Source organism: Aquimarina gracilis (assembly GCF_035285365.1).
Lineage (GTDB): Bacteria > Bacteroidota > Bacteroidia > Flavobacteriales > Flavobacteriaceae > Aquimarina > Aquimarina gracilis.
In genome coordinates, this window is the sequence record NZ_JAYKLX010000009.1 from 55,547 (window position 1) to 170,889 (window position 115,343).

At 34.7% G+C, this 115,343-nt stretch carries 102 protein-coding genes and 1 tRNA gene (2 of these 103 running past the window's edge); 49 read left to right on the forward strand and 54 right to left on the reverse strand.

Annotated elements, in window-relative coordinates; translation table 11 throughout:
- Nucleotides 1-1,204, forward strand: the 3' portion of a protein-coding gene (locus U6A24_RS18440; RefSeq protein WP_324181485.1) for a DUF262 domain-containing protein. The gene continues 614 nt to the left of window position 1, outside the view; 1,204 of the gene's 1,818 nt are visible here — the last part of the coding sequence; its start codon lies off the left edge, out of view; the stop codon is at nucleotides 1,202-1,204.
- Between the two features lie 2 nt (nucleotides 1,205-1,206).
- Here U6A24_RS18440 and U6A24_RS18445 read toward each other — a convergent pair whose 3' ends face one another.
- The 5 genes from U6A24_RS18445 to mce form a co-directional block, all read right to left on the reverse strand.
- Complete coding sequence (locus U6A24_RS18445; protein ID WP_324181486.1) at nucleotides 1,207-1,599, reverse strand: DndE family protein; 393 nt, start codon at nucleotides 1,597-1,599, stop codon at nucleotides 1,207-1,209.
- Entirely contained in the window at nucleotides 1,583-3,667 is a 2,085-nt protein-coding gene (gene dndD / locus U6A24_RS18450; protein ID WP_324181487.1) for a DNA sulfur modification protein DndD, read from the reverse strand. Before dndD ends, U6A24_RS18445 begins: the two co-directional genes overlap by 17 nt.
- Nucleotides 3,664-5,025 carry a DNA phosphorothioation system sulfurtransferase DndC gene (dndC, locus tag U6A24_RS18455; RefSeq protein WP_324181488.1) on the reverse strand — a complete coding sequence of 454 codons (1,362 nt, stop codon included), beginning with the start codon at nucleotides 5,023-5,025 and terminating at the stop codon, nucleotides 3,664-3,666. The genes dndD and dndC overlap by 4 nt, the downstream gene beginning before the upstream one ends.
- A 320-nt stretch (nucleotides 5,026-5,345) precedes the next feature.
- Nucleotides 5,346-5,419, reverse strand: a tRNA-Ile gene (locus U6A24_RS18460).
- 55 nt (nucleotides 5,420-5,474) lie between these two features.
- Entirely contained in the window at nucleotides 5,475-5,876 is a 402-nt protein-coding gene (gene mce / locus U6A24_RS18465; RefSeq protein ID WP_324181709.1) for a methylmalonyl-CoA epimerase, read from the reverse strand.
- 113 nt (nucleotides 5,877-5,989) lie between these two features.
- On the opposite strand from mce, the gene rbfA reads away from it, so the two are divergent.
- The 3 genes from rbfA to U6A24_RS18480 all read left to right on the forward strand — a co-directional run bounded on the left by rbfA (nucleotide 5,990) and on the right by U6A24_RS18480 (nucleotide 8,345).
- Nucleotides 5,990-6,382: a 30S ribosome-binding factor RbfA gene (rbfA, locus tag U6A24_RS18470; RefSeq protein ID WP_324181489.1), complete on the forward strand. Its 393-nt coding sequence runs from the start codon at nucleotides 5,990-5,992 to the stop codon at nucleotides 6,380-6,382.
- Nucleotides 6,379-7,581, forward strand: coding sequence for an ABC transporter permease (locus U6A24_RS18475; RefSeq protein ID WP_324181490.1), 1,203 nt, complete (start codon nucleotides 6,379-6,381; stop codon nucleotides 7,579-7,581). The genes rbfA and U6A24_RS18475 overlap by 4 nt, the downstream gene beginning before the upstream one ends.
- 119 nt (nucleotides 7,582-7,700) lie before the next feature.
- Complete coding sequence (locus U6A24_RS18480) at nucleotides 7,701-8,345, forward strand: hypothetical protein (protein ID WP_324181491.1); 645 nt, start codon at nucleotides 7,701-7,703, stop codon at nucleotides 8,343-8,345.
- Between the two features lie 29 nt (nucleotides 8,346-8,374).
- On the opposite strand, the gene dusB is transcribed toward U6A24_RS18480, so the two are convergent.
- Entirely contained in the window at nucleotides 8,375-9,367 is a 993-nt protein-coding gene (gene dusB, locus U6A24_RS18485; protein ID WP_324181492.1) for a tRNA dihydrouridine synthase DusB, read from the reverse strand.
- 302 nt (nucleotides 9,368-9,669) lie between these two features.
- On the opposite strand from dusB, the gene lepA reads away from it, so the two are divergent.
- Both lepA and U6A24_RS18495 read left to right on the forward strand, forming a co-directional pair.
- Entirely contained in the window at nucleotides 9,670-11,466 is a 1,797-nt protein-coding gene (lepA, locus tag U6A24_RS18490; protein ID WP_324181493.1) for a translation elongation factor 4, read from the forward strand.
- Between the two features lie 129 nt (nucleotides 11,467-11,595).
- Entirely contained in the window at nucleotides 11,596-12,963 is a 1,368-nt protein-coding gene (locus tag U6A24_RS18495; protein WP_324181494.1) for a carboxypeptidase-like regulatory domain-containing protein, read from the forward strand.
- A gap of 263 nt (nucleotides 12,964-13,226) precedes the next feature.
- Here U6A24_RS18495 and U6A24_RS18500 read toward each other — a convergent pair whose 3' ends face one another.
- Nucleotides 13,227-14,045 (reverse strand): HAD family hydrolase, encoded by an 819-nt coding sequence (locus U6A24_RS18500; RefSeq protein WP_324181495.1) that lies wholly within the window; start codon nucleotides 14,043-14,045, stop codon nucleotides 13,227-13,229.
- 143 nt (nucleotides 14,046-14,188) lie between these two features.
- On the opposite strand from U6A24_RS18500, the gene U6A24_RS18505 reads away from it, so the two are divergent.
- Entirely contained in the window at nucleotides 14,189-14,611 is a 423-nt protein-coding gene (locus U6A24_RS18505) for a secondary thiamine-phosphate synthase enzyme YjbQ (protein ID WP_324181496.1), read from the forward strand.
- Between the two features lie 8 nt (nucleotides 14,612-14,619).
- On the opposite strand, the gene U6A24_RS18510 is transcribed toward U6A24_RS18505, so the two are convergent.
- Together U6A24_RS18510 and U6A24_RS18515 are read right to left on the reverse strand one after the other, a co-directional pair.
- Entirely contained in the window at nucleotides 14,620-15,063 is a 444-nt protein-coding gene (locus U6A24_RS18510; RefSeq protein WP_324181497.1) for a hypothetical protein, read from the reverse strand.
- Nucleotides 15,064-15,249: 186 nt separating this feature from the next.
- A complete protein-coding gene (locus U6A24_RS18515; RefSeq protein WP_324181498.1) occupies nucleotides 15,250-15,495 on the reverse strand; it encodes a class I lanthipeptide in 246 nt (81 codons plus the stop codon).
- Between the two features lie 150 nt (nucleotides 15,496-15,645).
- On the opposite strand from U6A24_RS18515, the gene U6A24_RS18520 reads away from it, so the two are divergent.
- A complete protein-coding gene (locus U6A24_RS18520) occupies nucleotides 15,646-16,869 on the forward strand; it encodes a lanthionine synthetase C family protein (protein WP_324181499.1) in 1,224 nt (407 codons plus the stop codon).
- 32 nt (nucleotides 16,870-16,901) lie between these two features.
- Here the strand turns inward: U6A24_RS18520 and U6A24_RS18525 are convergent, their stop codons facing one another.
- The 10 genes from U6A24_RS18525 to uvrC all read right to left on the reverse strand — a co-directional run bounded on the left by U6A24_RS18525 (nucleotide 16,902) and on the right by uvrC (nucleotide 32,399).
- Nucleotides 16,902-17,654, reverse strand: coding sequence for a nucleotidyltransferase domain-containing protein (locus tag U6A24_RS18525; protein WP_324181500.1), 753 nt, complete (start codon nucleotides 17,652-17,654; stop codon nucleotides 16,902-16,904).
- Nucleotides 17,655-17,742: 88 nt separating this feature from the next.
- The gene (locus tag U6A24_RS18530; RefSeq protein ID WP_324181501.1) at nucleotides 17,743-20,376 is read right to left on the reverse strand and encodes a TonB-dependent receptor; all 2,634 of its coding nucleotides are present in this window, start codon (nucleotides 20,374-20,376) and stop codon (nucleotides 17,743-17,745) included.
- Between the two features lie 274 nt (nucleotides 20,377-20,650).
- Entirely contained in the window at nucleotides 20,651-22,291 is a 1,641-nt protein-coding gene (gene pgi / locus U6A24_RS18535) for a glucose-6-phosphate isomerase (RefSeq protein ID WP_324181502.1), read from the reverse strand.
- A 1-nt stretch (nucleotide 22,292) separates the two neighbouring features.
- Nucleotides 22,293-23,546: a peptidoglycan DD-metalloendopeptidase family protein gene (locus U6A24_RS18540; RefSeq protein ID WP_324181503.1), complete on the reverse strand. Its 1,254-nt coding sequence runs from the start codon at nucleotides 23,544-23,546 to the stop codon at nucleotides 22,293-22,295.
- A gap of 12 nt (nucleotides 23,547-23,558) precedes the next feature.
- Nucleotides 23,559-24,524: a tryptophan 2,3-dioxygenase family protein gene (locus tag U6A24_RS18545; protein WP_324181504.1), complete on the reverse strand. Its 966-nt coding sequence runs from the start codon at nucleotides 24,522-24,524 to the stop codon at nucleotides 23,559-23,561.
- Nucleotides 24,524-25,303: a DUF3108 domain-containing protein gene (locus U6A24_RS18550; protein ID WP_324181505.1), complete on the reverse strand. Its 780-nt coding sequence runs from the start codon at nucleotides 25,301-25,303 to the stop codon at nucleotides 24,524-24,526. Before U6A24_RS18550 ends, U6A24_RS18545 begins: the two co-directional genes overlap by 1 nt.
- A 384-nt stretch (nucleotides 25,304-25,687) precedes the next feature.
- Nucleotides 25,688-26,827, reverse strand: a complete 1,140-nt coding sequence (gene hppD, locus U6A24_RS18555; RefSeq protein WP_324181506.1) for a 4-hydroxyphenylpyruvate dioxygenase — start codon at nucleotides 26,825-26,827, stop codon at nucleotides 25,688-25,690.
- A 156-nt stretch (nucleotides 26,828-26,983) separates the two neighbouring features.
- Nucleotides 26,984-28,141 carry a homogentisate 1,2-dioxygenase gene (locus U6A24_RS18560; protein ID WP_324181507.1) on the reverse strand — a complete coding sequence of 386 codons (1,158 nt, stop codon included), beginning with the start codon at nucleotides 28,139-28,141 and terminating at the stop codon, nucleotides 26,984-26,986.
- 170 nt (nucleotides 28,142-28,311) lie between these two features.
- Nucleotides 28,312-30,597: a patatin-like phospholipase family protein gene (locus tag U6A24_RS18565; RefSeq protein ID WP_324181508.1), complete on the reverse strand. Its 2,286-nt coding sequence runs from the start codon at nucleotides 30,595-30,597 to the stop codon at nucleotides 28,312-28,314.
- Nucleotides 30,594-32,399: an excinuclease ABC subunit UvrC gene (uvrC, locus tag U6A24_RS18570; protein WP_324181509.1), complete on the reverse strand. Its 1,806-nt coding sequence runs from the start codon at nucleotides 32,397-32,399 to the stop codon at nucleotides 30,594-30,596. Before uvrC ends, U6A24_RS18565 begins: the two co-directional genes overlap by 4 nt.
- Before the next feature lie 164 nt (nucleotides 32,400-32,563).
- Between uvrC and U6A24_RS18575 the strand changes: the two genes are divergently transcribed.
- From U6A24_RS18575 to U6A24_RS18595, 5 genes are all read left to right on the forward strand, one after another.
- Nucleotides 32,564-32,992 (forward strand): ATP-dependent zinc protease family protein, encoded by a 429-nt coding sequence (locus tag U6A24_RS18575; RefSeq protein WP_324181510.1) that lies wholly within the window; start codon nucleotides 32,564-32,566, stop codon nucleotides 32,990-32,992.
- Entirely contained in the window at nucleotides 32,992-33,864 is an 873-nt protein-coding gene (rimK, locus tag U6A24_RS18580; RefSeq protein ID WP_324181511.1) for a 30S ribosomal protein S6--L-glutamate ligase, read from the forward strand. Before U6A24_RS18575 ends, rimK begins: the two co-directional genes overlap by 1 nt.
- A 4-nt stretch (nucleotides 33,865-33,868) precedes the next feature.
- Nucleotides 33,869-34,849, forward strand: a complete 981-nt coding sequence (locus U6A24_RS18585) for a succinylglutamate desuccinylase/aspartoacylase family protein (protein WP_324181512.1) — start codon at nucleotides 33,869-33,871, stop codon at nucleotides 34,847-34,849.
- Nucleotides 34,842-35,411 carry a 5-formyltetrahydrofolate cyclo-ligase gene (locus U6A24_RS18590; RefSeq protein ID WP_324181513.1) on the forward strand — a complete coding sequence of 190 codons (570 nt, stop codon included), beginning with the start codon at nucleotides 34,842-34,844 and terminating at the stop codon, nucleotides 35,409-35,411. The genes U6A24_RS18585 and U6A24_RS18590 overlap by 8 nt, the downstream gene beginning before the upstream one ends.
- Nucleotides 35,412-35,481: 70 nt before the next feature.
- Nucleotides 35,482-35,883 (forward strand): response regulator, encoded by a 402-nt coding sequence (locus U6A24_RS18595; protein WP_324181514.1) that lies wholly within the window; start codon nucleotides 35,482-35,484, stop codon nucleotides 35,881-35,883.
- A 1-nt stretch (nucleotide 35,884) separates the two neighbouring features.
- Here U6A24_RS18595 and U6A24_RS18600 read toward each other — a convergent pair whose 3' ends face one another.
- From U6A24_RS18600 to U6A24_RS18635, 8 genes are all read right to left on the reverse strand, one after another.
- Complete coding sequence (locus U6A24_RS18600; RefSeq protein WP_324181515.1) at nucleotides 35,885-36,496, reverse strand: lipoprotein signal peptidase; 612 nt, start codon at nucleotides 36,494-36,496, stop codon at nucleotides 35,885-35,887.
- A 182-nt stretch (nucleotides 36,497-36,678) separates the two neighbouring features.
- Complete coding sequence (locus U6A24_RS18605) at nucleotides 36,679-37,392, reverse strand: DUF4097 family beta strand repeat-containing protein (RefSeq protein ID WP_324181516.1); 714 nt, start codon at nucleotides 37,390-37,392, stop codon at nucleotides 36,679-36,681.
- Between the two features lie 22 nt (nucleotides 37,393-37,414).
- Nucleotides 37,415-38,170, reverse strand: coding sequence for a DUF4097 family beta strand repeat-containing protein (locus U6A24_RS18610; RefSeq protein ID WP_324181517.1), 756 nt, complete (start codon nucleotides 38,168-38,170; stop codon nucleotides 37,415-37,417).
- 25 nt (nucleotides 38,171-38,195) lie between these two features.
- On the reverse strand, nucleotides 38,196-38,987 hold the full coding sequence (locus U6A24_RS18615) for a HEAT repeat domain-containing protein (protein WP_324181518.1): 792 nt from the start codon (nucleotides 38,985-38,987) through the stop codon (nucleotides 38,196-38,198).
- A 4-nt stretch (nucleotides 38,988-38,991) separates the two neighbouring features.
- A complete protein-coding gene (locus U6A24_RS18620) occupies nucleotides 38,992-39,525 on the reverse strand; it encodes an RNA polymerase sigma factor (RefSeq protein ID WP_324181519.1) in 534 nt (177 codons plus the stop codon).
- A 125-nt stretch (nucleotides 39,526-39,650) separates the two neighbouring features.
- Entirely contained in the window at nucleotides 39,651-40,034 is a 384-nt protein-coding gene (locus U6A24_RS18625) for a TraR/DksA family transcriptional regulator (RefSeq protein WP_324181520.1), read from the reverse strand.
- A 5-nt stretch (nucleotides 40,035-40,039) separates the two neighbouring features.
- Nucleotides 40,040-43,444: an isoleucine--tRNA ligase gene (ileS, locus tag U6A24_RS18630; protein ID WP_324181521.1), complete on the reverse strand. Its 3,405-nt coding sequence runs from the start codon at nucleotides 43,442-43,444 to the stop codon at nucleotides 40,040-40,042.
- A 199-nt stretch (nucleotides 43,445-43,643) separates the two neighbouring features.
- Complete coding sequence (locus U6A24_RS18635; RefSeq protein ID WP_324181522.1) at nucleotides 43,644-45,998, reverse strand: TonB-dependent receptor; 2,355 nt, start codon at nucleotides 45,996-45,998, stop codon at nucleotides 43,644-43,646.
- 140 nt (nucleotides 45,999-46,138) lie between these two features.
- Between U6A24_RS18635 and U6A24_RS18640 the strand changes: the two genes are divergently transcribed.
- Together U6A24_RS18640 and U6A24_RS18645 are read left to right on the forward strand one after the other, a co-directional pair.
- Nucleotides 46,139-46,774: a MarR family winged helix-turn-helix transcriptional regulator gene (locus U6A24_RS18640; RefSeq protein ID WP_324181523.1), complete on the forward strand. Its 636-nt coding sequence runs from the start codon at nucleotides 46,139-46,141 to the stop codon at nucleotides 46,772-46,774.
- Nucleotides 46,775-46,816: 42 nt separating this feature from the next.
- Nucleotides 46,817-47,599: a nitrilase family protein gene (locus tag U6A24_RS18645; protein ID WP_324181524.1), complete on the forward strand. Its 783-nt coding sequence runs from the start codon at nucleotides 46,817-46,819 to the stop codon at nucleotides 47,597-47,599.
- Here U6A24_RS18645 and U6A24_RS18650 read toward each other — a convergent pair.
- Nucleotides 47,591-49,204: an Ig-like domain-containing protein gene (locus U6A24_RS18650; protein WP_324181525.1), complete on the reverse strand. Its 1,614-nt coding sequence runs from the start codon at nucleotides 49,202-49,204 to the stop codon at nucleotides 47,591-47,593. The genes U6A24_RS18645 and U6A24_RS18650 overlap by 9 nt on opposite strands.
- Nucleotides 49,205-49,382: 178 nt before the next feature.
- Nucleotides 49,383-50,063 carry a ComF family protein gene (locus U6A24_RS18655; RefSeq protein ID WP_324181526.1) on the reverse strand — a complete coding sequence of 227 codons (681 nt, stop codon included), beginning with the start codon at nucleotides 50,061-50,063 and terminating at the stop codon, nucleotides 49,383-49,385.
- A 76-nt stretch (nucleotides 50,064-50,139) separates the two neighbouring features.
- On the opposite strand from U6A24_RS18655, the gene U6A24_RS18660 reads away from it, so the two are divergent.
- The 3 genes from U6A24_RS18660 (at nucleotide 50,140) to U6A24_RS18670 (ending at nucleotide 55,927) form a co-directional block, all read left to right on the forward strand.
- On the forward strand, nucleotides 50,140-51,021 hold the full coding sequence (locus tag U6A24_RS18660; RefSeq protein ID WP_324181527.1) for a hypothetical protein: 882 nt from the start codon (nucleotides 50,140-50,142) through the stop codon (nucleotides 51,019-51,021).
- A gap of 117 nt (nucleotides 51,022-51,138) precedes the next feature.
- Nucleotides 51,139-52,674 (forward strand): glycine--tRNA ligase, encoded by a 1,536-nt coding sequence (locus U6A24_RS18665; protein ID WP_324181528.1) that lies wholly within the window; start codon nucleotides 51,139-51,141, stop codon nucleotides 52,672-52,674.
- 250 nt (nucleotides 52,675-52,924) lie between these two features.
- A complete protein-coding gene (locus tag U6A24_RS18670) occupies nucleotides 52,925-55,927 on the forward strand; it encodes a GEVED domain-containing protein (RefSeq protein ID WP_324181529.1) in 3,003 nt (1,000 codons plus the stop codon).
- An 18-nt stretch (nucleotides 55,928-55,945) separates the two neighbouring features.
- On the opposite strand, the gene U6A24_RS18675 is transcribed toward U6A24_RS18670, so the two are convergent.
- Complete coding sequence (locus U6A24_RS18675; RefSeq protein WP_324181530.1) at nucleotides 55,946-56,323, reverse strand: hypothetical protein; 378 nt, start codon at nucleotides 56,321-56,323, stop codon at nucleotides 55,946-55,948.
- A gap of 132 nt (nucleotides 56,324-56,455) precedes the next feature.
- Here U6A24_RS18675 and U6A24_RS18680 point away from each other — a divergent pair, with 132 nt between their 5' ends.
- Nucleotides 56,456-57,220, forward strand: a complete 765-nt coding sequence (locus tag U6A24_RS18680) for an exodeoxyribonuclease III (RefSeq protein WP_324181531.1) — start codon at nucleotides 56,456-56,458, stop codon at nucleotides 57,218-57,220.
- Between the two features lie 27 nt (nucleotides 57,221-57,247).
- Nucleotides 57,248-58,207: an OmpA/MotB family protein gene (locus tag U6A24_RS18685; RefSeq protein ID WP_324181532.1), complete on the forward strand. Its 960-nt coding sequence runs from the start codon at nucleotides 57,248-57,250 to the stop codon at nucleotides 58,205-58,207.
- A 64-nt stretch (nucleotides 58,208-58,271) separates the two neighbouring features.
- Here the strand turns inward: U6A24_RS18685 and U6A24_RS18690 are convergent, their stop codons facing one another.
- Entirely contained in the window at nucleotides 58,272-58,670 is a 399-nt protein-coding gene (locus tag U6A24_RS18690) for a hypothetical protein (protein WP_324181533.1), read from the reverse strand.
- A gap of 280 nt (nucleotides 58,671-58,950) precedes the next feature.
- Between U6A24_RS18690 and U6A24_RS18695 the strand changes: the two genes are divergently transcribed.
- The 3 genes from U6A24_RS18695 (at nucleotide 58,951) to U6A24_RS18705 (ending at nucleotide 61,936) form a co-directional block, all read left to right on the forward strand.
- On the forward strand, nucleotides 58,951-59,463 hold the full coding sequence (locus U6A24_RS18695; protein ID WP_324181534.1) for a hypothetical protein: 513 nt from the start codon (nucleotides 58,951-58,953) through the stop codon (nucleotides 59,461-59,463).
- A gap of 142 nt (nucleotides 59,464-59,605) precedes the next feature.
- Nucleotides 59,606-60,319 carry a DUF434 domain-containing protein gene (locus U6A24_RS18700; protein ID WP_324181535.1) on the forward strand — a complete coding sequence of 238 codons (714 nt, stop codon included), beginning with the start codon at nucleotides 59,606-59,608 and terminating at the stop codon, nucleotides 60,317-60,319.
- A gap of 585 nt (nucleotides 60,320-60,904) precedes the next feature.
- Entirely contained in the window at nucleotides 60,905-61,936 is a 1,032-nt protein-coding gene (locus tag U6A24_RS18705) for an aldo/keto reductase (protein ID WP_324181536.1), read from the forward strand.
- Here the strand turns inward: U6A24_RS18705 and radA are convergent, their stop codons facing one another.
- The 5 genes from radA to panC all read right to left on the reverse strand — a co-directional run bounded on the left by radA (nucleotide 61,937) and on the right by panC (nucleotide 66,805).
- A complete protein-coding gene (gene radA, locus U6A24_RS18710) occupies nucleotides 61,937-63,304 on the reverse strand; it encodes a DNA repair protein RadA (RefSeq protein WP_324181537.1) in 1,368 nt (455 codons plus the stop codon).
- A 116-nt stretch (nucleotides 63,305-63,420) separates the two neighbouring features.
- Nucleotides 63,421-64,566 (reverse strand): alpha/beta hydrolase, encoded by a 1,146-nt coding sequence (locus U6A24_RS18715; protein WP_324181538.1) that lies wholly within the window; start codon nucleotides 64,564-64,566, stop codon nucleotides 63,421-63,423.
- 49 nt (nucleotides 64,567-64,615) lie between these two features.
- A complete protein-coding gene (locus U6A24_RS18720; RefSeq protein WP_324181539.1) occupies nucleotides 64,616-65,581 on the reverse strand; it encodes a lysylphosphatidylglycerol synthase transmembrane domain-containing protein in 966 nt (321 codons plus the stop codon).
- Nucleotides 65,582-65,586: 5 nt separating this feature from the next.
- A complete protein-coding gene (gene panD, locus U6A24_RS18725; protein ID WP_324181540.1) occupies nucleotides 65,587-65,937 on the reverse strand; it encodes an aspartate 1-decarboxylase in 351 nt (116 codons plus the stop codon).
- Between the two features lie 19 nt (nucleotides 65,938-65,956).
- Complete coding sequence (panC, locus tag U6A24_RS18730; protein WP_324181541.1) at nucleotides 65,957-66,805, reverse strand: pantoate--beta-alanine ligase; 849 nt, start codon at nucleotides 66,803-66,805, stop codon at nucleotides 65,957-65,959.
- A 112-nt stretch (nucleotides 66,806-66,917) separates the two neighbouring features.
- Here panC and U6A24_RS18735 point away from each other — a divergent pair, with 112 nt between their 5' ends.
- The 6 genes from U6A24_RS18735 (at nucleotide 66,918) to U6A24_RS18760 (ending at nucleotide 79,204) form a co-directional block, all read left to right on the forward strand.
- Nucleotides 66,918-67,727: a glycogen/starch synthase gene (locus U6A24_RS18735; protein ID WP_324181542.1), complete on the forward strand. Its 810-nt coding sequence runs from the start codon at nucleotides 66,918-66,920 to the stop codon at nucleotides 67,725-67,727.
- 16 nt (nucleotides 67,728-67,743) lie between these two features.
- A complete protein-coding gene (locus U6A24_RS18740) occupies nucleotides 67,744-69,501 on the forward strand; it encodes a DUF4270 domain-containing protein (RefSeq protein WP_324181543.1) in 1,758 nt (585 codons plus the stop codon).
- A gap of 26 nt (nucleotides 69,502-69,527) precedes the next feature.
- On the forward strand, nucleotides 69,528-71,375 hold the full coding sequence (gene glmS / locus U6A24_RS18745) for a glutamine--fructose-6-phosphate transaminase (isomerizing) (protein ID WP_324181544.1): 1,848 nt from the start codon (nucleotides 69,528-69,530) through the stop codon (nucleotides 71,373-71,375).
- Nucleotides 71,376-71,826: 451 nt separating this feature from the next.
- Nucleotides 71,827-74,592 carry a TonB-dependent receptor gene (locus tag U6A24_RS18750; protein ID WP_324181545.1) on the forward strand — a complete coding sequence of 922 codons (2,766 nt, stop codon included), beginning with the start codon at nucleotides 71,827-71,829 and terminating at the stop codon, nucleotides 74,590-74,592.
- Between the two features lie 218 nt (nucleotides 74,593-74,810).
- Nucleotides 74,811-77,582: a TonB-dependent receptor gene (locus U6A24_RS18755; protein WP_324181546.1), complete on the forward strand. Its 2,772-nt coding sequence runs from the start codon at nucleotides 74,811-74,813 to the stop codon at nucleotides 77,580-77,582.
- A gap of 29 nt (nucleotides 77,583-77,611) precedes the next feature.
- Nucleotides 77,612-79,204: a G-D-S-L family lipolytic protein gene (locus U6A24_RS18760; protein WP_324181547.1), complete on the forward strand. Its 1,593-nt coding sequence runs from the start codon at nucleotides 77,612-77,614 to the stop codon at nucleotides 79,202-79,204.
- A gap of 51 nt (nucleotides 79,205-79,255) precedes the next feature.
- Here U6A24_RS18760 and U6A24_RS18765 read toward each other — a convergent pair whose 3' ends face one another.
- Nucleotides 79,256-80,530 (reverse strand): sterol desaturase family protein, encoded by a 1,275-nt coding sequence (locus tag U6A24_RS18765; protein ID WP_324181548.1) that lies wholly within the window; start codon nucleotides 80,528-80,530, stop codon nucleotides 79,256-79,258.
- 168 nt (nucleotides 80,531-80,698) lie between these two features.
- Between U6A24_RS18765 and U6A24_RS18770 the strand changes: the two genes are divergently transcribed.
- The 6 genes from U6A24_RS18770 (at nucleotide 80,699) to U6A24_RS18795 (ending at nucleotide 86,309) form a co-directional block, all read left to right on the forward strand.
- Nucleotides 80,699-81,346 (forward strand): TetR/AcrR family transcriptional regulator, encoded by a 648-nt coding sequence (locus U6A24_RS18770; RefSeq protein ID WP_324181549.1) that lies wholly within the window; start codon nucleotides 80,699-80,701, stop codon nucleotides 81,344-81,346.
- Nucleotides 81,347-81,348: 2 nt separating this feature from the next.
- Nucleotides 81,349-82,131, forward strand: a complete 783-nt coding sequence (locus U6A24_RS18775; protein WP_324181550.1) for a class II aldolase/adducin family protein — start codon at nucleotides 81,349-81,351, stop codon at nucleotides 82,129-82,131.
- A gap of 56 nt (nucleotides 82,132-82,187) precedes the next feature.
- Nucleotides 82,188-83,042 (forward strand): bile acid:sodium symporter family protein, encoded by an 855-nt coding sequence (locus tag U6A24_RS18780; RefSeq protein WP_324181551.1) that lies wholly within the window; start codon nucleotides 82,188-82,190, stop codon nucleotides 83,040-83,042.
- Nucleotides 83,043-83,230: 188 nt separating this feature from the next.
- On the forward strand, nucleotides 83,231-84,739 hold the full coding sequence (gene atpD / locus U6A24_RS18785; protein ID WP_324181552.1) for a F0F1 ATP synthase subunit beta: 1,509 nt from the start codon (nucleotides 83,231-83,233) through the stop codon (nucleotides 84,737-84,739).
- A gap of 91 nt (nucleotides 84,740-84,830) precedes the next feature.
- Nucleotides 84,831-85,109, forward strand: coding sequence for a F0F1 ATP synthase subunit epsilon (locus U6A24_RS18790; RefSeq protein ID WP_324181553.1), 279 nt, complete (start codon nucleotides 84,831-84,833; stop codon nucleotides 85,107-85,109).
- A gap of 198 nt (nucleotides 85,110-85,307) precedes the next feature.
- On the forward strand, nucleotides 85,308-86,309 hold the full coding sequence (locus tag U6A24_RS18795) for a hypothetical protein (RefSeq protein ID WP_324181554.1): 1,002 nt from the start codon (nucleotides 85,308-85,310) through the stop codon (nucleotides 86,307-86,309).
- 41 nt (nucleotides 86,310-86,350) lie between these two features.
- Here U6A24_RS18795 and U6A24_RS18800 read toward each other — a convergent pair whose 3' ends face one another.
- Nucleotides 86,351-86,893, reverse strand: coding sequence for a GNAT family N-acetyltransferase (locus U6A24_RS18800; protein WP_324181555.1), 543 nt, complete (start codon nucleotides 86,891-86,893; stop codon nucleotides 86,351-86,353).
- Nucleotides 86,894-86,957: 64 nt separating this feature from the next.
- Between U6A24_RS18800 and U6A24_RS18805 the strand changes: the two genes are divergently transcribed.
- Genes U6A24_RS18805 through bioA form a run of 3 tightly spaced genes read left to right on the forward strand, consistent with a single transcriptional unit; the run spans nucleotide 86,958 to nucleotide 90,075 of the window.
- Nucleotides 86,958-88,115, forward strand: coding sequence for an aminotransferase class I/II-fold pyridoxal phosphate-dependent enzyme (locus U6A24_RS18805; RefSeq protein WP_324181556.1), 1,158 nt, complete (start codon nucleotides 86,958-86,960; stop codon nucleotides 88,113-88,115).
- A 29-nt stretch (nucleotides 88,116-88,144) separates the two neighbouring features.
- A complete protein-coding gene (gene bioD / locus U6A24_RS18810) occupies nucleotides 88,145-88,762 on the forward strand; it encodes a dethiobiotin synthase (protein ID WP_324181557.1) in 618 nt (205 codons plus the stop codon).
- A 2-nt stretch (nucleotides 88,763-88,764) separates the two neighbouring features.
- Nucleotides 88,765-90,075, forward strand: coding sequence for an adenosylmethionine--8-amino-7-oxononanoate transaminase (bioA, locus tag U6A24_RS18815; protein ID WP_324181558.1), 1,311 nt, complete (start codon nucleotides 88,765-88,767; stop codon nucleotides 90,073-90,075).
- Here the strand turns inward: bioA and U6A24_RS18820 are convergent.
- Together U6A24_RS18820 and U6A24_RS18825 are read right to left on the reverse strand one after the other, a co-directional pair.
- Nucleotides 90,072-90,500, reverse strand: coding sequence for a cytochrome c oxidase assembly factor Coa1 family protein (locus U6A24_RS18820; protein ID WP_324181559.1), 429 nt, complete (start codon nucleotides 90,498-90,500; stop codon nucleotides 90,072-90,074). The genes bioA and U6A24_RS18820 overlap by 4 nt on opposite strands.
- Before the next feature lie 69 nt (nucleotides 90,501-90,569).
- Nucleotides 90,570-91,535 carry a hypothetical protein gene (locus U6A24_RS18825; RefSeq protein WP_324181560.1) on the reverse strand — a complete coding sequence of 322 codons (966 nt, stop codon included), beginning with the start codon at nucleotides 91,533-91,535 and terminating at the stop codon, nucleotides 90,570-90,572.
- Between the two features lie 232 nt (nucleotides 91,536-91,767).
- On the opposite strand from U6A24_RS18825, the gene U6A24_RS18830 reads away from it, so the two are divergent.
- From U6A24_RS18830 to U6A24_RS18850, 5 genes are all read left to right on the forward strand, one after another.
- The gene (locus U6A24_RS18830) at nucleotides 91,768-92,847 is read left to right on the forward strand and encodes a sensor histidine kinase (protein WP_324181561.1); all 1,080 of its coding nucleotides are present in this window, start codon (nucleotides 91,768-91,770) and stop codon (nucleotides 92,845-92,847) included.
- Nucleotides 92,837-93,541, forward strand: a complete 705-nt coding sequence (locus U6A24_RS18835; protein WP_324181562.1) for a LytR/AlgR family response regulator transcription factor — start codon at nucleotides 92,837-92,839, stop codon at nucleotides 93,539-93,541. Before U6A24_RS18830 ends, U6A24_RS18835 begins: the two co-directional genes overlap by 11 nt.
- 82 nt (nucleotides 93,542-93,623) lie before the next feature.
- Nucleotides 93,624-94,793 carry a beta-ketoacyl synthase N-terminal-like domain-containing protein gene (locus tag U6A24_RS18840; protein ID WP_324181563.1) on the forward strand — a complete coding sequence of 390 codons (1,170 nt, stop codon included), beginning with the start codon at nucleotides 93,624-93,626 and terminating at the stop codon, nucleotides 94,791-94,793.
- 99 nt (nucleotides 94,794-94,892) lie between these two features.
- Nucleotides 94,893-95,996, forward strand: coding sequence for a biotin synthase BioB (bioB, locus tag U6A24_RS18845; RefSeq protein ID WP_324181564.1), 1,104 nt, complete (start codon nucleotides 94,893-94,895; stop codon nucleotides 95,994-95,996).
- Between the two features lie 52 nt (nucleotides 95,997-96,048).
- On the forward strand, nucleotides 96,049-96,915 hold the full coding sequence (locus U6A24_RS18850; RefSeq protein WP_324181565.1) for a cupin-like domain-containing protein: 867 nt from the start codon (nucleotides 96,049-96,051) through the stop codon (nucleotides 96,913-96,915).
- A gap of 9 nt (nucleotides 96,916-96,924) precedes the next feature.
- On the opposite strand, the gene U6A24_RS18855 is transcribed toward U6A24_RS18850, so the two are convergent.
- Both U6A24_RS18855 and U6A24_RS18860 read right to left on the reverse strand, forming a co-directional pair.
- On the reverse strand, nucleotides 96,925-97,404 hold the full coding sequence (locus U6A24_RS18855; protein ID WP_324181566.1) for a regulatory protein RecX: 480 nt from the start codon (nucleotides 97,402-97,404) through the stop codon (nucleotides 96,925-96,927).
- Between the two features lie 285 nt (nucleotides 97,405-97,689).
- Nucleotides 97,690-98,679: a hypothetical protein gene (locus U6A24_RS18860; RefSeq protein ID WP_324181567.1), complete on the reverse strand. Its 990-nt coding sequence runs from the start codon at nucleotides 98,677-98,679 to the stop codon at nucleotides 97,690-97,692.
- Nucleotides 98,680-99,031: 352 nt separating this feature from the next.
- Between U6A24_RS18860 and U6A24_RS18865 the strand changes: the two genes are divergently transcribed.
- From U6A24_RS18865 to U6A24_RS18875, 3 genes are all read left to right on the forward strand, one after another.
- Nucleotides 99,032-100,726 carry a helix-turn-helix domain-containing protein gene (locus U6A24_RS18865; protein WP_324181568.1) on the forward strand — a complete coding sequence of 565 codons (1,695 nt, stop codon included), beginning with the start codon at nucleotides 99,032-99,034 and terminating at the stop codon, nucleotides 100,724-100,726.
- Between the two features lie 125 nt (nucleotides 100,727-100,851).
- Nucleotides 100,852-101,088, forward strand: a complete 237-nt coding sequence (locus U6A24_RS18870) for a class I lanthipeptide (protein WP_324181569.1) — start codon at nucleotides 100,852-100,854, stop codon at nucleotides 101,086-101,088.
- A gap of 174 nt (nucleotides 101,089-101,262) precedes the next feature.
- Nucleotides 101,263-101,439: a hypothetical protein gene (locus U6A24_RS18875; protein ID WP_324181570.1), complete on the forward strand. Its 177-nt coding sequence runs from the start codon at nucleotides 101,263-101,265 to the stop codon at nucleotides 101,437-101,439.
- A gap of 60 nt (nucleotides 101,440-101,499) precedes the next feature.
- Here U6A24_RS18875 and U6A24_RS18880 read toward each other — a convergent pair whose 3' ends face one another.
- The 12 genes from U6A24_RS18880 to U6A24_RS18935 all read right to left on the reverse strand — a co-directional run bounded on the left by U6A24_RS18880 (nucleotide 101,500) and on the right by U6A24_RS18935 (nucleotide 112,727).
- Entirely contained in the window at nucleotides 101,500-101,976 is a 477-nt protein-coding gene (locus U6A24_RS18880; RefSeq protein WP_324181571.1) for a hypothetical protein, read from the reverse strand.
- Nucleotides 101,977-102,168: 192 nt separating this feature from the next.
- Entirely contained in the window at nucleotides 102,169-102,339 is a 171-nt protein-coding gene (locus U6A24_RS18885) for a bacteriocin (RefSeq protein ID WP_324181572.1), read from the reverse strand.
- 12 nt (nucleotides 102,340-102,351) lie between these two features.
- On the reverse strand, nucleotides 102,352-102,537 hold the full coding sequence (locus tag U6A24_RS18890; protein ID WP_324181573.1) for a hypothetical protein: 186 nt from the start codon (nucleotides 102,535-102,537) through the stop codon (nucleotides 102,352-102,354).
- Nucleotides 102,538-102,545: 8 nt separating this feature from the next.
- Complete coding sequence (locus U6A24_RS18895) at nucleotides 102,546-103,850, reverse strand: HlyD family secretion protein (RefSeq protein WP_324181574.1); 1,305 nt, start codon at nucleotides 103,848-103,850, stop codon at nucleotides 102,546-102,548.
- Between the two features lie 21 nt (nucleotides 103,851-103,871).
- Nucleotides 103,872-106,130, reverse strand: coding sequence for a peptidase domain-containing ABC transporter (locus U6A24_RS18900; protein ID WP_324181575.1), 2,259 nt, complete (start codon nucleotides 106,128-106,130; stop codon nucleotides 103,872-103,874).
- Between the two features lie 76 nt (nucleotides 106,131-106,206).
- A complete protein-coding gene (locus U6A24_RS18905; RefSeq protein WP_324181576.1) occupies nucleotides 106,207-107,400 on the reverse strand; it encodes a lanthionine synthetase LanC family protein in 1,194 nt (397 codons plus the stop codon).
- 166 nt (nucleotides 107,401-107,566) lie between these two features.
- Nucleotides 107,567-107,728, reverse strand: coding sequence for a class I lanthipeptide (locus tag U6A24_RS18910; RefSeq protein WP_324181577.1), 162 nt, complete (start codon nucleotides 107,726-107,728; stop codon nucleotides 107,567-107,569).
- Between the two features lie 95 nt (nucleotides 107,729-107,823).
- The gene (locus U6A24_RS18915; RefSeq protein WP_324181578.1) at nucleotides 107,824-107,982 is read right to left on the reverse strand and encodes a class I lanthipeptide; all 159 of its coding nucleotides are present in this window, start codon (nucleotides 107,980-107,982) and stop codon (nucleotides 107,824-107,826) included.
- A 93-nt stretch (nucleotides 107,983-108,075) separates the two neighbouring features.
- Nucleotides 108,076-108,234 carry a class I lanthipeptide gene (locus tag U6A24_RS18920; RefSeq protein WP_324181579.1) on the reverse strand — a complete coding sequence of 53 codons (159 nt, stop codon included), beginning with the start codon at nucleotides 108,232-108,234 and terminating at the stop codon, nucleotides 108,076-108,078.
- 188 nt (nucleotides 108,235-108,422) lie between these two features.
- Nucleotides 108,423-109,325, reverse strand: a complete 903-nt coding sequence (locus tag U6A24_RS18925) for a thiopeptide-type bacteriocin biosynthesis protein (RefSeq protein ID WP_324181580.1) — start codon at nucleotides 109,323-109,325, stop codon at nucleotides 108,423-108,425.
- Between the two features lie 5 nt (nucleotides 109,326-109,330).
- The gene (locus U6A24_RS18930) at nucleotides 109,331-111,484 is read right to left on the reverse strand and encodes a lantibiotic dehydratase family protein (protein WP_324181581.1); all 2,154 of its coding nucleotides are present in this window, start codon (nucleotides 111,482-111,484) and stop codon (nucleotides 109,331-109,333) included.
- 34 nt (nucleotides 111,485-111,518) lie between these two features.
- On the reverse strand, nucleotides 111,519-112,727 hold the full coding sequence (locus U6A24_RS18935; RefSeq protein WP_324181582.1) for an aspartyl protease family protein: 1,209 nt from the start codon (nucleotides 112,725-112,727) through the stop codon (nucleotides 111,519-111,521).
- Nucleotides 112,728-113,107: 380 nt separating this feature from the next.
- Here U6A24_RS18935 and U6A24_RS18940 point away from each other — a divergent pair, with 380 nt between their 5' ends.
- The 3 genes from U6A24_RS18940 to U6A24_RS18950 all read left to right on the forward strand — a co-directional run.
- On the forward strand, nucleotides 113,108-114,868 hold the full coding sequence (locus U6A24_RS18940; protein ID WP_324181583.1) for a helix-turn-helix domain-containing protein: 1,761 nt from the start codon (nucleotides 113,108-113,110) through the stop codon (nucleotides 114,866-114,868).
- 127 nt (nucleotides 114,869-114,995) lie between these two features.
- Nucleotides 114,996-115,172: a hypothetical protein gene (locus U6A24_RS18945; protein WP_324181584.1), complete on the forward strand. Its 177-nt coding sequence runs from the start codon at nucleotides 114,996-114,998 to the stop codon at nucleotides 115,170-115,172.
- 120 nt (nucleotides 115,173-115,292) lie between these two features.
- Nucleotides 115,293-115,343, forward strand: partial view of a helix-turn-helix domain-containing protein gene (locus tag U6A24_RS18950; RefSeq protein ID WP_324181585.1) — the 5' end (the start) only. Its footprint extends 1,650 nt past the window's final position; only the first 51 of its 1,701 coding nucleotides appear in the window; its start codon is at nucleotides 115,293-115,295; its stop codon lies off the right edge, out of view.

The window sequence follows — 115,343 nt, forward strand, 5'->3', positions numbered from 1 at the left end:
TTTAGAAATTTTCCAGTTAGTTATTGATAGTGACTTCTCTATTATTCATATAGTTACCTACAATACTCAAGAAGCATATAAGCTATTTCAAGTATTGAATGATAGAGGGAAAAGTTTAACTGAAGGTGATTTACTCCGAGCAAAAACCTTAGAATTATTAGAAGGTTTCCAGCCTCAACAAAATTCTACAGAATCTTATTGGGATGATATTTTAAAAGATAAGTCTAAATCTACCGAAAATTTTTTAAGATGGATATATCAATCATATGATGGTAGAAGAGCGGGCAGAAATTCATTATTTGATGACTTTCTTTCAAAATTTTACCCGCAGCATAGTAACGCCTCAATCTCGATCACAGAAGCCAATCAAATTCTTTCTACAACAAATACAATATTAGACGAAATTCAAACAGCAAGAAAAATATCTGCCGGTACCTGGCCATATTCTAACACAAGGAGGCCTATTACTGCTTGGGATAGAAATAGATTGAATTTGTTAATTAGAGAATTAGGGCTTACGGTATCCATACCTATTTTACTTGCATCATATAAACTTGGAGAAAGGAAGTTCTCTGAAATGACTCAAGTGTTAGAATTATTTCTATTCAAATACAAAGTTTTATGCAATGCCCATATAGAGGCAGCTGTTACAGTTTTTCATAAACATTGTCTTTTAATAAGAGTGAATCCAGCTACTTACGATGTTTTAGATTTTAGAACTGATTTGAATATTTTAATGAATTCTAAAGTTACATTAACACAATATAGAGCAGCACTGGACGGTTTGTCATACAAAGTTGGCGGAGGTAATAAACCTCTCAAATATTTACTTATGACATTAGAGCATTACAAAAGATGGTATGACCAAGGTGCAAGCGGAAACCCTATTTGTATGGATAAAACCAGAGTATATGATTTTGCCAGTACAACCATTGAACACGTTTATCCTAGAAATGCTATAGGTACTAATATTGATAATAATTTGGAGCCTTTTAAAAATTCTTTAGAAAATTTAACCTTTATGGGGCCAACTGATAATGTGGCTGGAAGTAATGACTCTTTTAATGTAAAGAGAACAATCTTTATAGCATCATCTGTAGGTTTAAATACTGAAATAGGGAATCTTACACAATGGACTACTACTGAATTGGCTACAAGAAAAACATTATTAAAGGATATGGCGTGTGCAATATTTATCGTTTAAGGTTAAATAAGACTTAAAGATTTTTCAATTTTTTCAACAAGAAAATCAAATCCATCTATATTACTGTTTGAGTTAATCTCATCATTTAAGAGTTGTAATCCATCATCAATATGAAGCTTGACATATTTACCTAAATCCTTATCCGAAATATGGATATCATAATGTAAAGCTATCATACCTAAATAGTAGTCTAAATAGTCTCCAAATAGTACTGACCTACTGTATTCCTTGCCACTAGAGTTTTGAATGTCTCTTATATTCAACTTTTTATTTTGTGACAAAGAGTAGGTTAATGCTATTCTGGAAATTATATTTTCTGTACCTAGATTAAGCTTTCTTGTCAATTGGGCTACTACATTTCTGTTTTCTTTGCTTGTTCTAATATGCGTAAACATCTTTTTCCTTTTTAAATTCTTTAAACAAATCATTTACAGGTAAAGCCTTTAATGTGGAAGCACCTAACTTATTCTGAATTAAAAATGTCTTACTTAAGTTTGGCTTAAGGAAGTCATATTCTTTTTCAGATAGTTCTTTTTCTAGCAATGGGAAAAGCACCACTTGTTCGGAAATTGATGGGTAAAACTCCTGTATAATGTTTTTAGAATGGAACTTATCAAATTTCTGTAATGGGCTGTCAATAAATACTGGAAACCTAATACCAGATTCATCAACTAGTGCCTTTAGTAATGCAGTAGCATATAGCTGTTGCTCTCCTTTGGATAAAGAATCCTTATCAATGATATTGTTGTCTTTGTCAAGCAACTCTATATCCATTACATCATCAACAATATTTACCTTTACATTAGTAATAAAATCCTTTTTATGCATTAGTTTACTCAAGCCTAGTGACACAGATTTCTGAAGTGAATATTTCTTTTCTTCTTTAATCTTAACAATAAGTCTGTTAATTTTATCTAATAATACTTTTGTTACCTCGTACTTCTTCTTATCAGTCTCAACGAGATTAAAATTTTTCTCGTACTCGACTCGTACTTTTTTATGAGATGTAAGCTTTAGCTTTAAAGCACCTAGCTCTTCATTTAACTTGTCTTTTTCGGTAAGAAGTCTGTCAATTGAAGCATCTGTTTCAGTTTTTTCATCTCTAAACTGTCTAGCAAGATGGTTATCCTTACGTGCTTCAGCTTGCTTAATTTTATTGATTGTTCTGCTCAACAAAGCTCTATTAGTACGCTCCTCTTTTACTATAGAATTAAATTGACTTAAAAAGGTACTTTTAATGTTGTTTAAAATAGCCTCAAACTCTCTGTATCTCTCCTCACTAAATTCTAATAAAACTTTCCCAGAAGAATCATTTTCACTTGCATGTAATTTCTTATCCAGAGAAAGCTCCACAGCTTTTTTTACTTTAGAATTGATTGACTTATCCAGGTTTAAGGTTTTTATACTTTTTAATATGCTATTTGAAAATGCCTTTAATTCTTTTGATAGAAGCTTATTGTTCAATACTCCAGATAACAGATTACTTTCTAAATCTAGTTGTTGTTTTAAATTATTTAGATGCTTACCAGCTATAACCAACGGTGTTAAGTCCAAAAGTTTTTTAAGGTTATTCTTAACTTGAATAGACTCTTGCTTAAGTTCATCTCTTTTAGATTTTAATTTTTTCAATTCATCAAGTGTAATTGAATTTCCTTCTCGTATTAGTTTTTCTTGGAGGTTATCACTTTTAGATTTAAGTATTGCAACTTGCTTATCTATGTCGAGTTGTTTATCTCGATTATGACTGATCGACTTTTCCAGGTCATTTTCTTCTTCGAGAAGAGTAGTTAATTTATCCTGTTGTAAATCAGAAACACCTCTTCTTTTAAGCTTTACTAACAAAGATTCCAAGTTTTTTTTAAGTTCTTCGTATTTCTTAATCCCTAAAACTTCTGAGTATGCTTTACTTAAACTACGTAACTCGCTTTTAGATTTGGCTTCGGCAAGAGAAACTATTTTTTCAGCATCAAAAAAGAAGAATTTAGCTATTTCTCTAGGTAGTATAAAGTCATTGATGAATACTTCATAACCAACGGATTTAGTAAGTTCATTTTCATCTCCATCAATTAAAATAGTGACTGTCTCATCTGAAGTAGAAAAATCATACACTCTTTTTATACTTACAGTCTTACAAGGTATTGATGGTATGAATAAGTCTTCTAATTCAATTTCAACCGATAACTTTTTATCACTTCCTTCACTTCTTACATCTCTATTCAAAAGTGAATTAACGTAAGCTTCATAACCTCCAAAATTTCTAATATCCTGTTTGTATTTATCTTCTACTTGGGACATTAACTTACCATAAAAGCACCATATAAGAGAGGTTAAAAAAGTAGTTTTTCCAAAGCCATTTTTTCCTGCAATAAGACTAATGTTCCTATCTTTTTTAGGACTTAAATCTATTTCATTAAATCCCTTATATATTCTAAAATTTTGTAAAACTATATTATCGATTCTCATTCTTCAATTTCTTTCACAAAACTCTCAATCCTATTTTCTACATCATTATGCAATCCATATTTAGATAGCATGAGCGTTTTAGTTTCTTGTAACGTAATTAAATTATCTATTAGGTGATAATAAGACATATTCTCGACGCATATTTCTTTTAAAATTCTTCTTTCAGTATCATCTAAAGATTTAATATTACTAGTGCTGATCTCTTTATCGAATACCTCTTTATAAATTGAACCAACATTATAATCAAAAATCATCTCTCTATTCCATATCACCTGAATAGCAATTAATTCCTGATTTGTAATAAGATTAACATTTGGCCTTTCTTTTTGAATGTTTTTTTGCACTTCTAAAAGTTTTCTAAGAGTTTTAGCTCTATACCAATCGTAATAAGGCCCATAATTTCTTCCATCTTCAGAAACAGCATTTTGTCCATTCTTTCTTTTTGGCATTCGATGCTCATGGACGTTTCTTTCTTCTAACAATTGATTCCGATAATCCAATAAAGGTTTCATCCAGTTTTGACCATTATCAATTAAAGCTGACATTGACTTGTCTTCCCTAACTACTGTACAGGTCCAACATCCAAATCTGCTTTGTCCACAAGAAGAATGCTCTTTATTCGTAACCACAGTAGGACATTCATAATCATCTGCACTTGCATCAGCATAAATTTGAAATAGGATTGAATTGTCAAAACCCCAAGGTGATGGAACAGCATTAATAATATACCAAACCTCTTCTAACATCAATTCTTTAATTGGTGCATACACGTAGGTGTTGGCATTAGTATTATGTTTAGAAAGTCTTTTTCCTTGTATTTCGTGTTTACGCATTGATCTCTCTCGAGTGGCACTTTCATCATACCTTGTTCCCAAAAGTACTATCGCCTCGCCTTTTTCATCTATCTGTTCTAAAAGAAAATTTGAAGTAGGCCTGATCTTTAGTTTGTCTGTACACCATCTGAATGTATTATTAGGAACAGGATATCCTTTTCCCAATACATTAACCCAGAAAGACTCCTCTAACTTTGGAGTGGTTTTTTTAACAATTATTGGAAGCCCCTGGTCCCTAGCAGCAGATTCAATTTTCGAAAGAACCTCTTCTACGTAAGTTGAAATGATAGGATTTTCGACCATTGTGTCATTACAAACTACATAAACTGGCCTTCTTAGTTGAAACGGATAAGGTAAGTCTTTTTTGATCCTTTTTAAAGCGATCCATACCAAAGTCAGAAGCACAGTTGAATCTTTTCCTCCACTAAAGCCAATAATCCAAGGTCTGTCTGATTTATCTGCATAAGCATATTGGTCAATTAATTCTTCAATAATCCCTTCTATTTTCTTATTTTTTATTTTCAATGTATTGTTTCTAAAAATATTTTTAAAATTAATTTAAATGTCTCTGAATAAAGACTCTGTGAAAGGTTTATTATTAAATAATTATGAACATTATTCTCATAATTGATTTAATCCTTTTGTACTGCCAACATAATCAAATAATGATCGGAATCAAAGTACTTTAATTATAAAATAGAATTTTAAAAAGAAATATATACAACTTATAAATAAGCCTGTTTTGATATGTATCAAACCATAAAAAGTGGGCAAATTGTGGGCAAAGTATCTAAAAACAAAAAGAGTTACGAAATTTCTCATTCGTAACTCTTTGATTTACAAAGTGGTCCCACTTGGGCTCGAACCAAGGACCCCCTGATTATGAGTCAGGTGCTCTAACCAGCTGAGCTATGGGACCCGAAACGGACGGCAAATTTAAGGATTTGACCAATACACGCCAAACATTTTTTATTTTATTTCTTTTCCTGGCACAGCTCTATCAAAACCCCATTGGTACTTTTGGGATGTAGAAAAGCAACCAGCTTATTATCGGCCCCGGATTTAGGGGTTTTATTAATGATTTGAAACCCTTCTTTTTCCAGTCGGTCTAGCTCTTTTTCAATATCATCAACATCAAAGGCAATATGATGAATTCCTTCTCCTTTTTTGGCAATAAATTTCCCTATAGGTCCATCCTCTCGTGTACTTGCCAAGAGCTCAATTTTACTTTCACCTACTTTAAAAAATGAAGTAATAACAGCTTCGCTTTTTACCTCCTCTTGTTTATAGGGAGCAACACCAAGAAGTTTTTCATACAAAGTGTTTGCAGCATCTATATCTTTTACTGCTATTCCTAGGTGTTCTATTTTGTTGATGTGCTTCATAATATACTTTTATCTCTATTTGTTAAACAGCCTCAAGGTAAGCCTTGGAGTATTTAAATCTCGATTATCGAGTAAAAGTACAATTAATATGTATTTTTGCATATATGGAAACAAACAGACAGAAAAAAATTGCAGGGGTATTACAACGGGATGTGGCCGATGTGATACAACATGCGTTGCGCGAGGCCGGAGTAAAAGGGATTTTGATTTCTGTGACCAAAGTAAGTGTGACGACAGATCTTTCGATCGCAAAAGTATATATGAGCGTTTTCCCTCATGAAGAAGGTGAAAAGGTGCTGAAAGAAGTAAATGCAGTAAAATCTCAAATCAAACATCAGGTAGCACAGCGTACCAAAAATCAGCTACGTCGAATGCCTGAAATGTCCTATTATATTGACGATTCTTTGGAATATATTTCTAATATTGAAAAAGCCGTAAAAGGAGAAGAAAACCCTATTCAAAATCCAGAACTTCTAGAAAGACGTAAAAAGAAGTGAATTTTTCATACTACATCGCCAAGCGTTATTTATTCTCTCCTGGTAGCAGCAATGCTATAAATATTATTACAGGAATTGCCGCCGCAGGTGTAGTGATTGGAGCAATGTCCCTTTTTTTGGTACTTACAGGATTTGCTGGGCTTAAAGATTTTAGCCTTCAATTTTCTACTTATTTTGATCCTGATTTTAAAATTTTTCCGTCAAGCGGAAAGACTTTTTCGTTTGATGCGACACATAGAGAACAGCTTGATGTTCTAGACGAAATAGCTAATTATTCTGAAATTATTGAAGATCATGTGTTTCTCGAATTTCGTGATAAGCAAAAAACAGCTTTTATAAAAGGGGTTGATGTAAACTACAATAAGGTAATCCAGACTGATAGTATTGTGGTGTATGGAAGCTGGTTGGATGATAATGATTTTAAAGTAGTTGCCGGTAATGGAATAAGTCGAGAACTTAGCATGGGAGTAGAGCAAACGTATACAAATTTGCTAAGTATTTATGTGCCAAAACCAGGAAAAGGAATTCCAAACGATATCACTAAAGCATTTAGATCTGAAAAAGTAGTAAATGTAGGAGTATATAGTGTGAATGAGGAATTGGACGAAAAATACATTTTTGCAACAACAAATCTAGCGAGAACACTGCTGGATATACCCGAAAATGAAGTGACCCATATCGAGATTAAATTAGCTCCTGAAGTAGATGAAGAAATCGCGCTACAAAAACTAAATACAATTTTTGGAGACCAGGTGGTTATAAAAAACCGTTTTCAACTTAATGATAAGTTGTATAAAATGTTAAATACCGAAAACCTGGTATCGTATCTGGTTATCACTTTGATTGCTATAATTGCTTTGTTTAATGTGGCAGGAGCGATTATTATGATGATTATTGATAAGAAGAACAATGTGAAAACGTTGTACAATGTTGGAGCCTCATTACCAAACATAAGAAAGATCTTTTTATTTCAAGGCTCTCTCATGACTATTTTGGGAACTATACTAGGACTCGTTTTGGGATTGATACTTATCTTATTACAACAACAATTCGGGTTACTCATGATTACTCCGTCACTACCCTATCCAACCAGAATTACCGCGCTTAGTTTTGTTATTGTATTTCTAACCATAACCACGATTGGTTTTGTGGCTTCGTTGTTGGCTTCAAGTAGAATTAATACCAAGTTAATTGCATAAATAGCAGCACACAGTTTTCATATTTTTTGGAGAAGAAACTAAATACTTGTTTATATTTAATTTCAAAAAACACATGATGTGTTACGATTTTATGCTGTTATCATCTATTTTATTTAACTATGAGAGATAACTTTAGTACGAATATAAATAATATCCCGCGAGACCTAAAAACCGTAATAGACTCAGAACAAGTAGATTTTATTGTAAAAGGTAAAAGAAACCACCCCATAAAAAATGGGATGAGTCTTCTAGTATTTACCTTGTTTTGGAATGTAATTGTAATTGCAATATTGATTAGTTTAATTAATCCCATATTCAAGAAAAAAGAGGTCAATTCTATACCTGAAGGTATTGCCAAAATGGATGGTTTAGACACTTTGTTTCCTATAGTGTTCTTAGTTTTTTTCTTGATAATAGGTGTGGCATTGTTACTTTGGGCAGTAGTGATGCTTTTTCAAAAAGGAGGATACTTTGTTGGGACCGAAAACAGATTAATAAAATATAGGAAAGGAACTATAGAAGTAAATGATTGGGAACAATTTTCTGGAAATATTGAAATCAAAAATAAAGGACGATACGGCAATTTAGAATTGGAATTGAGAACAGGAAAATTTACAAGTAGTAAGAATGGTGCGAGAAAATTTCAACCTGACATTATTTATATATCCCAAATCAAAAATGTATTTGATATTGAGAAGAAATGCAGGCTTAGAATTCAAGAACATGATCCAAACCCACCTTTAAAATCAGGGAATAGATTTTAATAAAAAAGGATACTAATCGATATCAGTTTTTATACAAACTCGAACCCTGCAAATTTTTCTTGTACTTCGTCAAAAGCGGCAAATACATCTTCGGGATGGTCACTAGTTACCATTTTGGTTCGATATTCTTTAAAATGCGGGATTCCTTTAAAGTAGTTGGTATAATGTCTTCGAGTTTCAAAGACACCAAGTTTTTCTCCTTTCCAATCGATAGACATTTGTAGGTGTCTTCTAGCTGCAATTACACGTTCTTCGATCGTAGGCGGAGGTAGGTGTTCTCCGGTTTCAAAAAAATGTTTTACTTCTTTAAAAAACCAGGGATAACCAATACTTGCTCTACCGATCATAGCACCATCCAATCCATATTGATCACGCATTTCCATAGCACGCTCGGGTGAGTCTACATCGCCATTACCAAATACTGGGATATGCATGCGAGGATTATTTTTTACCTTGGCAATAGGCTTCCAGTCGGCATTGCCTTTGTACATCTGTGCTCGGGTACGGCCGTGAATAGAAATGGCTTTACATCCCACATCTTGTAGTCTTTCTGCAACATCCACAATTTTAATAGAATTATGATCCCAGCCAAGTCTTGTTTTTACGGTAACGGGTAGTTTGGTATGCTCTACCATGGCTTTGGTAAGCGATACCATAAGATCAATGTCCTTAAGAATTCCAGCACCAGCACCTTTACTTACTACTTTTTTTACAGGGCATCCAAAATTGATATCAATAATATCAGGACCAGAGGCTTCTACAATCTCAACAGATTTGAGCATTGAATCTAGGTTGGCTCCAAAAATTTGGATTCCAACAGGGCGTTCTTTTTCATAAATATCCAGTTTCATGACACTTTTGGCAGCATCACGAATTAGGCCCTCGCTAGAAATGAACTCGGTATAAACCACATCTGCACCTTGCTCTTTACATAACGCTCTAAATGGGGGGTCACTTACATCCTCCATGGGTGCAAGTAACAACGGAAATTCTCCTACATCTATATCTCCTATCTTAGCCACAGCAATTGATATTTTTTGGCAAAAATACAAATTCTAATAGATTCACTAAAGACCTCAAGGGTTTTCAAAACCCTTGAGGTCTTATTTTATAAATAATATTAGCCTAAATAATAGAAAAGTAAGTATCCAAACCTTCTAAAATAAATTATATTTGCAGACTGAATGAATTTTGATTGATATAGTCAAATTCATCGGGCAGGGATAGGAACGATATCCTTTTTTTTGAACCCTGAGGCTCTCGAAGGGGACAAATAAAAAAGATGAAGTGGATAGCCCGATTCAGCCCGCCAAATAAATTTTATATGAAGAATATTAGAAACTTTTGCATTATCGCACATATAGACCATGGTAAAAGTACCTTGGCAGATCGTTTGTTGGATTTTACAGGATCGGTAACTGCACGAGAAGCACAAGCACAGTTGTTGGATAATATGGATCTTGAGCGCGAACGGGGTATTACCATCAAGAGCCACGCGATACAAATGGAATATACCTATAAAGGTGAAGAATATATCCTGAATCTTATTGATACTCCGGGTCACGTAGATTTTTCATATGAAGTTTCTCGTTCTATTGCTGCATGTGAAGGCGCTTTGTTGGTAGTTGATGCTGCGCAAAGCATACAGGCACAAACGATTTCTAATTTATATTTGGCCCTGGAAAATGATTTGGAAATCATCCCGGTACTTAACAAGGTAGATTTGCCAAGTGCAAATCCAGAGGAAGTGACCGATGATATAGTTGACCTATTGGGTTGTGATGCCTCTGATGTGATTCCGGCTAGTGCAAAGACCGGAATTGGAATTGAAGATATTCTAGAAGCAATTATAGAACGAGTTCCGGCACCAGAAGGAAATCCTGAAGAACCGTTACAAGCTTTGATATTTGATTCAGTTTATAATCCATTTAGAGGTGTTGAAACCTATTTTAGAGTGGTTAATGGAGAAATTAAGAAAGGCCAGCAAATTAAGTTTGTAGCAACGGGCAAAAGCTATTTTGCCGATGAGATTGGTACGCTGAAATTAAATCAAGTACCCAAACAAGTAATCAAAACAGGTGATGTGGGGTATTTGATTACCGGAATCAAAGATGCTCGCGAGGTAAAAGTGGGAGATACCATTACCGATACCAAAACACCAACACAAAATGCAATCGAAGGTTTTGAAGATGTAAAACCTATGGTATTTGCTGGGATTTATCCTGTAGACACCGAGGATTATGAAGAACTTCGTGCTTCGATGGAAAAACTACAGCTTAATGATGCCTCGTTGGTGTTTACGCCAGAGAGTTCGGCTGCATTAGGATTTGGTTTCCGATGTGGGTTTTTGGGAATGTTGCATATGGAAATTATTCAGGAACGACTGGAACGTGAATTTAATATGACAGTTATTACTACCGTTCCTAACGTATCGTATCACGCCTTTACCAATAAAGAACCAGATGAGGTTATTATAGTAAACAACCCTACAGATCTTCCAGACCCATCCAAAATGAATAGGGTTGAAGAGCCTTATATCAAAGCTTCGATTATTACTAAAGCCGATTTTGTAGGCCCTGTAATGTCATTGTGCATTGAGAAACGTGGAGAAATTACGAATCAGACGTATTTAACTACAGAACGGGTAGAATTAACCTTTGATATGCCTTTGGCAGAGATCGTTTTTGATTTTTATGACCGTCTTAAAACGGTTTCAAAAGGGTACGCATCTTTTGATTATGCACCTATAGGCATGCGTGCCTCTAAATTGGTAAAAGTTGATGTGCTGTTGAATGGAAATACTGTAGATGCACTTTCTGCATTACTGCATCAGGATAATGCCTATGACATTGGTAAAAAGATGTGCGAGAAGCTTAAAGAATTAATTCCGAGACAGCAATTTGATATTCCAATTCAAGCTGCTATAGGAGCAAAAATTATTGCTCGTGAAACCGTAAAAGCATTACGAAAAGATGTAACTGCCAAATGTTACGGGGGTGATATCTCGCGTAAACGTAAATTGCTTGAAAAACAAAAGAAAGGTAAAAAACGTATGCGACAGGTAGGAAATGTCGAAATTCCGCAAGAAGCGTTTATGGCCGTTCTGAAGCTGAATGACTAGAACTTGACTTTAAAGAAAAAAGACCAAAATCCATTTTAATAGGCTACAGGCTATGTTAATTAATACATAACAGTTCAGAGGTTATGATCTGAAGGTATTATATTTAATAATCCGAAAAATCTTGTACTCATGAGGTTATTTTTTCTGATTATATTTTCGTCTTTTTTTTCCTTTGGGCAGGTAGTGGTTAAGGGGGTTGTTTTTGATAAGATTACCAATACTTCTTTAAGTGAAGTAAACGTTTATCTTAAAAATGATACAACGGGGACCATTACCAATAAAGAAGGGGAATTCACTGTAGAAGTAACTAACAAAACCCCAAAAAATGATACGATAGTTTTTTCTCATTTGGGGCATCAAACAAAATACTTACCCCTAATTTCTATTAAAGACGGGGAATTAAAAATTTATCTTGAACGGGATATACAAGCTTTAAATCAAGTATCCATAACAGGTAACAGGAAGCTACAAAGACGGATTAAGTATAGAGAATTATCACCCTTAAAAAGAGCGATCCATTCTTTTGGATCTGTACTTGTTGACAATAAAATCTATGTTACGGGGGGCGATTTATCTATTCAAGAAGAGGCACATTTGAAAATTCTTAGAGACGATCCAAGTTTGACCGGACCCGGGGCGACTTTCAGAGAATTTCTTAATGAACTAAGGTCTAGACGTAATTTGCATAATGAGAACTATAGTGAGTATATGTATGTTTACGATATTGACACCGACACATGGAAAAAATCTGAACATATATTTAGAAAACGAGCATATCATAATGTAAATTACTACAATAATAAGATCTACATTAGTGGGGGTAAAAGATTATCTTCTAACCGAAAATTTCAATATCTAGATGACAAAATCGAAATATTGGATCTGGAGCGGGATACTATTTTAATCGAAAATGTTAACCCTCATCAAGCTGCAAATAGCTTATCTTTTATTTATAAAGAGCGAATGTTGGTTCTTGGTGGCTCTACCAAGTTAAAAAACAATAAAACGAAAATTTACTCTGATAAAATGCGTTTTTTAAATCTTAAAACTGGTTTGTGGTATGAACTTGGTAATATCCCGAAAGCAAAGGAAATAAGGGGCGTTTTGGTAAATGATAAGATTTATTTGTTTGAAGTTGGTTCCAATCGAAGAACAGCTACCACAATAGAAACATACGATCTTCAATCTGGAAAATGGGAGAAAGAAGGGGATTTATTTAATACCATTGAGCTTCCTGCAATAACACATCACCAAAACACTATTTATTTTTTGGATGAAGGAAAGATCTATTCTTATAATACAAAAACAAAAGTGTTAAAGGAGTATTTGATCGATCTTTATTTAAAAGCCTCTAATTTACATTGTAGTAATGATACATTATATGTCATTGGGGGATTCGTTGATGATCAAACTATAAAGCTGCCTTCATCACGTATGGTTAGTATAGATCTAAAGGATTTTGAAAGAACAAAAGTGAATCGATTAAAACAATTATAATATTAATTGTAGGAATAATACTTCTTTGTGAAGATTTAAAACCCGACAAAAAGCTTTTTATCTAGACAAATTACGTTTTTCTCTTAAAAATTTTATATATTGCGCCATATTAATATCCCTAAATTATTAATAGCTAAACAACTAAACTTACTAACTATGCATAATCTTTCTCCTACCAGAATCCCCATCTATGTATATTTTTTTATAATATCAATAGTTCTGGCTAGTATTTCTTAAGTAATAAAATTGAATTTAGAAAAATACTAAATGATAGCTGCTTTTTTGGCTTTAATCATCTTTTGTAGCATAAATTCTACACCGTTGTCGTTATTACTTTTTGTGGTATAATTGGCTATGGCCTTCACATTGGGATGTGCATTTTCCATAGCAAAGCTATATGTTGCAGTGGTCATCATTTCGAGATCGTTATTGTAATCTCCAAACACCATAGTTTCTTCTGGTAAGATATTATGGCTATTTTGTAGTTGTTGTAAAGCATGTCCCTTATTAGCAAGGTTATGCGATAGATCCAACCATATCTCTCCCGAGACTTTTACTTTTAATCGGCCTTCAAGATGTTTTAGTGCCGGGTACAGATATTTTTCGGATCCCTTTTGATTGCAAATCGCAATTTTGAGATATTGGTCATTTATTACTTGGGCAAGGTCCTCTACAATTTCATAACGGTCATAATATTCGGTAAACATATTTACAAAATCTTGCCCATAGTCTTCGATATATCCTTTTTTTCGCCCACACAAAATTACTTGAGAACCTTCAAGAGTTCTTGTAATTTCTAAAAGCTCCAGATACGTCTCTCGATCAATTACCGTAGTTTGTAATTCTTTATCTTTTTGCATGGTAAGCGCCCCGTTTTCGGCAATAACATAGATGTCGTCTTTTATTGGTTTTAACTTATCAATGATACTGTAGTATTGCCTTCCGCTGGCAGCAACAAAAGTTACTCCAAGACCATGCAGTTCTTCAAAAAGTTCAAAAAAATGCCGACTCACTTCTCCTTTAGAATTAAGAAGTGTGCCATCCATATCGGTAGAAACCAGTTTGATTTTAGATAAATCCATAGTAATTACAATTTCAAACAGTAAAGGTATTAGAGTTTGTTTTAAAACTAAGATGATTTATGTGAAGATAATATTAATTTAGCTAAACGGTAATATTTTAAAGGGTTTCGATATTGATATACCTTTAAACAGATTTGAAAAAGATGCAATTCTTTCAGAAAGAAATACAATTAAAACCATATTCAAGAGGGTTTCATTTAATCACAGAAGATGTTATTTCAAGAATTCCTGAAATCAAACAGATTAAAATAGGGCAACTTCAGGTATTTATTAAACATACATCGGCGAGTTTAACCATTAACGAAAATGCTGACCCAACTGTGAAGCAGGATTTTGAAACCCATATGAATATCATGGTTCCGGAAAATGCACCTTATTATGTTCATACTTATGAAGGCCCAGATGATATGCCTGCACACATAAAAGCTTCTCTCATGGGTACTTCGGTACAAATACCTATTACAAGTGGTAAATTAAATCTTGGTACCTGGCAAGGCATTTATTTATGTGAACACCGGGATTATGGTGGTTCTCGAAAGTTAGTGTTAACCGCTTACGGAAACTAAACATAGATCTAATCGAACCATTGTGCCCAAGGGATTCTTGATAACATAAGTATCCAGGCAAGTGTATAAAAAATGGCTAACATTTTAAATTTTGGAGTAGAAGTTAACTTTTTCTTATGCTTAGAATACCCTACAGTAATAAAAACAATCATCAAGATCATAGTTAAGGGGTGCTCTACATTATAAAGCCGTAATGTAGAATCTTTCATAATTTCTCCCATGCTATGTGTTCCCGAAAACCAAACTACAAGAGGAGAAAGAAATAGAATTACGAATCCAATAAGTAATTGGATGTGCGAAACGATAAGTGCAAAAAGTGAAACTCTAAAATCTTTTGGAGCATACTCTCTTTTACTAAAAAACCCGGCAAGAGCATTAATAGTGGCTAGAGTAACAATAAGTAATACTAGATAGGCCCAATAGGAGTGAACGATTTGAATAGCTTCGTACATAATGATGTGTTTAGTTTGTTCAAAGGTAAGTAATATGAATAAAAAAACCTCATTTGGCAAAGGGCTTCATTAATGGAAGTATAATGTGATTTTAGAGAATATTAATTATGGTTGATTTAAGACAATTTAAAAAGAACACAACGAAGGAGCCTTGGCTCCTTCGTTGTGTTCTTTTTTTTGAAATGACTAACTACATCCCCAGCCAGCTGTGCAATCAAAAAAAATGGTTCCATCGGCACAGTCTCGATCACAAGTATGGGGGCAAGATCCTTGGTAGCAGGTGTTTGGAGCTACTGATCGATTACATTCAGTAAAGGGTTCAGTTGAAGTACCTACAACACCTCCTTTTATTAATGAAGAAGTCGTGTCATTTAATTTTGCTATAGCCTCTTTATTCAAAATAAGCAATCGGTTAAATTTCTTTTTTTTCATGACTTTTCAGGTTTTAAGATTTAATATAAATTTAGAAAGAATTCTTGGTGGTCTTTTAAATGTTTAGTTAATTTTTAGTAAAAAGCAGTTAATAGTTTCTCTGACGTTACGAATCTATTTAACTTTAAGTTCAATTAAAATCAATCACTTTTGAAAAATAATATTGAACTTGAACAAGTACTTAATGCTCAATTAAAATCAATTGGTTCAATTCTTGAGAATAAGTATCATGAAAATTCACATCTTGGCGTTTTGGCAGGAACATCAGGAATGTCTCTTTTCCATTTTTATTATTCAAAATACTTAGATCAGGATTTTCCTTCTGATATTGGATTTGAAATTTTAAGTAAATCAATAGATCGAATTAATAATGGATATGGTTTTCCTACATATTGTTCCGGTATAGCCGGAGCCGGATGGGTATTTGATCACTTGGTAGAAGAGGGGTTTATTGAAATGAATACCGATGATTTGCTTCCTGATCTTGATGAATACCTCTATAACAAAATGATTTCTGATCTAAATGATGGGCATTATGATTTTTTACATGGAGCTATTGGATACGGGTTTTATTTTCTAAAAAGATTTAAAAATACCAAGTCTCAAGCACTTAAAGAGCGATATATAAACTACTTATTATCGTTTCTTACCAATCTTGCAAAGCTATCAGAAAAAGATAAAAATGGACTTAAATGGACTTCAGTATTAGATATAGAAACTGGTTTACAAGGATATAACTTGAGCTTATCTCATGGAATGTCCAGTATTATAAATTTTCTTTCTCGATTACATGAATATGAAGAGTTTAAAGACTCTGTAAGCCCCATTTTAATAGGAGCCATCACTTACTTATCAAGTTTTGAAAACCTAGATAAAAATGCATTCTCATTGTTTCCTAGTCGTGTCACAGACCCTATGGAAGATACTAAGAGTAGATTAGCTTGGTGTTATGGTGATCTTGGAATAGGACTTTCTTTGAGGATTGCTGCAAAAACACTTGAAGATGATATGTTATACGAAATGGCTATAGGGGTTTTAAAACATGCTTCCAATAGAAAAACTATAGAACAATCGTTGGTCAAAGACGCTGGATTATGTCATGGGTCTTATGGAAATGCACAAATATTCAATAGATTGTATAGAGAAACCAAAGAAATTGTTTTTAGGGAATCGGCAGAATATTGGATAGAAGAGGGTGTCGCGAGAGCAACCTTTAAAGATGGTTATGCTGGATATAAACAATGGTATGGACCAGATAAATCTTGGAAAAGCGAAACAAATTTTCTCACGGGAATAGCGGGAATCGGCATGGCTATTATTTTTCATCTTTCTGATTTTGAAACCACTTGGGATGAATGTTTAATGATTGGATAATCAATTAAAACCTATTGTTTGAACTTTTAACCTTACTCACCAGATGTTATAATAAAATTATCAAAATCTAAAAGACAGTCTTGGCTAATCAAACCCCATAATTTTTTAATGGAGACTCTTTTTTCTGTAATACTTTTTTTCTTCAGTGCCTCTACAAATTCAAGAGCAAAATCATTATCTGGAAACGCATTAATGTTATAGCCTTTTGTAAAAGAAGAATCGAATAAATATAAATCTAATTTGAAAGAAGCCGGATGGATAATTTCGACTCTTAATTTTTTAGAATAAAAGACAAATAGATCTTGTAGAAATAAATAATAGTTTAAATTGAATTGATAATCATTGTTTTTAAGAAGTTCTTCCTTTGATTTCCATATACCATATAATCCCATTTCTTGCTCAATTGGACTTAATTCTCTAAATGGTCTTTTCATGATCATATTAGCTTCATCTTTTAATAATTTTACCTCTCCATTTCTATCATAAAGGATTTTTCCATTATCAAATACTCTTGCTTGAAACTTAGAAAAATTATTCAAATGGACATGAAACATTCGTTGTACATTATCTGCTGAGTTGCCCAAAAAAGAGATCAATTTGCCTGAAACTTTTTCAACACCCTTTACAAATAATTTACAGTCTTTGCTAAAAACAATCCTAATATCTATATCTGAATCTTTTTTTTGCATACCTGTTGCGTAACTTCCTGTTAATAAAACTCCTTCAACGTGCTTCTCATTTTTCCATTTCGAAACAAATTCTTTTGTGATTTGATCTAGTGTCATTTTATATTTAAATTGGTATTGAATAAAATTAAAAAAAACCTCCTTCAATTACGAAGGAGGTTTTTTAATAAATTGTTCTTGCTATTAATTAGAACTTATAGCTTAAAGATCCGTTGAAAGTTATACCGTTGGTAAAAATAAACCCAAAATCGTTGGTTGATTGTGCGCGTACTTCATCAAAAATGTTAAAAGCATTTGCTCTAAAAACAAGTCTGCTTGTGTCAAACTTGAAATTATAGGTTAAACCAACATCGGTAAGAGAATACGGTTTTATTTTCCCTACATTTTGTGTTTGTAGACCTCTACTATCAGGGTCATCCAGATAATGCTCTGCATAATAGTTAATGTTTGCATCTACAAATAATCCGTTAATCACTCGAACTTTTGTCCCTAAACCAGCTGTGAATTGCGGGGCAGTATCTACTTTTATTCCATTTAGATCCAGACCTTCTTCTGAAGAAATTAACTCATTTGTATCATCGTCATATATATCTTTATTAATTTCGCCATTGAATCTCCATGATGCTCCTGAAATATAACCTTTCAGGTCTAACCATTCACTCGCATTATATACAAATTCTAATTCAGCACCTGTATGAATTTGATTTACACCTCTATCGAAGATATTAAAAAAGATATCATCCGAATCATCATTTGGTGTTCCATTATCATCAGTTCCATTTGATAAAATTACTCTATTATCCCAATTTGTATAATAAGCATTAAAATCTACTTGGAAACCTTTTGATCTAAAGCGATATCCGGCTTCTACACCAAGAATATCTTCATTATCAACTTCTGGCTGTACAAAATCATTGGACCTTCTAATGTTTTGGAAAATATTATCCAAGAAAGGTTGTCTTGAATAAAATCCTGAGTTTACATATAAAGTATGTTGGTCTTCAATGGTATACCCAAAACCTCCTTTAAGATTATATCCAATTTTATTTAACTTATCTGAGTCACCATCTTCAAATAGTCTTCCTCTTCGTATAAAAGATTGATTTGATACTGCTCCTTGAAAGAAAGCGCTGAACTTATCTCCACCGTATTCTATCTGAGAAAATAACCCTTGATAGTTAATATTTTCTGAGTAGTCATAGTCAATACGCTGATCCTCATCTGCAAAGTCGAATAATGCTGCCCATGGATTGGAGTCATATGATTCTGTTATAAGACCACCATCAGGACGATCATTTGCCCATCCTTGAAGACCATGAAAATCTGTTATTTGTCTAAAATGATCTCCACGATATAATCTAAAATCGACACCAACGTTCCATGATATTTTTTCAGTTAATTCAGTATTGAAATTAGAGATTAAACCATACCATTGGTGATTGTTTACAGAGTTTCTTCTCACATATCCTGTACGTGAGGCATTATCACCTATACCTCCAGCAATTCCAAGGTTTCTTTGCTCTGTATTATAGAAATCTATCTGCCCAATAAGTGGTCCGTCTCCATCAGGATCATCTGTTCTTATTGCTCTTGCTCCTCTTGGACCGACGGACCCACCGCGTCCCCAAGATGCATATAGAACAGAAGACAATGAAGATTTTTCATTGATATTCCAATCCCAGTTTAAATTAGTAACTGGTTTGTGATAATAATTTCCTCTTTCGGTATCAACGTCCGAAGTATATTGTCCTGCACTTCCTACACTTGCATCAAAATCGGCAGAGTATCCCCAGTTTTCATTAAATCTTGAATTAGCAGCGAACCTTTCAGTATTACTTTGAGAGAATCTTTGTGCATGAAATTGTGGTGCTCCTGTAATCAAGAAGTTAAAGTTGTGTTGTTCATTTGGTTTGTACCCAACTGCAAAGAAGTAATTTTGTCCATAACCATGAGTTCCTTCGGCCCATTTTCTATGAGCTTGCCAGTAATCGACCAAAACAGAAAAAGCCCAACCATTTTCATTCATTCCTGTGTCATAAGCCAGCGTACCCTTGGCATAGCTATCATTACCGCCTAAGAATCTGGCAAAACCACCTTTATTTCTATCAGCAGCTTTCATTACAATATTCACTGTACCACCCACAGATGAAATTGCAAGCTTAGAAGATCCCAAACCACGTTGTACCTGTACAGCATTGGCAATATCGGTAACTCCTGCCCAGTTAGACCAGAATACTCGGCCATCTTCTTGTGAATTAATAGGTTGTCCGTTTAGTAGTATAGCTGTGTTTGTGTCATCGAAACCTCTGACAAACAAAGCTCCATCTCCAAAACCAGTTTGGTTAGATATGAAAACTGATGGAGTATTTTTAATAATTTCAGCTACTTCCACATTACCCGCGGCTTTTTCCTGAATTTCTTGTGCCCGAACTGTAGTTACCGCTATTGGAGTTTTTCTATCCTCGGCTAAATCGATAACTCCTGTACCTACGATCACAATTTCCTCCAAAGAATTGTCTAGAGATAATGTAATAGTTCCAAGGTCTTGATCACCATTGGTTACATCATACGTGATGTTTTTAGATCCAAACCCAACATAAGAAACATTAATTGTTCCCGTTGGGCTGTTTACTTTAAGTGAAAACTTACCATCAAAATCGGTAGATGTACCATTTGATGTTCTTAATTCAACAATGTTTGCTCCTGGTAACGGAGCGTTTGATTCACCATCAAATATGGTTCCTGTTACTACCCCTTGTGCATAAGTCTCCCCAACGAATGCAATCAGGATTACAACTAATAAAAATGTAATCTTTTTCATTATAAAGAATTGAGTTAATTAATCGCCGCAAAAGAACGAATCTTTATGCAAACTAAGTTTAATTTAATGTTAAGAGTTTTTAACAAAAAAACTACAGAATAAAAGTAATTGTATTTTACAATTATATTGGATATCAGTTAGTTGAAGATATTCAAAAGTTATTAACTAAAAAAATGTTAATTAATAAGGCCTACTTTTTCTGCAACTTTAACATTTTAAAAGAGTTGAAACGTTAAAAACACCCTGCATTATGATCATAATGCAGGGTATTTTTTTATTTATCTTGATATTGTTTTAAAAGATTTTGAGTAGAAGAGTCATGTTGATAACTTTGAGAATTATTTATCTCTGATAAGATTTTTGTCGCTAGTTGTTTTCCTAATTCTACACCCCATTGATCATAGCTAAAGATATTCCAAACGATACCTTGTACAAAAATACGTTGCTCATACATTGATACAAGCTCTCCTAGACTTTTTGGAGTGAGCTTGTCGATCAAAACAGTAGTAGTTGGCTTATTTCCATCAAATATTTTAAATGGAGTAAGTTGCTTTAGTTTTTCTTCAGAAAGATTTTTGGAAGTTAGTTCTTCGACAACTTCGGCTTCAGTTTTTCCATTCATAAGAGCTTCGGTCTGCGCAAAAAAATTGGCCATTAATTTATCTTGATGGTCCTGATCCCCAAACAAAGAGTGTTTAAAACCAATGAATTCTGCAGGAATTAATTTAGTTCCCTGATGAATCAATTGAAAAAAAGCATGTTGCGCATTGGTTCCTGGTTCTCCCCAGATAATCGTACCTGTTTGATAGTGTACTGGATTTCCATTTCTATCGACACTTTTTCCGTTACTCTCCATAATACCTTGTTGCAGATATGCGGGTAATCTATGCAAGTATTGAGAGTAAGGAATAATGGCTTCACTTTCGGCATTAAAGAAATTGTTATACCAAACGCTTAGCATTCCAAGAATAACAGGTATGTTTTCTTCAAAAGAGGTGTTTTTAAAATGCTCATCCATTTCATGGGCTCCTTCTAATAAAGCTTCAAAGTTTTCATACCCCAAAGAAAGGCTTATTGATAATCCAACAGCGCTCCATAGTGAAAAACGACCTCCAACCCAATCCCATAACGGAAATATATTTTCTTCGGCAATACCAAAATCGGTAACATTAGGAATATTACTTGACACTGCAACGAAATGCTTACCTACCACATCTTTGGATGCTTGCTTGGTAAACCAGTTTCTTGCAGTGGTGGCATTTGATAACGTTTCTTGCGTTGAGAATGTTTTAGATACAACCACAAAAAGTGTGGTTTCCGGATCTAATCCTTTTAGGTTTTGATGCACATGATCTCCATCAACATTTGAGATAAAATGTACATTAAGATGGTTTTTATAATACTCTAAAGATTCTGTAATCATTGCTGGACCAAGATCCGATCCGCCAATACCGATATTTACAATATCGGTAAATGCTTTACCGGTATATCCTTTTAAATTTCCAGAGATAACCTGATTGGTAAAATTCTTTATTTTTTCCTTTACGGCGCTCACTTCAGGGATTACATTATTGCCATCTACCTGTACGTTGTGATCTGAAGGAACTCTTAATGCTGTATGTAATACTGCTCTTTCTTCGGTTTCGTTAATAATGCTGCCACCAAAATACGCTTGTATGGCCTGATCTAATTTGACTTCTTTGGCCAGATCGATTAACAATTTTTTTGTGGTTTGATCCATTCGGTTTTTTGAATAATCAACGTAGAAATCATTCCATGCAACCGAAAAATCGGAAGCACGATCTGGATTTTGAGCAAAAAGGTCTTTTAAATGCTTGTCTTTAATATTCTCATAATGGGATTTTAATGCTTCCCAGGCTTTTGTGGTGGTGGGGTTAATAGTTGGTAATGCCATTTTATAAAATTTCTTGTGGTTTAAATTGAATGCTATCTAGTGTAGCCTTTAGTGGTTCTATATAGTTAAAAAATTTCGGTCTTAGACTATCCGATAATGGTTTTGATGCGGGTAAATCTTGTTTAAATGGGTCTACTTCTTTTCCATTTTTCCAAAACCTGTAGCACACATGGGGTCCGCTGGTGTTCCCTGTCATTCCTATATATCCAATAACATCGCCTTGCCTCACATATTGACCAACTTTTACAGCCTGTCTGCTCATGTGAAGGTATTGCGTATCGTAAGTGGCGTTATGTCTAATTTTTACATATTTACCATTGCCGCCTCTACGTTCAGACTTGGTTACAATACCATCTGCAGTAGCGAGTATTGGAGTTCCTACTGGGGCAGCAAAATCGGTCCCTCTATGTGGTCTTATTTTGTTACCGTAATATTTAATTCTTCGTCTTAGGTTATATCTGGATGAGATTCTGCTGAACTTTACCGGGGCTCTTAAAAATGCTCTTCTTAAATTATTGGCTTCGTCGTCAAAATAGTCGATACCACCATTTATAGAATCATCCTGAAATCTAAAAGCAAAAATAGGTTTTCCTCTATGCTCAAAATAAGAAGCTTTTACTTGTTCGATTCCTGCGGGTATGGTATCATCGATAAATTTTTCGGTATAGATTACCTTAAACCTATCTCCTGCTTGTAGCCTGGTAAAATCAATGGTCCAGGCATAAATATCGGCCATCTTATAGGCTAAAGGAATGCTTAAATTCTGGTCATCAAAATTTTGCATCAAACTACTTGTAATTACACCTGAGGCCATTTTTTCAACCAATTTTACGGGTTTTTTACGTTTTTGGGCGATGATACTATCTCTAAAATCAATGACCGTATAATCTATTTTGTTGTTTTGATATACAAAAACCTGTGCTTTTTCGGTAGTGTCTTTGGATTTAAGAAGCATATATGGTTTTCCGGCCATAATTCTAGCGACATTAAAAGTGTCTTTGATTTTATTGGTAATTTCAAATACTTTGGCTCTGCTGATGCCATGCGTATCCATAATGGCTCCAAAACTATCACCGGGTTTAATAGTATCCTTAACAACTTTGAAATTATCAAGAACATATCCAAACTCCTTGATTACCGGAGGTGCCTTTTCTTCTTCAACAACCTCTGGAACGACAACTTTTGCTTCTTTTATTTCTTTTTTACACGAAAATACTGCTACCAGGAGTAGTAGTAAGTAACCTATTTGCTTCAACTGACGACTATTTTATTTTGCGGTATTAAATTGATGAGCAACCCACTGCTGGCCCCAGTTTTCTTTTTCTTCTTCGCTCCAAAGATTAGGAAAAAACATAATTCTTTGGAAACTAGGGGGTAAAAACTTTTTCCAATTTGTCCCACCGGTAGCCAGAACTTCGCCTTTCTCTTTGTTAAGATACCTAAAGGCGGCGCCCATGTGCATTAACAACCAATTAATATTCACATTGGTGTCAAAAGTACGCAATGCTTCGATAAGGTGCACATTATTTTGCTCTTTTTCTGGCAGTTCGAGGTATTTATGAAAGATAGTACTATGTTGCACCTGTTTTGCAATACGCATCATTCTTGGTGTGTAACGATACTCAAACTGCTTCAAGGTGAGTGTTTTTTCACCTGTTTCTAAATCGGTAGCACCCGATTTCCAGTACAAATGTTCGAATACTTCCCCAAGGGGATCTTTTTCAGAAAATTGATCTCTTTCTTTGGCATTAACAAGGTTGGCCAAAGGGGTTGCATAAATCTCTATCAATCTAAACTGTACCGATTGAAACCCGCTAGCTGGCAGTAATGACATTCTATATTTTAAGAATTGATCTCTATCCATCCCTTTGATCATGACATCAAAGGAGTTAATCAATACCCTGAAATATCGGTTTATACGATCTAGTTTTGCAGTAAAAAATTTTGCCGTCTGTAACTTGTCATCTATAATTTGCTTTAACTCATGAATGATAAGTTTAAAATAAAGCTCGGTGATTTGATGGTAGGTTATAAAAATTTCCTCGTCTGGGAAATGTGTTCTGGGAATTTGTAGACTTAACAAGGTGTCCAGATGGATGTAATCCCAGTAGGTCAAATATCGATCGTGAAGAAGTCCGTCCAGATAAGAACCAAGATCCTGGCCCGAGTTTTTAAATTTTGTTTCTAATTGCCTTATTTTTTCGGCAATTTCTGGTTTTATAGGTTGATCCATTAATCTACTACAATTTTAAAAGGGTGTTTTAGACCCTTAAATGCATCCAAATCTGCTTTTATTGACCCTACCAAAATATCGGCTTTGATTCTCACAGGCATGCGGTTGTCATCATCGCTTACCCAAACCGTCATACTCTCTTCTTCCTTAAAGATTCGATCTGCCTGAACATAAGGTCTGAATTTTAAACATGCAATTTTACCCATTTTGGTTTTAATTACCTCTCTTCCCAAGAATTTTAACTTAAAACGATAATTTTCGTTATCAAAAAACATAGTGACAAACTGCTCGTCGCCCTTTTTTAATGAGTTTGTTTTAATATTGTTTCTTAAATAGTAGAAAGAAGACATCATATCCTGCACACCTGATTTGATAGAAAATTTCTTTTTGGTGTTGTATTTTTTATTAAAAACAAGGGCTTCGTTTTGGGCATAATCAAAATTGATTTCGATATCTTTTGTATGTCCTCCCTCGTTTATTTTTCGAATAAATCGATAAGGTTTTACTTCATTCTTGTCTATGTAGGTTTCATACAAATCTTCAACTTTGAAGAATAAACTTAACACTCCTGATGATTTTCCTTCACCAATAATGCGATGAACAGGCTTCCCATTTAGCGTTTCGTCTTTTACTTGTAGTGTTGCATAACTAGCCGTAAACCATCCATAATGAATTCTAAATTTGAACCATTCTCCAGCATCAAAAGCGCTGTGGCTATCTTGTGCGACAACAGGATAAGCAAATAAAAATAAAAGTAGAATTAAAAATAACTTCTTCATGGCATAAGGTATTATGTGGTATTTGACGCAATAATAATTAATTACGTACCAACAATATCCATTCCAAAAGTACTATTTAATATAATGAGATAAAAATGAATAATGTTATCAAATATAAAAATGTAAACAAAAAAGAGAGCCACCACAGCTCTCTTTTTTTACTTTTATTAACCAACTAAAAACTTAAATTATGAGAATAATTATTGTTTTAGATATAAGTGGTAACCACTCCACTTACAATGCAAAGATGAACTTTTTTTGAGTAATTATCAATCGAAAACGTTTTTTTATTATGAATTTTAACAAAAACTTATATAAATAATTACAATAGTTCAATAAAATAAGCCCTTTTACGGGGTTATTTACGAATTATTAAATTATAAACTATAGGGTTCCTCTTTGCTCTTGTTCGCGTTCTATTGCTTCAAAAAGGGCTTTAAAGTTACCTTTTCCGAAGGATTGGGCTCCTTTGCGTTGTATAATTTCAAAAAACATAGTGGGTCGATCTAAAACAGGCTTGGTAAAAATTTGAAGCAGATATCCTTCATCATCTCGGTCGATTAGAATTCCTAAATCTCGTAAAGGTTCAAGATCTTCATCGATTTCTCCAACTCTATCTAAAACAGTATCATAATAGGTAGAGGGAACGGTTAAAAATTCTACACCTCGATTTTGAAGCTCAGAAACCGTCTCTATAATGTTGTCTGTAGCCACCGCGATATGCTGAACGCCTGCTCCGTTATAGAAATCGATATATTCTTCGATTTGAGATTTTTTTCTTCCCTCGGCCGGTTCGTTTATAGGAAACTTGATTCTGCCGTTACCATTACTCATTACTTTACTCATTAAAGCGGTGTATTCGGTAGAGATATCTTTATCATCAAAAGAAACTAACTGAGCAAACCCCATCACTTTGGCATAAAACTCGCACCATTTGTTCATTTCGTTCCATCCTACATTTCCGACCATGTGATCAATATATTTCAGTCCTGTAGGTTTTGTTTCATAAGGTTTGTTCCAGGCCATATATCCAGGTAAAAAGGCACCGTGATAATTTTTTCGTTCTACAAAAACGTGTACCGTTTCACCATAGGTATGAATTCCTGAAAAAACTACTTTTCCATGTTGGTCTTCTTCAACAGTGGGTTCCATATAGGATTTTGCACCTCGTTTTATTGTCTCCTTATAGCTTTTGGTAGCATCATCCACCCAAAGGGCTACTACTTTTACACCATCACCATGTGAATTGATGTGTTTATTGATGTCTCCATCCGGCTGAAGGGGAGAAGTAAGAACAAGTCTTATTTTGTCTTGTTCAAGTACATATGAAACACTGTCTTTTCGCCCAGTTTCTAATCCTGCATATGCAATAGGTTGAAATCCCCATGCCGTTTGGTAATAATAGGCCGCTTGTTTGGCATTCCCTACATAAAGTTCTACATAGTCTGTTCCTAAAAGAGGTAAAAAATCCTCGGCTTGAGGAACTACTTTTTCTAAATCCTGAGGTGTTATATTGGTTGACATAATGTTGTTAATTAGATAATATGTGTTGATTAGATAATGAGAAAATATTCTTTATATATAGAATAATTGTGATATAGTTCCAGATAAGGGATTACCACATTGCTCTTAAATGAGCTGTTATGTCAATTCTATAATTAAGCATTCTAATTTTTTTTACTATTCTAACCAAGATTTATGATAATTTTCATCAGCTATTTTCATAGCTTCCTCTGTAACCATCAAAGGTTTAAACGTATCTATCATAACGGCTAACTCATCAGTCTTGGTTTGACCAATACTTCTTTCTACGGCTCCGGGATGTGGCCCATGAGGTATACCAGCCGGATGTAATGAGATATGTCCTGCATCAATATCATTTCTACTCATAAAGTCTCCATCGACATAGTATAAAACTTCATCGCTATCTATATTACTATGATTATAGGGTGCAGGTATAGCGTCTGGATGATAATCATATAATCTAGGTACAAAAGAACACACTACAAAAGCATCGGTTTCAAAAGTTTGATGCACTGGTGGTGGTTGATGCACTCTTCCTGTAATTGGTTCGAAATCATGAATTGAAAAGGCATATGGGAAATTAAACCCATCATAACCCACAACGTCAAAAGGATGAGAGGCATAGACCATATCAAAAATCTCGTCTTGCTTTTTTACCTTAATTAAAAATTCACCTTTTACGTCATTGGTTTCCAATTCGTATGGAGCTCGAAGGTCACGCTCACAAAAAGGGGAATGTTCCAGTAATTGTCCAAACCAATTACGGTATCTTTTTGGTGTGTAAATGGGTCTTCTGGATTCTACAATAAACAAGCGATTATCACTGGAGTCAAAATCCAGTTTATAGATGGTACCTCTAGGTACCAGAATATAATCCCCATATTTGAAATCTAGATTTCCCAAGTGACTTCTAAATTTGCCGCTACCTCTATGCACAAAAATCAATTCATCTGCATCTGTGTTTTTATAAAAATAATCGGTTGTTGATGCTTGTGGAGCAGATAATAAAATACTTACATCACTATTGGTGAGTACATTTTTTCGGCTTTCAAGATAATCTTTTTCAGGATCAACTTTGAAACCATGAAATCGATAAGATTTAATGTTATTTCCAATCGCAATTTTTGGAGCAACACTATAACTTCCTTTGATTTCTTTTACTTGGGTGGGTCTATGGCAATGGTACATGTTTGTAGACATACCGTCAAAACCAATGGTCCCAAACAATTGTTCATAATATAGATTGCCATCTGGCTTTTTGAAGATGGTATGACGTTTGGGAGGTATGTTCCCTAATGTATGATAAAAAGGCATGATTATTAAGATTTAAGAGATTAACTACTTTGAAAAAACAAATAAAAAATCTGCCTTATTCCGGATTGCGTTTGATAAGGTAATGTAATAGTAGTAATAAATCTTGCCAAAACAAGCTCATAACAATACAAATATCGGAAATATTTCTATTCTATTTAGCTTCAAAGTAATTAAAACCAAAATCCAACACTAAAGAACCAATTACTTTCATCAATCTCGGGAGAATATGAATATTTTATTTGCACCGGTCCTGCAAAAGTATCCAAGCCATAACCCAAAGAATACCCTGTGAAAGCAGGGCTTGCAAACCAATCTCCTGTACTGAACAATTTATTACCTACATTGGCAAAATTGGCTGCCACGTTCACATGATTTTTTTTGAAAATTTCATAATCAATAGAGATTAGGCCTTTTATAAAACTTTGCCCAGCAATAGATAGAAAATCATATCCGTAGAAAGGGATGAAATTGTTAATCGTTCTTGCCCCAAATCCACCAAGTAGAAAATCCAGAGAGTTAATCGCATTATTTCCAATTTTGGTGCCTGCTTCTAAGCTTGTATTTATGGATATATTTTGAAATAGAGGCCTTGCATAACCCAAGTGAGCTTTGGCGATAGAAAATTCATCAAAGCTATTGGTAAAATCTGAAGAAAAAAGATAGGTGTGAATATCACCCTCAAATAGTATTCCGCGTTTGGGAAAATATTTGTTATCATAAGTATCAAATTTGAAATAGCCAAAGGCACTCCAATAATCGCTGTCATCGAACACGGTTCTGGGAATTTGGTTTTCATCTTCACCAAAGGTTTCAGAAATGATACGCAATCTTTTGTATTCTGCTCCCAATCCAACTGAAAAAGTTTGGTTAAGCAATGTTTCTGCATAGGCTTGGGCATTAAAATCTGTATAATCTACATCGATCGTGTTGATATCCAAATCTGGAACTTCACCAAATTGTCCTATAAAATCAAAATCAAAGGCTTTTTTAAAATTAGTGTAACTATATTTTAAACCTGTACTCCAATAAAAACCTTTATCGATATAATAGTCCAAATTGTATCGAATATTATCTCCCAAAGCGACATCTAGAGAAAGAACATCATTATTAAATAATAAACTTTTTCTAGTAACATTTACAAGTGCGGCTGTTTGATACAAATCGTCATAGTGCAATGCAAAGCGTAATAACATTTTGTTTTCACTTTCTTTTACACTAAGTGCAAGTTCTTTGCCTTCGTCACCATCAATTAATCGATGACTTACCCTATCAAAATTTCCGGTAGCAGATAAGTTATTAATACCCTCATTTAATTTTTCGTAAGTAGTAACTCTTGGGGTTTTAAGCTTTAGCTTTCCTTTAATATAAGCCCTTGTATATCGTTTGTTACCGGTAATGTATAGGTTGCTAATGAGTATGTTTTCGGGGTTTTCTGGAACTTTTTCTCTAGGTTCTGATGGTTTTTGCCGTTGTGCAATTTCTTTTAATTTTTCATAATTAGAAAAAGCCGCTTTTTCACCACTTTTTATGATTTCATCGGCTCTATCAAAGGACATCACCGAAAAATCCATAATTGCAGGTTTTATATACACATCGGTTTCAGAAACCTTATCTTTCATAGCATTAAAGGTTCTGAAATTACTTATCTGCAGCATGATGTTGGTTACAGAATTTAGTTTATCCTTAGATATTAAACTATCCTGAACATCAATCCCAATTATAATTTCTGCACCTTTCTCTTTAATCTCTTTGACCGGATAATTATTTGCTACACCTCCGTCGGTCATTAAAATGCCGTTTAGTTCTACAGGACTAAAAATAGAAGGTAAGGCCCCACTAGCCGCGACGGCTTCTGGCAGGTACCCTTTGTCAAGCAAAATTTGTTGTCCGGTTTCGATATTGGTGGCCATACAGAAAAAAGGTATCGGAAGCTCATCAAAATCATTGATATCATTTACGTGAGCTGTATATCTGGAAAATTGATTATAAAAGTTTTGTCCTTTGGACAACCCTTTGGGCAGGCCTATTTTAAAATTATCGAACGGTAATGTAACGGCATATTTTTCAGAATCTTCTCGTTCATAAAACGTTTTGGCATCTCTTGGTAACAGATCCTGAATAAAAGTATCAAAATCTACAGATCTAAAGATAGAATCTAGTTCTTGAGCGCGATAGCCAGACGCATATAAAGCTCCTACAATGGCACCCATGCTTGTACCCCCGATATAATCTATTCGAACACCGGCGTCCTCAATTATTTTTAACGCCCCGATATGTGCCAATCCCTTTGCGCCACCACCACTTAATACCAGCCCAACTTTTAGATCCTCTTTGGCAGGGTCGTCATGGAGTTGAGGTAATTCTTTTTCTTGAGACCAATTTGAAGTAACAGTAAGAAATATCAAAAGAATTGATATTCTTATGGGATAAACCTTTAAGAGATGGTGCGCATTCACAATTGGTCCTTTTTAGAAAGATAGTAATTAAATACTTTGGTTGCTTTTGAATGCCCTATAACTTGAGCTAGTTCATCTATGGTCGCCTTGCTAATTCTTTTTACAGATCTAAAATGTTTGAGCAATTCGACAACGGTTTTTTCACCTATTCCTGGAATTGAATCTAGTTCGGTATCTAATGCCGACTTACTTCTTTTTTGTCTGTGAAAAGTAATCCCAAACCTATGCGCTTCATTTCGAAGGTGTTGTATTACTTTCAAAGATTCTGACTTTTTATCCAAATAGAGGGGTATAGAATCACCAGGGTAATAAATTTCTTCAAGTCTTTTTGCAATACCAATGATCGTTATTTTTCCTCGTAGATCTAACGCGTCCAGCGCTTTTAATCCAGAAGACAATTGTCCTTTTCCTCCGTCGACAATAACCAATTGTGGCAAGGGTTGTTCTTCGTCTAATAGCCTTTTATACCTTCGATATACGACTTCTTCCATCGACGCAAAATCATTAGGTCCTTCGACAGTTTTGATATTGAATTTACGATATTCCTTTTTACTAGGCTTTCCATTTTTGAAGACTACACATGCCGCCACTGGATTGGTTCCTTGAATATTGGAATTATCAAAGCATTCGATATGTCGCGGTTCTTCGGGTAGTCTTAGATCCTTTTTCATTTGCGCCATTAATCGTTTTACATGACGATCGGGATCAATAATTTTGATCTGTTTGAAACGCTCTTGTCTAAAGTACTTGGCATTTCTTAAAGAAAGATCTACAATTTTCTTTTTGTCGCCAAGCTGCGGCACTGTGATTTTTAAACCTTCACCAACTTCAACTTCAAAAGGAACATAAATCTCTTTTGAGGTTGATCCGAAACGTTGTCTAAGTTCTATAATGGCCAGTTCTAACAGTTCTTTGTCTGTTTCTTCTAGTTTCTTTTTAATTTCTGTAGTATGAGATCTGATAATTGACCCATAAGAAATCTGAAAAAAATTAACATAGCCATAAGATTCATCTGATATGATAGAGAACACGTCTACATTGCTTATTTTCGGATTAATCACAGTTGATTTTGCTTGATACTTCTCAAGCACTTCGATTTTTTCTTTAATTCTTTGGGCGTCTTCAAATTCCATTTTGGAGGCATGATCTGTCATTTGTTTTTTGAAGCGTGTGAGAGAATCTTTAAAATTTCCCTTAACAATTTGTCGAATAGCATTTAGGTTTTCATTATACTCTTTTTCATCCTGTAAACCTTCACAAGCCCCTTTACAGTTACCTAAGTGATATTCAAGACAAACTTTGTATTTACCATTGTCTATTTTCTCTTGTGATAAATCATAATTACAAGTTCTAAGCTGGTATAGGCCTTTTATGAGATCTAATAAGGTGTTAACCGTTTTAAAATTTGTGTAGGGCCCATAATACTCAGAACCATCTTTGATTAAATTCCGAGTTGGAAATACCCTTGGGAAACGCTCTTTCTTAATGCAAATCCAAGGATAGGTTTTATCATCCTTTAACATCACATTAAAACGAGGTTGATGTTTCTTGATTAAGTTGTTTTCAAGCAATAAAGCATCAGTTTCGGTTTCTACAACAATGTGTTTTATCGAATGAATCTTTTTTACTAATACCTTAGTTTTATAATTGTCATGATTTTTTGTGAAATAAGAAGCGACTCTCTTTTTTAAATTTTTGGCCTTGCCAACATATAATAATTTATCATCCTTATCATAATATTGATAAACTCCAGGGCTGGTGGGTAGTGTCTTAAGTTGTATGTTTAATGAGGCTTCTTGCATATTCCAATCGTAAAGTTAATAGTTTACCTCGTTTGTAAATATATCTAAGGTTTAAATTTTGTTAAATCCTATTTAAAATATCAAATTCTATTAAAAACGTCGTTAATCATACAATACATTTTGATTTTTCTTACATTAGTAGTTCAAATATCAATACTTTTTCTTTGGAGAAAAAAAAGGAAATAATCGGGCGTACAGATAAAGTGGATTTTCCACTTTTAGAGTTGTCAGGTATCGATGCCAAAATCGATACAGGAGCTTATACTTCCTCTATACATTGTGTTGATATTCGTGAAATTGACCAAACCTTACACTGTAGTTTTCTCGATGCCACACATCCCGAATATAATGGCAAGAAGTTTACTTTCGAAAATTATGATATGTCTGCCGTAAAAAGCAACAAGGGAAAAGTAGAAATGCGATATGCAATACGAACACAAATTGTGGTGTTTAACAAAACCTATCCTATTACTTTTACTCTATCTCCAAGGGATGATATGCGTTTTCCAGTTTTAATAGGACGTAAATTTTTAAGTGGAAAATTTTTGGTAGACCCGCAATTAGAAAATCAGTCTTACAATCAAAAGTTATAATGAATATCAAAATCTTGTCGCGTAGCACAAATTTGTATTCTACCAATGCGCTTGTTCAAGCTGCGGTAAAGCGTAAACATAATGTGCAGGTAATTGATCCATTAAATTGTGACATCATTATCGAGCGGCAAAAACCAGAAATTTACTATCGCGGAAGAAAATTAGACCATGTAGATGCTGTGATCCCTAGAATTGGGGCTTCTACTACATTTTATGGTACTGCGGTTGTGCGGCAATTCGAAATGATGAATGTCTTTACTACATTAAAGTCCCAGGCATTAATACAATCTAGGGATAAGCTTAGAAGTCTACAAATTTTGTCAAAAGCAGGATTAGGACTTCCTAAAACGGTATTTACAAATTATTCTAAAGATGTTTCTGAAGTAATTTCTCACGTCGGAGGAGCTCCATTGATTATCAAACTTCTTGAAGGAACACAAGGTTTGGGGGTTGTTCTTGCTGAAACTACTACGGCAGCAGAATCGGTATTAGAAGCTTTTAATGGACTGCAGGCAAGAGTGATTGTTCAAGAGTTTATAAAGGAAGCCAAAGGAGCCGATATAAGAGCTCTTGTTGTTGATGGAGAGGTAGTCGGCGCAATGAAAAGACAAGCTAAAGAAGGAGAGTTTCGGTCCAATTTGCATAAGGGAGGAACAGCATCTGTTATCAAGTTATCCAGACATGAAGAACAGGCTGCTATTATGGCTGCAAAAGCTTTGAAAATGGGTGTTGCGGGAGTAGATATGTTACAAAGTAAAAGAGGCCCTCTTATTCTTGAAGTTAATTCTTCTCCTGGTCTGGAAGGAATAGAAAATGCTACGGGAAAAGACATCGCAAAATCGATTATCAAATATATAGAAAGAAGTATGTAGGATTATGACAAAGAAGGTTGAAAACAATATTCTAAATATTCTTGGTAAGGAAGTGCTACCGGGTACAAGCACTACCATTAATTTTAATATTGCCAAATTATATACCTCTACCAAAGTAGAAATACCAATAATTATAGAAAGATCTATAAATCCTGGTCCTACAGTTCTTATTACTGCGGGAATTCATGGAGATGAGATTAATGGTGTAGAAGTAGTACGGCAGATTATTGCCAAAAACATTAATAAACCTGCCAAAGGGAGTATTATTTGCATCCCGGTACTTAATGTATTTGGTTTTTTAAGTATGAATAGATCTTTTCCCGATGGAAGAGATCTTAATCGTGTTTTTCCTGGTCATAAAAATGGATCTCTGGCAAGTCGCTTTGCTTACCAGTTTATAAATGAGATATTACCCGCGGCCGATTTCTGCTTGGATTTTCATACCGGCGGAGCAAGTAGATTTAATGCTCCACATATAAGAGTAGATGCAAAAAACAAAGAACTAGTAGAGTTGGCAAAGGTTTTTAACGCTCCTTTTACCCTATTGTCAAAAAATCTAGAAGGCTCCTATCGTGCCACATGTACCAAAATAGGGAAAGATATCTTATTGTTTGAAGGAGGGAAGTCTCAAAATAGTAGTAAAGAAATAGCTATAGAGGGTGTTAAGGGAACCATGCGTATTCTTAGTCATTTTGATATGCTTGCCGAAGAATTCAAAGTGCCCAAAACAGATTCTAGAAGCATACTTATTTCTAAGAGTTTTTGGATGCGAGCAAAATATAGTGGTTTACTTCATATAAAAATTCCAATAGGGAAACACGTAGAAAAAGGAGAGATTCTGGCAACAATAACCGATCCATATGGCAAAATGCGACATGTCGTAAAAGCAAGTAATGAGGGGTATGTAATTAATGTGAATGAAGCCCCAATAGTGTACAAGGGAGATGCCATTTTTAGGATCACCAAAGAATTGGTTGATGAATAAGAAAGAACTACGTGCCAAATACAAAACACTTAGAGCACAATTGAATGAAGACGAAATTGATGATTTAAGTATCGAGATTGCCAATAGACTTTTGCAATTACCAATATGGGATAAAACCTATTACCATATCTTTTTACCCATTACAAAACAAAAAGAAATTAATACCGAATTTATAATGAATATCCTACAAGGTAAGGATAAGTATATTGTGATTTCAAAGAGTGATTTTGAAAAAAGTACCTTAGAGCATTTTTTACTAACCGATGGTACTAGATTAAAAACAAATGAATGGGGGATTCCAGAACCGGTTGATGGTATTCCTATTTCAGAAGAAAAACTTGAAATCGTATTTGTCCCGCTCTTGGGATATGATCAAGAAGGAAACCGCATTGGTTATGGAAAAGGGTTTTATGACAAATTTCTTTCCAAATGTAATCCCGCAGTATTAAAAATTGGACTTTCGTTTTTTGCGCCTGAAGAAGAAATTATTAACACTATTTCTACAGATATACGGCTTGACCTTAGTGTTACTCCAGAAGAAACGTATTGTTTTAAGAATTAATTAACATTTCTTGTGTTCAATACTAGTTTATGCTATATTCGATGATTATTGTTGAATATTACCCCTTAGAATGTCCCAAAATATAGAAAGCGTTTGTATCATCGATGATGATAACATTTACATCAATTTAGTTAGTAAGATTATTGAATTAAGAAGGTTGTCTGAAACTGTATTAGTCTTTAATAATGGCAAAGAAGCTATGGATTTTTTTCAAAAATCTATAGAGAATAAAGAAAAGCCAGAAGTACCCCAAGTAATTTTTCTTGATATTAATATGCCGGTAATGGATGGTTGGCAATTTTTAAGTGAGTTTTCAAGAATAAAAAATAAAATAACTGAAGACATAGACCTCTATGTAGTTAGTTCTTCGATAGATACCAGGGATATTGAGCGCGCCAAATCTATAGATGTAGTATCAGACTATATTCCAAAGCCTATAAAAATAGATGATTTCGAAAGGATCCTGGTATGATTTAAGCTTCAGGTTGTTTAGGGAATGCTTTCTTATAAAAAATTATCAATAAGAATACTCCTATACTTATAGCAGAATCCGCAATATTAAATACGGGATCAAAAAATGAAAAATGATTTCCTCCAACAAACGGAATCCATTCTGGTAACGTATCATCATAAAGTGTGAACTGGATCATATCAACGACCTTACCGTAGAAAATACTCTCGTATCCGCCTTCTTCGGGTAAGAAACTCGCTACAGAAATATTAGTGCTTTCTCCAAAAAACACACCATAAAACAAAGAGTCAATAATGTTTCCAAATGCTCCGGCAAAGATTAAGGCAATACAAAAGGTGAGTATGGCCGGACTGTTTTTACGAACCGAATCATAGAGCCAATATCCAATACCCGTAATTGCTACTAATCTGAATAAGGTCAAAACGAGTTTTCCGTAGTTGCCAGGTAACTCAAAACCCCATGCCATACCTTTGTTTTCTACGAATACAATTCGAAACCAATCAAATACTTTCACTTCTTCATGAAGACTGAAATGAGTTTTAATATAAATCTTTGTGATTTGATCAATCAGTAAAACAATAATTATAACTAAAATAGATTTCTTTAAGGACATAAATAAAACGGGTTTGCCTTGGTATTAAAAGCGCCGGACAAAAATAGTGTTTTATTTTGTTTTACAAACACTTATCTGCGTGCTTATAAGATGAAGAGATCTAGTAAAAATAAGAAATAGCATCCTAAATCTTTATAAGCAAGAAAAGAATGCTATTTCTAACACTTAAAACAGAGTTTGTCCTATTGTTTTCTGATAAAAATACTACCGCTTATTGTTTTAAGAAATAACTCACTTTTGGCATCACCAAATGTGCCTGATACTTTGCTGCCTACTATTCGATTTTTTCCGTGATCAAATTGCATGTCTTTATCAGAGTAAATCATACCAGATACAGTTTCGGCCTTTAGGCGGGATTTAGCAACATTGATATCGATATCTCCGCTTATTGTTTTTAGGTTTAAGTCACCGCTGTATTTTTTTATATCAATATTTCCGCTAATAATATCTACAACCAACTCGCCCTGATAATTTTCAGAAGTTACGCTTCCCGAGATACTTTTTATTCGCAATCTCATGTTTTTGGGCACGTACAAGGTGTAGAGAGCGTCGATATTAAGATTATTACAAGGGCCCCAATTATTTCCTTTGTTGGACTTACGTTCTTTCTTCCACATATCAAACAAGTCTCCGTAATCCGATTGGATATCCAAAACCGAAGAAGAATTGTCTATTTTTAGATTGAAATAATCGTCAAACTCCCCATCTTTTACGCTTACTTCGGCTTTTAGATAAACATCACTTTTGTCCCAAGTTTTGATTATGATATCTTCTGCAAATTTAAATTCTACCTTCACTTCTTTGGCAGAAGTATTGATCTCTTTTTCAATTACTTTTTGTGCATTGATTTGCAATGTAACAAAACAAAATAGGGTTAAGATTAATAAATTTTTCATAATGTTCATTTTTGATGATTTTTTATTTTTTTCTTAAGTAAATATTACCTGTAGAAGATCGTAAGCTGATTTCGACTCCCCCATTGTTTAATTCGGTTTTTATTGATCTTTTTCCAGATACTATTTTCATGTTATTCTCTTCTTCCGGAAATTTGATATCAAAATCAGTATAAATTTCGCCCATTGATGTTTTGAGCATAAGATTAGCCGGAGTGTTTGAAGGAAGACTAACATCTACCTCTCCGGTAGAGGACATAAGTGAAATAGGAGAGCTTTGATTTACTTTATTAAAAACTACATTAATTTCACCGGTAGAGGTTCTGGCTACTATCGGGCCTGTAACATTAGTTAATGTGATATCTCCAATATTTGTAGAAACTTCTATTTCGGATGTAAACCCCTGTAAAGAAATATCACCCATATTACTTCGCTCTACTTTGATATTGATACTTTTAGGAAGATATATCTTAAGCAATTTACCGTGCATGCCTTTTAGGTTTTTAATGATTAGTGTTTCTCCTTCTTTTTGTACATACATTCCTAGACCTGTGTTATCACTACCACCTGCGTAAACAGCTTTTAAACCTTTTGCTTTTTCGGGTATTTCATGTCCGTCACCTAGAATTTTAAGCTGGTTTTGATCATGCACTATAATTTTTACACCAGATTCTGAGTGTATTTTTACTTTTTTTATACCTTGTAAAGGCTGCGTATAATCTTGGGCTTTTAGATTTCCTGCTGATATTAAAAGAATGAAAAGGATTACTATATGTTTCATGACTATTCGTTTTTTGATTGAAATTTTAAATTAAACTTGGTAGACCAATTTTTACTTGATCTTTAACATAATCAGGAGTTTTTTCTTCCTGAAGTAGCTTTTCCATCGAAGGAACTGCGCGCTTTTCCTGAATGGAAACTAATATTTGAATTAATTCAATTTGCATGCTTGGATCTTGTTCTTTATCCAGCACATCAATTAATGCTTTACGAACCATTTCTGAATCCGAAAATTTTGCTAGTGCTTCTGCTGCAGCCAGTCGCACATTAATATGATCGTCGTAACGCATTTTATTGACTAAAGCTTTTAAAATATCATTTCCTGGTTTTTCAAACTCTTCGGCATAATTAACAGCCTGTAATCTCTTACTTGCCGATTCGTTTTCAATAAGAGAAATGGTCATCGTTTGCTTCATCTCAATTTTTTCTTTTTCCAGAACTGCTATTTCTTTAGAAAAAGATTCGTTGTTTTGATTTTTTCCTAGAAAATAAGCTGTAACAACCAGTGTAATGGTAGCAGCTATTTGCAGAGCAGTTTTCCATGAGTTTCTTGATCTTTTTTCTAGTGAAACCACCTTAGGTGTGTTCAACAATGCCTTTTCTTTTTCGAGCATTTGCTCAAAATCAAGTTTCATATCTGCTCTTGGTAGCTCTATTGGATCGGTATCAATGGCATCAAAAACTTCCTGAAGCTTTTGTAAAGCTTTACTGCAATTTTTACAGTCTTTAAGGTGCGCTTCTATTTTTTGATGTGCTTCTTGATCCAGATTTTGATCCAGATAATCGATAAGATGATCTTCAATTTGCTGACAGTTCATGATATTATATCTTTTGTAAATAATACTCTTTTAATTTATGTATAGCCCGATGCACTTTGGTTTTTACGGCACCTTCTGTAGAGCCAATGATCTCTGCAATTTCCTGGTATTTTATTCCTTGATAGCGATTCATAATAATTAGCTCTTTATCACTTGGGTTTAGTTGTTCTAGAGCAAGATGTAATTGTTCTTTTGTTTCGATATCTTCGATACCATTATTGTTTTGCTCTTCAGTTTTGTATTGTATATCGTCTAGTCGTTGATCCTTATTTTTTTGCTTTTGATAATGATCAGAAAATATGTTTCTGGCAATGGTATAGATCCATGATGAAAACTTTCCTTTTTTATATGAGCTTCTATACTTTATAGCCTTGTAAAAAACCTCTTGCGTAATATCTTGACTTAGATCACGATCTCGAGTCATTTTTAATAAAAAATTATAGATCCGTACATGATACCTGTCAAACAAGATGCTCATTATATCTAAATTTCCGTTAGATACCAGAATCATTAATTCTTCGTCACTTAAATTTTTCAAGATGTTACTCTTTTGGTTAGTTTCTATTAGTAATACCTCAATTTTTTAAAAAGGTTACATCGGGATATAAAAAAAGTGCTTTCCGATCTGGAAAGCACTTTAAATTTACAATATTTTACAGTTTGTTAGCTCTGCATGTTTTTTGCTTCGATGCTTAATGTAGCATGCGGAACCAATTTTAATCTTTCGGGATTAATAAGTTTTCCGGTTACTCGGCAAATACCATAGGTTTTGTTCTCTATTCGTAACAAAGCATTTTTTAAATCACGTACAAATTTCTCTTGTCTAATTGCGAGTTGTGTATTCGCTTCTTTAGACATAGTTTCACTTCCTTCTTCAAACGCTTTAAACGTAGGTGAAGTGTCATCAGTACCATTGTTTCCATCATTCTTGTAAGCACTTTGTAGTAATTCCAAGTCTTTTTGTGCTTTTTCCATTTTGTCAACGATTATTTCTCTAAATTTTTCTAAGTCAGAGTCGCTGTACCTTACTTTTACATCTCCTGCCATGTTGTTTAATGTTTTTTTATTATCAATTGGGTTGCAATGTCATCAAACGCAATTTCTGTACCATTTATTACATCTGTCGCAAATTCAATTATCTCGGTTAAGGTTTCATTTTTGATGTAGGTTTCGTTGGTAGTGACAGCGTCTTGTATAGTTTCGTTTTTTTGGAAAACGATTTCTATTTTATCAGTCACTTCAAGTCCACTATCCTTACGAATGTTTTGGATTCGATTTACAAGTTCTCTGGCTATTCCTTCTTTTTTGAGCTCAGGGGTAATTGTAACATCCAATGCCACGGTCAAGGGACCCGAATTGGCTACCAACCAGCCCTCGATATCTTGAGAGCTAATTTCTACATCATCGGTTCCTAATGTAATAATTTTATCATTAATTTCTACATCAAAACTGCCTGTTTGTTCAAGAATTTTAATGCTTTCTTGGTCGAATCCTTGTATCTTATTGGCTATCAACTTCATATCTTTTCCGAAACGAGGGCCTAAAGCTTTAAAATTTGGCTTGATTTGCTTCACTAATATACCTGAAGCATCGTCAAGAAGCTCAATTTCCTTAACATTTACCTCACTTTTTACCAAATGAGCAACATCTTCGATTTCATTTTTTTCTGCCTCATTAAGGATCGGGATCATCATTCGTTGCAAAGGCTGGCGAACTTTGATTTTTTCTTTTTGCCTTAAAGAAAGTGCCAAAGAGGTAATCGTTTGTGCCTTTTGCATTTTATGCTCGAGGGCTTTATCGATGAATTTTTCATCATGCTGAGGGAAATTTGAAAGATGAACACTGTCAAAAGGTTCTTTTTGTGTCCCTGCAATAAGATCTTTATATAATCGATCCATAAAGAAAGGTGCTACCGGAGCTCCAAGCTTGGCAATAGTAAGCATACACGTATACAAAGTTTGATACGCAGATATCTTATCTTTTTGATAATCGCCTTTCCAATATCTTCTTCGGCTTAGTCTTACGAACCAATTACTTAAGTATTCCTGTACAAATTCAGATATGGCTCTGGTTGCCTTGGTAGGCTCATAGTCATTATAATACTCATCAACGTTTTTGATCAAGGTATGCAATTCACTTAGGATCCATCGATCAATTTCTGGACGCTCAGATAATGGGATATCGTCTTCAGTATACGTAAACTGATCGATATTGGCGTACAGCGTAAAGAATGAGTAGGTATTGTATAAAGTACCAAAGAATTTACGACGAACCTCGGCTATTCCTTCAGAGTCAAACTTTAAGTTGTCCCATGGATTGGCATTACTGATCATGTACCACCTGGTAGCATCTGGGCCATAGTTCTTTAATGTCTCAAAAGGATCTACGGCATTACCCAATCTTTTTGACATCTTTTGCCCGTTCTTATCTAGTACCAAACCATTGGATACTACATTTTTATAGGCTACATCATCAAAGATCATGGTAGCAATCGCGTGCAGCGTATAAAACCAACCACGGGTTTGGTCTACCCCTTCTGCGATAAAATCGGCTTTTCTTTCGCCATTTTCTATCTTTTCTTTATTTTCAAAAGGATAGTGCCATTGTGCATAGGGCATTGAACCTGAGTCGAACCATACATCAATTAGATCGCTTTCGCGTTTCATTGGTTTCCCAGAAGGGGATACAAGAGTAATTTGATCTACGACATTTTTATGAAGGTCAACTTTTTCATAGTTCTCCTCGCTCATGTCACCCACTACAAAATCGGCAAAAACATCTGCTTCAAGAACTCCGGCTTCAACCGCTTTGGTCATTTCGATTTTTAATTCTTCAACAGAACCAATGATCATTTCCTCTTTACCATCCTCTGTTCTCCAGATAGGTAAAGGGATTCCCCAGAAACGAGAACGAGAAAGGTTCCAGTCGTTGGCATTGGCTAGCCAGTTTCCGAAACGCCCTTCTCCGGTTGCCTTAGGTTTCCAGTTGATCCCAAGATTAAGTTCATGCATACGATCTTTAAAATCGGTCACTTTAATGAACCATGAATCCAACGGATAATATAAAACAGGTTTATCGGTACGCCAGCAGTTTGGATAACTGTGTACATATTTTTCAACCTTGAAGGCTTTATTTTCTGTTTTCAGTTTGATGGCGATTTCTACATCTACAGATTTTTCGGGAGCTGCACCGTCATCATAATATTCATTTTTAACATATTTGCCCGCAAATTCACCCACATGTTTTGTAAATCTACCTTGCAAGTCAACAAGAGGGACCAGATTGTCATGATCGTCTTTAACCAACATTGCCGGCACTTCAGGTGTAGCTTGTTTGGCTACCATTGCATCATCGGCACCAAAAGTAGGGGCAGTGTGCACAATACCGGTACCATCTTCGGTAGTTACAAAATCACCCGAAATTACTCTAAAAGCATTTTCGGGATTGTGATAGGGTTGTACGAAATCTAGTAATTGTTCGTATTGAGTTTCTACAAGATCGGTTCCTTTACATTCTTTTAAAATGAAATAAGGAACTTTTTTATCTCCTTGTTTGAAAGCACTTAATTCTTCTTCGGTCTCAACTTGAGTAAACTTTCCGGAGAATTGCTTTCCAACAAGATTTTTAGCCAAAATGACATAGATAGGCTCAAACGTATATTGATTAAACGTTTTTACAACAACATAATCTATTTTAGGTCCTACCGTAAGTGCTGTGTTAGATGGAAGTGTCCAGGGTGTGGTCGTCCAGGCCAAAAAGTAAATATCACCTTCAACATCTTTTAAAAATGAAGGTAAGGTGTCTTTTTTGGCTTTAAATTGGGCAACTACGGTGGTATCTGTCACATCCTGATAGGTGCCTGGTTGATTAAGTTCGTGAGAACTCAAACCTGTACCTGCTTTGGGAGAATAGGGTTGAATGGTATATCCTTTATACAAAAGTCCTTTTTGGTAAATCTGGGAAAGTAACCACCATACGCTCTCCATATATTTGGATTTGTAGGTGATGTATGGATCATCCATATCCACCCAATACCCAATTTTTTGCGTAAGGTCGTTCCAGATATCAGTATAACGCATTACGGCCTTTTTACAAGCTTCGTTGTATTCTTCTATAGTGATTTTTTTACCAATGTCTTCTTTGGTGATCCCAAGTTCTTTTTCTACACCGAGCTCTACCGGTAGCCCATGGGTATCCCATCCGGCTTTACGCTTTACCTGGTATCCCTTTTGGGTTTTGTAACGGCAAAAAATATCTTTGATCGCACGAGCCATAACATGGTGAATACCCGGTAGCCCATTTGCCGAGGGAGGTCCTTCAAAAAAGACATACGGTTCTGCTCCATCACGTTCTGTAACACTTTTTTCAAAAATGTCATTCTTTTGCCAGAAATCTAATATTTCATCGGCTACTTTTGGTAAGTCAAGTCCTTTATACTCAGGAAACTTAGTGCTCATTTGATCGTTCTTTCTATTAAGTTTGCGAAAATAAGGATTTTCTATAAAAAGAGGGCCCAAATCGAAGTGTGATGTAAAATAATTATATGCCGAATTACAATTTTTAACAAAGTCTTTGATTTTTGGATTAAAAACTAAGAAAAATACACCCAAAAATTAATTAGGTGCATTTCAAGAAATTATATTTACGTCGTATTGTTTAAAAATCGACTACAATTCCGATACTTGGTATAATTTGTCCGGTTTCTGTTTCGATTGCTGTTAGGCTTCGGGGTTCTACAATTGCTCCGGTGTTATCTCTATTCAGTCCAAATTGAGTAGGCTCAGGAATTTCTTGTGCTAGTACATTTTGGGCTTCAATAAATACATCTAACGAAAGGTTCTTAAAGTTCCACTTTTTGTCGATACGGAGGTCAAGTTGACTAAAAGTATCTAGCTTTTCTTCACCTAAACGGCCATAATCCAAAATCACTTCGGGATAATTGGCAAGTGTAGCATCAAGATCAGTCGGGACGAAAGGTGTTTCTCCTGCAAAACGATAGCGCGCACTTATCTCCCAATTATTCTTTAATTTATAACCGCCTGTAAATGAAACCAAATGGCGACTGTCCCAAACAGAAGGTAAGTAGTTATCTCTGTCAAAACCAGTGAACTCGCTGTAAAACCAAGTGTAAGCAAAGATTCCATAAAAATTATTGGTTAGTTTTTGCTGAAACTGGAGTTCTGCTCCATAACTTCTTCCTCTACCTACAGTGGCGACATCTTCACTTCCTAAAACTTCAAAATCTGCTCCTTTGTTGGCAAGAGAGACGCCATCTAGAATTGAAACGGGATAATCATCATAGCGTTTATAAAATCCTTCCAAAGAAATACTCGACGAAGGGCCAAAATAGTGTTGCAAACCAAGTACATAATGATCACTAACTGTGTAATCAACATCTTTGTTTACCAAAACATTATCGTTATCTCTAAATCCTAAAATAGTATATGGTGGTAGTTTGTAGTACCTGCCTATAGACCCATTTAATCTCCAGTTTTCTTTAAATTCATAAGATAATGATAATCGAGGGGAGAATGTAGACAAGATATTATTGTCTTCTGTAAAAGTATCATCATCTATTCTAAAACCAAAAGAAAGATCTAATTTGTCATCGAAAAATGATTTGGTCGCATTGGCAAATAACCCGTACTTAAAGAAATCAATATCTGTATTGAAAATATTGTTATCTGTTAGATTTACAGTTTCATTGCTATAATCAGAATATTGGGTATTAAAACCCGTGGTAAGTTTCCAATCCCCTAAGAATTTTGTGAGTTGGTAACGTAGTTTGGTTTCAGATTCGGTGGCATCATTATTAAAAATGACCCCGGTTTCATTTTCTGGGTCTTCATATCGGGTAAATTCATTAACCAAAGTATTATTACTTATTGTGGTTTGCATAAAACCAGATCCGTCTTTAAATCGTCTTTTCCAGGATAAACCAATAGCATTGGTACGCTGATCAATAAAAGGAGCTTGGTCTAACTGCGCTTGCTGTTCGGCATCAAAATCCTCTGGCGATTCTACAGAGAAATCATCGATTGATCCCAGTCCAATAAAACTAATATCGTTGTATGCATCGATTTTATGATTTATTTTATACTGGTAATCCCAATAGTTGGGTCTGAAGGGAAGACCAATGGCTTCGAATAAAAATTGTAGATAACTGCGCCTTGCCGATATCAAAAAGGTAGTTTTTGCCTCTTCATTTTTACCTTTGAAAAGAGGTCCTTCTAAAGTAAGCGCTGCTTCACTTGCGCTTACACGAAAGTTTCCGCTTACATCTCTATTATTTCCAGTACGTTGACTAAATTGCAACACACCCGAAAGCGGGTTGTCATATTGAGCACCAAAAGCCGAAGTAGATAGTGTTACATTATCTATGAAAGATACATTAATTAGCCCTACGGGTCCTCCTGCACTTCCTTGTGTACTAAAATGGTTGATGTTTGGGACTTCCATTCCATCCAGGTAGTAAACAGTTTCGTTGGGAGCACCACCACGAATAATCAAATCGTTACGAAAACCACCAATAGAAGGGGAAACCCCCGGTAATGTTTGTGCTACCTGTACTACATCATTATTACTTCCAGGATATGTAGCAATTTCGACAGCCGAAAGGGATTGTGTGGATAACGGAGTTTCTTTGGGTCTGCTTATTTTGTTGGCATTACTTATAACAACTTCATCCAATGTTTCAGTAGATTGCTTTAATATGAAATTACTAGGTAATGTTCCTTTTGACCGTACAATGACATTAAATTTTGTTTGCGTTTCAAAACCAACGTAACTAACAATGAGGTTATATGAGCCTGGAACTATGTTTTCAATACGATAATTACCATCAAAATCGGTTTGCGCTCCTTTTTCTGTGTCTTCTAGAAAAACAGACGCTCCCAAAATAGGTTGACCGGTTTCATCAGTAACATTTCCCGATAGTTCTCCGTATACTTGGGCATGTATCTTGGAAACAAGTAGTAAAGAAAGTACTAAAACAGTATTTTTGATATTCATAATTGTAGGTTTTAAATGGTTTAAAAGCAGTTTAAATAAGTTATACCACAAATTTGTTTAAAGTTTCGGTGCAAATATTAAACAAATATGTATTATATAGCAATAAAAAATTATAATTTAGTGTTAAAAAATAGTTTTTGATGAAGATTTATGAGTTAATAAAAAAATTAATTGATTTAACAGGAGAGTTTGTGAAAGGCAGAATGGACAAGGATATCCACGTGAAATCATTTGCGAATTGGTTGTCTAAGCGTATGGACGAAACGGTTACTAACGAGGAATATAAGATTACGGGCCACAGCATAGAAGCTGAAATAGCTGCACATATTGGTAGGATGAGCAGGTATTCAAATTCTTACATTAAATCGGCACTGGTAGGTTTACCATTTACGACCGACATGGATTTTGCGTTTACCGCTATTCTTCATGGTGCTGGACCCATAGGGAAAACAGATTTAATTCGAAAAATGGCTTATGATAAATCCTCTGGCATGGAGGTCATTAAGCGATTACTAAAAAATGGGATAATCGAACAATTCCCAAATCCCAATGATAAAAGAGGTAAATTATTGCGTTTAACCAAAATTGGAGAAGAAAATGTTATAAAAGCTTATGCCGAAGCACATAAGGCAGCAAAAACCGTAAGCGGTTGTCTGACAAAAAGTGAGCAAATTACATTATTAAAGACATTAAAAAAACTAGATGAATTTCATTTACCTATTTACCTTGAAGAAGAAAAAGATATAAATGTAATCATAGAAAAATATTCTTTGTAATATTTATGATTTCTTGGTAGTAAGATTTAGTATTTTTAACCTATGAACGAAACACTTGATATTGCCCTTATACAAACTGATTTAATTTGGGAGAATGCACTCGAAAATCGAAAATCATTGACACAAAAAATTAGAGCGTTAACCCCAAAAATTGATCTTATAGTATTGCCCGAAATGTTTACCACGGGGTTTACTATGAATGCCAGTGAAATGGCAGAAACTATGCAAGGGGATACGGTAAATTGGCTTGTGCAAATGGCCAAGGAAAAAGAGTGCGCAATCACCGGAAGTATAATTATTAATGAAGCAGGTAATTATTATAATCGACTTGTTTTTATGTTTCCTAATGGAGAGTTTGAGTATTATGATAAACACCAGCTTTTTACCCTTGCCAAAGAACATGAAGTGTTTACTGCAGGACAAAAAGAGGTGATTGTTGATTATTTGGGTTGGAAAATTAAACCACAGATATGTTACGATCTTAGGTTTCCTGTTTGGGCAAGAAATACTTCAGAGTATGATGTTTTATTGTATGTAGCTAGTTGGCCAAAGCCGCGAATCAATGCCTGGGATACCTTGCTAAAAGCCAGGGCTATCGAGAATATGTCCTACTGTATTGGTGTAAATCGAGTGGGTATCGACGGAAAAGGATACGAATACAATGGGCACTCTGCAGTTTATGATGTTTTAGGAAACTCGGTAATTGACGAAAACCCTTTGGAAAAAGAGACTATTGAATATGCAGTTTTGGATAAAAACCACATACAAGAGGTTAGGCAAAAATTAGCTTTTTTAGAGGATAGGGATCTTTTTAAATTACTCTAGTATAAATGTTTGTTTAAGCTCCCAATTGGCTCTTACTTCAACTACATCAGGAAAATATTTTATAGCTTCTGGTTGAATTCCTTTTAAGAAATTACCGGTGTCCCATTTTCCATTTTTATTGGTGTCTAAAATTACTCGAATATAATATTTGCCTGGGTTGAGGTAATCAAAAGTAATCAGCTCTTCTTTTGATACATTTTTTTCAGAAATTACTTCATCTTTTTCATTGGTTACTTCTACAATGACGGGGTAAGATTCTACATTTTGAAGTGTAAGAAAAATTATACCATAATCTGCCAATTTCTTTGTTCTGAAGTTGAAATTAAGAGTATCATTTACATTACCAACATAGTCTTTGATAGCTTCAGGAAGCATTTGTAATGTATAAGAATTGCTTTCGGTTTTTTCAAAGATTAACTGTGCTTCGTTTTCAACTTTATCTAAAGAAATGGAAAAAGGTACGTCTAGCGTATCTTTATCGGTTAAATTGATAAGTTCTTTATTAATGCTGTCTATTGGAGTACTGGCAAAGAAGGTGAAGTTTTCATTAAGCGGTAATGATGACCGATATTTTGAAGAAACCAAAAGGGAATCTTTGTACTGATCTTTAAACCTTGGTATCAAGGTATCCCGATAGTTTTTACTATTAGTTATTTCAAAAATTAGCGAATCTGTTTCAAAAAATGGCCTAAACCAATAATGAAGTGTGTCTTTTGCCTTATCTGGAATTACCAGCGATTCAAAATTTTCTGGAGTATCACTTAGCAAATTAATTTTCATACTATCCAACGTTCCTTCATAAGGAAATAAAAACTCGTTTTTCGAAACTTGTTTTGGTAGCAAGGCTTTAAATTCAAGTACTTCCCGAAAAATTTCAACGTTAAACACTTTGGCAGTATCAGCGGGTAATGTTATAATTTCCTCATAAAAACCAATTTTGTCTTGTTTCGGATCATATAAGTAGTTTGAAGACGCATCTTTTAATGCAATAAGCTTGTATTTACCTTCTTTTAGATTGTAAAAATCAAATGTGATGCTATCCAGGGTATTGGTAATATATCTTGGAACAGTATTGTAGATTAGAGAATCTGTATAATTTTCATCCATCTCATACAAAGCTACCGTAATGTAAGGATCAATCTTTTTTTGAACCGCATTATTTACGGTACCTTTTATGCTAAGTGAATCAAGAAAGTCCCCAGTAGAAAATACATATCTAAAAAAGGGAAGTGTATTACCTTCATTATTGTCTTCTACACTTTCACCAAAATTTATGCTATATGTCGTATTCTGTAATAATGTGTCTTCAAATTTGATTCGTATAAATTTACTTGCACTACCTAATGGAGTAATGGTGGGCTTTGGGTCCATTGGCGGCGAAATGATGATCTGTTTTTGAGCATCTTTTAGCTTTATATATTCATCAAAGTAGATGCGAATCTCATTTTTATTAAAATTAGTAGAAAAATTAGGAGGAAAAGCCTTTACAAATACGGGAGGAGTTTCATCTTTTTCTCCACCGGTTATCGATCCTTTTTTTGCACAACTAATCACAAACACTAGTAATACCAAGGTAAGCAATAACATTTCTAATCTTTTGTTCATATCTCCTTTACAATATTTAAGACACAAAGAAACAACTATATTGAAAAACAAAAAAACTTAATGAAACTCTGTTTTAGAGAACATTTTGGTTCGTTCTCTAAAATAGCAAGTTGAATTAATCCCATTTTTATAACGGGATCCCAACTGCAAAATTTCAATTTATTGTAATCATTTTTTTCTATTCGGTTATTGCCATTGTGGCAATACTTATTTTAATATTCGGAATAGATTTTAAAGCATCTACGCAAGCTTCAATAGTTGCACCTGTCGTGACAATATCATCGACCAGTAAAATGTGTTTGTTTTCTAATAAAGACGAGTTTTCTATAGTGAATGTTTCAGAAGTATTGGCCCACCTGGCATCCTTGTTTCTTTGGGATTGTTTTGTATTATAAAACTTTTTTTTCAGTACGATATCAATGTATTCTGCATCAAGTTTTTTGGCAATCTCAATTCCAAATTTTTCAACTTGATTATACCCTCTTTCTTTACGCCTTTTTTTGTGAATGGGCACAGGTAAAACAATATCAATTAACTGATAATCAGTATTTTGAATTAGTTTTTCTCCAAGCCATTTGCCTAATTCTTCTCCAATTTCCTCTCTTCCTTTATACTTAAGGTTATGTATTAAATTCTGAACCAAACCATTCTTCTGAAATACAAACAAAGAAGCGGCATTTTCAATTTTGGCGCGACCATAAAATACTTTTTCAATTTTTTTTGCGTTTACGTTATGGAAATTGCCCAAAGGAAGCTTGTGTCGACAAGAAGTACACAGTAACCTTTCATTTTTATGTAGTGCATCATTACAAGCTGCACAGTATGTAGGATAAAATAAATAGAGGAAGTCTCTTAGCATTTTATTAGGGTGATTACCATTAATTATTATATTTTAGCTATTGAAATAACCATCAAAAATTAGAAATTAATTAATTATGACAACTCAAAACAATAACTTAACCCTTAAAATTCTTATTGGTGTTCTAGGAGCACTGTTGCTTATTCTAGGGATTTTTACGTATAAGTTTTACAACGAAGAGAAGCAAAATAAAGCAATTTTGCAACAAGAAAAGGATCTTATTGAAAGCGAATTAGGAGAATTGATCACAAAATATGACAATGCTATCGCTCTTAATGAAGTAATGGATGACCACTTACTTAAAGCTAAAGAACGCATCGTAGTACTTTTGGATAGTGTAAAAGATAACGATGCCAACTTAGCACTGATTTCTAGATATAGAAGAGAGGTTGGAAAGTTGAAGAAAGAACGTGAGAGATTATTTAAACTTGCTGATAGTCTTACTGCTGCTAATACGCAATTGGCAACAGACCTTGATAGTACTTCTGTAGAGTTAAATAGAAGAATCATCTATTCTGATTCGTTACAGACTCAAAATTCAAAATTGGCTGAAATCGTTGAAAGAGGTTCTGCGCTTACAGCAGCTAATATTAAGGCTGAAGGAGTAAGAGTACGTAACAGTGGTAAGATTTCAAGTTCTTCGAAAGCTAGTAGAGCAGAAAAGGTAAGAGTATGTTTTACACTTTCTCCAAATAAATTAACAGAAAGAGGAGATAAGGAACTTTTTGTACAGGTGATTAATCCTGAAAATAATCTAATTGGAGATAAAGTTTCTGTGAACTTTGATGATGCCATTCTAACATATAGTGGGCGTAATAAGGTTTTCTATGAAAATGAAGCTTTAGATGTATGTGTTTTAGTGGATGCTGCAGAAGGAGAATTAGTAAAAGGGAACTACGTAGTAAACCTATTCTCTGGGCCAAGAATGATTTCTAATACACAGTTCGAATTAAAATAATTTTTAATACATATATTAAACCGCCATATTGATTAAAAATATGGCGGTTTTTTTATGCATTTTATAGAAATTAATTTTGAAGGTCGTTAATTTGATAAATTCAATTATTTTTGCGCAATGGCAAAGCAAGAAGATAAATTTAAAAAGGTTATAGCCCATGCAAAAGAGTATGGGTACATTTTTGGTTCTAGTGAGATTTATGATGGATTAAGTGCGGTGTATGATTATGGTCAAAATGGAGTAGAACTCAAAAAGAATATTCGAGAATATTGGTGGAAAAGCATGGTTAACATGCATCAAAATATAGTCGGGTTAGATGCTGCAATATTTATGCACCCAACTACCTGGAAGGCATCAGGACACGTAGATGCTTTTAACGATCCACTTATCGATAATAAAGATTCTAAGAAAAGATATAGAGCCGATGTGCTTATTGAGGATTATGCCGAAAAGCTTAATCAAAAGGCTCAAAAAGAAATTACAAAAGCAAAAAAACGTTTTGGCGATGCTTTTGACGAGGCACAATTTGTATCTACAAACCCAAGAGTAGTAAAATACTTATCCGAAAGAGAAGAAGTACTCAAACGAATGGGTTCATCTTTGGAAAAAGAAGACCTTGCCGATGTAAAAGCCCTAATTGAAGAATTAGGTATTGCCGATCCAGAAACAGGATCAAAAAACTGGACCGAGGTTCGACAGTTCAACTTAATGTTTGGTACAAAACTAGGAGCTTCTGCAGATACTGCTACCGATTTGTTTTTACGACCAGAAACCGCTCAGGGGATATTTGTAAACTTCCTAAATGTTCAAAAAACAGGTCGAATGAAAATACCTTTTGGGATAGCACAAACTGGTAAAGCTTTTCGTAATGAAATTGTCGCTCGACAATTTATTTTCAGAATGCGAGAGTTCGAGCAAATGGAAATGCAATTTTTTGTTCGTCCGGGAGAAGAAATGAAATGGTACGAGTATTGGAAAGAAACCCGCCTTAAATGGCATCATTCTTTAGGGTTAGGTGAAGAAAATTATCGTTTTCACGATCATGATAAATTGGCACATTATGCAAATGCCGCTGCAGATATTGAATTTAATTTTCCATTTGGATTTAAAGAGTTAGAAGGAATTCATTCTAGAACAGACTTTGACCTGAAGGCCCACGAACAATATTCTGGAAAGAAGCTACAATTCTTTGATCCAGAACTTAAGGAAAGCTATGTTCCTTATGTAGTCGAAACATCTGTTGGTTTGGATAGAATGTTTTTGGCGGTATTCTCGACAGCATTACAAGAAGAAAACCTAGAAGATGGCTCTAGCCGAGTAGTGCTAAAATTACCTGCAGTAGTGGCTCCTATAAAAGCGGCTATTCTTCCTTTGGTAAAAAAAGACGGTTTGCCAGAAGTTGCGCAAAAAATTGTAGATGATCTGAAATGGAAATTTAACGTCATGTACGATGAGAAAGATGCTATTGGCCGTAGGTACAGAAGGCAAGATGCCAATGGTACCCCATTTTGTATTACTGTAGACCATGATACTCTAAAAGATAATTCTGTAACCATTAGAGATAGAGATACAATGGAACAAAAACGAGTTGCAATTACCGATCTTAAAACTATAATTTCTGAAAAAACAGATGCCGAATATTGGTTGAAATAATTTTAAGAATCATACGTTCTAATAAAAAGCTGTCCACACCATAAGACAGCTTTGTTTTTTTACATAATTTTGATTGGTAACTACCTTGTTTTTAGTATTTCGAAAATGGCAATTATCTTGAAAATCAAACCATTTTTTTGTTGATTTAAAAGAAATACTTTTTGATGATTGTTATATCTTGAAGTTAAATTGTATTTTAGTCGAAAAGTAAAAAGTTGCTATACTTTTAAAAAATACTCAACTTATGCTATTGAAAAAGATTTTAGTTTTTGTTTTCACATGTTTTGTAACTATTGGGTTTTCCCAAAAGTCCCCAAAAAAGGAAATAAAAAAAGCTACTTACATAAGTAAGGCAGTTTACGTAAAAGATATATCCCCGTTAAAAGGAAAAGACTTAATTAAGGGAAAACCAAGAAAAGGTAATATAAACCCTAGAAGAACTGACGGAAATAAAATTGTACCCGGTAAAGGATCCAAAGGCCCCGATCCTTTGGTGAAAAGACAAAAAAGCTCACAAGGTTTAAGAGTGAGTAAGGCTATTTCCCTAACTTTTGAAGCGAATACAAGTACATTTTCACCGTCAGACCCAACAGGGGCGGTAGGTCCTAATCACTATGTGAGTGCCAAAAATTTTGAATTTGCTATTCATGATCGTGCCGGAGTAGAAGTAATGGCATCGGTGTCGCTAGAGAACCTATTCCCAGGAGAAAGTCTTGGAGATCCGATTGTATTCTACGATAGCTTTGCAGACCGATTTGTGGTAACACAATTCTCTAATACACCAAATGGATTTTTGGTTGCAGTATGTAAAGGATCAGACCCTGTAAATGATGGATGGTTTACTTATCGCTTTAACACAGGTAGTTTTCCAGATTACACAAAATTTTCTATTTGGTCGGACGGGTATTATGTAACCGCCAATAAGGACCAAAACTCATTACAAAATGATGAAGTAGTATTCGTAATAGAAAGAGATAAGATGTTAAAAGGAGACGAAAATGCCAAAATGGTTGGTTTTCCGCTTCCTGGAGCCCGAATAGGAGGTTTTTATAGCCCTGCCTCATTTAATGCCATTGGAAACACCTTACCACCCGATGGAGATGCTAGAATTATTTATTATCAAGATGATGCATGGCAAGGAGTTACCGAGGATGCGTTAAAATTATGGACTATAAATGTTGATTGGGTAAATCTTGCAGAATCCACAATTGCCGAGTCCGAAGAATTGACAGTAAGCGGTGGTGATATTAGTGCTTTCGATACTACATTTGATGGAGGCTCTTTTGGTAATCTTCCTCAACCAGGTTCTGGGCAGGATATTGATGTACTTCAGGGAGCGGTAATGTATGCTACCAATTATAGGAGGTTCTGTGATTATAATGCCGTAGTACTTAACTTTGCAGTGGATATAGACGACAGACAAGATTCTGATAATGTTTCGGGAATAAGATGGTATGAATTACGACAAAATGGAGACGGACAACCTTGGACAGTTTATCAAGAAGGAACCTATACCTCGACCGATGGGAAAAGTGCATGGTGTGGAAGTATGGCAATGGATATTTTTGGTAATATCGGAATGGGATATTCTACTATAGGAACTACTGCTAATCTTGCTACAGAAGATAGTTTTGTGTCTATTCGTTATACTGGAAGGTTGGTTGATGATCCTCTGGGAACAATGACATTTCCCGAAGAAACTATTGCTATTGGTACCGGAATAAACAATACAAATCAAAATCGTTATGGGGACTATGCACAATTAACGGTAGATCCAGTAGATGATCAAACATTTTGGCATATAGCCGAATATTTTCAGGATATAGATGATAACGCTAGAAATGTGGTAGGAGTTTTTAAAATTGCCCCGGATGTTGCTAGTGATGTGGGGGTAATACGAGTCGAAAATCCAGTTGATGCTGTGTTAACAACAGAAGAAACCATTACTGTAACCATCAAAAACTTTGGTTCTTCTGTGCAAACAGATATCCCGGTTAGCTATTCGATTAATGGAGGTGCTCCGGTCAACGAATTATTTGCCGGTCCTCTTAATCCGGGAAAAACAGCTTCTTTCTCTTTTGCCGCAACAGCAGATCTAACAGCAGAACGAACCTATAATATTACTGCTGAAACTAATACAACAACAGACATAACTCCAGAAAATGATTGTGCAACAACAGATGTTAAAAATCTATTTGCCAATGATGTTGGAGTAACCGCTTTGATTTCTCCTTTAACAGAGGGGCAATTTTCATCAGAAGAAGAAATAATCATTACCATCTTTAATTATGGTGGGTCCGCCCAGTCAAATATACCCGTTTCCTATTCTATAAATGGAGGAGAAACAATTAGCGAAGTTTTTACAGGAACTTTGGCTTCTCTAGAATCTGTGTCTTATACATTTACTCAAGGTGCCGATCTTTTACAGTTTGGTGAGTATAGTTTTGAGATAGGTACAGTACTTTCTGGAGATGAGGATGCTACCAACAATAACATAACTACGACAGTAGTAAATGCATTATGTGCCCCTACTTCAGATTGTGCTCAATTTGGTGATGGGATTACGTCTTTTAAATTGGCAAATGTTACCAATTCTCCTATTGGTTGTAATACAGGATATGAAGATTTTACAGGTGATTTTACTATAGAGCTTGAACAATCGATAGAGTACACCTTAACGGTTCAATCAGGTTTTGCAGATGACAATGGAGCCGAAAGATTTTCGGTTTGGATAGACTTCAATGATAATAATACTTTTGAGGCTTCAGAGATAATATTTGATAATGTTATAATAAGTGAAATAGATACAGATCTAGGCTTTAATTTTACACTGGATGATGAAGCTGCCCCAGGAAATCACTTGTTCAGAATAAGAGCAGGAGATACCAATACCAATTCGGGAGCACCATTATCCGATCCTTGTGGGTCAATGCAATTTGGATCTACACATGACTATACGGTGAATATTGTAAACGAATCTACAGGCCCCGATCCAGATACAACAACAGAATTGATTGTTGTTTCTGAGCCAGAAAATCAGTTTGTAATTACAAAGACCGACACCAATGCAGCTGATGAGGAAAGAATCTATGTATTTAATATTTCTGGCCAAATAGTGGCTTCTAATCTTTTAAAAAAGGACGGCAATGGAACATTTACATACGAGTTGGATATGTCTTATGCCAAATCTGGTATTTACTTTGTGCGATTAGGTAGTAGCAAAAGAAATATTGCAGGTTTTGCCGTAAGGTAAAAACGTATAAACAAAAGATTATTTGTTTTCTATACGTTTATCTATTGCTGTAATAGAAACCGGTCGGGCATCATTACATCGGCTCGCCATTCTAAGATTAGAAAATTTAACCCAAACTTGGGCAGGCATGTCATCGCCTTTGAAAAAGTCACCTAGATTAATAGGGTCAAGTTTGTCTTTATATTCTTCAATGGTAAGAATATAAGGGCAATCTTTTGATTTGCTCGAGGTTAGGGTCCCTTTACTAAATCCTTTTTCTTTCATTTCTTTGGCAGATATAGTTTGAATCTCTGTTGTTGTTTCGGCAGCTGCCGCCGTGGTTGTTTGTTTTGCGCCAGAACAAGTGTACAAGGTAAGTGAAGCTACTAGGCAAGCTATTCTAAACATAATTTTCATGATTTGTGGTTGTTTTTATAAAGATAGGGTTTTCAACCTTATTTGTTTGCAACACCCCAAAGTTTATGATGTATTTAGAATATTAAATAGTTGTAAATTTTATTTTTACAAAAATTTAAATCTATTTACTTCATGAAAATCATCTCCTATAACGTAAACGGAATTCGTGCAGCAATAAATAAAGGTTTTTTAGAGTGGTTGCAGCAGGCAGATCCCGATGTAATATGTCTTCAGGAAATCAAGGCTAATAAAGATCAATTGGACCTTGACCTTTTTACAAAAGCTGGGTACTCTTATAATTATTGGTATAGTGCACAAAAGAAAGGGTACAGCGGAGTAGCGATTTTATCCAAAAAAGAACCAGATCACATCGAGTATGGTACTGGTATAGAGTATATGGATCATGAAGGTCGTAACCTAAGAGCAGATTTTAATGGAGTGTCCATAATGAGTTTATACCTGCCTAGTGGGACTAATATTGAACGTTTGGAACATAAACTGAAGTACATGGCCGATTTTCAGGAATATGTTAATACACTGAAGCAACAATACCCAAATCTCATTATACTGGGAGATTATAATATCTGTCACCAGGCTATAGATATTCATGACCCTGTGCGTAACAAAAATGTATCAGGATTTCTGCCTGTAGAGCGCGAATGGATAGGTAATTTTATGGATAGTGGATTTATCGATTCTTTCAGACATTTTAATAAAGAACCTCATAACTATTCATGGTGGAGTTATCGAGCAAATGCAAGAGCCAATAACAAGGGATGGCGATTGGATTATGGGATGGTTGCCCAACCGTTACAAGATAAATTAAAAAGAGCCGTTATTCTATCAGAAGCAAAACATAGTGATCACTGCCCAATTGTGGTAGAATTGGATGTTTAATTTTAAAACCCCATAAAAACGTAATATATGATCAAAAGAATTGCAGGAATTGTACTAGTAGGAACCTTGCTTTCCTCTTGTGTAACGTCAAAAGTTTATAAAGAATTAGAAGGTAAATATGCCAATCTTAAACGTGAAAACCGAAAGATGGAAGATGATTTGGCTGCTCTAGAGAAAGAAAGTAAGGCAGATAAAAAGTCGTTAGAAAACCTTACCGCTCAATATGAAAAAACAAAAGCTGAAAGAGATGAACTACAGCGCAATTACGAGGCGGCACAGGCCAATTATGAAAACCTAAAGAGATCCTATAATGCGCTCGAAAAAAACAGCTCTGCGGCTATTGCAGCCAATAGCAAAAAGAATAGAGAGTTGTTGGCGCAACTAGAAGACAAAGAGCGTACTTTGGCCGAAGAGAGAACCCGTTTAGATAAACTTCAACGGGATTTAGATGCTAGATCCCAACGCATAAATGAACTCGAGGGATTAATAGCCGCCAAAGATGCCAAAATGCAAGCCTTGAAAAATGCTATATCTAAAGCGCTACGTAATTTTGAAGGAAAAGGTCTTACGGTAGAAGAGCGCAATGGCAAAGTATATATCTCTATGGAGAATAAGTTGTTGTTTGAATCTGGTAGCTGGGCTGTCGGGGCACAAGGGCGTAAAGCGGTGAAGCAATTAGGAAAAGTATTGGCGCAAAACCAAGATATCGCAGTATTAATCGAAGGGCATACCGATAATGTTCCTTATACAGGTAATGCACAATTATCGGGTAACTGGGATCTTTCTACCAAAAGAGCCACGGCCATCGTAAATATTTTATTGGAAAATGGGAAAATCGATCCCCAAAATCTTACCGCAGCGGGAAGAGGTGAATACGCTCCTGTGGCAAGTAACGATACAAGCGAAGGCAAAAGTAAAAACAGACGTATCGAGGTGATCTTAACCCCCAAATTGGATGAGATTACCAAGTTGTTAAATGATATATAAAAGACATATAATGACATAAAAAACGCGACCTGAAGAGGTCGCGTTTTTTACATTTGGATATAGTTTATAAACTATTAAGTATGCTTTCAATTTCTTTCGTATTGTCTGCAGAAGCATTGTCTTTAACCCGTCTCAGGACGTCTAAAAACTTATGCACCACTTTGTGTGCTTGCATTGCTTCTAAAGGTCCAATTTTTCTTCCAGTAGAGGTTAATAGAAAATAATCATAATAATCAACAGGAACGGAGTTATCTTTCTTTTTTTGTACTGATGTAGTTCCAGTATCTTTAACAATAGAAACTACATTACCTTGGGCAATTACTTTATCGGTCATTTCGGCAACATCTTTTGCTAAAGGATACAATTCTTCGTCATAAATTCTGTTCATTTCTTCCCAAGATACCTGTGCTTGAGTTGATAATCCTGCGCCTAGCACGAATAGAAGTAGAAATAATTTTTTCATAATGTTTGGGTGTTAAAAAATGTATTAAAAGTTTATAGGTTAATTACACCGGTTATCACAACGTATAAAAACTTTTTTTATTGTTAAAATAACCTTAAAAAGCGAGTCAAAATACTCAATTTATTTGATAAAAACCAAAAAGTGTGCCACGAATTTAGTAAACAAAAATAAAATCCTTAATTATGTAGCGTGAAAAAGCATAAAAATAAGGAAGACACGTAACAAAAGGATGTAGCGAGACGTTTATAATACCCCAAATTAATTTAAAACTATAGAACAAATGAGGAAGCTATTCATTTTTATACTAGTACTAGTATCTGCGTTTAAAGGAATGAGCCAGGAAAGCGAAGAAGAGTACCAGAACGAAGAAGAAATACAAAGTGAAGAAGAGGTGCAAGAGGAAGGAGAAGGAGATAACAACTACTTTGACATTTATAACTATTTTAGTTTCACCAATGATGAGTATGCCAACGCCTTGGATAAGGTAAATGATATGTATCCAGAAGATCAAAATGTTCTAAATAAATTTGTAGTAGAAGTTCAAAAAGATATAGTATTAAAAGATCGCTTGTTTAGAGAGTTGATAGCAAGACCCAACAAAAAGAGTCCTTACAAGGGTAAAGACAGCCCAGGGTTTATGTGTATCCTAAAAGGTCTTATAGAAAACAAAACCGTCTATAACGAGGTTGTTAACGACGGAGGTTCTGAGGATCAGGCCAGAAATGCTGCAGCGCTTGCAGAAAGAACGGTTCGGAGAAAATGTGGTGTTGCCAAAAAAGTGAATAAAGAATAGTAGTACGGACAGTTTCCTTATTCTATTAAATTCGAGTAGGAAATGGCGGTATGCTATCATATGACCAAAAGATATAAGCTCTTTGCTAATCTAATCTAAGTGTAGCTTAAGTTCTTTATAATGTATGCAAATCAGTGCCTAAATGACCACCCGCAACCGAGGAAAAGAAGCTAGTGACGATCGCCTGTTTGGGGATCCAAAAATGCGTCAAAAATTAAAAGAGGCGGCAAAAGATATGTGTTATTTGCTCTCACGCGGTTTTGCAGAAAAGTCTTCGGTGCAATTGGTGGGTAATCGATATAAGCTTAACACAAGACAACAAAAAGCTTTATTAGGGATGAGTACGAGCAAGCAACAAATTGCATTGAGAGAACAGTATGCTTTATTGCCTGGCAACTTAGAAAATCAGGTTGTTGCCATCGATGGTTTTAACTTGCTCATTGTTTTAGAGAGTGCACTATCTGGAGCCTATATTTTTAAAGGTTTAGATGGTTACTATCGTGATGTTTCAGGTGTTCATGGTACCTATAAGAGAGTCCAAAAAACAGAACAAGTACTTAAGCTTATGGGTAACATACTTCAAGAACTAAAGGTGGTCTCGGTATTATGGTATTTTGATGCCCCTGTGTCTAATAGCGGTCGTCTCAAAACCAGGATTCGTGAAATTGCTCAAGAATGCTCTTTTCCATGGGAAATTCATTTGGTAAACAACCCAGATAAAGTATTAGCAGAATCTAAAAATATCGTAATAAGTTCTGATGCTTGGGTGTTGGATAGAGCTCAAAAAAACTTCAACATGGTAAGCTATTTAATCGATCAGAATATTAAAGAGGCGAATATTGTGTTTGCAGTGTAACATTAACATATCCCGAATAGCAATTTCCCTCACTCAAAAGCTTCTTTCCCTCAATACATATTTTACAAACTTCCTCTTTGCAATACCTTTATAATATACCTATAAAACTAACGGGTTGAACATGAAAGCGAAGTAAGTTTTAGGTTGGTTAGTTGTTAATACGGGCATAGTAATGGGGTAACTATGCCCGTTTTTTGGTACAAAAAAGAGCCTCTTTTTTCAGAAGCTCTTTTCCGGTTAAATAGAGTAAAGTCAGAAGATTACTCCTATCATTAAAATCACACCATCCTCGTCTAGCTTGTGAGTACATGGCATTTTTAGTTTATGCATTGAAAAAATCGTTCCGCAAATTGAGTTTAAATAATGATATACTATAAAGTATTGTTTTTCAGGCAATTATATATTTATGTGCCAATAAATCATCTTTTTAAGATTGTAGACAATATGTGTTAGTTGTAGACATCATCCACACGTCTTTGTGGTGTACACCTAATTTATTATGATAATTTTTGCATTAGTTTAAGGGAAGAGTTTCTACTTTTGAGGTTATTTTATTAATCTACCAAAAAACTAGAGAATCGCCGGATGAAATATACCACCCTACCCAACACTGATATCAAAGTGAGTAAAATATGCCTGGGATCTATGACCTGGGGAGAACAAAATACCGAAGAAGAAGGTCATCAGCAAATGGATTATGCAATAGGTCAAGGAGTAAATTTTATAGATACTGCAGAGTTATATTCTGTTCCTTCAAAAAAAGAGACGCAAGGCAGTACCGAAAAAATTATTGGAAGTTGGCTTACAAAAACAAAAAAACGAAACGAAGTAGTTATTGCTTCCAAAATTGTGGGCCCAGCAGAATTTACCAAGCATATTCGAACAGGAAAGTTTACCAAAACAGAAATTGAAGATGCGATACATAAAAGTTTGAAACGTTTGCAAACCGATTATATTGACCTTTACCAGCTGCATTGGCCAGAACGACAAACTAATTTTTTTGGTAAACGAGGATATACGCATGACAAAAATGATACATGGGAGGATAATTTTGCAGAGGTTTTGCATCATTTAGATGGGTTTATCAAAAAAGGTATGATTAGACAGATAGGGTTATCTAATGAAGGGCCTTATGGTGTAATGCGTTATGTAGAAGAAGCAAGAAAAGGCGCGCCAAAAATGATCACGGTGCAAAACCCTTATAATTTACTAAACAGAAAAGATGAGGTCGGGCTTTCAGAAATTCTTCATCGCGAAAATATAGGACATTTACCATATTCTCCTCTTGGTTTTGGGATGCTAACCGGTAAATATTTAGAGGAAATTCCTAAAAACTCTAGAGTAGACTTGTTTCCAAATTATAACCGGTATATGAAAGAGAATAGCTATAAGGCAACAAGGGCGTATAATGAAATTGCTAAAAAACATGGCATTAGCTTAACACAAATGGCTTTGGCTTTTGTTAATGAGCGTCCTTTTGTAACCAGCAATATTATTGGCGCTACGTCGCTAGAACAATTGAGTGAGAATATCGATAGCATTAACCTGACTCTTTCTGATGAAATTTTAAAAGAAATTGAAGCCGTGCATGAGAGTATTCCTAATCCTGCGCCTTAATTATCCGAAAAGATATTCTACAACATCTTCGATTTTAGCAACCAACTGAATTTTGATTTGAGTATTTTGTAGAGATATTTTGTTGTATTTTGAAACTAAGATGGTAGAGAAACCTAGTTTCTCTGCTTCTTGTATGCGCTGTTCTACTTTGGTAACGGGTCGTATTTCTCCGGCCAAACCAACTTCTGCAGCAAAACAATAGTCTTTTGGGATAGGAATATCTTCACTAGATGATAAAATAGCCGCTACTACAGCCAGGTCGATGGCTGGATCATCTACCGAAATTCCTCCGGTAATATTTAGGAAAACATCTTTTGTTCCAAGCCTGAAACCAGCTCTTTTTTCTAAAACAGCAAGGATCATATTGAGGCGCTTTAGATTATATCCAGTAGCACTGCGTTGAGGTGTGCCATATACCGCGGTACTTACCAAAGCCTGTATTTCGATCATCAAGGGCCGCATACCTTCCAAGGTAGAAGCGATTGCTGTACCACTTAATTCTTCTTCTTTTTTTGAGATTAGAATTTCGCTAGGATTATTTACTTCTCTTAGTCCGCTTCCCTGCATTTCATAAATACCCAATTCAGAAGTTGAACCAAAACGGTTTTTTAAAGCTCTTAAGATTCTATACACATGATTGCGATCTCCTTCAAACTGCAAAACAGTATCGACCATGTGTTCCAGGATTTTGGGCCCCGCGATATTTCCATCTTTAGTTATGTGTCCAATTAAGATCACCGGAGTCGCAGTTTCTTTGGCGAATTTGATTAATTCTGTTGTGCATTCTCTAATCTGAGATATACTACCTGCACTACTCTCGATATAATCACTGTGTAATGTTTGGATAGAATCTATAATAACAATATCAGGTTCGGTAGCTTCAATTTGTCTAAAGATATTCTGAGTTTTGGTCTCGATAAGAACTAAACAATTATCGGTCTTGGATTTAATACGCTCTGCTCGCATTTTTATTTGCTTCTGGCTTTCTTCTCCGGAAACATACAGGGTTTTGTAGGGAAGTTTAAGACTTATCTGAAGCAGTAAGGTACTCTTTCCAATTCCTGGTTCACCTCCTAAAAGCGTTAAGGAGCCAGGAACCAATCCTCCACCAAGTACACGATTAAGTTCGGCATCATCTGTATTGTACCGGGCTTCTTGGCTGGTATCAATTTCTGAAATTCGTAAAGGTTTGGCTGTTTTTGTTACTTTGGAGGTAGTCGAAGTACTTTTCCAATCATTTTTTTCGGCTTTTTGAACCACTTCTTCTGCTATTGTATTCCATTCTTTGCACGAGGTGCATTGTCCTTGCCATTTGGCATACTGGGCTCCGCAATTTTGACAGAAAAAAATGGTTTTTGTTTTGGCCATATTAAAAGATGATAAGGTGTAAAAATACTATTATTTGGATTGAAAATTAGCCTGAGCAGAAATAAAAAAGATCCCTTTTAAAAGGGATCTTAATAATTTTATCTTACCAAGAAAAGTTACCATCCAAAGTCTTCCTTGATCTTGTTTACTTTATCAAGCATATAATCTTTGGTTAGAAAAGCAACTTCTTCAAGCTGAAATCCGTTTTCATAAGCTCTCATCGCCTTTTTGGGTTCTCCTGTTTGCTCATAAAACATCCCTAGATAATAGTACCCTAACATTTTTTTCGGATGTTCTTTATTTGCCAGTTTTCCCAAAGGTTCAAGCTCTTCCCATTTTTGATTTTTTTCTATAGCTGTAGATACTGCAATAAAATCATTAATTCGAATTTCTCTTTTGATACCATACAATTGCTCGGTGGTTTTATACATGTCGACCAAATAATCATAGGTAGATGTTTCCAAAGGAAGAAGTACTTCTTTATATGTTTTCTTCGTGATAGGACGATACATTTCAAACATGGTCTCCAGGGCTCTTGGGATTCCTCTTCCTACCAGCGTGTAGTGTGATGATTCCTCAAAATCATCAAAGAAAAAATGGATATCAGAATTCTCAACCTCTTGCATTTTATCATTAAGATCCCGAACATCTTTTTTTATTCTTTCGGCATCGTTTGTTGCTGTGGCAAGGTAATACCATATATCTGAAGACGACGACAGCTTGGTAGAGATTCTTTCGACCATTGGAGGTGCTAACTCTGGGCTTAGGCATATATATCCTTGAAAAATAGGATTGTCTTTAAATAAAAAATAATTTATAAAATTAGCCGTATAATCATGGCCAACAATAATTTGTAATGGCGCAGTACGATAGGTTTGATTTAGATAAGGTACAAGTTCCTGACCTATAAATTCAAAAAACTCTGAGCCCTTTAGGGTAGGTAAGTATTCACCTTTATCATATTCGCAGTCTCTTTCTCTGGTTTTTCTTTGATTTACCCCAACAACGATAGATTCTGGCATATCTTCCCAATATGAAAAGAAATCAACATTTCCGGCAACGGGTTCAAATAAGTAATCACCATCCAAAACAATAATTAATGGATATGTTTTATCGACATTCTTTTTATAATTACGGGGTAATTGAATTTTTAATTCTCTACTTTGATCTAATTTGATAGATCTAAAAGACTCATAAATTGCCTGGCTATATCCAGAAACAACAAAAATACAAGCCATTAAAAGAGTTACACTTTTTTTCATAAGTAACAAGATTACGGTTAAGCAAGGGACAATATATTAAATTATTTCTTTATTTCTGCCTGTTTACTATGGGTAGAAATAAAAAGGATAACGAACCTACTATTATATTTATTGCGGTCTGCGAGCCCCATAAGATCCAGCCAAATGCCTCTCCAGCTGGTTTTTCAACGCCAAATAGGATTAAAATAGCTGCAGTCGCAATTGGGAATGCTCCTATCCCTCCATTGGTAGTAGACATTGCAATCGATCCTGCAACAAAAGTCGCAAGCATTGGACCAATGGATAAGTGCGCCGTTTCGGGGACAGCAAATTTTATAACATAAAACATAGAAACGTATAACACCCAAATAAGTAAAGTATGAAAGATAAAAGCGCCTTTCTTTTTGAGTTTAGAAATGCTTTTAACACCTTCTAAAATACCTTCTCCAAATGTTCTGACTTTAATTAAAAAGGAATTCTTAGATTTTTTAATGATCCTAAGAAAAATTACTCCAAGGAATATAGCTACAACAATGGCAATAATTATAATGAAGGTATTCGCAATTTTTTCTTTAAAGTACGAGAATAGATTTTCAGATTGAAAAAGTAAGGTAATAGCTATAACAATTAATAGCATCACAGAATCGATGACTCTTTCAGAAATAATTGTCCCAAATGCTTTTTTAAATGGAATACGTTCATAAGTAGAGATTGTACCACCTCTCAAGACTTCCCCGGATCTAGGAATCCCCATATTTGCAAGGTAACCTGCCATAACGGCCATGTAGCTGTTTGATAATTTTACAGAGTATCCCATGGGTTCAAGAAGAAACCTCCAGCGATACGCCCTTGAGAGATGTGAGGTTATTCCCATAATTACAGATAGAACAACCCATTTAGGATCTGCTTTGGAAATGTATAAAAGCGTTTTTTGTCGTTCTTCTGGGGTAGCTGAAGCAATAGAATACCAAATTAAAAAAACTCCCAGTGCAAGTGGGAGTATTATTTTTAAAATTTTTACAAGTTTAGGACGCACTACTTCTATTTTAACAAGTTGTTTTCCTCATTAGGGAAAAGAAGCTTTGGTTTGAAGTTTTTGGCAGCTTCAATATCCATCATTGCATAGGTGATTAAAATTAAAACGTCACCTTTAGCTACTTTTCGCGCTGCGGCTCCATTAAGTGTAATTTCTCCACTATTTCTGGGTCCTGGAATAGCATAGGTTTCCAATCGTTCTCCGTTATTATTATTTACGATCTGTACTTTTTCGCCTTCAATAATATTGGCTGCATCCATTAAATCTTCATCAATAGTGATACTTCCAATATAATTGAGGTCGGCACCGGTAACTTTAACGCGATGAATTTTTGATTTTACTACGTGTACAAACATGTTACAAAGTTAGTTATTTTTAGTTTAGGGCAATATTATCAATGAGTCTAATTTTGCCAGCAAATGCTGCAATAAAAGCTCGATACTTAGTGTCTTGCTGTTTTTCCTTAATAGATTTTAAGTCAGATATCTTAGCTATTTCGAAATATTCCAATTCAAGGATTTCATTGTTCTTAAATTGTTCAGAAACCCATTCATTTAATTCTATAACACTTTTTATGCCAAAGTCTTTTTTTACTTGTTTTAATGTCTTGTAGATCAAAGGAGAAGCTTCTAATTGTTTCCTGTTTAGCCTTTTGTTTCTAGAGCTTAATGCCAAACCATTTTCTTCTCTAAAAATAGGGCAACCAATGATTTGTACTGACATTTTTTCTAGTTCTACTAGTTTTTTTACAATTTGAAGCTGTTGAAAATCTTTTTCACCAAAATAAGCTCTGGTAGGAGATACAATTTCAAAAAGACGTTTTAGAACAGTACCTACTCCATCAAAATGACCGGGTCTAAACTTTCCTTCCATTTCGTTTTCCAGGCCTTCAAAATCATAATTTGTAGAAATCATTTGTGCACCATAAACCTCTTTAGGTACAGGAGCAAAAACAACAATATTTGTCGATAATTTTGATAAAAGGGCGACATCAGACTCTAATGTACGTGGGTAATTTATCAAATCCTCGGAGTTATTAAACTGAGTTGGATTCACAAAAACACTTACAATGACGGTGTCATTTTCTTTCAAGGCTTTTTCAACCAATGCCATATGTCCTTTATGTAAAGCTCCCATGGTTGGTACAAAACCAATGGTTTTTTGCTCTTTTAAAAGAGTTGCAACATGAGAAACTATATCTCGTCTTTTTTCGTATATGTGCATTGGTCAAAAACTTAAAGGGCTGCAAAAATAAGATATTACTGGCAGACTGCATAAATTTTCGTAATTTTGCAAAATTAATTCCAAAAAGGAGGACGATAAAAGTATCGATTATATGAAAGATAAGAGGATATTGTATGTATCATCAGAAGTAATACCTTACCTACCAGAGACCGAAATTTCATCTATGTCTTTTGAAGCACCTAGGATGGTGAATAGTAAAGGAGGCCAAATTAGAATTTTTATGCCTAGATATGGCAATATCAATGAAAGAAGACATCAATTACATGAAGTAATACGTCTTTCGGGGATGAATTTAGTAATTAATGATTTGGACATGCCCCTTATCATTAAGGTAGCTTCGATTCCTAAGGAGCGAATGCAGGTGTACTTTATTGATAATGAAGATTATTTCAAAAGAAAGGCAACTCTGACAGATGAAGAAGGGAATTTGTTTCCAGATAATGATGAAAGAGCCATCTTTTTTGCAAAAGGTGTAATAGAAACTGTAAAGAAATTAAATTGGTCCCCAGATGTTATTCACGTTCACGGGTGGCTAGCATCTTTACTGCCATTATATCTTAAGCATTATTATGCCAACGAACCACTTTTTGGTCATAGTAAAATTGTAACATCGGTTTATGATCATGGTTATGAAGGAACACTTGATGAAAAAATGATGGAAAAAGTGAAATTTGATGGTATTGCAGAAGAAAAAATAAGTGTTTTAGAAAAACCTACATACAATAATGTAATGAAAGTAGCAATAGATAATTCTGATGCTATTATTGTAGGATCAGAAAATATTCCTGATGAACTTGTAAAGTACTTAGAAGATACAAACCAACCAGTATTAGAGTATAAAAAACCAGATGAATTTGCGGATGCCTATGAAGCCTTCTATCAAACAGAAGTATTGGTTTAAGCAAAATGAATTATTTATGAAATTGAAGAACATTTTAATTAAAACTACCGTTACGGTAACTGTTGTTTTTGCTTTTTTTTCTTGTGAAGATGATTTTAATACAGTTGGGAGTGAAGTTATAGGAGGGGTTGGATTTCAAGACGAACTATATAACGCTGCACCAATAGCATACAGCAAGAGATTTGAGAGGGTGCAAACCAGTAATGTGTTTAGAGAGTTTAATGCAGGAGGACAATTAACTTTTCATTCTAATCTATTGGGAGTATATGATGATCCAGTTTATGGGCAATCATTGTATAGCCTATTATGTCAGGCCCAGTTACCGGTTAATCGATTTCCTGTAACATTTGGAGAGAATGCTGTTCTTGATAGTGTAGTGTTTAGTATGCCTTATATAAGTAGAGTAACCGAAGTAGAATCTGTTGAAGTTGAAGTGAATGGAAATACGGTTACCGAAACTGCTTCTACCTATGAATTGGATTCTGTTTATCAAAATAAGCCATTTAAAATCTCCCTGTTTAGGTCCAATTATTTTTTGCGAGATTTTGATCCTACAACAACCGAAACGCAAGTTTATTATTCTAATGACATAGAAAGTTTTGGTAGCGCTGTTGAGGGTGAAGGGCCTTCTGGAAATGGAACTCCATTTTATACCAATGACAATTTTGTGCCTTCTGTCAAAGAGATAATTTTAACAGAGAAAACCAAAGATGTAAATGGAAATGACTCTATTACCGCAAGAAGTAGAGTAAGCCCAAGATTAAGAGTGGCATTTTTTGATGATCCAAACATACCGAATACTAACGATCCTGGAAATGATGTAAGAGAGTATTTTTCAACATTGTTTTTGGATAAAGAAGGTAGCGCAGAGTTAAGCAATCAAAATAATTTTAGTAATTATTTTAGAGGTGTATATTTTAAAGCAGAATCGGTGGATAATACCGGCAATTTATTATACCTCAATATTAGAGAAGCAAACATAACTCTTCATTATACATCAACTACTACCACTACTGACGATTCAGACCAAACTGTAGAAATAACAAATCAAGGAGAACTTGTTTTGTCTTTTGCTAATAATATTCTTAATGGTATAACTGAAGATTTTGATCCCGTAATTGCAGAAGAATTAAGAGATGAAAATCAAGATAAGGTTAATGGTGAAGATAATTTATACTTAAAAGGTGGAGTTGGATCTGTAGCAGTTATAGAGTTGTTTAATCGCAATATCGTTAATGAAGAAGGAGAAGAAGAAAATGAATTAGAGTTTTTGAAAAGACAAAACTGGTTAATTAATGATGCAAACCTTAAGTTCTATATTAATCAAGACATGGTTGAATCTGGTAGTTCAGAACCAGAAAGGATTTATGTTTTTAATTTAGAAACTGGAGAAGTTCTTGCAGATTATAACCTGGATGTTAGTCTTCAACTTGCCAATTCGGTTGATCCTGTCAATTCAATTAGCAATCATTTAGGAAGAATTAGCAGAGATGCAGATGATGCAGGTGAGTTTTATAGAATACGAATTACACAACATATCGCAAATTTATTGCGTGAAAATATTGATAATATCAAACTTGGAGTCGCCGTTTCGCAAAACGTAAACTCAGTAACCACAGCTATAGGTGATACTTCAGTTGATAATGATGAGACTATCCCTACCTCGTCAATAATTTCTCATGAAGGAACTGTGCTCTATGGAACTGGAGCCAATGTTCCCGAATCTAAGAAATTAAAACTTGAGATTTTTTACACCGAATCAAAAAACAACTAAATTAACAACATTAAAAAACTTGAACAATGTGCGGAATAGTAGGATATATTGGTCATAGAGAAGCATATCCAATAGTATTAAAAGGGTTAAAAAGACTAGAGTATAGAGGGTATGATTCTGCCGGGATAGCCTTATACGATGGGAATGATATTAAATTATCAAAAACCAAAGGCAAGGTAGCAGACCTTGAAGAACGATTGGTAAAAGAAATTCCAACAAAAGGAAATATAGGGATTGGGCATACTAGATGGGCCACACATGGTGTTCCTAATGATGTAAATTCTCATCCACATTACTCTAACTCGGGAAATTTGGTAATTATTCACAATGGAATAATTGAGAATTATGAATCCCTAAGACAAGAGTTAATCAAGAGAGGGTATACTTTTACTTCGGAAACCGACACCGAGGTGTTAGTAAATCTTATCGAAGATGTAAAGAATAAAGAAAACGTTAAGCTTGGAAAAGCTGTTCAAATTGCATTAACCCAAACCATAGGGGCCTACGCTATTGCCGTTTTTGATAAACAAAAGCCAGACGAAATTGTCGTTGCCAGATTAGGTAGTCCTTTGGCTATTGGAGTTGGCGAAGACGAATTTTTTGTAGCATCTGATGCTTCTCCCTTTTTAGAATTTACAAATAACGCAATCTATCTTGAAGATGGAGAGATGGCAATTGTAAGAAGAGGTAAGGGGGTTAAAGTAAGAAAGATCAAAGATGATAGCATGGTAGATCCGTACCTTCAGGAGTTGCAAATAAACTTGGAGCAGATCGAAAAAGGAGGATATGATCATTTCATGCTTAAAGAAATATACGAACAACCAAATGCAATAAGTGATACTTTTAGAGGGCGCATGCGAGTTACCGAAGGGATTATAAAAATGGCTGGCATAGATGATAATTTAGCAAAACTCTTAAATGCTAAAAGGATCATTATAATTGCATGTGGTACTTCATGGCATGCAGGTCTGGTTGCAGAGTATATATTTGAAGAATTAGTGCGACTTCCTGTAGAAGTAGAGTATGCCTCAGAATTCCGATATCGAAACCCGGTGATACATCAAGACGATGTTGTAATAGCTATATCACAGAGTGGTGAGACTGCAGATACTATGGCCGCTATAAAATTGGCTAAAGAAAAAGGTGCTTTTGTCTTTGGAATTTGCAATGTAGTTGGTTCTTCTATTTCTCGTGAAACGCATGCTGGAGCCTATACACATGCAGGACCAGAGATAGGCGTTGCTTCGACAAAAGCATTTACAACACAGATTACAATTCTTTCTCTTATTGCGTTAAAATTGGCAGAGCGAAAAGGAACTATATCCAATAGTGATTTTCATTATTACTTACAAGAATTAGAGAGAATACCTGAAAAAGTGAAAATTGCATTAGAGTCTGATGATCATATCAAATTGATTGCAGATACCTATAAAGATGCAAAAAACTTCCTTTACCTTGGAAGAGGTTTTAATTTCCCTGTTGCACTAGAAGGAGCTCTAAAACTTAAGGAGATTTCTTATATCCATGCAGAAGGATATCCTGCAGCAGAAATGAAACATGGTCCTATTGCACTTATTGATGACCAAATGCCAGTAGTGGTTATAGCTACAAAAAAGGGACATTATGAAAAGGTTGTAAGTAACATACAAGAAATAAAATCTAGAAAAGGAAAAATAATAGGAATAGTTACCGAAGGAGATGTTACTGTTAAAGAATTAGCAGATCATGTTATTGAAATACCGGAAACTGAAGAGTTTCTAACTCCTTTACTTTCTACAATACCATTACAGTTGTTATCATATCATATAGCCGTAATGCTGGATAAGAATGTAGACCAACCAAGAAATTTAGCAAAATCTGTTACTGTTGAGTAGTTATTTTGCCTAGGCATAAATTAAAAACCACCATTATGAAGTGCCCCCAAAAAGTTAGATACTATTTGGGGGTATTTTTATTGCCTTTCTTCATATAAAGGCTTGGGTGCTTAAGGAGGTCCGATTTCAAGAGTAAATTAAAATTTTCAATTCTTTATGGTTTTAACACAATATTGTTATGGAGTGTGAATTTAATTGTTAAATCTAAATTATTTTACTTAGATTTAAATGTAAACACTTGCATATTGATTGCTAAATTCCAAATATTTGATGGAGTTTATGGTTTCTTGAAAATGCTATTTTAGCAATAAACATCGTTGAAAAACAGTTTTTTTACGACAAAAAACACTTTTTTCTTTTTTTTTAATAAAAAAAGGTTAGTTTTGCACCCCAAACCTTATTTCTTATGTATGCATAAGAAAATCAACTTAATTATAAAATAAATCTACTTATGAAAACAACTACACTTATTTTAATGCTTTTGGTTAGCACTTTGAGCATTGCACAAAATGTAGTCGACGGTAGGGTAATCGATAGTTTCGATCAACCCATTCCCGGCGTTAGTGTTACGGTAAAAGGAACTTCGGTTTCTACGATCTCAGATTTTGATGGAAATTTCTCTTTAACAACAGAAAAAAATTATCCATTTACTTTAATTGCAAGTAGTATCGGTTTTGATGATGCTACATTTGTGGTTACTTCAGACACAAAAGATATTACTATTGTACTTGAGGATATTACTTTCCTAGATGAGTTGGTAATCTCGGCTTCGAGAGCACCAGAAAGATTATTCGAATCTCCAGTAAGTATTGAGCGTTATGGTATCAAACAGATTAAAAATGCTACTTCTGCAGATTTTTATGGAGACCTTGAAAATATTAAAGGTGTGGATATCAATACTAATAGTTTGGCACTTAAATCAATAAACACCAGAGGTTTTGCTACATTCACCAATACGCGTTTTGTACAATTAATTGACGGGATGGATAATACTGCACCAGCACTTAACTTTGTACTTGGTAATTTGGTAGGTACCAATGAGCTTGATGTGCAAAATATTGAATTACTGCCAGGAGCGTCTTCTGCACTTTATGGAGCGAATGCATTTAACGGTATTCTATTCATGAACAGTAAAAATCCATTTGATTATCAAGGAATAAGTGCCTATGCAAAGGGAGGTATTACTTCACAAGAAGCTGCTGGAGATAATGAATTTTATGACGTAGGTGTTCGAATGGCACATGCGTTTTCAGATAAATTCGCGGCAAAAGCAAACTTCTCTATATTAAAAGGTACAGATTGGCTTGCAGCAGATAAGAGAGATTTAGAAAATCCTGGAGCGACAAGAGAGAACAATGTTGGTTATGATGGATTAAATGTATATGGAGATGAAGCCAAAGGGTCTTTGAGAGGACTTGCTGCGCAAAACCCAGCTTTTGATCAATCTCTATTACCATTATTACCAGAAACGGTAGTAAGTAGAACAGGGTACGATGAAGCAGATCTTAATGATAATGATGTAGAAAGTTTGAAGTTTGATACGTCATTACATTATAGACCTTTTGCTAATGATTTCGAAGTTATTTATGCAGGTAAATTAGGTAGAGGTACAACAGTTACACAGGATGCCAACCGTACTTTGTTACGTAATTTCTTCTTACAACAGCATAAATTAGAGGTTAAGAATGATAACTTCTTTGTAAGAGGGTATATTACTGCTGAAGACGCAGGAGATTCATATGATATTAGATTTACCGGGCTTAATATAAATAACGCTTGGAAATCTGATGGACAATGGTTCCAAGAGTACATTCTTACTTATTTGGGTGCTATAGGTACCAATCCTAATGATCCAGCAGCGCAACAAGCTGCTCATGCTGCGGCTAGACAAGTTGCAGAAACGGGTCGTTTAATTCCTGGTACTCCAGAATTTGAGCAAGCCTTTAATCAGGTAACTAGTGATCCAGACCTTGCGAGTGGTTCTAAGTTCTTAGAGAAATCTTCATTTAGACATGCAGATGCAAATTATAACTTTAGCCATTTAACAAGTAATTTTGCTGATATTCAGATCGGTGGATCTTTTAGAGAGTATAAATTAGATTCTGAAGGTACGGTATTTACAGATGTAGATGGTCCAATCAAGTATTCTGAATATGGTGTATATACACAACTTCAAAGAAAGCTATTAGACGAAAGATTAAAGCTAACTGGATCTGTACGTTATGACAAATCTCAGTTGTTCGATGGTAATTTCTCTCCTCGATTCTCTGTAAGTTATACTTTTGGAGCTAATAAAACGCGTAATTTACGTGCATCTGTGCAAACTGGTTTTAGAAACCCTACTACACAGGATTTATTTATTGGTCTTGATATCGGACGAACACTTCTTGTAGGGTCTGCCCCAGAGAACCTAGATAGATATACTGTACAAGATGATTTCAACAATGTTTATACAGGAAGAGATGCTTATGAAAATTCGTATTCTGCAAGTTCGGTTCAGAGATTTGCTGAAACAGGAAATCCTGCAGATTTAGAAATTGCAGATATAGACATAGTGAAGCCTGAAAAAGTTACTGCTTATGAATTAGGGTATAGAGCTCAGTTTGGTGACTTTATCTTTGATGGTAGTGTATATTACAACCAATACCAGGATTTTATTGCTAATGAAACTGTTATAGTTCCAGGACAAGGTGTTGTTAACGGTACAGATGCAGAGCAATTACAAGCAATACAATCTCTAACCAGTGCAGGAACAAGAAGAACATTTACTGCTTCTACAAACTCTGATGTGGACATTAATTCTTACGGAGCAGTTGCTGGATTTACATACAAAATAAAAGGATTTGATTTGAATGCAAATTATACGTATGCCAAGGAAGATTTTGATAAAGAAGAGAATCCAGATTTTAGAAGTAACTTTAATACGCCAGAACACAAAGTAAAGGCGTCTATCGGTAACGATGAGTTATTTAAAAACTTTGGTTTCAATACTAGTTTTGTTTGGAGTGACGAGTATTTATGGGAGTCAGATTTCGGAGTAGGAGATATTCCTTCATACACCATAATAAATGCTCAAATCAACTACTCTATTCCGGCGTTAAAAGCTAAATTAAAAGTTGGTGCCAATAACCTTGGTGGTGACGAGTATTTTACTGCTATTGGATCAGGATTTATTGGATCTCAATACTATGTAGGATTATCGATAAATAACCTATAGGGCAAACACCTTAAAGGCTTAAAAAATAAAATAAACCTGTTTGATTTTTTTCAGACAGGTTTTTTGTTTTTATGGTCTTGGATAATGGGAAAACTTTAAATTGTCGATACCACTAGCAAAGAGGATATTTTGCAATAAAAAAACAAAGCTTTAACAATTTTATTAAAAAATTCCTAAAAAAACGTATATTGTTCTTGTAACTATAAAATTTCAGGGGTATGAGAACAATTACTTTAGTGGTAATACTACTACTTATTGGTATTACTGCTACTGCGCAAACAACAATTAAGGGTACGGTTCTAGATGATAATAATCAACCGATCCCCGGGGCTAATGTTAAACTACAGGGTTCGCCTGTAGGTACGGTAACAGACTTTGATGGACTCTTTTCACTCACGGTAGAACAATCACCTCCTTTTACTATAGAGGTAAGTAGTATAGGTTTCGAAACAAGTTCTACGGTAATTACTTCAGAATCTACAGAAGTAACAATTACACTTAAAGAAGGAACAGAACTCGATGAAGTAGTGATATCTGCTTCAAGAACGCCGGAACGTATATTTGAATCTCCAGTAAGTGTAGAACGTTTTGGAATCAAAGAAATAAAAAATACTCCTGCGCCAGATTTTTATGATGGTTTGGAATCGCTTAAGGGAGTAGATATTAACACCAATAGTTTAACATTTAAATCTATTAATACGAGAGGTTTTGCAAGTTTTGCTAATACTCGTTTTGTACAGTTGGTTGATGGTATGGATAATACTGCACCCGCTTTAAATTTTGTTCTTGGTAATCTAATTGGGATGAACGAAATTGATGTGAATAGCGTAGAGCTTCTACCAGGTGCTTCTTCTGCCTTGTATGGAGCAAACGCATTTAATGGTATTCTTTTTATGACTAGTAAAAGCCCATTTGATCATCAAGGTATAAGTGCTTATGCCAAGGGAGGAATTACTTCTCAAGAAGCAGCAGGAGATAACGAATATTATGACTACGGAATCCGTATCGCACATGCTTTTTCAGATAAATTTGCGGCTAAAGCTAATTTTGCATATTTAAGAGGTACAGATTGGTTCGCTACGAGTACTGTAAATGTTTTAAACCCTAATACCGACAGAACAGATCCTAATTATGATGGATTAAATGTGTATGGAGATGAAGTAAGTACCAATATTAGAGGTGTTGGAGAGATCTTAGTGGGTCGTGGACTTTTGCCAGCTGGAGCAGAAAATATACTACCAGATGCAAATGTAAGTCGAACAGGATATTTAGAAAGTGATCTTAATGATTATCCTGCAGAGAGTATAAAATTTGACGCTGCTCTTCATTATAGACCGTTCGCAAATGATTTGGAGCTTATCTATGTAGGGAAAGTTGGTAGAGGGACAACCATTTATCAAGGAGCAAATAGATATTCAATTCGAAATTTCTTTTTACAACAACATAAAATTGAGGTTAAAAACAACAATTTTTTTATTAGAGGATATATTACAGATGAATCTGCAGGAGATTCTTATGATACTCGTTTCACTGGTATTAATATTAATAGAGCCTGGAAAGATGATGAAACCTGGTTTGGAGAATATGCAGGAACTTTTGTGCAGGCTACATTGGCAGGAGCGTTGCCAGAACAAGCACATGCTACGGCACGACAAGTAGCCGATACTGGGCGATTGTTACCAGGAACTCCGGGCTTTGAAAGTGCTTTTAGAAGAGTTGTTAGGGATCCTGATCTTGCAACGGGTTCAAGATTTCAAGACGCTACACAATTGAGGCATGCTGATGTTAATTATAACTTTAGCCATATTACCTCAGATTTTGCAGATATTCAAGTTGGAGGATCTTTTAGAGAATATAAATTAAACTCATTCGGAACAATTTTTACGGATTTTGATGGCCCTATTCGATATTCAGAATATGGAGTATATACGCAGATACAAAAGAAATTTGCAGACGAAAGAGCAAAAGTTACAGCATCGATGCGTTATGATAAGTCGCAATTGTTTGATGGTAATATCTCTCCTCGACTGTCTATTGGATATACCTTGGGTGAAGAAAGAAATCATAATATTCGTGCTTCTGTACAGACTGGATTCAGAAATCCTACTACCCAGGATCTTTATATTGGATTAGATGTTGGTAGAGCTATTTTGGTAGGTTCTGCCCAGGATAATCTGGATCGAGATGTTAGAACTTTTAGCGGTACTGATATAAGTGGTTCTGGTCAGGCAATTTTAGGTTCAGATAGTGTGGATATTGTAGGTAGATCTGCTTATGAAAATTCATTTTCTGCAACCTCTGTGCTTCAAGGTAATCCGGTAAGATCAACTGCAAGCCCGGTTGAACCTGAAAAAGTGACAGCTTTCGAGGTTGGTTATCGGGGAAAAGTTGATCGATTCATTATTGATGTAAGTGCATATTATAACCAATACAAAGACTTTATTTCTACACAAAATGTTATTATTCCTTTTTACGGGGAAGTTGGTGATGGGACCTTGTCCCTTTTGGCGTTACAGAACGATGATTTTGAAGTATATCAAGCCTATACCAATTCTGATGAAGACATAAGGTCTTTGGGGGTTACTGCAGGTATAAACACAAGGCTTCCAGGAGATTTCGAATTGGGTGTTAATTATACATTCGCAGAACAAGATTTGGATGAAGATAGAGATCCAGATTTCAGGACCGAGTTTAATACTCCAAAACATAAAGTTAAAGCTACATTTGGGCATTCCAACTTGTTTAAAAACTTTGGATTTAATGCCAGTTATCGTTGGAGTGATGATTATTTCTGGGAGGCTGCTTTTGGGAACGGAGATGTACCTTCATTCTCGGTGATCGATGCTCAAATCAATTATAAGATTCCTTCACTCAAGACTATACTAAAAGCTGGGGCAACCAATATAGGAGGGGATGAATATTTTACTGCGTTTGGAACCGGATTTATAGGATCTCAGTATTATATAAGTTTAACGATCAATGACCTGTAAAGAATAACAATAAATTAAAAAAATAACAGATGAATACTCAATATAAATGGTTAATACTTCTATTAATTTTTGGATTTATAGCCTGTGAATCTGATGATGATGCTCCTACCGATGAAGAGGTAGTAATTACTTCTGGTGAAGCAGATTTTTCAAAATTTGTATCTATAGGAAACTCATTAACCGCGGGCTTTACAGATAATGCTTTGTTCATAGCTGGACAAGAAAATTCAATGCCTAATATTTTGGCAGGGCAATTTGCTCTGGCAGGCGGTGGAGATTTTATACAGCCCTTAATGAATGATAATATCGGTGGGTTGCTATTGGCAGGAACTCAGATTCAAGGGCCAAGGTTGTACTTTTATAGTGATCCTGATCCAGCACCTCCTAGCCTATCTGGACCAGTACCTTTAGGAGTGGTTCCTCCTACAGACTTGGAACCAGAAATACCCACAACTGATATTACGGTGCCAGTAACCGGAACAATTAATAATTGGGGTGTACCCGGGGCAAAAAGTTTTCACCTTGTTGCTCCTGGTTATGGCGATGTGAGTGGAGTGCCAGCAGGTACGGCTAACCCTTATTTTGCAAGAATTGCTTCTGGTTCAACATCTACTGTTTTGGGAGATGCTATGGGAGAAAGCCCTACATTTTTCTCTTTATGGATTGGGAATAATGATGTTTTAGGATATGCATTAAGCGGAGGCGAATCGGATCCGGAAATGGCAGATCCAATTACAGACGTCGCTACATTTACACAGGTGTATAATACTTTGGTAGAGACACTTACTTCTCAAGGAGCAAAGGGAGTTATTTTTAATATTCCTGATGTGACCGCGATTGCACATTTTACTACAGTGCCATTTGCACCCTTAGATCCAACAAATCCAGGTTTTGGGCCATTGATTCCAACATTAAACACGCAGTTCGCAGGATTAAATCAAGTATTTACTGCCTTGGGTGTCCCAGAAAGAGCAATAGAGTTTGCTGTTGATGCAGCTAGCCCTGTTGTTATAAAAGATGAATCGTTAATGGACCTTTCAGCTCAGATTACCGGTGCACTTCAGGCAAATGGAGTAGATGCTGGTACTGCTGCTGTAACTGGATTTTTATATGGCCAAGCCAGGCCGGCCAATGAAAATGATCTTTTAGTATTACCTAGTTCTTCAATAATAGGGCAAGTTAATACCGATGCCATTGGAACCTTAATGATGCTTGGTTTAACCCAGGAACAGGCTGGGCAATTGGCAGTAAATGGTGTTACTTATCCTTTAGAAGATAAATGGGTATTGTTACCAAGTGAGCAGGCAGAAATTGCTGAAGCGACTACCGCTTTTAATGCCGTTATAGACGCAGCTGTACAACGAGAAGGATTGGCCTTTGTAGACGCAAATGATCTTTTAGATCAGGTTTCAGATGGCGGGCTTCAGTTCGACGATTTTCTGATACAAGATGATTTGGTGTTTGGTGGACTGTTTTCACTAGATGGAGTGCATCCAACAGCACGTGGATATGCCTTCCTGGCAAATGAAGCCGCTAGAGCTATCAATACAACATATGGATCTAATCTTCCTATGGTAAAAGCTGCAGATTATCCAACATTTTATTCAACAATGCTTCCTTAGTACGATTTAAAGAATCAATAAACCGTCTGTACAACAATGCAGGCGGTTTTTTTATGCTAATTTTTGAGAAGAGGACTCTATATACTTTCGTTCAATAAGCTGAAAATAAAAAGAAAATAGTAGAGATATTATCATATAAGCCAGCACCAGATATGTAGCACCATTAAATATAGAATCCATTCCAAACCAACCATTATTTTCGATTACAAGAAATACCCCAAATCCAATTTTTAGAATTTCGGCATATATCGAAATAATGTGCCGATCCATTAAAGAAGTATATGCGAAAATGGTAATACCAAGGAAAATGGCATAATAAATAATTTGAGAAAACTTCAGATCACCAAAACTTACCAGCATATAATATAATAAAGCTAGAGTAACTGTTAATTGAAACCAAGACCAAAGTTTCAAAAGCAGTGAACTCTCGGTTTTATATTTTGTACGATTATAGGGGTCGGTTATTATGGCTATAGGATACTTTTCTTTTACATCATCAGGTCTCCATCCTGTTGGCATGTACCAAATACGAACCTTATCCCACCACTTTTTGGTTCTCCATGCATCTTTTAGGATCCCCCAGGCATGCATAAAATTAATGTAAAACGGATTCCATGTATTCACAGGTTTCTTTACTCCATATACAGGAGGTTTATTAGGTAATTCTTCCTGAAAGGTGCCAAACCATTTATCCCAAAAAATAAATATTTGTGAATAGTTTTTGTCTAAATACTCATCGTTGATTGCATGGTGAACTCTATGATGAGAAGGAGTCACTATAATATGTTCGAGAATTCCCATTTTGTTTACCAAACGAGTGTGATACCAGAACTGAGCAAACAAGTGAATAGGAGCTACCAGTGCGACCACTTTTGCAGGGATACCTAATAGAGCCAAAGGGATATAAAGAAAGAAATAAATAGACACGATAGCCGAAATACTTTGCCGTAATGCACAAGCAAGGTTGAACTCTTCACTACTATGGTGAATAATGTGTCTGTTCCAGAACAAGTTTATGGTATGGTTAAATCGATGCGACCAATACCCCGCAAAATCTAATCCAATAAATGTTAGGATATAAAGCCATCCCGATGATTTAATTTCAATCATGGCTATATGATCAACCATCCAATCATAACTAATAATGATTACGGCAAGACCGGTAAGACTTCTTAATGTATCTGTAATTCCCGAGCTTAAACTTGAAATAGTATCCATAGCTTCATTAACTGGAATTCCTTTCCATCTGCTTACAAGATATTCGATCAAAATAAGAAGTATAAACCCTGGGATAGCATAACTTAATGCAGTAGCATATGTTTCCATTTAGTAAAGGTCAAAAAATTGGTGTCTTACAAAATAGTCAAAATTTTACACTTTAAACTTAGTTTCTGTATTGGTAGTATAGCATAATTTGATTTATTAAGAATAAATTAGTATGTTTATACTAATAATAATAAAAATATAGTATATAAATACTAATTAACTAGTGTCTTGAATACAAAATCAGAGATCATAAAGCACTCGGTGACTCTTTTTAATAAAAAGGGATTCTTTAATGTAAGTATTAAAGATATTACAGAAACCATGGGTATTAGTCCAGGAAACTTCACCTATCATTTTAAAAGAAAAGAACATTTATTAGAAGCAATACAGGAAAAGGTATTAGAGAATGTTATAGAGGTAATGCCCAATAACCAATTTGTTACATTATTTCATTTTGAAGAAATGTTCAGGAAATTTTACCGTAACCAGCGACAATACAGATTCTTTTTTCTGGAAATCCCATATCTAATGGCCGAATATCCAGGTATTATGAAAGATTATAAAATTGCAACTTCAAAAAGATTTCAAGACGCTAGAAATTTGATCAATCATTTTATTGCATCACAAAGACTTATCCCCGAACAAGATCGAATAGACTATGATATTGTGATACGAACATTATGGATGACAAGTACATTTTGGAGTGCCAGAACTTCAATAATAGATCAAAATAGCACAAAAATAGTAGAAGATTCTCCCTTGCAAACACTTTGGGGGATTTTGTTGCCTTATCTAACCGAAAAAGGATATGGCGAATACCTGGAGATAATCGAGTATAATAAAACAAAAACAGATAATAACTTAAAAAAAATATAATCATGGCAGTCCAAAACCCACCACTAGAAATGTTACCGGCCAATATCCCGTTGCCACCAAAATTTGATGATGTAGTAGAAGAAAGAGCATATTTAAAAAAGAAACTTACAGGTGCCTTTAGAATATTCGGAAAATTTGGTTTTTCTGAAGGAGTAGCAGGACATATTACAGTGAGGGACCCAGAACATCACGATCATTTTTGGGTAAACCCTTTTGGGCTTTCATTTAATCAGATTAAGCCTTCAGATTTATTATTAGTTAACCACAAAGGTACGGTTGTCGAAGGTAAACTTCCTGTAAATAGAGCTGCATTTGCTATTCATTCACAAATACACGCTGCACGCCCTGATGTTGTTGCTGCCGCCCATGCTCACTCTGTATATGGAAAATCATTTTCTGCTTTGGGTAAAGAATTAGCGCCGATAACTCAGGACGCATGTGCTTTTTATAAAGATCATGCCTTGTTTGATGATTATTCTGGTATTGTAAATGAACTAGAAGAGGGAAAGCGAATTGCCAAAGCACTAGCCGACAATAAGGCAGCTATATTGCAAAATCACGGTTTGATAACCGTTGGACATTCTATAGATGAAGCTGCTTGGTGGTTTATCACTATGGAAAGAAGTTGCCAGGCACAATTACTGGCAATGCAAACCGGGGAAGAACTAATAGAAATAGATCATCAAACCGCAATGAAAACAAGGACAGAATTAGGATTCCCATTGGCTGGGTACTTTCAATTTCAGCCTATGTGGCAAGATATAAGTGTCACACTTGACTTCTAAAATAGAAGTTCTAAAGAATTTATTATTTTCACTAACCAAGTACAATCTGATTTCATATGAATAACACCGGAACCTTAATTGTAGCCATATCCTTAATGATCATCATGTTTGGTATGGGACTTTCTTTAACTAGTGAAGATTTTAAAAGAGTAGCCAGAAATCCAAAAGCGGTTGTATTAGGTTTGGTAAATCAATTAGTTTTTCTACCTATAATAGGTTTTGTATTGGTATCCACATTGGATTTAATGCCAGAAATCGCAATAGGTATTATGATATTGGCAGCATGTCCTGGTGGCGCTACCTCAAATGTTATTGCACTTTTGGCCAAAGGAGATACCGCATTATCGGTAACATTAACAGCTATATCGAGCATTATAACAATTATTACAATACCCTTTATTGTGCAGTTTGCCCTCGTAGAGTTTTCAGGTGAAGGTGGTCAAGTGACTCTTAATGTTTTACAGATGATTGTGCAACTGCTCATGATAGTTATTGTGCCCGTTTTTCTGGGGATGCTTATAAGAGCAAAGGCAACCAGTTTCGCACTTAAAATGGGAAAACCAGTGCAAATTGCCTCTGTGATTCTGCTTGTATTAATAATAACCGGTTTATTAATTAAAGAAAAACATAATATTGTTCCATACTTTAAACAAGCTGGATTACCTGCTGTATTATTAAGTTCAATAAGTATGGTATTAGGCTATGTTTCGGCATCGAGTTTTAAGTTGAGAAAACCGCAAGCCATAAGTATAGCTGTCGAATCTGGTATTCAAAATTCCGGATTAGCCATTACAATAGCAGTAGTGACCTTAAAAAATACCGCTTTTGGTATAGCCGGAGCGATCTATACGTTAGTCATGTATCTTGTTGCTTTTTTTATTATCATATATGGTAGATATAACAAATCATAAGTAGTTTTTAATTAGTTGTTTTCCTTTGAAAATGAGCATATCTAAGGCCTTTAAAAAAACAAAATAAAAGGCATTATTTTTTCATTTTAAAAGACTATATTTGCAGCCTGAAAAAAGGTCGTAGTATTTCATATTAAATAAAGAACCTTTTTTACATAGTTAAATACTAAACATTAAATAGTTAGATAATGTCTAAAGTTACGGGTAAAGTATCTCAAATTGTAGGTCCGGTGATCGATGTAGAATTCGCAGCAGGGACTGAATTACCAAAAATTTACGATTCATTAGAAATTAATAAAACAGACGGTAGCAAACTAGTGTTAGAGGTTCAGTCTCACATTGGTGAAGATACTGTACGTACCATCGCAATGGATTCGAGTGATGGATTAAGCCGTGGAATGGAAGTTGTAGGAACTGGTGCTCCCATCCAGATGCCAATCGGTGGAGATGTGTACGGACGTCTATTTAATGTAATTGGAGATGCGATCGATGGTCTTGGAGACCTTCCAAAAGCTGGAAAAAATGGTCTTCCAATCCACCGTGAAGCTCCGAAGTTTGAAGATTTATCAACTTCTACTGAGGTTTTATTTACAGGTATCAAAGTAATCGATCTTATCGAGCCTTATGCAAAAGGAGGTAAGATTGGATTGTTTGGTGGTGCTGGAGTAGGTAAAACGGTATTGATCCAGGAGTTGATTAACAATATTGCAAAAGGTCACGGTGGACTTTCTGTATTTGCAGGAGTAGGAGAAAGAACTCGTGAAGGAAATGACTTGCTTCGTGAGATGCTTGAGTCTGGAATTATCAAATATGGTGACGACTTCTTGCACTCTATGGAAGAAGGAGGATGGGATCTTTCTAAAGTGGATAAAGAAGCTATGAAAGAATCTAAAGCTACGTTCGTCTTCGGACAGATGAATGAGCCTCCTGGAGCACGTGCACGTGTGGCACTTTCTGGTCTTACTATTGCAGAATATTTCCGTGATGGAGCTGGAGACGGACAAGGAAAAGACGTACTTTTCTTCGTAGATAATATCTTCCGATTTACTCAGGCTGGTTCTGAGGTATCTGCACTTCTTGGACGTATGCCTTCTGCGGTAGGTTACCAACCAACATTAGCAACCGAGATGGGTACGATGCAGGAACGTATTACTTCTACAAAGAAGGGATCGATTACATCTGTACAGGCGGTTTATGTACCTGCAGATGATTTAACTGACCCTGCACCGGCAACAACCTTTGCTCACTTAGATGCAACAACTGTATTATCTCGTAAGATTGCAGAGCTTGGTATCTATCCAGCGGTAGATCCATTAGATTCTACTTCTAGAATTCTTACAGCAGATATCCTTGGTGATGATCACTATAACACTGCACAAAGAGTAAAAGAGTTATTGCAACGTTATAAAGAATTACAAGATATTATCGCGATCCTTGGTATGGAAGAATTATCTGAAGAAGATAAGTTAGCCGTAGCAAGAGCACGTCGTGTACAACGTTTCTTATCTCAGCCATTCCACGTAGCAGAGCAGTTTACTGGTATTCCTGGAGTATTGGTTGATATTAAAGATACCATCAAAGGATTTAACATGATTATGGATGGTGAGTTAGACCACCTTCCTGAAGCAGCATTTAACCTTAAAGGTACCATCGAAGAGGCAATCGAAGCTGGTGAGAAGATGTTAGCTGAAGCATAAATTAGAAGTGAGAAGTTAGTATCGAGTAATGAGAAGTAATCTCTTCATAATTTCTAACTACTAACTGCTAACTACTTAATACTAAAAAGATATGTATTTAGAAATAGTAACTCCAGAAGCAGTATTATTTAGTGGTGAAGTAACTTCAGTTGCTGTGCCTGGTGTAGACGGAGAGTTTCAGATGTTAGACAACCACGCCCCTATCGTTTCTATCTTAGGAAAAGGAAACGTAAAGGTGTATGGCGATATGAATTTGGAAGAAGAAGTTGCCGAAAAATTCTCTAAAGGAGAAAATGGCGCAACCTTACTTTCTATTAATTCTGGAACAATTGAAATGAAAGATAACAAAGTGATTGTTTTGGCAGACTAAACAATCTTCTTTTATAGACTATTAAACGCCTTCAGATTCCTGAAGGCGTTTTTTTATTCCCCAATGATTGTTTTAAAATTATTTAATATCCGTAACTATTTATCAATGATACCATAATCCAGTCTTAAAAATAAGCTAATCCCACAAATGGGCCAGGATGTTAATTTTAAGAAATTAATCTCTTAAAATTTTTCACAAATGAAAAAAATCCTAACCATTTTAACTTTTGTCACCACATTAGTTGGCTGCAATACATCAGACGACTTACTATTAGAACCAAGCCAGGCAAAAACTCAAAAAAACCAAAGTTTTTATCTTGATCTTGCCTATTATCATGCTCCAATTCATTACCAAGACGTAGACCGTACCGGTTCGCATGGTTTACGCGGTAAAGCAGATTTTATTACGCGATATGATTTTGATGCCGATTTAAATGCCGAAAACAATTGGGATAATATTGCCAGTTCATCCAGAAAAGGAAATGCAGTAGGATACTATTCTGTGGTAGAAACGTCTACCCATTATTTTATTACCTATGCATTTTTTCATCCTCGTGATTGGACAGATATTTGGTTTTTATATCGTATCGATGAACACGAAAATGATCTGGAAGGAGTGCTCACCATAGTGAAGAAAGACAATTCTATGTATGGGAAGGCTTTGGGAGCTGTAACTGTTTTTCATTCAGATTTTTATTCGTATAAAGCTCCAAATTCTGGACTTACCGATGGAAATGAGGATATCGATGGTACTTTAACGCTTCAAAATGATAACGGAGTTAATCGCTTCAAAACTTCAGCAGAGGCCAAAGGTCATGGAATAAAAGCACATTCAAAACAAAAACCTGGGGGTAGTGATTATGTAGTCTATTTCCCAAGTAAAACATCCAGCGAATATCCTTCAGACATTTATGATCACAATGTAAAATATAAGTTGGTGAATATTTTTGAAAATGAAGGTATGTGGGACCAACGCTTCAATACAAGTTTGTTTAGTAATGCTAAATCTTTTCAAAAATCTTATGGCAATGGTTCGGCAAACGCTCCCTGGAACTGGGATGACAAGAATGACGGAGGAAACCAAGGGTTACTAGCTGGCGGAATTGCTTATTATCCTGCTCATTTGGTGGATGAGTATTTTAATAGTCTAGGTAATTTTAGTAAGACCTACACGTATAATCCTTATTTGGGTATTGAGTAAATTAAATCTTTGAGTAGGAGGTCAATTTTTTGGACTCTTTTCTATTTCCAGTCCCATTGTATTAGATGCCATGTGATGCTGTCGGCTTCATAAACAAGTAAATCTGTAAATCCAATGGCATAATGTGCATTTAATGATCTGGTGTTATTTGCTGCTACTTCGGTGATAAGTATATCGTATTTGTTATTTAGTTCTTCTTTCATTTTAAGGTATAAACCCTTAAAAATGCCCTGTCTTCTATAAGCCTTGTCGATACATATTTGCCCCATAACCACATATGATGTGTTAGTGTTTAAAAGGTTATCTATTTTGGTAAACATAGGTCTTAAAACTTCGATATCGTTTTTAAAATCCCGAACCATAGATAATGCATATCCAACCACATTGCCTTTATCTTTTGCAATAATATGTGGCTCTCGATCATGCATCTTTTTTAAAACTTCATAGTCGTGTTTTACGGTTACAAAGCCTTCTTTTTCTTTTTCTAATTTGGATACAGAGGTTGATAAATTCTTTTGTTGAAGATTAAGAATTTGATGGAGTTCTTCTTTGGAAGAACTTTGGGAAAATTGAATATTTCTCATTTTGAAGAGGTCTGGATATCTATGAAGCATTGCCTATATTTGTAAAGATAATGAAACTAGAAAATTGAAGACTTTTCCAAGTAAATTACATGCAAAGCTAGAGACGAGGAAAAAAGATAAGGCATTACGACGGCTTTCTGAAAAGAAAGGTCTTATTGATTTTTCATCTAATGATTATTTAGGTTTTGCATCTTCAAAAACCATTTTTGATAAGGCGCATTGGCTTCTTATTGAAATGGGGGTTGCACAAAATGGAGCTACAGGCTCGCGCCTGCTTTCGGGCAATCATCAACTATATACAAATACTGAAGCAATATTGGCGAAGTTTCATAATACCGACGCCGCTTTGATTTTCAATTCGGGTTATGATGCTAATATTGGATTCTTTTCATCGGTACCGCAACGAGGAGATCTTATTTTTTATGACGAATTAATTCATGCCTCAATTCGAGATGGAATACAAATGAGTCATGCAAAGGCATACAAATTCAAGCATAATGACCTAGAATCGTTACGCCTTCAAGTAGAGCGAAATCGAAATTCGAAAGACAATCATCAAGCTATATACATTGTTACCGAATCTGTTTTCTCGATGGATGGAGATTCACCAGATTTAAAAAGGTTTGTTGAGTTTTGTAATGACCATAATTGTTATTTGGTAGTAGACGAAGCTCATGCCACGGGAGTTTTCGGTGAACAAGGTGTTGGTTTACTTCAGAAATTAGGCATAGAGCATAAAGTTTTTGCCAGAATCAATACGTTTGGTAAGGCATTGGGTTGCCACGGGGCCGTGGTTTTAGGGTCCGAGGACCTAAAAAGCTATCTAGTTAATTTTGCTCGAAGTTTTATATATACTTCGGGGTTACCACCTCATTCGTTGGCAACAATACAATCGGCTTATAGGGAACTTCAAAGTACCACAGAGATTCAAAAGCTTCAAAACAGCATAAAGTTTTTTAATCAAGAAATAGAAAGATTAAACCTTGCTTCAAAATTTATACCCAGTAATTCGGCTATTCATTGTTGTATAATTGCCGGTAATAAAACGGTTAAAAAAGTAGCCCGACAAATCCAGGAAAAAGGATTTGATGTAAAGCCTATTTTATCGCCCACAATATCAAAAGGAGAAGAACGATTGCGAATTTGTTTACACAGCTTTAATTCCAACAAAGAAATAAGTGAAGTTTTACAGCTCTTAGCTACCTTTGTTTCAAATTTGTAAACACAATTACATTAAGTCAAATATAGGGCATGAAAAAAATATTCATCACAGGAATAGGAACCGATGTAGGAAAAACAATTGCTTCGGCCATTGTTGTTGAAGCATTACAAGCTGATTATTTTAAACCTGTCCAGGCAGGAGATTTAGAATACTCAGATACAGATAAAGTCAAGAAAATGGTGTCTAATTCCAAATCTCAGTTTTATGCTAATAGTTATGCATTAAAAACACCTATGAGCCCTCACGCTGCTGCCGAAATTGATGAACTTACCATAGATTTGGATAAAGTAAAACTTCCAGAAACCGATAATCATTTGGTCATTGAAGGTGCCGGAGGTTTATTGGTACCTCTGAATGATGAAGACACCATTTTGGATCTAATCGAACCAAATTATAATGTTGTTGTGGTTTCGAGGCATTACCTGGGTAGTATTAATCATACTTTGATGACCATTTGGATTCTAAAGGACCAAGGGTTTAATGTATCTGTAATTTTTAATGGAGACGAACATAAAACAACTGAAGATATCATCAAAAAAATGACCGATGTAAATGTGATCGGAAGAATAAATGATGAACCGTATTTTGATACTATGGTAATTAAAGAGTATGCAGATTTGTTTAGAGAAAACTTACAGGAGTTGTAAATATGGAGAGAGAAAGCAAATACACCATAAGAGATAAGGAGCAAAAAAGAAGTTTGCAAGAAAGAGATAAAAAGCACTTGTGGCATCCACTGACACAACATAAAATTCATCCAGAGGCATTGCCAGTAGTTAAAGCCAAAGGAGCTTTACTTTATGGCGAAGACGGTAAAACGTATATAGATGGTATAGCATCATGGTATACGGCTATGTATGGACATTGCAATGCTTTTATTATCGACAAGGTGGGTAAGCAAATGAAGCAGCTGGATCAAATTGTATTTGCAGGATTTACACACGAGGCCGCCATTACATTATCCGAAGAGCTCATCAAGATTTTACCGTGTAATCAAGAAAAAGTATTTTTTTCAGATAATGGCTCTACAGCCAACGAGGTGGGAATCAAAATGGCCCTGCAATATCATTTTAATAAGGGAGAAAAGCGTAACGCGATTATTGCTTTTGAAGATGGTTTTCATGGGGATACCTTTGGTGCAATGTCTGCTTCAGGATTATCGGTTTATAATGGTCCTTTTGAAGATTTTTTTATTGATGTGAAGCGAATCCCAACACCAAATTCAGAAAACATTGGGAGCATAATAAATCAATTACAGACAATCATACAAAAGAATAAGGTTGCAGCTTTTATTTATGAACCTTTGGTGCAAGGAGCCAACGCAATGCATATGTTTGAAGCAGAATACCTAAATCAAATCCTTGAGATTTGTAAAGAAAATAAGGTGATTACCATTGCAGACGAGGTCATGACTGGGTTTGGAAAAACAGGGAGTAACTTTGCTTCAGATTATATTAATACCAAACCTGACATCATCTCGATGTCCAAAGCTCTTACTGCAGGGTTTGTGCCTATGGCGGTTACCAGTTGCACCCAAGATATTTATGAAGCATTTTTAGATGATTCTGTAGGTAAAGCTTTCTTTCATGCCCATACCTACTCAGCCAATCCTATAGCGTGTTCTGCTGCGTTAGCCGCTATCGAGTTACTTCAAACTGAAGAAATTCAAAGTAGCATTGAACGAATTATAGCGTCACATAAGGTTTTTAATGATCAAATAAAAGATCATCCCAGAGTAAAGACTACACGACAAAAAGGAGTAATTTATGCACTAGACCTTGATATAGAAATGGATCGATATGGTAAAAAACGATATGAAATTTTTAACCATTTTATGGAAAAGGGGATTTTTTTAAGGCCTTTGGGAAATACAATCTATATTTTGGCTCCTTATGTAATTACAAAGAAAGAACTAGATAAGGTATATAACGCGATTAAGGAGCTTCTTGAGACAGTTTAATCTTTTTTATATCCCAGTAAATCTATTTGCTCATCGGTTTCTGAGATAATCACATACATTTCAGAATAGGTCCATTCGTCATTTAGTTTGGTGCCTTCAACATAAAGCTTGGCTTCACCTTTTGGCCCTTTAATTGGGATAGAAATATTAGCCTTTCCTTGATTGTTTTTATAAGAAAGCTCACCTTGCATAATACCATCGGTCTCTATAGGTTCTCCTAATATCGAGATTACATATTCATCTTGTTGTGCTGTGGCAAGCCCTTCTTTATAAGGGTCAGATCCTGTCATTAACTCATTAACTCCAAAAATTACAGAACCTAAGAAGACAAAAAATAAGACAATAATAACAAGACAACCGCCTACTGGTACTGCCCAACCCCAATTTCGAGCAAACCAACTTTTTTGAGGTGCACATTCGTTCATAGCTACATTATATAGGTTATATGCTTATATGTATAAGAACGGTTGTCTTTGTTACAATTAAAAAATTTGTTATTGATTGTTATAAAGATATATGCCCGCTGCATCTCCCATTTTTCTTTGGCTGTGACCTACACCCTCTATTACTTTTAATTTCCAGTTAAAAGGATATCCTAGTTCTTGTGCCTTTGCTTTGGCTGTCTTATAAAAGAATTTGGCTCTTGCTAGTCGATGAAGACCTTGTTTGTCGACAGTTTTTGATCGTAGTAGTATCCCACCATTACTATTTTCGTTATCCAGTTCACCTACAAAAATAGTTAGGTTAAGTGCAAATGATTTCCTGAGATCTTTTGGCGAGACATGTGTGTTTTTAAGTCCAAAAGAGAAATGAGTTTCAAAGTCGGTAAGGGTATAGTTTCCAGAGTTTGCAGCAATAATTTTATTCGCTTTTGATGTTGGATGAAAAATAGCAAAACGATGAAGAATTTGTCCGCCAGCAGAGTGCCCAAAAATATCATATTGTTTTTGTGTACTTTTTAATGAAGAAATAACCAGGTCAAATAGTCTGTCAAAATCATTAAAAATCCACTTCTCTTGATCCTTGTTTATATCTATTGTTAGGTTCTCTTCATCTAGAAATACTTGATTGGTATTTTCTATAAATGTAATGTTTGCTTCGGTGTTTAAACTGGTTACTATGCCTCCTAAATGATACGCCTCGTAAGGGTACTGTTTTTCCTGATATCTTGGAGATAATATTAAAAGGTTATACCGTTCTGCTTCTTCTATCCAACTGTCTCTATAGCTATCTCCGTTTCTTCCCGACCCAGGAATTACAATTAGAATTCTTGTCTTTTGATTGTAAGTTTTGGGTTTGTAATAAAACACATCTATTGTTTTTTCTTCATTCCCAAGACCTCCTTTAATTGAAAACATACCAGAACCCCCATTAATAGAAATTTTTTTGTGTTGTGCAGTGGTTATACTTGTACAAGAAGTAACTATTACTAAGCAAAGTGCAATAAATATTTGTTTCATTTGTAAATTGATTTTTGAAATTCTTTTCAAAATTTTTAAAAAAAGACGAAGATAAATGGTGGTGTAGACAGACAATATGTTTAATCTACCCAATAGTATTACAGCATGGATAAAATAAATTCATCATCTATAATTGATAATTCATAAGCGATTCTATGCAATTTGTCGATAGTGTAAAATAATATGTTGTTATTACCTATTTTTAAGGCTACAATATTGAGGCGGTAACATTTTGAACTGGATAGGAAAAATAGAGGAGAACCTGGATACTTCTAACTGGAATAAACATATAGTTTTCTGGCTTTTTATTGTGTTGAGCTTTATTACCAGGGATAGAATATTAGATGAGCATTCCTTGATTTCTTCATTGGTAAGACAGTTGTGTTTATTACTGCCACAACTCGTGGTTTCGTATACTTTGGCCTATTATTTAGTTCCTAAATATATAGTTTCAAAATCAAAGTGGCCTTATGTTTTATATAGCGTTGTGTTGTTTTATTTGGCAAGTGTCTTTGCCAGGGTTTTAATTATATATATTTCAGAACCTTTACTCAGAAAAGGTCCATTTGTAAAAGAACCGATATTAGAAATTATTCTGGACTGGAAGAAATTATTAATTGAGTATGTGCCCCCTGTGCTTCTGGTAGTAATGGCATTTCTTTTTTTAAAATTATTTGTTCATTATACAAAAACTAAACAAAAGGAATTAACTCTCAAAAAAGAAAAAGTTGAGTCCGAGTTACGTATCTTAAAATCTCAGCTAAACCCTCATTTTTTATTTAATACACTTAATAATATTTATGCCTTAGCGGTAGATAATTCTCCAAAAACTGCATTTTCTATAGAACGATTGTCAGAAATTTTGGATTATATACTTTATCGATGTTCAGAAAAATACGTATCGCTCTATGAAGAGATTAGAATGTTAGAGAGTTATATTGAGCTAGAAAAACTAAGATATGATGACCGGTTACAGTTAACCTTTAAAAAAGACATAGAACGGGATATTGAAATTGCTCCTCTTTTATTACTTTCTTTTGTAGAAAACGCATTTAAGCATGGAGCGGGAGAAGATAGTGGCGCACCAAGAATCGATATAAAAATAGCATATCAGAACGAGTTGTTTTTGTTCGAAATTTCAAATACAATTCAAACTATAACAATAGATAAATCAAGAAAAAAAATAGGTCTAGAGAATATCACCAAACAATTAGATTTGTTATACCCCGATCAATATACTTTGGCAATAGATAATACCGAAGAAAACCTGTTTGTGGTTTGCTTAAAAATTAGTACTCAAGATGAAAACTAGATGTTTACTTGTAGATGATGAGCCTTTGGCACTAAGATTATTAGAGAAACATATTTCTAAAATCGAATCTTTTGATATTGTTGCAAAATGCAACAATGCCATACAAGCACTGGATATACTGAAAAAAGAACCTATAGATCTAATGTTTCTGGATATTAAAATGCCCAATATTACAGGATTCGAATTTCTTAAAACTTTAAAACATCCCCCAAAAACAATAATCACTACGGCATACCGTGATTTTGCGATAGAAGGCTACGACCTGGATATCTTGGACTATTTGTTAAAACCAATCACTTTTGAGCGTTTTTTTAGGGCAGTAGAACGATTTTCCAGGGAGAAAACAATCCATAACAAAAATATTTCTGTATTAAAAGATGAACAACAACTTTTGGTAAAAGCTGGAAACAAATATCATAAAGTCATCTTGAATGAAATACTTTATTTAGAAAGTATAAAAGATTATATCAAATTTCATTTGACTCAGAAGCAAATTACCGCAAAATATAAAATAAGCGATATAGAAAAAGAGTTAGATAGCGATTCTTTTTTGAGAATTCACAGATCCTATATTATCAATTTAAATAAAATTACGGCATACACTCATAATGATATCGAGTTGGGAGATATTGAAATTCCGATTGGAGTTAGCTATAAGGAAAAGGTTTACAGTAAATTAAGAATAAAACGCTAAATTTTTTTAAATAAAGAGGTTTGTATTTCATAAAAGTATTGAAAAACTCTGCTAAACCCCTACATTTGTCAAAATTTTCCAATTGCAACAAATAATATCCATTACGGGCATCTCTTCAATCTCTCCATTAGGAATTTCCAATGTAGAAATCTGGAAAAAATACAAAGAAGATTCTCATTGTACTTCTTTCAAAGATTTTAATAATGAAAAGACTTTGGTTGCCGAGATTTCTTCTGAAGGGAAACAAGTTATTTCCAAACTTAGGGAAGAAAATCAGCACTATAAATCATTGGATGACTCTGTTCTTTACGGAATTTATGCCGCACGACAAGCAGTTATAAATGCAAAGTGGAATGATGATCGTAGTTTTGGAATCAACATTGGTTCATCTCGAGGAGCAACTAGGCTTTTTGAGAAGTACCATAAAGAATTTCTCTCTCAAGGAAAATCTTCTACATTAAGTTCGCCAACAACAACGTTGGGAAATATATCGTCATGGATAGCTCATGATTTACGCAATGATGGGCCGGATATAAGCCATTCGATCACATGTTCTACAGCATTGCATGCCTTGTTAAATGGAGTAGCGTGGTTGCAATCTGGTTTGACAGATAAATTTTTGGTCGGTGGTAGCGAAGCTCCGTTAACGCCTTTCACAATTGCACAAATGAAAGCCTTAAAGATTTATAACACCGATACGACATCCAGGTATCCTTGTCAAGCTATGAATTTGGACAAAAATTTGAACTCAATGTTTTTGGGCGAAGGGGCTGCTGTGGCGTGTTTAGAAAAAGGAAATAAAGAAAATGCCCTGGCACTAGTACGAGGAATTGGATATGCAACAGAACCATTGAAACATAACATATCTATATCAACAGATGCCGATTGCTTTCAAAAATCGATGAAAATGGCATTAAAAGACACTCCGATTCAGGAAGTTGATGCCATTGTAATGCATGCCCCAGGTACCATAAAGGGAGATCTTTCAGAATATAATGCTATCAAAGCTGTTTTTGGAGATCATGTACCAGCATTAACCACAAATAAGTGGAAGATAGGACATACTTTTGGAGCCAGCGGTATGCTTAGTATTGAACTTGCAATTTTAATGCTGAAATACAATGAGTTTATTGCTGTTCCGTTTATAAAGACAGAGAAGAGAATAAAAAGAATAAACAATATTATAGTAAACGCTGTTGGTTTTGGAGGGAATGCCGTGAGCATATTGCTAGAAAAACCTAAGAAAAACTAATAGCAAGAACAACAACAATAAAAAACGATCAATTTGGCGTTTCTATTTTGTGTTTTTTGATTATAAACAATTACTTTTGAAGACTTACACATCTTTTTTATGAGCATTATACGACACGATTGGACAAAGGAAGAAATTTTGGAGATCTATAATAAACCCATGATGGATTTATTATATGAAGCGGCAACAATTCATCGTCAATTTCATGATCCAAATACAGTACAGGTATCAACTTTATTATCTATAAAAACGGGAGGATGCCCAGAAGATTGTGGATACTGCCCGCAAGCTGCGAGATATCACACAGATATTGAGGGTAATGACCTTATGAGTGTACAACAAGTAAAAGCCCAAGCTTTACGTGCCAAAGCTTCGGGAAGTTCTAGGGTATGTATGGGAGCTGCATGGCGAAATGTAAAAGATGGTCAGGAATTTGAAGATGTTTTGGAAATGGTGCGTACAATCAATAAGCTTGATATGGAAGTATGTTGTACTTTGGGAATGATTACCGAAAATCAAGCCCAACGTCTTGCAGAAGCTGGTTTATATGCTTATAACCATAATTTAGATACTTCTGAAGAATATTATAAAGAAGTAATCTCTACTCGAGGATATGAAGATCGCTTAAAAACTATAGATAACGTTCGTAAAACTAATGTTACTGTTTGTAGTGGTGGGATTATTGGTATGGGTGAAAATGTAGAGGATCGTGCAGGAATGTTGGTGGCCTTATCAAAACTAAACCCACAGCCAGAATCTGTGCCAATTAATGCATTGGTTGCGGTTGAGGGAACACCAATGGAAGAAGAAAAGCCAGTACCCATTTGGGACATGATTAGAATGGTAGCCACTACTCGAATTGTTATGCCCAATACGCAAGTAAGATTATCTGCAGGAAGAACCGAAATGAATAGAGAGGGACAAGCAATGTGTTTCTTTGCTGGTGCCAATTCTATTTTTGCAGGAGATAAACTTCTTACAACACCAAATCCAGATGTAAATGAGGATATGGAGATGTTTAAGTTGCTAGGGTTACAGCCACAAAAACCTTTTGTGAAAAAGGCTCAGCCAGAGACTGTAGAGGCAGCAGATTCACAATTCGAATCTCTAGGTGAAAAGCCAAAGTGGTCAAGACCAGAACATATTATTGATAGAAATGAGGCTGCCAAGCAAAAGGCCAAAAAAGTTGCTGCAGACAAGTAAGTATATAACAAGTATCTTTGACAGTTTTCGTTTTAAATTGTTTTCATAATACGTGGGATTAAATTTAGAGCAAATACAGCGCGTACCAACGATTACCAAAGAAAAATTTCTTAGGGAGTATGTTGCTTTGCAAAAACCTGTAGTAATAGAACACTTAATCGAGGATTGGCCGGCGTATCAAAAATGGAACCTCGATTATATTAATGAATTAGCAGGAGACAAAACAGTTCCTTTATACGATGATAGGCCCATAACTTCAGAACGTAAATTTAACGAACCGCATACTAGTATGAAAATGAGTGAATACATCGATTTGCTCAACGAGGGGTCTACCAATTACCGTATTTTTTTATATAATTTACTTAAGGAAGTACCAAAACTTCAGAAAGATTTTAGATATCCAAATATTGGATTAAAGTTCATGAAAAGACTTCCATTTTTGTTTTTTGGAGGTAGTGGATCGAAAGTGTTCATGCATTATGATATAGATTTTGCTAATATTTTTCACTTCCATTTTCATGGTGAGAAGCAATGTATTTTATTTCCTCCTTCAGAGACAAAATACCTTTATAAGGTTCCTCATGCATTAATATCTCACCAGGAGATTGATTTTACTAATCCTGATATCGAGAAATGGCCCGCATTAAAAAAAGCAAAAGGATATATAACAAACCTGAAACATGGTGAGACCCTGTATATGCCAGAAGGATACTGGCATCAGATGACCTATCTTACTCCGGGTTTTTCAATGAGTATTCGTTCGGTTCCAAAGAAAATGAGCAATTTTGCCAAGGCAACATATAATGTCTTTTTCATGAGGCATTTTGACAATTTTATGCGCAAGATGAGAGGACAAAAATGGATAGAGTACAAAAATACTGAAGCGATACGTAGAACGAATAAGACAAATAATGTTTGAGGTAAAACTTTACTGTATAAGTTCACCTACCTTTTCAAAAACGAGATGAGTTTCCCAACCGCGATATAACAAGTAATCGGTAAGTTTTTTTCGTTTTTTGTGTTTATCCAGATTCCTTATAGTTGCGTATTTTCTTTCGGCCAAATCATGAAACGTTTCAAGATAATCCTCTTCAGGGATTTCTTTAAGTGCGGTTTTAATATTGTATTTAGAAATACCTCGGTAGTTTAGTTCTCTAAGGATTCGTTGTTTTCCCCACTTTTTAATTCGGAATTTTCCTCGGGCAAAATTCTGGGCAAACCGTTCTTCATTAAGAAAATTATGCTCAAGTAGATGTAAAATGATCTTTTCTCGTGCCTCGGGGATCAACTTCATTGTTTTAAGTTTGTCCTCGACTTCTTTATGGCAACGTTCCTGGTAAGCACAGTAACGCTCAAGTTTTTTGAGAGCCTCGGTAAAAGTAATTGATTGTCGAGCGTTTTGATACATCAAAACAAAGATAGAAACCTTTTTGTCTTATTTAAATGATCACTTTCAACAATTTATTATTAATAAAGAGATAAAAAAAACAAGGTCGTCTCTTTTGGAGACGACCTTGTTTTTTTATTTACTTCTTGTTTTTAACATGTGCATAAACTTGAAATATAAGTGTTACAATTATTGCTAGTATTGGAATTATAGATGACTCGGAAGAAAAATTTATACCTCCTAAAATATATAATATGAATCCAAAAAGCAGAATAGAACATAACTCGCATATCAAGTTACGCATATTTAATTTTGATTGGACCAAAAAGTTGGGCTTTGAGTAGCAACAGAAAATGCCGAAATTAAAGCTTCTTTATCAGATTGGCTTAAATTAGAGCTATTCACGGCTTCGATATAAAAATCTGCAATATCATTTACGTTGTTTACATTTTCTGAGTTATTGTAGATGTCAAAAAAGTACTCAAATATTGATGCCATTTCTTCGTTAATGTGATTTTTATTAGAAAGATCCTGAATGAATGAGTCCATATTAAACTCTCCATCCACATATTTTTCAACAGAATTTTGAATATCATTATTGAGCGCTATAAACTCTGGCGATTCAAGAATTTGTGAGCTTTGCTCTAAGTATTCAGCAGAAACTAAAGTATTTGTTTGAGGTAGTAATGCCTCATATGTAGATAGAGAGTTTCCATTAAATGATTTTAATTTTAATGGCTCTATATTCTTGTAGTAATTGGCAATTAATTCATTATGGTTAGTTCCAACATCATTTAATATTAAAAAATCTGCAGGTAGAGGTTGTGCATCTGAAATAGTTAATGTTTCACCAAATTCCTCTGGAGCTAATGCTATAGATTGATTAACTTTGTCAGCCGCCGCTATAGAGGCAGCCGCTCCCGTTATTGTAGCGGCTACACCCACTGTTACTGCATAGCCTGTGCCTCCAGTTGCAAGACCTACCCCAGCAGCAACACCTTGTACTGCTTTTGCACCAGCACCAGCACCAACAATATCAGCACCAGCAACAACTACAACTTTACCAAACTTACACCAAAAACCACACCCTTTATCTAAATCAAGATCCTGTTTTGGCTGTTTATCGATTACATTTTGTTGATAGTTTTTATTGAAACTGTTTAGTTTGCTTAAAAGAAGTTCTTGTGAATTTTGGCTAGGCTCATCTTTTACTTCTTCTTTTTCACAACTTGTATGCCCTAATACAAATAGTGATAAGATCATTATACTAACCGATTTTGAAATATATTTTTTCATTTTAATTTATTTTTTGCGATGTTATATTTTTGCTTACTCTTTTTGGTTTTCAGCATCCCCTTTTTTCGTTACGTAACAATTGTTTTTGATCGGGGCAAATATATTTTTGATTAAGCCGTTAATGCAAATGGTCATTACCGGCATTCTAGAAAACATGGCTGAAATTCTAAGAATTACGGGTTCAAGTTTGTGAATTAAAAAACTGACAATCAACATATTAAAATAAATTTCACAAAATTTTAACTAAAATTAGAAAGTAGTATATTTGACAGCTGTTCAATGCCGATTTTTAGTATTTAATGATAATGAAACCAATATTGTTTAATCATGAGCTTCATAAAAATTAAAGAGAATGATGTATAGAAGTTTTTATGTAGGAATCATTTTTTTACTTCTTAGTAGTCAAGATGTAGTTGCTTACCAAAAAAAACAAGACTCTTCAAAAGAAAAAAGTTATCAATTTCTCGCAGATCAATTCTATGCTAATGAACAAGATTCTGTTGTATCAAGAACCTATGCCAACAAATATCTATCTAAAGCAAAATTGGATCATGATACTATAAAAATTGCTGATGGATATTATTTTTTATCTAGCATTAGCAAAAGTGAAGTGGCTCAAAAGTATTGTGATAGTATTATTGCTATTTCTAAAAATATAAACTCTGAATTCTATCCTACTTTTGCATATTTGAACAAAGCTACATTTTATTATAATGAGGGAGATTTTAAAAAAGCATTTGATTATTTCTTAAAAGTACATGAGGAGGCAGAAAAGTATGATAATCTATTTTTATCGTACTCAAGTAAGAAAAATATTGGGATACTAAAGGCAATACTAGGAGAAAATGAGACTGCCTTAGTGACTTTAAGAGAATGTCTAAGGTTCTATTCAAAATATAAGGAAAGAGCTCCGGTAGAATATTTGGAGACTCTTTTTGCATTATCAGAATCGTATAATTTTAATAAGGTGTTAGATTCTGCTACCTATATTAACAAACTGGGTTACATGGAATCTATACTATTTGAAAATGAAAAATATGAATATTTTTTTACGCTTAATGAAGGGATAAACCAGTATAGCAAAGGAAATTATGTTGCCGCTAAGGATAGTTTAAGTAAATCAATTGTTGAACTGAAGTCAATCGGAGAAAAGGCAAATTTAGGACAAGCGCATTTCTACCTAGGTAAAACATTATCAGTATTAGGTTTTCAGGAGGAAGCGATTGAAGAACATAAAAGGGTGGATGAAATAATTCAAGAAATTCCACAGATAATACCCGAAAGTCGAGAAAGCTATGAGGTATTAATTAGTCATTACAAAAAAAATGGTGACAAGGATAATCAGCTTAAGTATATTGAAAGACTAATAAGAGTGGACAGTATTTTAAACAGTAACTATAAGTACTTAATTAAAAATGTTGTCCAGAACTATGATACCCCTAGATTACTTTCAGAAAAACAAGAAATTATAGATTCCTTAAAGACGGAAAAAAAATCATCATTCCTTACGATTGTTGTATTAGCTATTTTGAGTTTGATATCGTTAGTTTTTTTGGGGTTTAATTACAAAAAGAGAGTAACTTACAAAAGGAGGTTTGATGAATTATATAATTCAAATTCTTCTGAAAAGAAAACTGTTACCAAAAAGATGAATTCGAAAGAGAGTAATTCGCTAGGAATTTCTGAAGAAATAGTGAATGGGATTTTAAGTGAGTTGGAAAAATTTGAAGCCAACCAGGGATTTCTAAAACCCAATATTGTGACTAATGATTTGGCAAAAAAAATGAATACGAACTCAAAATATTTATCTAGAGTTGTTAATCATTATCGGAACAAAAATTTTAGTATGTATATCAATGAACTAAGAATTGATTATTGCATAGAAAAACTGAAGACAGATAAGAAGTTTATGAATTATACAGTCAAAGCAATTGCAAGAGAAATTGGTTTTAACTCTACAGATGCTTTTTCTAAATCTTTTTACAAAATAAAAGGAATACAGCCTTCATATTTTATCAGGGAACTAGAAAAACAGCAAAATTCGTAATTTTTATATATATATCAGTTATTTAAAAACAGCTATTCTAGAAAACGGACTGATAATTAAACAAAAAAGCTATATTTAAGAAGTATTCTATTTATGTTTGTTCCCGGAAAACTAAAACAACATAAATGAAAAAAAGAACAATCGCGCGGAAACTAAGCTTAGAAAAATTAACTATTGCTAGGTTATCAAATATTGAATCAATTAGAGGGGGTAATGATCATTGCATTCTAGTTGGCCCACCGCCATTGGGACCTTCAGAAGGTGTATGTACATTAACAGGAATTGCTCCAACACAGACGCAGACTAGTAGACCTACTCAAAGGTATAGTGATAATAATAATTGTTTAGCATTCAATCTTTAATTAGATAGGCTAAATGATATAAAAAATCCAGCTTTTATGAAGCAGGGTTTTTTGTTTTTAAGCACCTTACATGTTAGTATTCTAATCTAAAGGATTAATAACAATAGTTTAAAGTTAACCAGATCTTATTTTGCATTATATTTGTGATCAGAAAAACAAAATAAAGTAATATAAATGAAGAAAAAATTAGTTACAGGAAAATTAGGTTTAGAGAAAATAAAAATTGCTGAACTAGGAAATTTAAGATCTATTATTGGAGGTAAGACTGACATAAGTGATGCTACTGGTCCCGGAACAAGTAGACCTACTCAACCCACTAATTTAAATGATTGCGATACTAATAAAGATTAATATTATAGTTTCAATGCAGTATGCATAAAAAAATCCAGCTTCGTAAAAGCTGGATTTTTTTTATACCTTCAATAGTAATAATCTATTAGTGGCAGGATCCTTCGTTGCAAGATTGTTTTTTTCTAAAAAACTCCAAATTTTTAATTCTTCTTCAGTGCCCTTTACATTTTCCAACAAGTTCTTTTTAGTAAGCTTTAAAAGCTCTAGAGGTGCGTATTTGGTTTTAAAATAATAAGTTTCGAATATGGGCCAGTTAGGAAGTATTCGGTTATTCTCCTTATAAATATGAAGCCAACTATTAGCCCCTTTGAATTCACAAAAATTGCCATTGGGCAGTATGGTAAAATGAAAGGGGTCTACCTCGTCATTTGTATCAAAATCTGAAGAGATTATTTGCAGTAGGTCTTCAGTATCCAAAGGATTGTTGGCATAGAATAAAAGAGTTTCAAGTTTATGAGTAAACTCGTATGCTTCGATTTTACTCATCCCTTCTAATTTTTTTACAATGTTTTGAAGTAGTTTTTTCTGATCTTTCATGATTGGTTAGTTAATAGGTTACATAGTTTCAGCTCAAAAAAAATGATTCCCCTGTGTAATAATACATAGGGGAATCTGAACTCACTGAACTCCATGTTAGCACAGAAACCCTGACACCTTTACCCCGATATCGATGGTTTTTAGCTATCTTACATCTTTCCCCTATGCTTATTTATAACCTAGTTAAGTTTCTTAGAACTGAGTCTCAGGACCTGGAAAAGTTGGCCCTGTAGTAGGTTTTATAACGATAATTGGTTTTGGCCCAGAAGTACGAATGCATCCTCCATTACCATCATCATAATAATTGTTTCCTCCGTTAACCTTTTGTAGTTCTTGATTTGAAAGTGTTGTTAAATTTTTCATTTTGTTTTTAATTTAAAAGTGAATGTTAAAGTTTGAAAATAGGTTCTTCGGAGTTGAATCAACATCCCCATCCTGTGGGTCACCAAAGGGTATTATTGGTAACGTACTCAAATTGTCAGGTTGAGGTGCCAATTGACCTCCTTTGATCGATTTTAATTCGCTAATTTTAATAGCTTCAAATTGATTTAAACTGGTCATTTTTTGTTTTAATTGTATTTAAATATGTTTCTAAATTGATAAAAAACGCGTTCGATTACTTTAAGGTCTTCGGTAACAATGCCTGCAGTACCACGCATTTCTCTATTAAATGCTAATTCTTTTCCGTAAGTTGTTTGTAAATCTTTGGGTAGATCTACCTCGATGTAATAGTTCCCTTCGTTATCTGGGGATAAAGACATACTTATTACTTCACCCTTAATCATTCCAAACTCCTGATAAGGATATCCATCTAGTTTTATTAGAACATTTTGGTCTGATTTAATTTTTCCTGTATTGATAGCAGAGGTGGTTATTTTTCCTACCAAAGTTGATTTTGAAGGTAATATTGTTAATACATCGTCGCCCTCATTTACAAATTGATTTTTACCCCAAAACTTTTGAAAACTAACTTTACCATCTATGGATGCTACTAATAAATATGCTTGCTCCCATTGTTTTATTGAACGTTTTAATTGCTTATAAGAGGAGATTACTTCTTTTAAGTACTTAGTATCATTTTGTATTTTGTTAATATTAGATCCTTGAATTCCTCTTTTTGTATTGTTTTTGGATTCCTGAATCTGAGACATATTAATTTTTGTGTTTTCATAGTTACGTCTTGCCTGGAGGTATTCTAATTCTTTATTTTCAAATTCAACTTTAGAAATCACCCCTTTTTTGTACAAGGATTTTGTACGTTCTAAATCTTTTTCTCTCACTTCAAGTTCTTTTTTTTCTAGGTCTCTTTGAGTTTTCAGCACTTTAATTCGACCATTTAACTCAGATAAAGTTTGCTGCCCGGATAATGTTTCGATAGAAAATGGTTTGAGGTTTTTATTAAGAATAAAATCGGTATATGATTTCTCGAATAATGCGTAATCTTGTTCTAGTTCTCCTAAAGAAAGGTGCTCGGTTTTTTCAATAGGGAATTCAAAATTCTGATAGTTCAATTCTAGGGTGTCGACAATATTTTTCAACATTAAAAAATCTTTGAAATCTGCAGTATTTTCAATTACAGCGAGAATTTGCCCGTGTTTAACTTCTTGTTGATCTCGAACCAATAGATGCACAATACGACCGCTACTTTTGGCTTCAATTTTTTCTACAGGGACTTCTGTAGTAATTGTAATGTTCGATGTGACTACATCAGGATATTCTACAATACAACTCGCACCAACAATAAGCAAAAGGATAAAGAAAACTACAGTAATTCCCCATCTTGCCATCCAGCTAGGAGGCGTGCTTAAAATTTCCTGAACTTCTTCCGAGCGTAGCTCAAAATCTTGTAATGTATTTTCGTTTTTAACAGACATAATGTTTAGGTTTATAAAGTTTTAGGCCGTTACAACCTTTACCCCGTTAGTTTTTGGTTTTTCAATGATTACCTGTTTTTTCTTGTTTAATCGCTCAAGATCTAGCTGATTTTTTACGAGTTCATAATACGATCCTCTTAAAGCAACCAATTCATGATGTGTTCCTTTTTCGACAATTTTTCCTTTGTCAAGAACAACGATTTGATCTGCGTTTTTTACTGTGCTTAGCCTATGCGCAATAACTACAGCAGTTCTTCCTTCAAAGAATGAATTTAGATTCTCCATAATTATTTTTTCATTTTTCGCATCTAGGGCACTGGTAGCTTCATCAAAAAATATGAAGTCCGGATTTTTGTAGACTGCACGAGCAATTAATAGGCGTTGTTTTTCTCCACCACTAATTCCTACACCTTCATTCCCAATTTCTGTATTATAACTTAGTGGTAATGATTCAATAAATGTTTTGATGTTTGAAACCTCTACGGCTTTAAGAAGTCTTTCTTTGTCAATTTCGGTCTCTCCTAATGCTATATTGTTGGCAATAGTGTCATTAAAAATATATCCATCCTGCATTACTACACCACATCGATTTCTCCATGCCTTTTGCGATATATTTTCAAAGTTTTGATCTCCTAATTTGATGGAGCCTTTGTTGGGCTTATAAAACCGCATCAATGATTTCATTAACGTAGTTTTTCCACTTCCTGAAGCCCCTACAATAGCCGTAGTTTTGTTACGAGGAATAGTAAGGCTCATGTTTTCTATCACAGGGTCCGAGGCACCTACATATCTGAAGGTAAAATCTTCTACTTCTATGTCTTCATTTGTGGGTATATCAAATACTTTGGCCTCGTCTACATTTTCTTCATCTTTTTTATCATGAATCTCTTTTAATCGTTCCAAACTAATTTTTGCATCTTGTGTGTCTTGAATAAATTCTAATAGTTGTGTTATCGGACCATTTAATTGACCAATAATGTATTGTATGGACAACATCATTCCCAATGTGATTTCTCCACTTAATACAAGAGAAGCAGCGGTAAAGGTGATAAGTATATTTTTGAATTGATTAATAGAGGATGAACCAATGGTTTGCATTTGTTCTAATGTTAATCCTTGAGTGGCTACTTTAAACAATCGTATCTGAATAAACTCCCATCCCCATCGCTTTTGTTTTTCGGCATTATGCAATTTGATCTCTTGCATACCTTCTATAAGTTCTATCGTTTTACTTTGTTCATCACTCATCTGAGCAAAACGCTTATAATCCAGTTCTTTTCTCTTTTTAAGGAAGAAGAAAATCCAGCCTATTAGTAATGCGCTACCAATTGCAAAAATTCCAAAGATGTTAACATTGTAATAGATAAGTACTGCGCTGAAAATTATAATATTGAAAAAAGAAAATAATGTATTTAATGAAGAATTGGTAAGCAATTTCTCTATCCTTTGATGATCATTAATACGCTGCATGATATCTCCGGTCATCCTTGTGTCAAAATACGAGATGGGTAGATTCATTAACTTTATAAAGAAATCTGAGACTAATGAAATATTAATTCGAGTACTTAAGTGTAGCAATATCCAACCTCGAATTGCTTCAATACTTATTTGTCCCAGATAGAGCATTATTTGGGCACCTAAAATGAGGTATATAAAATCTATATCTTGATTTTGAATTCCAATATCGACGATACTTTGTGTTAAAAAAGGAAATACAAGCTGAAGCAAACTACCCGCTAATAACCCAACCATAAGCTGAACCATTAAGCTTTTGTATTTAAACAAGTATCTCGACAGAAATGAAAACCCCGATTTGCCATTGGCGCTTTCCCAATCTGTATCATAAAACTTAGGGGTAGTTTCTAATAATAGCGCAAGTCCTTCCTGAGTGGTTTCGTTTGCATTATTACCAATCCAGGCTTCGATGAACTCTTCTTTTTTGTATTCTATAAGTCCATATGAAGGATCAGAAACATATATTGTATCCTTTTCAATTTTGTATACAACCACAAAGTGATACTTTCTCCAATGTACAATACAAGGAAAAGGAACCTCATCGGCAAAGGTTTTGTAGTCCGTTTTTACTCCTATTGTTTTAAACCCTAAGTTTTCAGCACCTTCAGATAAACCTAATAAAGAACTTCCTGTTCTAGATGTTTGGCTTAAACCTCTTATCGTTTCTAGTGGTATTACCTTACCATGGTGTTTACTTATAATTCGTAAACAGGTTGGTCCACAATCTTTTGCTCCGGGTTGCTTATAGAAAGGAAAAGTTTTCATTGTATTAGAATTCAGATGATTATAAAATTTGATAGATAGAAAATACTTGATAAAATAGTTTACTATAGAATATAGGTTAGTACATTGCCAAGTAGTTTCCCCAATTGTCTTGGTTATAGTGTAGCGATGATATTACCAAACCAGACCCTAGTATGCCGTCTAACAGGCTATACTTGTCATAAGGATATTCGTTATGATCCTTTTGAAATATTTCTGGCATTAAGATTTTTTCTTCGATTGATAGTATTTTATCGGTGTTTTTTAAGAATTCTTTTTCCCAAACAGCTATGTTTTCTTTAATTTTTGAATCCTTCATCCAATTATTGAGCTTAAATAATAAATAGGTAACACCACCCAAACCATGACTCATACCTACATCTTGAAAAGAATAACGGTCGAAATACATGATTCCTGAGTTTTTGGGATCTTTTGAAGATGCTTCCAATGTTAATTGGTACGCTATTTCTTTTAAGTCTTCTCGGTTTAGAACCAGACCAGTATAGTACAGGCTATAGGCCAACGTTAAATTTCCATGTAATTCTATAACACTGTAGTATTGATCTCCTTCTTTAATTTGTTTTCCCCTTATCGTTACTTTTTTGTCTTGTTGCTGTATGGATTGTAATAGGGTATCAACTAGTTTGTTGATCATTTCATCTATTTGCTCGTTTTGATATCCAAATTCTTTTAATCGTACCAAGAATTTTAATACCGCAGGGTGTCCGTTGAAGAATCCAATGTTTAATCCTGTTTTTAATCGTAAATCCTTCCAGTTAATTGATCCGTTTTCTTCAATTCTGTTATTGTACAAAGATTGTATTACCCTATTTATAACATTTGATGCTTTTTCCTGATCTACGCTTTTTGAATACAGGTAATATTGTATTTTTCCAAGACAACCATGAAGTATGTTGTAGTTATGATTTTGCAAATCATATTCTATAGATTCCAATAAATAGGGCTCAAGGTTGGCTAGAATATCCTCATTTTCCAGGATATTAGATTCGTATAGGTAGTTAACGGTCCAGAATATTCCTTCGAAACCATGTATCATACTATAATTTAACTCATGATCGGCAAATACTTTTACGGTTTTATTAAAAAGCTGTAAGGCTTTCTGTTTATAAGATTCGTCTTTTGTATTATTATATAGTGTAGCAAAAAATATTATTACCCCAAGATCTTCATCGATAATCGGAAGATTTACTTTCTCAGCTTTTGTATAGAGAACATCTTCTAATTTTGTCAAAATTTTCGCTGTCGTTTCCATTGTATGAAATTTTAATTATTCAGTTTTTTGTATATTGCAGTCGTATAAGGAGATAAATAGTTTTTAAAGTATCGATAAATAGTTTGAAAATATCCTTTACAAATTGATTTAAACTGGAATAAAACTATCTTAACCCTAGAGTTAAGATAGTTTTTCTTTTTAAGGCCTATGCGCCATCAGCGCTTCCTGAACCAGCATCGATTTTGATTTTTATCTCAAGGTGCCAAGTACATTCTTTTTTGGTGCTTTTGATACAAAGTCCCCCGTTTACTTGTTGCATTTCTTGATTACTTAAATGTGCTACTGTTTTTTTGTTTAAATCTAACATGATAAATAGTTTTAAAAATTGATTTGCCTACTCTGTTGATAAAGGATTTTCGGCTTCCTCCTTACAAATTGATTTTTTTTGGAATAGTTTAAGATCTACCCGTTAGCGCTTCCTGAGCCAGCGTCGATTTTGATCTTTATTTCAAGGTGCCAAGTACATTCTTTTTTAGTGCTTTTGATACAAAGTCCCCCGTTTACTTGTTGCATTTCCTGATTGCTTAAGTGTGCTACTGTTTTTTTGTTTAAATCTAACATGATAAATAGTTTTAAAAATTGATTTGCCTACTCTGTTGATAAAGGATTTTCGGCTTCCTCCTTACAAATTGATTTTTTGGAATAGTTTAAGGCCTATCCGTCCGCACTTCCTAGACCAGCATCGACTTTGAACTTTATTTCAAGGTGCCAAGTACATTCTTTTTTGGTGCTTTTGATACAAAGTCCCCCGTTTACTTGTTGCATTTCCTGATTGCTCAAGTGCGCTACTGTTTTTTTGTTTAAATCTAACATGATAAATAGTTTTAAAAATTGATTTGCCTACTCTGATAAAGGATTTTCGGCTTCCTCCTTACAAATTGATTTATCTACTTTGATTACGTATTTTCGGTTCGTTCCTTTTATAATTTTTAGAGAACTATCCCAACTTCCTACCCCCGTCGGGATAGCCTCTTATAAAAAGCAACTTCTTGCTTTTTGGTCTAGACTGCTACTCTCATCACCTCATTTTGTTTTTTCTTTCTTGCATATTCGCTATAATAATGCTGGTACAATAGATCATACAGTACCCATTCGTTCATTCGTTGTTTGGATGGAAACAATCTGTTACAATGCATATGTAGGTAGCTGTACATCAAATAATCGCTGTGTTTTTTAAAATTTCCGGGTCCTGTTTTTAGAGCTATTTTTTTTGCAATCTGGTTATAGGCTTTCGAATAGCCTTTTAGTTGTATATCAACTTCATTTTGGGATTCTTGATGTAATAACTCTACTATATGTTTTCTATACTTTCTGAACTTCATACTAAGCTGCTTCCGAATCGCTTTGTTTACTCTAAATTCATTACCAAAATCGGTCTTAAGTTCTAGTAATAAGTCTCTTTTTTCCTGCAGGTTGTAGTCAAATTCATTTAATAATACATCGATTGCTTTCATGCCCCACAACCATCTTTTGTTTTCGTCATCATTGATAGCGTTCAAAAGAGATATTATCATGTTGCTGTTTATACCAAATAGTTCTTCAGATTCTTCTATGGTATGGTAGCCGTAGCGTTCTAATTCTCTAGAATAGGTATCGATTTGTACTTTATGAATCAATCTGTCTTCTAGTAAAGGTTCTAATACCTGGTACAATGCACTAGTTATGTCACTTATTTTATGAGGATCTTTTAACCGAAACCTTAATCGAAGGTGCAAATCGGGATCGGCATATCGTATAAAGAACCAATCATTAATGCATTCTCTTTTTTCTAGGTTGGCGAGTATGCCAGGTAATTGAGTTTTTACAAACGTATCAGTAGTTTGGGTTCCCATATATATTTTATACGATAGCCATTCGCTGCCTATGATAAATTTTCGTTTTATGTTGCTCGTTTTTTTTAACATGATTTCTATTGATAAAGAGAGAATATAAATTCATTGTTATACGATTGCTTTCCTTTTTTTACTGCCGAGTCAAACTCGTTGTATAAATTTTCTTTCAGCAAAATGCTTTTCTTGTTTTTTATTTCTGCCAAAAACATTTCGCGACTTATTCCATTTTCAAGATTTATAAGAAGTTCATTATCATAATCGGTTAGCAGAAATATCGACGGGATATTAAATTCTTCTTGCCATTTGTGAAGGCTGGCTTGATCCTTTATTTGTTTTAAATCTTTTTCTTTAATTCGCCATCTAGCAGCCGAAAGAATCACATTTTTATATCGCACTCTTGGGTAAAATGTCTCGTCATATAAATTAGGACCCCAATCAAAATTTATCGTGCTGCATAAGTTTTGTGTTTGCATGTCTCCCAAAAACTGATAGATCGGTACGGGAGTATCTTCATAATTATGAGCGTTTGCCATTCTAGGTTCTACAAACTTGTTTAGTTTTTTTGATCGTAATATGATAGTATCATTTTGTATAGAGATGTATAGGTCTGAGATATGAATTTGTTGCTCGATTGGTAAATTGCTTTGAGCCAAATAGGCAATCTCGTGTTTCCGTAAATTATCTCGATACAGGATGTTTCCTGTTCGTGCTTCAGGCAAGTGCACAATTTCTGCCAGAATACGATCTTCTTTTTCTTCTTTTTTTACAATTTCATTAAGAACCTCTTTAATTTCTGACTCCGTATGACTAAATCTTCCCAATAAATAACTTGCTGAAGGTCCTCCCGTATCATGTATGGCAATGGTTGGAGTTGCGTTATTATCTTCTAGTACCGAACACATTATCGGGAAGGTACTTGGCAGATCTTTCCAGTTTTCTTTTAGGTCTGCTAGATCCATATCTTTAAACGCTACCTCATACCGGTCGTTTGCTTTGGCTTCTACAAATTTTTTATGGATCAATGTTGCTGCTTGTCCCATGTCGTATCTATAAAATGATGTATTACTATTATCCTTCTGTGCCCCCGAAAGACGCAGGTCGTCAATTAATGGGCAAACATCAAAAGTACCCTTGTGATTTTGATCATAGCCGATTCCTGCTTCAACATCTAGTGCAATAGAAAGGGGCACTTCTTCATCCTCATATCTTTTGTAAAAAGCTTTTTTAAATCTTTCTAATTTTTGTTTTTTATTGCGTGCTGCTAACTTGTTAAGAACCGAAATTCCCTTTTGAATATCTTTGGCAACCGAAGCATCAAGTTCATTTGATTTTGTGGTAGCTACCAAATCGGTTTGAAATAAGAATTTCTTGTTAAAAGGAATTTCAAACTGCCGTAAGAACGTTACGATTTCATGATAAGGGGCCAAGCTTTTGTGCGATACTGTTTGATCCAATTGGTTGACAAGTCTTTTTATTTCTTCTAACCAGGTTACTCCAGTATTTTCGGAAATATGATTCAGATAATCACCTCCGGATACGGTAGGAGATATTGAACTTAATAAGATCTGATTGTCAATAAGATTATTGATGAAGTTTTGTGCATCGGCAAAACTAATTTCGGGTCCTACTATGGCTTCAGCCAAATCTTTGATTTTTGCACCTTTTTCTGCAAGTTGTAGTACCTTACCTATGTACAAGGAAGCATCTATGGCAATCATATAATGATGTCTTACCGCATTTTTATATGCGTATTCAACATAACGGTATTTACTTCCTATTTTGTAAAGACTATTGTTTGGGAAATACACCAAATTATTGCGTATTTCGTTAATATTTTCAAGTTCCTGAACCAACGAACACAAGTAATTCATGTCTAATCTGGTGGTTCTTTTGTATTTATTTGTCTCGTTTAACTGAATGTTTGTTTTTCCATTAAGCACTCCTACAGATATCCCTGCAAACAAACCAAAAGGTGTACACCGATAGCTCATTCTTGAGATGTATTTTAGTAAAGACAGCTCTAATTTTGGATTGTCATAATCTGCATCGGTAAGAAACTTTTGCATTTCGGCATGAAGTTCTGGCGAGGCCAGGAAAATAGCTTCAGAAACCATAGGGTCACTACAAATTTCTTTGATTTTTTCTGAAGAGATATCACCTAATACCTCGCTCGAAAGAATCGGAGTTCTTAAGATATATTTTTCTAGTATAGAATGTGGTTTCGAGTTCATGACGTATTGTTTTATCTACTTCTTCCTATTTTACTTATTGTAACACTATGGTTTTATCTACATTCAGCTTGTTGATCACACTATCTCGTTGTATAGTGATGTTTATCGCTTTTTTTGATGCATCAACCAATCCGTTTTTTAAAGTGGTACACCACTGATTTTGTGTTATTGTAGTATAATCGGCATCATCGATTGCCAGGATTTGATCTCCTATTTCTAATCCATTTTTCTGAGCACTTGATCCCTCGATGATATATTTTATGTACAGTTTGTCTTCTTTAAAAGAAGGACCAAAGCCATAGGTGTTTACTGTTGTGTTTTTGTAGGGTTGTGTTTCTATTAGTTTTATTCTTTGGGTGTTCCAGTTAAAGATTACACGGTATTTTTTTAAGAAATTGATCCCAATAAGCTTTGAGTTTGCTCCGCTAAAGGATATCACTGTATTGTCTAGTTCCAGGTTTCCAAACCGCATATTGTCTACAAGTCCGCGGTAGAATACAGTAGGTTTTCCTGCACCGTATACACCAACAGAGGCAGATCCGTTTCCTGTTACATACTTGGCGAGCTTATTTTTGTTTCGTAGTTTCTGAAATTCGATTCTTGACAAGCTTAAACTTCCTGTGTATCCTGTATCGATACGATTGTTGAGCACCCTCATGCCGTTTACAGTGGTAATGATCGATGGCGTACCCTGGTAACCCACAAAGAACTTTACTTCTTTATGATTCGCAGGTATGTCTAATGATGTTTCAGCATTGGTAATGGTGATTTTTTGATTTTTGAAATCAAAATCCCAAACGGCTTGCCTCATCAAATTGGCACCAATGATACCATCAACATCCATACAGGCAATTTCGGTTACGGCATTAAGATCATGAATTGCCGCAATGGTATTTTGAAAATCTACACCACCAATGTTTATAGTATTTACTTTTGTATACTCTAGTTCTTGCCCTGTGCCGTGTGCACCATAAACTACTTCAGAATCGAGAATTTTTAGGCCGAGTTCCTTATGAAGTTCTTTGGATAGGACGTTGGATGCTCCGGTGTCTAATATAAAATCATATTCCTTATCATTAATAGTTGCCTTGATCACCATAAGCCCTTGTTTATACTCAAAAGGAATGGTAACACTAAATTCCTGGCTGGCTATGTTACCCGATTTAAGCAGGTTTTCTAGCTTTGATCCCCCACAACTTGTAAGGAGCAGGATAAAAGGCGCTATTTTGATAAGTGTTCTCAATGGTTTTATGTTTTTACTTTGTTTGATGTTCTAAAATATGGTTGCCATAAACTTTGCGATCTCAGCACTTAGTTCGATGATTTCTGAAATATAGTTTGTTAATGCTGCCATCATTTTTTTCGAATTTTAAATGGTAAAAGTGTGTGTTCGTTTTTCGTTTTGACTTGAGCAAATATAGCCTCGAAAAAAACCTAAAAACAAGGCAAGAAAGTCGAGATTCATGAATCTGAACTCGATATTCGTGGAATCTAGACTTAGGCAGTAGGGTTTTAAATATCTGAATATGAGTATTTTATAAACGATCTATAAAAAAACGGTAGTAAAAACAGAAAGTAGTATCTTTATACCCACACAATCTCTCAAAAAATACCCGGTTTCTCTTGAAATTAAATACCCTAAATACATTTTTTGGTCGTCATAATCGTTGTAAAAAGGGCTATGCTTTTTTGCTTTTGCTATTATGGGGTATAGGTATTGGATCTGCACAAGAAAAAGGAGGGTTTACAATTCCGGATTCTTTGAAGGGGAAGAGTTATGACGATCTTTATTATGAATATGACTTAGTGTCTTCAGATACAACGAAGTCATTAATTTACTTACAAAGTTATTTGCAAAAGGCAAAAAATGAAGACGAAAAAGTTAATATGGCCAGAGCATACTGGTTTTTATCATATTATCAAGATCAAAACGATTTACAACTTACCTATTTAGATAGCTCTGTAGCAGTAAGTAAAAATCTAAAAAACCCTTTTTTTCCTGCTTTAGCTTATTCTGCGAGAGGTGGATATTTTTATAATAAGTCTAATTATAAGCAGGCTCTACAAAACTTTTTTCTGTCATTAGATGCGGCAAAAAGAAATAATAGTAATACATACATATACATAGCAAAAAACAATATAGCCTTAATTAAAAGTAAGCTGGGCAAATATGACGAAGCATTGGTTGGCTATAAAGAATGTTTGGAATATGAAACAAAAGATGGGTTAAAAGATACTTTAAGCTACCTACTAATCAATCTTCGAATTTCAGAAGTATATTCTAAAATGAGAAAGTTAGATTCTTCATCTTTATATACTGCAAGGGGTATAAAGATTTCTAAGATGATGAAATCAGATCCATTTAATTTGTACTATCACTTTGTTTTTCTTGAAGGGATTAATGATTTTTATAGAAAAAAGTATTCTACCGCTATGGATAGTATTCATAATGCTTTACCCTTTATTGGAAACGATATTGATAAAAATCGAATATTGAATGCTTATCTTTATTTGGGTAAATCTCAGGATGAATTAGACAAAAGGGAGGATGCCAAGCGGTATTATAAAAAATTAGATTCTGTTTTTCAGGTTTCAGGCACTGTAAGTTATGAGATACGAGAAGCTTATAATGCTTTGGTTAAATACTATAGAGATAAACAAGATACTGAAAATCAACTGTTATATATTGAACGACTACTTGAGTTTGATAGTATTTTACAAAGTGATTATAAAGAGTTGAATGAACTCATGGTGAAGCAATACGATACACCGGTGTTGTTAGCAGAGAAAGAACGTTTGGTACAAGAGGCGACTACTAAAAGCTCGCGATACGGAAGCTATATTGTTATTTTGATCGGTTCCGTGGTATTACTTATCGGACTATTTTCTTACCAGTTTTATCGGAGAAGGCTGTATCAGCAACGTTTTGAAATCTTAACCCAAAAGAAAGACACCACTCAAGAAGCAAAAGAACAGTCTATATCTAAACCCAAAGAAGTATCGGCTACCGATATTGGGATATCGGCAAGTATAGTCGATGAAGTATTGGGTAAACTACAGGGGTTTGAAGACAAAAGAGGGTATACTTCCTCTAAAATTACCCTAACTCAATTATCTTCAAGTTTAGGAACCAATAACAAATACCTGTCTAAAATCATTAATGTATATAAAGAAAAATCCTTTAGCCAGTATATTAATGATTTGCGCATCGATTATATTGTAGAACGATTACAAGAAGATAAAAAACTACGCAATTATACCATCAAAGCCATCGCCAGGGAGACTGGATTTAATACAGCTGAGGTATTTTCGAAAGCCTTTTATGGTAAACATGGTATTTATCCTTCCTATTTTATCAAAAAGCTTGAAAAACTGGAAAAATAGTAAGTGTTTAGTTTTCAGAGTTTTAAAGGTCGATATTCTTGAATATGCGGCAGCACTTCCTTTTTTATGAGTAAAAACATGATCCTTCTTTGTACTTTCGTTAACGAACTCACAAAAACAAAACATCATGAAAAAAGGAAATGCAAAAAAATTAGAATTAAACAAAATTAAAGTAGCTTCATTAAGTGATTCAAAATTAAAAACGATCATGGGAGGAGGAGATGGAATAAGTTGGATTCTTAAATGCGGACACGGGCAGGAAACCAAAACCAAAATAGACTTTATTGATGAGCCCGGTTGGTAGTTAACCAAAGACTTTTTTAATAAACGCAATACGCCCTGCTATATCGAGCAGGGCGTATTGCGTTTATAAGGGTATCTCTACTTTTTTTGATATTTTTGAGGCCATAACCATCAAGAACATATGCGATCCCTTATTCTTACCATTTTTCTATGCTTTTTTATGTGGCAAACC

Excerpts from the sequence above, each read along its gene's own strand:
- bioB (WP_324181564.1), top strand. The coding sequence starts at position 94,893 with ATGAGCATTATACGACACGATTGGACAAAGGAAGAAATTTTGGAGATC.
- U6A24_RS18590 (WP_324181513.1), top strand. The coding sequence starts at position 34,842 with ATGAATAAGAAAGAACTACGTGCCAAATACAAAACACTTAGAGCACAA.
- U6A24_RS18735 (WP_324181542.1), top strand. The coding sequence starts at position 66,918 with ATGAAAGATAAGAGGATATTGTATGTATCATCAGAAGTAATACCTTAC.
- U6A24_RS18525 (WP_324181500.1), bottom strand. The coding sequence starts at position 17,654 with ATGACACTAGATCAAATCACAAAAGAATTTGTTTCGAAATGGAAAAAT.
- U6A24_RS18905 (WP_324181576.1), bottom strand. The coding sequence starts at position 107,400 with ATGGAAACGACAGCGAAAATTTTGACAAAATTAGAAGATGTTCTCTAT.
- U6A24_RS18900 (WP_324181575.1), bottom strand. The coding sequence starts at position 106,130 with ATGAAAACTTTTCCTTTCTATAAGCAACCCGGAGCAAAAGATTGTGGA.
- U6A24_RS18790 (WP_324181553.1), top strand. The coding sequence starts at position 84,831 with ATGTATTTAGAAATAGTAACTCCAGAAGCAGTATTATTTAGTGGTGAA.
- U6A24_RS18600 (WP_324181515.1), bottom strand. The coding sequence starts at position 36,496 with ATGTCCTTAAAGAAATCTATTTTAGTTATAATTATTGTTTTACTGATT.
- lepA (WP_324181493.1), top strand. The coding sequence starts at position 9,670 with ATGAAGAATATTAGAAACTTTTGCATTATCGCACATATAGACCATGGT.
- U6A24_RS18530 (WP_324181501.1), bottom strand. The coding sequence starts at position 20,376 with ATGAAAAAGATTACATTTTTATTAGTTGTAATCCTGATTGCATTCGTT.
- U6A24_RS18855 (WP_324181566.1), bottom strand. The coding sequence starts at position 97,404 with ATGTATCAAAACGCTCGACAATCAATTACTTTTACCGAGGCTCTCAAA.
- U6A24_RS18690 (WP_324181533.1), bottom strand. The coding sequence starts at position 58,670 with ATGAAAAAATTATTTCTACTTCTATTCGTGCTAGGCGCAGGATTATCA.
- U6A24_RS18885 (WP_324181572.1), bottom strand. The coding sequence starts at position 102,339 with ATGAAAAATTTAACAACACTTTCAAATCAAGAACTACAAAAGGTTAAC.
- uvrC (WP_324181509.1), bottom strand. The coding sequence starts at position 32,399 with ATGCAAGAAGCCTCATTAAACATACAACTTAAGACACTACCCACCAGC.
- U6A24_RS18750 (WP_324181545.1), top strand. The coding sequence starts at position 71,827 with ATGAAAACAACTACACTTATTTTAATGCTTTTGGTTAGCACTTTGAGC.
- U6A24_RS18665 (WP_324181528.1), top strand. The coding sequence starts at position 51,139 with ATGGCAAAGCAAGAAGATAAATTTAAAAAGGTTATAGCCCATGCAAAA.
- U6A24_RS18800 (WP_324181555.1), bottom strand. The coding sequence starts at position 86,893 with ATGAGAAATATTCAATTTTCCCAAAGTTCTTCCAAAGAAGAACTCCAT.
- rbfA (WP_324181489.1), top strand. The coding sequence starts at position 5,990 with ATGGAAACAAACAGACAGAAAAAAATTGCAGGGGTATTACAACGGGAT.
- U6A24_RS18500 (WP_324181495.1), bottom strand. The coding sequence starts at position 14,045 with ATGGATTTATCTAAAATCAAACTGGTTTCTACCGATATGGATGGCACA.
- U6A24_RS18865 (WP_324181568.1), top strand. The coding sequence starts at position 99,032 with ATGATGTATAGAAGTTTTTATGTAGGAATCATTTTTTTACTTCTTAGT.
- U6A24_RS18645 (WP_324181524.1), top strand. The coding sequence starts at position 46,817 with ATGAACGAAACACTTGATATTGCCCTTATACAAACTGATTTAATTTGG.
- atpD (WP_324181552.1), top strand. The coding sequence starts at position 83,231 with ATGTCTAAAGTTACGGGTAAAGTATCTCAAATTGTAGGTCCGGTGATC.
- U6A24_RS18495 (WP_324181494.1), top strand. The coding sequence starts at position 11,596 with ATGAGGTTATTTTTTCTGATTATATTTTCGTCTTTTTTTTCCTTTGGG.
- hppD (WP_324181506.1), bottom strand. The coding sequence starts at position 26,827 with ATGTCAACCAATATAACACCTCAGGATTTAGAAAAAGTAGTTCCTCAA.
- U6A24_RS18890 (WP_324181573.1), bottom strand. The coding sequence starts at position 102,537 with ATGACCAGTTTAAATCAATTTGAAGCTATTAAAATTAGCGAATTAAAA.
- U6A24_RS18740 (WP_324181543.1), top strand. The coding sequence starts at position 67,744 with ATGAAATTGAAGAACATTTTAATTAAAACTACCGTTACGGTAACTGTT.
- U6A24_RS18825 (WP_324181560.1), bottom strand. The coding sequence starts at position 91,535 with ATGAAACAAATATTTATTGCACTTTGCTTAGTAATAGTTACTTCTTGT.
- U6A24_RS18765 (WP_324181548.1), bottom strand. The coding sequence starts at position 80,530 with ATGGAAACATATGCTACTGCATTAAGTTATGCTATCCCAGGGTTTATA.
- U6A24_RS18755 (WP_324181546.1), top strand. The coding sequence starts at position 74,811 with ATGAGAACAATTACTTTAGTGGTAATACTACTACTTATTGGTATTACT.
- U6A24_RS18480 (WP_324181491.1), top strand. The coding sequence starts at position 7,701 with ATGAGAGATAACTTTAGTACGAATATAAATAATATCCCGCGAGACCTA.
- U6A24_RS18615 (WP_324181518.1), bottom strand. The coding sequence starts at position 38,987 with ATGAACTGTCAGCAAATTGAAGATCATCTTATCGATTATCTGGATCAA.
- U6A24_RS18650 (WP_324181525.1), bottom strand. The coding sequence starts at position 49,204 with ATGAACAAAAGATTAGAAATGTTATTGCTTACCTTGGTATTACTAGTG.
- U6A24_RS18880 (WP_324181571.1), bottom strand. The coding sequence starts at position 101,976 with ATGAAAGATCAGAAAAAACTACTTCAAAACATTGTAAAAAAATTAGAA.
- U6A24_RS18595 (WP_324181514.1), top strand. The coding sequence starts at position 35,482 with ATGTCCCAAAATATAGAAAGCGTTTGTATCATCGATGATGATAACATT.
- U6A24_RS18605 (WP_324181516.1), bottom strand. The coding sequence starts at position 37,392 with ATGAAAAATTTATTAATCTTAACCCTATTTTGTTTTGTTACATTGCAA.
- U6A24_RS18835 (WP_324181562.1), top strand. The coding sequence starts at position 92,837 with ATGAAAACTAGATGTTTACTTGTAGATGATGAGCCTTTGGCACTAAGA.
- U6A24_RS18585 (WP_324181512.1), top strand. The coding sequence starts at position 33,869 with ATGACAAAGAAGGTTGAAAACAATATTCTAAATATTCTTGGTAAGGAA.
- U6A24_RS18700 (WP_324181535.1), top strand. The coding sequence starts at position 59,606 with ATGACCACCCGCAACCGAGGAAAAGAAGCTAGTGACGATCGCCTGTTT.
- U6A24_RS18875 (WP_324181570.1), top strand. The coding sequence starts at position 101,263 with ATGAAGAAAAAATTAGTTACAGGAAAATTAGGTTTAGAGAAAATAAAA.
- U6A24_RS18705 (WP_324181536.1), top strand. The coding sequence starts at position 60,905 with ATGAAATATACCACCCTACCCAACACTGATATCAAAGTGAGTAAAATA.
- U6A24_RS18820 (WP_324181559.1), bottom strand. The coding sequence starts at position 90,500 with ATGAACGAATGTGCACCTCAAAAAAGTTGGTTTGCTCGAAATTGGGGT.
- ileS (WP_324181521.1), bottom strand. The coding sequence starts at position 43,444 with ATGAGCACTAAGTTTCCTGAGTATAAAGGACTTGACTTACCAAAAGTA.
- U6A24_RS18780 (WP_324181551.1), top strand. The coding sequence starts at position 82,188 with ATGAATAACACCGGAACCTTAATTGTAGCCATATCCTTAATGATCATC.
- glmS (WP_324181544.1), top strand. The coding sequence starts at position 69,528 with ATGTGCGGAATAGTAGGATATATTGGTCATAGAGAAGCATATCCAATA.
- U6A24_RS18795 (WP_324181554.1), top strand. The coding sequence starts at position 85,308 with ATGAAAAAAATCCTAACCATTTTAACTTTTGTCACCACATTAGTTGGC.
- U6A24_RS18860 (WP_324181567.1), bottom strand. The coding sequence starts at position 98,679 with ATGAAAAAATATATTTCAAAATCGGTTAGTATAATGATCTTATCACTA.
- U6A24_RS18655 (WP_324181526.1), bottom strand. The coding sequence starts at position 50,063 with ATGCTAAGAGACTTCCTCTATTTATTTTATCCTACATACTGTGCAGCT.
- U6A24_RS18550 (WP_324181505.1), bottom strand. The coding sequence starts at position 25,303 with ATGAAGAAGTTATTTTTAATTCTACTTTTATTTTTATTTGCTTATCCT.
- U6A24_RS18695 (WP_324181534.1), top strand. The coding sequence starts at position 58,951 with ATGAGGAAGCTATTCATTTTTATACTAGTACTAGTATCTGCGTTTAAA.
- U6A24_RS18910 (WP_324181577.1), bottom strand. The coding sequence starts at position 107,728 with ATGTTAGATTTAAACAAAAAAACAGTAGCACATTTAAGTAATCAAGAA.
- U6A24_RS18870 (WP_324181569.1), top strand. The coding sequence starts at position 100,852 with ATGAAAAAAAGAACAATCGCGCGGAAACTAAGCTTAGAAAAATTAACT.
- dndD (WP_324181487.1), bottom strand. The coding sequence starts at position 3,667 with ATGAGAATCGATAATATAGTTTTACAAAATTTTAGAATATATAAGGGA.
- U6A24_RS18625 (WP_324181520.1), bottom strand. The coding sequence starts at position 40,034 with ATGGCAGGAGATGTAAAAGTAAGGTACAGCGACTCTGACTTAGAAAAA.
- U6A24_RS18640 (WP_324181523.1), top strand. The coding sequence starts at position 46,139 with ATGAAGATTTATGAGTTAATAAAAAAATTAATTGATTTAACAGGAGAG.
- U6A24_RS18660 (WP_324181527.1), top strand. The coding sequence starts at position 50,140 with ATGACAACTCAAAACAATAACTTAACCCTTAAAATTCTTATTGGTGTT.
- U6A24_RS18925 (WP_324181580.1), bottom strand. The coding sequence starts at position 109,325 with ATGTTAAAAAAAACGAGCAACATAAAACGAAAATTTATCATAGGCAGC.
- rimK (WP_324181511.1), top strand. The coding sequence starts at position 32,992 with ATGAATATCAAAATCTTGTCGCGTAGCACAAATTTGTATTCTACCAAT.
- U6A24_RS18775 (WP_324181550.1), top strand. The coding sequence starts at position 81,349 with ATGGCAGTCCAAAACCCACCACTAGAAATGTTACCGGCCAATATCCCG.
- U6A24_RS18515 (WP_324181498.1), bottom strand. The coding sequence starts at position 15,495 with ATGAAAAAAAAGAAATTTAACCGATTGCTTATTTTGAATAAAGAGGCT.
- U6A24_RS18680 (WP_324181531.1), top strand. The coding sequence starts at position 56,456 with ATGAAAATCATCTCCTATAACGTAAACGGAATTCGTGCAGCAATAAAT.
- U6A24_RS18635 (WP_324181522.1), bottom strand. The coding sequence starts at position 45,998 with ATGAATATCAAAAATACTGTTTTAGTACTTTCTTTACTACTTGTTTCC.
- U6A24_RS18930 (WP_324181581.1), bottom strand. The coding sequence starts at position 111,484 with ATGAACTCGAAACCACATTCTATACTAGAAAAATATATCTTAAGAACT.
- U6A24_RS18610 (WP_324181517.1), bottom strand. The coding sequence starts at position 38,170 with ATGAAACATATAGTAATCCTTTTCATTCTTTTAATATCAGCAGGAAAT.
- U6A24_RS18560 (WP_324181507.1), bottom strand. The coding sequence starts at position 28,141 with ATGCCTTTTTATCATACATTAGGGAACATACCTCCCAAACGTCATACC.
- U6A24_RS18545 (WP_324181504.1), bottom strand. The coding sequence starts at position 24,524 with ATGGATCAACCTATAAAACCAGAAATTGCCGAAAAAATAAGGCAATTA.
- U6A24_RS18445 (WP_324181486.1), bottom strand. The coding sequence starts at position 1,599 with ATGTTTACGCATATTAGAACAAGCAAAGAAAACAGAAATGTAGTAGCC.
- U6A24_RS18945 (WP_324181584.1), top strand. The coding sequence starts at position 114,996 with ATGAAAAAAGGAAATGCAAAAAAATTAGAATTAAACAAAATTAAAGTA.
- bioA (WP_324181558.1), top strand. The coding sequence starts at position 88,765 with ATGGAGAGAGAAAGCAAATACACCATAAGAGATAAGGAGCAAAAAAGA.
- radA (WP_324181537.1), bottom strand. The coding sequence starts at position 63,304 with ATGGCCAAAACAAAAACCATTTTTTTCTGTCAAAATTGCGGAGCCCAG.
- U6A24_RS18685 (WP_324181532.1), top strand. The coding sequence starts at position 57,248 with ATGATCAAAAGAATTGCAGGAATTGTACTAGTAGGAACCTTGCTTTCC.
- U6A24_RS18915 (WP_324181578.1), bottom strand. The coding sequence starts at position 107,982 with ATGTTAGATTTAAACAAAAAAACAGTAGCACACTTAAGCAATCAGGAA.
- U6A24_RS18675 (WP_324181530.1), bottom strand. The coding sequence starts at position 56,323 with ATGAAAATTATGTTTAGAATAGCTTGCCTAGTAGCTTCACTTACCTTG.
- panC (WP_324181541.1), bottom strand. The coding sequence starts at position 66,805 with ATGCACATATACGAAAAAAGACGAGATATAGTTTCTCATGTTGCAACT.
- U6A24_RS18505 (WP_324181496.1), top strand. The coding sequence starts at position 14,189 with ATGCAATTCTTTCAGAAAGAAATACAATTAAAACCATATTCAAGAGGG.
- U6A24_RS18920 (WP_324181579.1), bottom strand. The coding sequence starts at position 108,234 with ATGTTAGATTTAAACAAAAAAACAGTAGCGCACTTGAGCAATCAGGAA.
- U6A24_RS18895 (WP_324181574.1), bottom strand. The coding sequence starts at position 103,850 with ATGTCTGTTAAAAACGAAAATACATTACAAGATTTTGAGCTACGCTCG.
- U6A24_RS18510 (WP_324181497.1), bottom strand. The coding sequence starts at position 15,063 with ATGTACGAAGCTATTCAAATCGTTCACTCCTATTGGGCCTATCTAGTA.
- bioD (WP_324181557.1), top strand. The coding sequence starts at position 88,145 with ATGAAAAAAATATTCATCACAGGAATAGGAACCGATGTAGGAAAAACA.
- panD (WP_324181540.1), bottom strand. The coding sequence starts at position 65,937 with ATGTTTGTACACGTAGTAAAATCAAAAATTCATCGCGTTAAAGTTACC.
- U6A24_RS18760 (WP_324181547.1), top strand. The coding sequence starts at position 77,612 with ATGAATACTCAATATAAATGGTTAATACTTCTATTAATTTTTGGATTT.
- U6A24_RS18715 (WP_324181538.1), bottom strand. The coding sequence starts at position 64,566 with ATGAAAAAAAGTGTAACTCTTTTAATGGCTTGTATTTTTGTTGTTTCT.
- pgi (WP_324181502.1), bottom strand. The coding sequence starts at position 22,291 with ATGGCATTACCAACTATTAACCCCACCACCACAAAAGCCTGGGAAGCA.